Origin of the sequence: Pararhizobium mangrovi (genome assembly GCF_006516965.1) — a bacterium.
Lineage (GTDB): Bacteria > Pseudomonadota > Alphaproteobacteria > Rhizobiales > Rhizobiaceae > Pararhizobium_B > Pararhizobium_B mangrovi.
Genome location: NZ_VHLH01000020.1, coordinates 1 through 88,103 on the forward strand (window position 1 = coordinate 1; position 88,103 = coordinate 88,103).

73 protein-coding genes and 3 pseudogenes are annotated in these 88,103 nt (G+C 62.9%); 41 read left to right on the forward strand and 35 right to left on the reverse strand.

Annotation, left to right across the window (positions count from 1 at the left end; translation table 11 throughout):
* Positions 1 to 638 (forward strand): acyl-CoA dehydrogenase family protein (locus tag FJU11_RS11145; protein ID WP_268935187.1); only part of this gene is annotated, 638 nt, incomplete at its 5' end.
* Positions 635 to 1,840 (forward strand): CaiB/BaiF CoA transferase family protein, encoded by a 1,206-nt coding sequence (locus FJU11_RS11150; RefSeq protein ID WP_141167135.1) that lies wholly within the window; start codon positions 635 to 637, stop codon positions 1,838 to 1,840. The genes FJU11_RS11145 and FJU11_RS11150, both read left to right, overlap by 4 nt.
* Positions 1,841 to 1,852: 12 nt before the next feature.
* Here the strand turns inward: FJU11_RS11150 and FJU11_RS18845 are convergent.
* Together FJU11_RS18845 and FJU11_RS11160 are read right to left on the reverse strand one after the other, a co-directional pair.
* Positions 1,853 to 1,957: pseudogene (locus FJU11_RS18845) on the reverse strand (IS630 family transposase); the annotation flags it as partial.
* Between the two features lie 476 nt (positions 1,958 to 2,433).
* Positions 2,434 to 3,189 carry an IclR family transcriptional regulator gene (locus tag FJU11_RS11160; protein WP_141167137.1) on the reverse strand — a complete coding sequence of 252 codons (756 nt, stop codon included), beginning with the start codon at positions 3,187 to 3,189 and terminating at the stop codon, positions 2,434 to 2,436.
* 110 nt (positions 3,190 to 3,299) lie between these two features.
* On the opposite strand from FJU11_RS11160, the gene FJU11_RS11165 reads away from it, so the two are divergent.
* The 6 genes from FJU11_RS11165 (at position 3,300) to FJU11_RS11190 (ending at position 11,037) form a co-directional block, all read left to right on the forward strand.
* Positions 3,300 to 4,388, forward strand: a complete 1,089-nt coding sequence (locus FJU11_RS11165) for a succinylglutamate desuccinylase/aspartoacylase family protein (RefSeq protein ID WP_141167138.1) — start codon at positions 3,300 to 3,302, stop codon at positions 4,386 to 4,388.
* Between the two features lie 89 nt (positions 4,389 to 4,477).
* Positions 4,478 to 5,503, forward strand: coding sequence for a sugar ABC transporter substrate-binding protein (locus FJU11_RS11170; RefSeq protein WP_141167139.1), 1,026 nt, complete (start codon positions 4,478 to 4,480; stop codon positions 5,501 to 5,503).
* 72 nt (positions 5,504 to 5,575) lie between these two features.
* Entirely contained in the window at positions 5,576 to 8,068 is a 2,493-nt protein-coding gene (locus FJU11_RS11175) for an ATP-binding cassette domain-containing protein (RefSeq protein WP_141167140.1), read from the forward strand.
* Positions 8,065 to 9,084 carry an ABC transporter permease gene (locus FJU11_RS11180; protein WP_181408151.1) on the forward strand — a complete coding sequence of 340 codons (1,020 nt, stop codon included), beginning with the start codon at positions 8,065 to 8,067 and terminating at the stop codon, positions 9,082 to 9,084. Before FJU11_RS11175 ends, FJU11_RS11180 begins: the two co-directional genes overlap by 4 nt.
* Positions 9,081 to 9,869, forward strand: coding sequence for a creatininase family protein (locus tag FJU11_RS11185; protein WP_141167141.1), 789 nt, complete (start codon positions 9,081 to 9,083; stop codon positions 9,867 to 9,869). The genes FJU11_RS11180 and FJU11_RS11185 overlap by 4 nt, the downstream gene beginning before the upstream one ends.
* Positions 9,870 to 9,918: 49 nt before the next feature.
* A complete protein-coding gene (locus FJU11_RS11190) occupies positions 9,919 to 11,037 on the forward strand; it encodes an aminotransferase class V-fold PLP-dependent enzyme (RefSeq protein WP_141167142.1) in 1,119 nt (372 codons plus the stop codon).
* 181 nt (positions 11,038 to 11,218) lie between these two features.
* On the opposite strand, the gene FJU11_RS11195 is transcribed toward FJU11_RS11190, so the two are convergent.
* From FJU11_RS11195 to FJU11_RS11210, 4 genes are all read right to left on the reverse strand, one after another.
* On the reverse strand, positions 11,219 to 12,934 hold the full coding sequence (locus FJU11_RS11195) for a GMC family oxidoreductase (RefSeq protein ID WP_181408152.1): 1,716 nt from the start codon (positions 12,932 to 12,934) through the stop codon (positions 11,219 to 11,221).
* Complete coding sequence (locus tag FJU11_RS11200) at positions 12,931 to 13,917, reverse strand: ROK family protein (RefSeq protein WP_141167144.1); 987 nt, start codon at positions 13,915 to 13,917, stop codon at positions 12,931 to 12,933. The genes FJU11_RS11195 and FJU11_RS11200 overlap by 4 nt, the downstream gene beginning before the upstream one ends.
* Before the next feature lie 86 nt (positions 13,918 to 14,003).
* Positions 14,004 to 15,071 carry an ABC transporter ATP-binding protein gene (locus FJU11_RS11205; protein WP_141167145.1) on the reverse strand — a complete coding sequence of 356 codons (1,068 nt, stop codon included), beginning with the start codon at positions 15,069 to 15,071 and terminating at the stop codon, positions 14,004 to 14,006.
* On the reverse strand, positions 15,064 to 15,762 hold the full coding sequence (locus FJU11_RS11210; protein WP_210242881.1) for an N-acetylmannosamine-6-phosphate 2-epimerase: 699 nt from the start codon (positions 15,760 to 15,762) through the stop codon (positions 15,064 to 15,066). The genes FJU11_RS11205 and FJU11_RS11210 overlap by 8 nt, the downstream gene beginning before the upstream one ends.
* A 175-nt stretch (positions 15,763 to 15,937) precedes the next feature.
* On the opposite strand from FJU11_RS11210, the gene FJU11_RS11215 reads away from it, so the two are divergent.
* The 5 genes from FJU11_RS11215 to FJU11_RS11235 all read left to right on the forward strand — a co-directional run bounded on the left by FJU11_RS11215 (position 15,938) and on the right by FJU11_RS11235 (position 20,766).
* Entirely contained in the window at positions 15,938 to 17,281 is a 1,344-nt protein-coding gene (locus FJU11_RS11215; protein WP_141167147.1) for an ABC transporter substrate-binding protein, read from the forward strand.
* Between the two features lies 1 nt (position 17,282).
* Positions 17,283 to 18,188, forward strand: coding sequence for a carbohydrate ABC transporter permease (locus FJU11_RS11220; protein WP_181408153.1), 906 nt, complete (start codon positions 17,283 to 17,285; stop codon positions 18,186 to 18,188).
* Positions 18,185 to 19,012 carry a carbohydrate ABC transporter permease gene (locus FJU11_RS11225; protein ID WP_141167149.1) on the forward strand — a complete coding sequence of 276 codons (828 nt, stop codon included), beginning with the start codon at positions 18,185 to 18,187 and terminating at the stop codon, positions 19,010 to 19,012. Before FJU11_RS11220 ends, FJU11_RS11225 begins: the two co-directional genes overlap by 4 nt.
* Before the next feature lie 26 nt (positions 19,013 to 19,038).
* Positions 19,039 to 19,839 (forward strand): SDR family NAD(P)-dependent oxidoreductase, encoded by an 801-nt coding sequence (locus tag FJU11_RS11230; RefSeq protein WP_141167150.1) that lies wholly within the window; start codon positions 19,039 to 19,041, stop codon positions 19,837 to 19,839.
* Between the two features lie 90 nt (positions 19,840 to 19,929).
* A complete protein-coding gene (locus FJU11_RS11235) occupies positions 19,930 to 20,766 on the forward strand; it encodes a MurR/RpiR family transcriptional regulator (protein WP_141167151.1) in 837 nt (278 codons plus the stop codon).
* On the opposite strand, the pseudogene FJU11_RS11240 reads toward FJU11_RS11235, so the two are convergent.
* Positions 20,766 to 20,905: pseudogene (locus tag FJU11_RS11240) on the reverse strand (IS3 family transposase); the annotation flags it as partial. The gene FJU11_RS11235 and the pseudogene FJU11_RS11240 sit on opposite strands and share 1 nt — an antisense overlap.
* A gap of 710 nt (positions 20,906 to 21,615) precedes the next feature.
* On the opposite strand from FJU11_RS11240, the gene FJU11_RS11245 reads away from it, so the two are divergent.
* Entirely contained in the window at positions 21,616 to 21,861 is a 246-nt protein-coding gene (locus FJU11_RS11245; RefSeq protein ID WP_141167196.1) for a Flp family type IVb pilin, read from the forward strand.
* A 295-nt stretch (positions 21,862 to 22,156) separates the two neighbouring features.
* A pseudogene (locus tag FJU11_RS18615) lies at positions 22,157 to 22,321 on the forward strand (Flp family type IVb pilin); the annotation flags it as partial.
* A gap of 205 nt (positions 22,322 to 22,526) precedes the next feature.
* On the opposite strand, the gene glmS reads toward FJU11_RS18615, so the two are convergent.
* Together glmS and glmU are read right to left on the reverse strand one after the other, a co-directional pair.
* Positions 22,527 to 24,356, reverse strand: coding sequence for a glutamine--fructose-6-phosphate transaminase (isomerizing) (glmS, locus tag FJU11_RS11255; RefSeq protein ID WP_141167152.1), 1,830 nt, complete (start codon positions 24,354 to 24,356; stop codon positions 22,527 to 22,529).
* 48 nt (positions 24,357 to 24,404) lie between these two features.
* A complete protein-coding gene (gene glmU / locus FJU11_RS11260) occupies positions 24,405 to 25,772 on the reverse strand; it encodes a bifunctional UDP-N-acetylglucosamine diphosphorylase/glucosamine-1-phosphate N-acetyltransferase GlmU (protein ID WP_141167153.1) in 1,368 nt (455 codons plus the stop codon).
* A 274-nt stretch (positions 25,773 to 26,046) separates the two neighbouring features.
* On the opposite strand from glmU, the gene FJU11_RS11265 reads away from it, so the two are divergent.
* Complete coding sequence (locus FJU11_RS11265) at positions 26,047 to 26,835, forward strand: ABC transporter permease (protein ID WP_141167154.1); 789 nt, start codon at positions 26,047 to 26,049, stop codon at positions 26,833 to 26,835.
* Positions 26,814 to 27,785, forward strand: coding sequence for an ABC transporter ATP-binding protein (locus tag FJU11_RS11270; protein WP_141167155.1), 972 nt, complete (start codon positions 26,814 to 26,816; stop codon positions 27,783 to 27,785). The genes FJU11_RS11265 and FJU11_RS11270 overlap by 22 nt, the downstream gene beginning before the upstream one ends.
* A 34-nt stretch (positions 27,786 to 27,819) precedes the next feature.
* Here the strand turns inward: FJU11_RS11270 and FJU11_RS11275 are convergent, their stop codons facing one another.
* Positions 27,820 to 30,081, reverse strand: coding sequence for an alginate lyase family protein (locus FJU11_RS11275; RefSeq protein ID WP_210242882.1), 2,262 nt, complete (start codon positions 30,079 to 30,081; stop codon positions 27,820 to 27,822).
* Between the two features lie 288 nt (positions 30,082 to 30,369).
* Here FJU11_RS11275 and FJU11_RS11280 point away from each other — a divergent pair, with 288 nt between their 5' ends.
* The 4 genes from FJU11_RS11280 (at position 30,370) to FJU11_RS18325 (ending at position 37,329) form a co-directional block, all read left to right on the forward strand.
* Positions 30,370 to 31,149 (forward strand): glycosyltransferase family 2 protein, encoded by a 780-nt coding sequence (locus FJU11_RS11280; protein WP_181408154.1) that lies wholly within the window; start codon positions 30,370 to 30,372, stop codon positions 31,147 to 31,149.
* A 4-nt stretch (positions 31,150 to 31,153) separates the two neighbouring features.
* A complete protein-coding gene (locus FJU11_RS11285; RefSeq protein WP_235890995.1) occupies positions 31,154 to 32,086 on the forward strand; it encodes a glycosyltransferase family 2 protein in 933 nt (310 codons plus the stop codon).
* A 45-nt stretch (positions 32,087 to 32,131) separates the two neighbouring features.
* Complete coding sequence (locus FJU11_RS11290) at positions 32,132 to 36,145, forward strand: FkbM family methyltransferase (protein ID WP_181408155.1); 4,014 nt, start codon at positions 32,132 to 32,134, stop codon at positions 36,143 to 36,145.
* Positions 36,146 to 36,210: 65 nt separating this feature from the next.
* On the forward strand, positions 36,211 to 37,329 hold the full coding sequence (locus FJU11_RS18325) for a hypothetical protein (RefSeq protein WP_181408156.1): 1,119 nt from the start codon (positions 36,211 to 36,213) through the stop codon (positions 37,327 to 37,329).
* Positions 37,330 to 37,391: 62 nt separating this feature from the next.
* Here FJU11_RS18325 and cysN read toward each other — a convergent pair whose 3' ends face one another.
* From cysN to FJU11_RS11320, 4 genes are all read right to left on the reverse strand, one after another.
* On the reverse strand, positions 37,392 to 39,290 hold the full coding sequence (gene cysN, locus FJU11_RS11305) for a sulfate adenylyltransferase subunit CysN (RefSeq protein ID WP_141167160.1): 1,899 nt from the start codon (positions 39,288 to 39,290) through the stop codon (positions 37,392 to 37,394).
* On the reverse strand, positions 39,290 to 40,186 hold the full coding sequence (gene cysD / locus FJU11_RS11310; protein ID WP_141167161.1) for a sulfate adenylyltransferase subunit CysD: 897 nt from the start codon (positions 40,184 to 40,186) through the stop codon (positions 39,290 to 39,292). Before cysD ends, cysN begins: the two co-directional genes overlap by 1 nt.
* Before the next feature lie 602 nt (positions 40,187 to 40,788).
* Positions 40,789 to 42,150 carry a UDP-glucose dehydrogenase family protein gene (locus FJU11_RS11315; RefSeq protein ID WP_141167162.1) on the reverse strand — a complete coding sequence of 454 codons (1,362 nt, stop codon included), beginning with the start codon at positions 42,148 to 42,150 and terminating at the stop codon, positions 40,789 to 40,791.
* A gap of 136 nt (positions 42,151 to 42,286) precedes the next feature.
* Positions 42,287 to 43,255: an NAD-dependent epimerase/dehydratase family protein gene (locus FJU11_RS11320; RefSeq protein ID WP_141167163.1), complete on the reverse strand. Its 969-nt coding sequence runs from the start codon at positions 43,253 to 43,255 to the stop codon at positions 42,287 to 42,289.
* Positions 43,256 to 43,535: 280 nt separating this feature from the next.
* On the opposite strand from FJU11_RS11320, the gene FJU11_RS11325 reads away from it, so the two are divergent.
* Entirely contained in the window at positions 43,536 to 45,584 is a 2,049-nt protein-coding gene (locus FJU11_RS11325; protein WP_141167164.1) for a hypothetical protein, read from the forward strand.
* Positions 45,585 to 45,593: 9 nt separating this feature from the next.
* Here FJU11_RS11325 and FJU11_RS11330 read toward each other — a convergent pair whose 3' ends face one another.
* Positions 45,594 to 46,952, reverse strand: a complete 1,359-nt coding sequence (locus FJU11_RS11330) for a phosphohexomutase domain-containing protein (protein WP_141167165.1) — start codon at positions 46,950 to 46,952, stop codon at positions 45,594 to 45,596.
* A gap of 230 nt (positions 46,953 to 47,182) precedes the next feature.
* Between FJU11_RS11330 and galE the strand changes: the two genes are divergently transcribed.
* Positions 47,183 to 48,199 carry a UDP-glucose 4-epimerase GalE gene (gene galE / locus FJU11_RS11335; protein ID WP_141167166.1) on the forward strand — a complete coding sequence of 339 codons (1,017 nt, stop codon included), beginning with the start codon at positions 47,183 to 47,185 and terminating at the stop codon, positions 48,197 to 48,199.
* Here galE and FJU11_RS11340 read toward each other — a convergent pair.
* Complete coding sequence (locus FJU11_RS11340) at positions 48,184 to 48,921, reverse strand: phosphoadenylyl-sulfate reductase (protein WP_141167167.1); 738 nt, start codon at positions 48,919 to 48,921, stop codon at positions 48,184 to 48,186. The two genes, galE and FJU11_RS11340, sit on opposite strands and share 16 nt — an antisense overlap.
* 227 nt (positions 48,922 to 49,148) lie before the next feature.
* On the opposite strand from FJU11_RS11340, the gene FJU11_RS11345 reads away from it, so the two are divergent.
* The gene (locus tag FJU11_RS11345) at positions 49,149 to 50,924 is read left to right on the forward strand and encodes a putative bifunctional diguanylate cyclase/phosphodiesterase (protein WP_141167168.1); all 1,776 of its coding nucleotides are present in this window, start codon (positions 49,149 to 49,151) and stop codon (positions 50,922 to 50,924) included.
* Positions 50,925 to 51,003: 79 nt separating this feature from the next.
* Here the strand turns inward: FJU11_RS11345 and betA are convergent, their stop codons facing one another.
* From betA to betC, 4 genes are all read right to left on the reverse strand, one after another.
* A complete protein-coding gene (gene betA / locus FJU11_RS11350) occupies positions 51,004 to 52,653 on the reverse strand; it encodes a choline dehydrogenase (protein WP_141167169.1) in 1,650 nt (549 codons plus the stop codon).
* A 117-nt stretch (positions 52,654 to 52,770) separates the two neighbouring features.
* Complete coding sequence (betB, locus tag FJU11_RS11355; RefSeq protein WP_141167200.1) at positions 52,771 to 54,234, reverse strand: betaine-aldehyde dehydrogenase; 1,464 nt, start codon at positions 54,232 to 54,234, stop codon at positions 52,771 to 52,773.
* 5 nt (positions 54,235 to 54,239) lie between these two features.
* Positions 54,240 to 54,896, reverse strand: coding sequence for a glutathione S-transferase family protein (locus FJU11_RS11360; RefSeq protein ID WP_235890996.1), 657 nt, complete (start codon positions 54,894 to 54,896; stop codon positions 54,240 to 54,242).
* Complete coding sequence (gene betC / locus FJU11_RS11365; protein ID WP_141167170.1) at positions 54,886 to 56,418, reverse strand: choline-sulfatase; 1,533 nt, start codon at positions 56,416 to 56,418, stop codon at positions 54,886 to 54,888. The genes FJU11_RS11360 and betC overlap by 11 nt, the downstream gene beginning before the upstream one ends.
* 207 nt (positions 56,419 to 56,625) lie before the next feature.
* On the opposite strand from betC, the gene FJU11_RS11370 reads away from it, so the two are divergent.
* Positions 56,626 to 56,859, forward strand: coding sequence for a hypothetical protein (locus FJU11_RS11370; protein ID WP_235890997.1), 234 nt, complete (start codon positions 56,626 to 56,628; stop codon positions 56,857 to 56,859).
* Between the two features lie 95 nt (positions 56,860 to 56,954).
* Here the strand turns inward: FJU11_RS11370 and FJU11_RS11375 are convergent, their stop codons facing one another.
* The 5 genes from FJU11_RS11375 to FJU11_RS11395 all read right to left on the reverse strand — a co-directional run bounded on the left by FJU11_RS11375 (position 56,955) and on the right by FJU11_RS11395 (position 64,069).
* Positions 56,955 to 57,236, reverse strand: coding sequence for a YrhK family protein (locus tag FJU11_RS11375; protein ID WP_141167172.1), 282 nt, complete (start codon positions 57,234 to 57,236; stop codon positions 56,955 to 56,957).
* Positions 57,237 to 57,370: 134 nt separating this feature from the next.
* Complete coding sequence (gene scpA, locus FJU11_RS11380; RefSeq protein ID WP_141167173.1) at positions 57,371 to 59,515, reverse strand: methylmalonyl-CoA mutase; 2,145 nt, start codon at positions 59,513 to 59,515, stop codon at positions 57,371 to 57,373.
* Positions 59,512 to 60,936 carry a methylmalonyl-CoA mutase family protein gene (locus FJU11_RS11385; protein WP_141167174.1) on the reverse strand — a complete coding sequence of 475 codons (1,425 nt, stop codon included), beginning with the start codon at positions 60,934 to 60,936 and terminating at the stop codon, positions 59,512 to 59,514. Before FJU11_RS11385 ends, scpA begins: the two co-directional genes overlap by 4 nt.
* Positions 60,937 to 61,205: 269 nt before the next feature.
* On the reverse strand, positions 61,206 to 62,795 hold the full coding sequence (locus tag FJU11_RS11390) for a DHA2 family efflux MFS transporter permease subunit (protein WP_141167175.1): 1,590 nt from the start codon (positions 62,793 to 62,795) through the stop codon (positions 61,206 to 61,208).
* A 38-nt stretch (positions 62,796 to 62,833) separates the two neighbouring features.
* Positions 62,834 to 64,069 carry an HlyD family secretion protein gene (locus FJU11_RS11395; RefSeq protein ID WP_141167176.1) on the reverse strand — a complete coding sequence of 412 codons (1,236 nt, stop codon included), beginning with the start codon at positions 64,067 to 64,069 and terminating at the stop codon, positions 62,834 to 62,836.
* Between the two features lie 125 nt (positions 64,070 to 64,194).
* On the opposite strand from FJU11_RS11395, the gene FJU11_RS11400 reads away from it, so the two are divergent.
* On the forward strand, positions 64,195 to 64,887 hold the full coding sequence (locus FJU11_RS11400) for a TetR/AcrR family transcriptional regulator (protein WP_141167177.1): 693 nt from the start codon (positions 64,195 to 64,197) through the stop codon (positions 64,885 to 64,887).
* A 179-nt stretch (positions 64,888 to 65,066) separates the two neighbouring features.
* On the opposite strand, the gene FJU11_RS11405 is transcribed toward FJU11_RS11400, so the two are convergent.
* Positions 65,067 to 65,819 carry a L,D-transpeptidase gene (locus FJU11_RS11405; RefSeq protein WP_235890998.1) on the reverse strand — a complete coding sequence of 251 codons (753 nt, stop codon included), beginning with the start codon at positions 65,817 to 65,819 and terminating at the stop codon, positions 65,067 to 65,069.
* A gap of 263 nt (positions 65,820 to 66,082) precedes the next feature.
* Positions 66,083 to 66,751 carry a haloacid dehalogenase type II gene (locus FJU11_RS11410; protein ID WP_141167178.1) on the reverse strand — a complete coding sequence of 223 codons (669 nt, stop codon included), beginning with the start codon at positions 66,749 to 66,751 and terminating at the stop codon, positions 66,083 to 66,085.
* Between the two features lie 175 nt (positions 66,752 to 66,926).
* Between FJU11_RS11410 and FJU11_RS11415 the strand changes: the two genes are divergently transcribed.
* The 4 genes from FJU11_RS11415 (at position 66,927) to FJU11_RS11430 (ending at position 70,086) form a co-directional block, all read left to right on the forward strand.
* Positions 66,927 to 67,805 (forward strand): branched-chain amino acid aminotransferase, encoded by an 879-nt coding sequence (locus tag FJU11_RS11415; protein ID WP_141167179.1) that lies wholly within the window; start codon positions 66,927 to 66,929, stop codon positions 67,803 to 67,805.
* A 130-nt stretch (positions 67,806 to 67,935) separates the two neighbouring features.
* Entirely contained in the window at positions 67,936 to 68,535 is a 600-nt protein-coding gene (locus tag FJU11_RS11420) for a superoxide dismutase (protein WP_141167180.1), read from the forward strand.
* A 157-nt stretch (positions 68,536 to 68,692) separates the two neighbouring features.
* Positions 68,693 to 69,142, forward strand: a complete 450-nt coding sequence (locus FJU11_RS11425) for a c-type cytochrome (protein ID WP_141167181.1) — start codon at positions 68,693 to 68,695, stop codon at positions 69,140 to 69,142.
* A gap of 20 nt (positions 69,143 to 69,162) precedes the next feature.
* Positions 69,163 to 70,086, forward strand: coding sequence for a cytochrome c (locus FJU11_RS11430; RefSeq protein ID WP_141167203.1), 924 nt, complete (start codon positions 69,163 to 69,165; stop codon positions 70,084 to 70,086).
* Between the two features lie 95 nt (positions 70,087 to 70,181).
* Here FJU11_RS11430 and FJU11_RS11435 read toward each other — a convergent pair whose 3' ends face one another.
* Together FJU11_RS11435 and FJU11_RS11440 are read right to left on the reverse strand one after the other, a co-directional pair.
* Positions 70,182 to 70,448: an ArsR/SmtB family transcription factor gene (locus FJU11_RS11435; RefSeq protein ID WP_141167204.1), complete on the reverse strand. Its 267-nt coding sequence runs from the start codon at positions 70,446 to 70,448 to the stop codon at positions 70,182 to 70,184.
* A 79-nt stretch (positions 70,449 to 70,527) separates the two neighbouring features.
* A complete protein-coding gene (locus FJU11_RS11440) occupies positions 70,528 to 71,313 on the reverse strand; it encodes a sulfite exporter TauE/SafE family protein (RefSeq protein ID WP_141167182.1) in 786 nt (261 codons plus the stop codon).
* Positions 71,314 to 71,415: 102 nt separating this feature from the next.
* Between FJU11_RS11440 and FJU11_RS11445 the strand changes: the two genes are divergently transcribed.
* The 7 genes from FJU11_RS11445 to rpmE all read left to right on the forward strand — a co-directional run bounded on the left by FJU11_RS11445 (position 71,416) and on the right by rpmE (position 77,449).
* Positions 71,416 to 72,072 (forward strand): thiamine phosphate synthase, encoded by a 657-nt coding sequence (locus FJU11_RS11445; RefSeq protein WP_141167183.1) that lies wholly within the window; start codon positions 71,416 to 71,418, stop codon positions 72,070 to 72,072.
* A 5-nt stretch (positions 72,073 to 72,077) separates the two neighbouring features.
* Positions 72,078 to 73,178, forward strand: coding sequence for a tetratricopeptide repeat protein (locus tag FJU11_RS11450; protein WP_235890999.1), 1,101 nt, complete (start codon positions 72,078 to 72,080; stop codon positions 73,176 to 73,178).
* A gap of 176 nt (positions 73,179 to 73,354) precedes the next feature.
* A complete protein-coding gene (gene efp / locus FJU11_RS11455) occupies positions 73,355 to 73,918 on the forward strand; it encodes an elongation factor P (RefSeq protein WP_141167184.1) in 564 nt (187 codons plus the stop codon).
* Between the two features lie 57 nt (positions 73,919 to 73,975).
* Entirely contained in the window at positions 73,976 to 74,776 is an 801-nt protein-coding gene (locus tag FJU11_RS11460) for an inositol monophosphatase family protein (protein ID WP_141167185.1), read from the forward strand.
* 147 nt (positions 74,777 to 74,923) lie between these two features.
* Positions 74,924 to 75,955, forward strand: a complete 1,032-nt coding sequence (locus FJU11_RS11465) for a MotA/TolQ/ExbB proton channel family protein (RefSeq protein ID WP_141167186.1) — start codon at positions 74,924 to 74,926, stop codon at positions 75,953 to 75,955.
* Between the two features lie 4 nt (positions 75,956 to 75,959).
* On the forward strand, positions 75,960 to 76,988 hold the full coding sequence (locus FJU11_RS11470; RefSeq protein ID WP_141167187.1) for a peptidoglycan -binding protein: 1,029 nt from the start codon (positions 75,960 to 75,962) through the stop codon (positions 76,986 to 76,988).
* Positions 76,989 to 77,227: 239 nt separating this feature from the next.
* Positions 77,228 to 77,449, forward strand: coding sequence for a 50S ribosomal protein L31 (gene rpmE, locus FJU11_RS11475; RefSeq protein ID WP_141167188.1), 222 nt, complete (start codon positions 77,228 to 77,230; stop codon positions 77,447 to 77,449).
* A gap of 548 nt (positions 77,450 to 77,997) precedes the next feature.
* Here rpmE and rcdA read toward each other — a convergent pair.
* Together rcdA and FJU11_RS18850 are read right to left on the reverse strand one after the other, a co-directional pair.
* The gene (gene rcdA, locus FJU11_RS11480; RefSeq protein WP_141167189.1) at positions 77,998 to 78,519 is read right to left on the reverse strand and encodes a protease adaptor protein RcdA; all 522 of its coding nucleotides are present in this window, start codon (positions 78,517 to 78,519) and stop codon (positions 77,998 to 78,000) included.
* 299 nt (positions 78,520 to 78,818) lie between these two features.
* A complete protein-coding gene (locus FJU11_RS18850; RefSeq protein WP_141167190.1) occupies positions 78,819 to 79,031 on the reverse strand; it encodes a DUF1192 family protein in 213 nt (70 codons plus the stop codon).
* A 130-nt stretch (positions 79,032 to 79,161) separates the two neighbouring features.
* Here FJU11_RS18850 and FJU11_RS11490 point away from each other — a divergent pair, with 130 nt between their 5' ends.
* Entirely contained in the window at positions 79,162 to 80,142 is a 981-nt protein-coding gene (locus tag FJU11_RS11490; RefSeq protein WP_141167206.1) for an NAD(P)H-quinone oxidoreductase, read from the forward strand.
* A 126-nt stretch (positions 80,143 to 80,268) separates the two neighbouring features.
* Complete coding sequence (locus tag FJU11_RS18330) at positions 80,269 to 80,427, forward strand: hypothetical protein (RefSeq protein ID WP_181408157.1); 159 nt, start codon at positions 80,269 to 80,271, stop codon at positions 80,425 to 80,427.
* Between the two features lie 30 nt (positions 80,428 to 80,457).
* Here the strand turns inward: FJU11_RS18330 and FJU11_RS11495 are convergent, their stop codons facing one another.
* From FJU11_RS11495 to tkt, 4 genes are all read right to left on the reverse strand, one after another.
* Positions 80,458 to 81,483, reverse strand: a complete 1,026-nt coding sequence (locus FJU11_RS11495) for a class I fructose-bisphosphate aldolase (protein WP_141167191.1) — start codon at positions 81,481 to 81,483, stop codon at positions 80,458 to 80,460.
* Positions 81,484 to 81,623: 140 nt separating this feature from the next.
* Positions 81,624 to 82,820, reverse strand: a complete 1,197-nt coding sequence (locus tag FJU11_RS11500; RefSeq protein WP_141167192.1) for a phosphoglycerate kinase — start codon at positions 82,818 to 82,820, stop codon at positions 81,624 to 81,626.
* A 108-nt stretch (positions 82,821 to 82,928) separates the two neighbouring features.
* Positions 82,929 to 84,761 carry a potassium/proton antiporter gene (locus FJU11_RS11505; protein ID WP_141167207.1) on the reverse strand — a complete coding sequence of 611 codons (1,833 nt, stop codon included), beginning with the start codon at positions 84,759 to 84,761 and terminating at the stop codon, positions 82,929 to 82,931.
* A 208-nt stretch (positions 84,762 to 84,969) separates the two neighbouring features.
* On the reverse strand, positions 84,970 to 86,955 hold the full coding sequence (gene tkt, locus FJU11_RS11510; protein WP_141167193.1) for a transketolase: 1,986 nt from the start codon (positions 86,953 to 86,955) through the stop codon (positions 84,970 to 84,972).
* Positions 86,956 to 87,277: 322 nt separating this feature from the next.
* Here tkt and FJU11_RS11515 point away from each other — a divergent pair, with 322 nt between their 5' ends.
* Together FJU11_RS11515 and FJU11_RS11520 are read left to right on the forward strand one after the other, a co-directional pair.
* Positions 87,278 to 87,553 (forward strand): DUF4164 domain-containing protein, encoded by a 276-nt coding sequence (locus FJU11_RS11515; protein WP_141167208.1) that lies wholly within the window; start codon positions 87,278 to 87,280, stop codon positions 87,551 to 87,553.
* 67 nt (positions 87,554 to 87,620) lie between these two features.
* Positions 87,621 to 87,998, forward strand: coding sequence for a cell division protein ZapA (locus FJU11_RS11520; protein ID WP_141167194.1), 378 nt, complete (start codon positions 87,621 to 87,623; stop codon positions 87,996 to 87,998).
* The last annotated feature ends 105 nt before the right edge of the window (positions 87,999 to 88,103 follow it).

The following is an 88,103-nucleotide window of genomic DNA, read 5'->3' on the forward strand; positions in this document are numbered from 1 at the left end:
CGAAGTCGGACGCGCATGACGGCAAGATCCGCGGCTTCGTGCTCGAAAAGGGCATGAAGGGGCTTTCCGCGCCGAAGATCGAGGGCAAGCTTTCGCTGCGCGCGTCGATCACCGGCGAGATCGTCATGGACGGGGTCGAGGTCGGCGAGGAGGCGCTGCTTCCGAACGTCGAGGGCCTGCGCGGCCCCTTCGGCTGCCTCAACCGGGCGCGCTACGGCATCGCCTGGGGGACGATGGGTGCGGCGGAGTTCTGCTGGCACGCGGCGCGCAACTACGGGCTGGAGCGCAAGCAGTTCGACAAGCCGCTCGCCGGGACGCAGCTCTTCCAGAAGAAGCTCGCCGACATGCAGACGGAGATCACGCTCGGCCTGCAGGCCGTGCTTCGGGTCGGGCGGCTGATGGACGAAGGCAGGATGGCGCCGGAGATGATCTCGCTGGTCAAGCGCAACAATTGCGGCAAGGCGCTTGAGATCGCCCGCGTCGCGCGCGACATGCACGGCGGCAACGGCATCTCGGAGGAATACCAGATCATGCGCCACATGATGAACCTCGAGACCGTCAACACCTACGAAGGCACCCACGACGTCCACGCCCTCATCCTCGGGCGCGCGCAGACCGGCATCCAGGCGTTCTTTTGAGCTCGCGGCAGCAGGAAGAAAAGCCGGGAGCGCCCCTGAACGGCCTTCGCGTCGTCGAACTGGCGCGCATCCTCGCCGGACCGTGGATCGGCCAGACGCTCGCCGATCTCGGCGCCGACGTCGTCAAGGTCGAAGCGCCTGCCGGCGACGATACGCGTGGCTGGGGCCCGCCCTTCGTCGAGGGTGAAGACGGTGAAGCGCTGGACGCGGCCTATTTCCACGCCTGCAATCGCGGCAAGCGTTCGATCGTCGTCGACTTCCGCACGCCGGAGGGCCAGGAGACGGTGCGCCGGCTCGTCGAACGTAGCGACGTCCTGATCGAGAACTTCAAGCTCGGCGGGCTTGCGAAATACGGGCTCGACTACGAAAGCCTGAAGGCGGTGAACCCGAGGCTCGTCTATTGCTCGATCACCGGTTTCGGCCAGGACGGGCCCTATGCGGGACGCGCCGGGTACGATTACATCGTGCAAGGCATGGGCGGCATCATGGACCTGACCGGCGATCCGGAAGGCGAGCCGCAGAAGATCGGCGTCGCCTTCGCCGACATCTTTACGGGCCTCTACGGCACGATCGCGATCCAGGCCGCCCTTGCAGAACGCCAGCGAACGGGCGAGGGCCAGCACATCGACATGGCGCTGCTCGACTGCATGACGGGCGTGCTCGCAAACCAGGCCCTGAACTACCTCGTCACCGGCACGCCGCCGCGTCGCATGGGCAACGTCCATCCGAACATCGCCCCGTACCAGGTGTTCCCGGCGGCTGACGGGCACCTCATCATCGCGGTCGGCAATGACGGGCAGTTCCAGCGGCTCTGCTCGTCGCTTGCCATGCTGGAGACGGCGGCGGACGCGCGCTTTGCGACCAACGCGCTGAGGGTAGCGAACCGCGACGAGCTCGCGACGCTAATCACCGAGGGGACCGTCGCGATCGCGCGCGACGATCTGTTGGCGATGTTCGAGGCGGTCGGCGTTCCTGCCGGGCCGATCAATACGGTCGCCGACGTCTTCGCCGATCCACAGGTCGTCCATCGCCGAATGCGCATCGACCGACCGCATGTCGGTGCGGCTGGCGGGACGGTTCCAGGCGTGCGCACCCCGGTCCGCTTCGCCGATACCGACGCCGCCGCGGCGCGAGGCGTACCGAGACTTGGAGAGCATACCGACGAGGTCTTGCGCGAACTCGGGATCGACGGGGGCGATTAGAGCGCGTCGTGTTTAATCTGGTACATATCCGGCGGCAGCGAAATAGTTGGCGCATTCGGCTGGCGTGAATTGATTGATGAGCGATCCGGTTGCGTCCCAGAGCAGCGGCGCCGATCGCCCCCGGTTGTCCGAAGCGAGCCGAGATGAAAGACGGATTACGCCATTCGAAGCGCTAACTGAGCGAATGAAGTCAACCGGGCAGGCGACTCGCTCGCAAGCAAAGATCGCGACGGCAGTCGAGGCGGTCGGTGGAACGGTACGTGCCTCCACAATTGCAATAGCGCGTCCAGTATATCTGCAGGCGCTCTGAGAGCCTTGCCTCAAAAGTCTATGCGGCAAGGCAATACCTTGCGAAGCGCCCTGTAAGCATGTGGATGTTGCGACGAAGATTTACCGTCCTTGCCGCCTGGCGAACGGCAGTAAGCGCGGGGTCAGTGCTTATTCCCGATCGCTGACATCGCTTGCGTAGTGCGGCCTGCGCCGGGCATGCTCCCGGCGAGCGGTTTCGGTCCAAGGCATTCGTGCTGCCGTCTTGTCTGGCAACCAGACGGAATCATTACTTCCTGAACTGCTAAACCCTTTATGGGTCAGACTCAGAGGGCGGCTCCCAGTTCGCGCGAAATTGCGGCGCAGCATTCCTGCAGGGCTGCGAGCGCTTCAGCCTTCGAACTGTTCGAACGGAATCGTTCGACGAAGGCGATGACAACCGAGGCGACCGCGTTATCGGTGTCGTCGAAGATTGGACAGCAGATATCGCTGATCCCCGAGAAGTCGCGGCTGTCGTGCAGTTCGTATCCCTGTTCGCGAATTCGCTCCAATTCACGACTGAGAACGGCTTCTTCCAGTGGTTCGGTCTGCAACGCCAAGCTTTCGCGCATCATCGGCAAACGTCTTTGCTCGCTCTGAAAGGCCATAATCACCTGTCCGGATGTCGAGTCGGCCGCAATACGGCCGAAGCCGAGCTTCAGCGAGAACGACATATCCGATCCGCCCGACGAGCCCGCGATGACCGCCGTCTTTCCATGCCGCATCACGACAAGGTGGGCGGACTGCTCGATCTCCAAAGCAAGTCTGTTCAATCTCGGCAACGCGTAGTCGATCAGGGTGCGTACGTGCGGCACCCGCAACCCCAGGCGGAACAGCCGGTCAGTGATCGTGAAGGTGTCGGTTTCAGTGTCACGATGCAGGTAGCCACGTTCCTGAAGCGTAACGAGCATCCGGAACAATTCGCTTTTCGAACGTCCGAGCGCCTTGGCAATTTCTGCATGGGTCATCGGACTTTCGCGATGCGCGAGAAGTTCGATGATTTCTAGGCCTTTGACAAGGGCCGGCGCGGCGTACTTGTTCATTGCCCAACCCTCCACCGCGTCGACGCCAGGTATCCATCCGTCCGGTATTTCATATTTGATGTTGACTTTCTATATGAAGCGTTCTTGGATCGGTTTAGCAGGAGTTCATCATGCCTGATGAAACAGATATCCGATCGATCCTCGACCGGCACATAGACCGGAAGGTCCGGCGCCCGAGTGGTGATGTGCCCGTCATCGAGCCGCCGGCTTCGATTCATCTGGATGTCGATCTTGATCGTGACGGCAATCAATCGGGATCCATTCGATTTCCACATTCGCCGAACGACGACGCGTGGGGCGCCGTTCTCGTCCCGATCGTTTCAATCCGCAATGGCGGCGGACCGGTCCTCCTCGCAGAGGCGGGCAATCACGGTGACGAGTACGAAGGCGCGATTGCGCTTCTCGAACTCGCGCGTGAACTCGACTGGCACGATATCAAAGGCCAGCTAATTTTGCTTCCTGCCGTGAACGCACCGGCGGCGAGGGTGGGGCGGCGTTGTTCCCCTGTCGACGGGCTGAACTTCAATCGTTGCTTCCCCGGCGACTTCCACGGCTCGATCAGCCGGCAAATCGCGGCCTATGTCTATCATGCGCTAATGCCGCGCGCTCAGGTGTTCCTCGATCTCCATTCCGGCGGTGGCTCCCTCGAGATCATGCCGAGCAATACGGTGGAAGTGGTGGCAGATCCTCAGCAGACCGAGGCCAATCTTGCCGGTGCTCGCGCCTTTGGTGCTTCGCATGCCGTCTTCGTTAACAATCTTGGAGAACCGCGGACCGCTACAGCGGCCGCCTCAAGGCGCGGACTGGTGACGACAGGTACGGAAATGATGGGAGGTGGTTTCGTCGATCCGCAGGCGCTTCGCGTATGCAAGACCGGCATTCGCAATGTGATGCGGCAGCTCGGAATGCTGGACGAGGTGCCGGTAACGCCGACCGAGCCCGAAGTCCTCAGTGTCGCGCGAGCCGATGCCTATCACCTTTCGATGACCGAAGGCGTTTTCGAACGACGGGTCGCACTTGCCGCTCGTGTCGATAAGGGGGATCTCATCGGTCTTGTGCACGATCGCTTCTCACCCGGAACATTGCCTGCCGAGATCCGCGCTGCCTTTGCTGGCACAGTCTACGCGCTGCGTCATCCGGCGATGGTTTCACCCGGCAACTGCTGCGTCGTCCTGGCGGAGGCCGGTCGACGCGAGTGAATAGAACGGCGCGCGCACCCTGCGCTCTCGCCCAAAACCAAGAAGGCGCCAAGCGCCCGGCAAAGGAACCCGAAAACTGTGAGGATGTGATGTCATATAAGTTTCTTCCCGTGGCAGGCTTAATCGCTGCGGCGCTGGTCGGTTCGACGTTCAGTACACGCGCAGCCGACATCAAGCTCGGTCTTGCAGCCATCGATCTGCAGAACTCGTTCTTCGTGCGCATGAAGGAAGGCGGTGATGCCGCGGCAAAGGATTATGGCGTTTCGGCCAATTGGCAGTCGGCGCAGGGCAGCCTCGACAAACAGGTCGGCATTGTCGAGAACTTCATCAATCAGGGCGTGGACGGCATCCTGATCGATCCGCTCGACAAGAACGCATTGATTCCCGTCATCAAGAAGGCGACGGCCAAGAATATTCCCGTCATCACGATGGGGAACAAGGTCGAGGCTGGCAAGAACTATTCGACGCTTTATCCCGACTACGAGAATATCGGCGTGGTGGCGCATGCGCTTGGTGCCGCGATCGGCGGGGAAGGGCAGGTTGGCCTTCTCGTAGGTACGCGCGGAAACTTTGTTTCCGATACGCGGGAGAAAGGGTTCGTCGATGCGATGAAGAAGTACTGGCCTAAGGTGAAGATCATCGGCATCGAACCGACCGGCTGGGACAGCGCCAAAGCGACGAACGCAGCCCAGACCTGGCTTGCAACCTACCCGGACCTGAAGGGTATCGGATGCATTTCTGACAGCATGTGCCTGGCCGCCTCGGCAGTGACGGACGCTATGGGTGCAGACGTCAAGTTCGCCGGCTATGATGGTGACGCAGAAATGCAGCCCCTCATAGACAGCGGCAAGATGGTGATGGACGTGCTCACCGGTGCGCAGCGAGTAGGCTACTGGAACATTGCTGTGGCAGCCCGGCTCGCCAAGGGCGAGAAGATGAAGAATGATCTGTACATGCCGACCTACTTCGTCACCTCGAAGGAAACGGCGAAGATGCTCAAGGACAACGGCATCGACGTCGATACGATCACCACGCAGCAAGAGACGAAAGCTTCGAAGGACTACAGCCAACAACTCGGTCCTCAACAGCCCGTTTCAGCCATGTCGGTGAAGTGACGGTACACGTGTTATCCGGCCGTCCGGTCTCGAGGCAGGCCGTCGTTCACGGGTGATTGCGAGAACTGAAGCATGAAGCTCCGCGATCTCTTAAAACACAACGTATTCATTCTTTTCATTCTGATGGTTCTGGCGATCGGCGTCTTCGGTGCTGCCGATCCTCAGTTCCTCTCTCCCTGGAATCTCGTTTCGATTGCTCGGCAATCGGCGATCATCGCAATCGTCGCGTTCGCGATGACGGCAGTCATCATTGCGCGTGGTATCGATATTTCAGTCGGATCGCTTCTGGCGGCATCCGGCGTTGTCGCTGGACTGGCTTACGTCGCGACCCAGTCCGCTATCCTGGCTTTGGGAGCGGCGCTCCTCTCCGGCGCCGCGCTCGGGCTCGTCAACGGCGCTCTGATCGGATTAGCTGGCGTATCGCCCTTCATCGCGACGCTCGCAACCATGGCACTTGCTCGTGGTCTGGCTCTCAGCCTTTCCGGCAGTTCCTCCATTGCGATCGCGGATCCCATTCTTCTGTTCCTGGGTTCGGCGCAGATCGGTCCGGTACCGGTATCTGTGATCTTCGCGGCGCTCGCATTTATGGGTTGGCAGTTCCTATTGAACCGTACTGTCTTTGGACGCTGGATTTTCGCCGTGGGCGGCAGCGCGACGACGGCGTCCGCTACGGGCATTCCGGTCCGGCGCGTCCAAGTATTGATCTACGTTCTTTCCGGAGTCGCCGCAGCCGCAGGAACGATCGTCTCGATCGGCCGCCTCGGCTCGGCGCAACCCCTGGCCGGCAATGGTCTCGAATTCACTGCCATCACGGCTGCGATCATCGGCGGCGCCAAGCTTTCCGGTGGCAAAGGCTCTCTCTACGGAACGGCCGTAGGCGCGATCCTGCTCGGCGTTATCAATACGGGGCTTTCGTTCATGGAGGTCCCCCAGATCATCATTTATTTCGTTACGGGTGGGCTGATCCTGGTTGCCGTCTTGATCAGTCAGCCGGAGAGCCTCGCTGGACTTCTACCGCGCCGCCATGCACGCATGCCTGCAAGGTCCGCAAAGACGAACCGCCGGATGCGCGGTGATGCCGGCGCGCGCCAGATCGAGCTTCGCGGCGTCGGTAAACTCTTTCCCGGCGTCAAGGCGCTAGACGGTGTCAGTTTTTCCTTGCGCTCGAGCGAGGTGGTGGCGCTCGCCGGCGAGAATGGAGCAGGCAAGTCCACGTTGGTGAAATGCCTGTCCGGCATCTATACGCCGGACGAAGGCGAGATCCTTCTGGATGGAACACCGTTGCGCGGAGCGGCGGCGTTCGAGAAAGCGGGCATCAGCGTCATTCATCAGCATTTCAGCCTTTCGCCGGATCTCACCGTGGCGGAAAACATGTTCCTCGGCCGGGAGCCGCGTACGGTCTTCGGTACGTTGGACCGGCGACGGATGCTCGCCGAAACCCGTCGGGTCCTGGACGAACTGGACCTTGATATTGCGCCGACGTCGTTACTCGGGCTTCTTCCGGTAGGGGAACAGCAGATGGTGGAGATCGCACGGGCTGCGCTTTCCGATGCCTGGATGTTCATCATGGACGAGCCGACTTCGGCATTAAGCAACCGGGAACGGGACCGTCTTTACGAAATCATCACGATGCTCAGGAAGCGCGGGGCCGGCATTCTCTACATCTCCCACAAGATGGAGGAGATTTTCAGCCAGTGCGATCGGGTTGTGGTGCTTCGCGACGGAAGTTTCGTTGGCGAGCGTCCGGTCGAAGACACGGACGATGCTGAGATCATCGCCATGATGGTCGGCCGCGAGATCGAGGACGTATTTCTGCATCGCGACGCTCCGGTTGGCAAAGTTGCCGTCGAAGTGCGTGAATTGTCCGATGGCAAGCGACTGAAACAGGCAGAACTTACATTGCGGCAGGGCGAGATCGTTGCGCTTGCCGGATTGATGGGATCGGGACGTTCGGAAGTGCTGCGCTGCATTGCCGGCCTGTCGAAACGCAAGGGCGGATTGATCCGGATATTTGGCGAAGAGAGCGCAGGAGGCCATCGCGACGTCGTGTACGTTCCCGAAGACCGGCATCTGGAAGGGTTCGTCGGCCCCATGTCGATCCGTGACAACATCGCGCTTGCCTGGATCTCTCGCCATAGCTGGTTCGGTGTACTACGCCGGCGGGCGCTCGATGCCCTCGCTCATGATCAGATCGCGGCGTTGGGCGTGCGCCCGCCGCAACCCGAAAAGGCCGTCGGTAAGCTGTCGGGCGGCAACCAGCAGAAGGTCGTCATCGGAAAGTGGCTGGCAATGGAGCCGCGCGTCGTCCTTCTCGACGAACCGACTCGTGGTGTCGATGTCGGTGCCAAGTCGGAACTGCATCGGCTGATCGCCGACTTGAAGGAACAGGGCGTGGCGATCCTCATGGTATCATCTGAACTGCCCGAGATCATCGGCGTTGCAGACCGGATCATCGTTATGGCTGAGGGTCGGAGCGTCGGCGAACTTCCCCGGGGTGCCAGCGAACGGGACATTATGGCGCTTGCCTTCGGGCAAGATAGTCCGATGAGCGTTGCCGCCGAATGATCGTGCAGCCGAAGTCCGAAAAAGTAGCGATGACCCATAATCACGATACCGGCGGCTTTAGGCTTTTCCGCCTTTTGAAGTTCGCACCCTACCTGCTACTGGCCGCGCTCGCTCTCGTTTTCGCGGCGATCAATCCGGCCGTGCTTTCGCTGCCCAATACGCTCAACATCGTTTCGCAGGCGACGCCGATTGCTATTCTGGCGGTGGGTGCCATGGTGGTGTTGATCAGCGGCGGTATCGATCTGAGCGCGGCTTACGGCGTTGCCTTCTGCTCGACGCTTATTGCAAGCCGCATCGATGCGGGGAACGGTCTGCCGATGGCACTGCTCATTGGTCTGGTTGTTATGCTGATGATCGGTTTCGTCAACGGTGCCCTGGTGGCTTTTGCCAGGATTCCGCCTTTCGTCGCAACGCTCGCCTCGATGATTGCGTTACAGGGCGCTACGCTGGCTGTCGCTCAAAAGGGTGTCCTTATCGTGAAGGAACCGACGTTGCGTTGGATCGGAATAGCGCGCACGGACGGTATTCCAAATGCGATTTTCGTAACAGCGATTGTTATGTTTGTCGCCGGATTCATGATGAAGCGCACTCGTTTCGGCCTACGATGCTACGCGATCGGTTCTGATCAGGACGCTTCCGAACTTGCCGGCGTGCCGATCCCGCGTCAATTTCTGACGGTCTACGTCGTCTCGGCCATTTTCGTCTTCATGACGGCGGTCTTGATGATCTCACGTGTACCGGTGGTCACCCCGAACGTGGGTGGCATCAGCCTTCTACTCGATGCGATCGCGGCGGCCGTTCTCGGGGGCACGTCGGTGTTTGGCGGCCGCGGTACCGTGGGTGGCGTCATTGCCGGCGCGCTCATCGTCAGTCTGGTAACGACCGCACTGCGCGTTTTCGGAACCGATCCATCGAGCGTGGAACTTTGGAAGGGCGTCATCATCATCCTCGCGCTCTTCGGCGACACTTTGATCGCGCGTGCTCGTGAGCGATCGATCGCGCGGGCGGCGGCATGAACGGACATCGCGAAATTCGTCTCGATCGCTTGACCTCGCCGGAAATCGCAGAACTCGTACGTGATACGCATCGCAGCGGTCATCGTCCTTTGGCGGTTTTACCCGTGGGCGCCATAGAGCAGCATGGACCGCATCTGCCCACCGGAACCGATATCGCGCTGTCGAGTGCCGTCGCCGAGGCGGCCGTCTACAGCGTTCCGGACGCGGTTCTTACTGCGCCGGTTCCCTATGGCGTCTCGCCGCACCATCGCGATTTTGCTGGAACGATGAGCCTCCGCGCCCAAACCTTCGTCGCCATTCTCAACGATCTTGCAGCCGATCTTTGGGAAGACGGATTTACCCCGGTCTTCCTCAACGGTCACGGCGGCAATCGTGCGGCCTTGGGTGTTGTAGTTTCGGACCTTGGAGAAGTCGGCGTATGCACGGCGGCGATCACCTACTTCGAACATATTGCACAGGAGGCTGCGGAGATTCTGCCGGACGCTGCGGGAGGGACCGGCCATGCGGGCGCGCTGGAAACATCGCTTATGCTGCATCTTCGTCCCGAGAGCGTACGGTGTGATCGTATTCCCGCCGGTACGACCCCGCCGGCATGGCCGGATCCTCATCTCTACGCGAAGGCGGCGCCGACCGTCTGGCGCCGGTTCTCCCACATCAACCCGACAGGTGTCATCGGCACCCCTTCACAAGCAGAGGCCAATGCCGGTGCGCAGCTCTTTCATGCGGCGACGACTGCCGTGGCCGATCTTCTTTCCCGCTTCCAAGAGCACTACGGTCGAATCTGATGGTTCATGCGTTCCTGACTACTTTCGACGTGGGTCACTGAGGTACGCGATGGGGCCCCAGCTCGGCTATCCGATCCCGAAGAGCATGTTCCCCGACTTGGATCCGACGCTCGTTCATTTCGCCGGTGGTGGCCAGACGCCGGTGCCGGACGTTGTCGCCCCAACGATCGCGGCCTTTCTGACACGTAAGGCAGGTGGCCAGCCGGCCTACCGCGAGCATTGGGAACTTGTCGCCAGGGCACGTCGCCGTACCGCCGCCCTGATGCATTGCGCGATGGACGACGTCGGCTTTCTTGGCAGTGCGTCGGACGGAATAGCCCGAACTGTCAACGCGGTCGAATGGCGGGCGGGCGATAATGCTGTCATAGCGAGTGATGACTATGCGAGCGGCCGCGCGGCACTGGAAAGCCTCGGTCGCCGATCCGTAACGCTCCGTCGTGTCAATGCGCCGCATGGAGCCGGTCGCGAAGATGCATTGCTCGACGCCTGCGACGGGCGAACTCGGTTGCTCTACGTGAGCCAGGTCAATCCTTTTTCCGGTCGTCGGATGGACGTGGCAGCATTGCACCGAGTTCTAGCGCCACGTGGGACGATCGTTTTAAACGACGCGACCCACGCTGTCGGCGCGCTTCCAGTGCGCGCCGCCGAAGCCGACGTAACGGTCGCAAGCACCTATAAATTTTTATGTGCCAGCTTCATGGGCATCCTTGCCTTTGGAACGGAGCGTGCACGCGCGCTACGGCCGGCCGGTGCAGGCTGGTATTCCGAAACCGCCGATGGCGCATCCCGTTTTGAATATGGCAACGTCCCGCATCTCGACGTGGTGATCCTCGACGCCGTTCTGGAATGGCATGCCCGCGGCGACGAGGATGCACGGGCGCGTCACCTGTTGGCCGTGGCTAACGCCCTCGAGCAGGTTTTGGAGAACAGAGGCCTTGTCGCGTTTTCCCGTGACGGTGATACGGGATCCCACAATGTCTGTGTCGCAGGCAAAAATGTGAAGGAAATTGCCGACGGTCTCGAGGCGCAGGGTGTCCGGGTTTGGTACGATCACGGCCGAATGCGGCTTTCTGCACAGGTTTTCAACGCTCGCGAGGACATCGATGCGTTCGATGCGGCGCTCGGCACGGTTCTGCATTCCACCGATGGAAAAGAAAGAAGACCATAACCAGCATCAAAGACGTTCTTGATGAGCAAAAAGGCCTGGGGACGGCAACGTCCTATCGCCAAGGCTACTATAAAGCCTGCGATAAGCGTCGACAGCGACTGCCGTAACGATCGGCCGCTGATGGTTCAGCCCTCGGGCGTCTTAGGTTTCCGCTTTCGACCAATGAACGGCCGGATTGCCTTCAGCTTATTGTCTTAAGGGAATCGGCAATCTTTTCTGCGATCATGATCGTAGGAAAGTTCGTGTTCGCGCAGGGAATGGTCGGCATCAGAGACGCGTCGCAGACGTAGAGTCCCTCGGTTCCGAACACTTTTCCACTTCCATCCGTTACCGCCATCCGATCGTCCTTGCGACCCATGCGGCATGTCCCAGAAGGATGCCAAACACCACCGACCGTTCCACGGACATAGGCTTCGAGAGCGCCGCGATCGGCGGCGAGGCGGGCCGGATCATCGTAGTTCGCAAGCATATAAGGGAACGCCTTTTTCCGGTGCCCGCCGATCATGTCGATACCGGCGGCTCCGACTGCCGTAGCGATCCATGCCGTAGCCGACGGCTTCGAAAAGCGCTTGCCGATCTCCGACATGCCGCCGGCATAGACGCTTTGGACGACGTCGGCGAGGCAGGGATCGCGTGCCAGGCCAACGGCCCGTTCGAAGGCGTCGGCAAGTCGGGTGAGATCGCGTTCGTCCGAAAGCATACGAAAATCGATGCGTGGAGGCCCCGCCGGACTCATCGGATCAAGCAGCAATTGGCCGCGCGAGTAGGACTTGTTCACCCAGAAGAACAACGAACCGAGCTGGCGGCCGACCGGATGCCAGGCTGCGCGGGTGACAAAGTTCATATGCATGTCGCCAGCCGGGCACCCTTCGAGTCCGGAAGAGAAGCGGTAACCGATCGGAATATGATAGTCCGCCGTTCCCTTTTGTCGTGCGGCTTTCCGCAGAAACGGTACGAGGCCCGCGGAGGGATGCTCCATGAGATTCTGCCCGACTCCGGGCAGGTCGCGAACCGTCTCGATCCCACATTCGCCGAGATGCGTTGCCGGACCGACCCCCGACCGCATCAGGACAGCCGGCGTGGCGAGCGCTCCGCACGAAAGCACGATGTTCGCTGCGTAGAGGCTCTCCTTCTCGCCATCGCGCTCGGTCTTAACCCCAACGATCCGCCGCCCCTCGCGGACGAGTTGCGTCACGGTAGTGAACGTCCTGATCTCAAGATTCTTTCGATGACGGACCGGATCTCCAAGATAGGCCCAGGCAGTGCTCACCCGGCGCTTGCGCTCGTCCATGTTGACGACCATCTCGAATATGCCGTCTTGCCAGCTGCCGTTCTGATCGGGAAGGAAGGGAACGCCGCGAGCTGTGCAAAGATCGATCATTGCCTGCGTGAACGGCGTCCAGATCTCTTCACCACGCCGGCGTACCGGCATGGGGCCATCCTGACCATGGAACGCATCATCGATGTCGAGATCGCGCTCGAGCTTTTTGAAATAGGGTAGGCAGTTCTCCCACGACCAGCCTTCGAGCCCGAGATCGTACCACTCGTCGTAGTCGGAAGGAGCACCTCGGTTGGCGCCGATGCCATTGATCGCCGAACCGCCGCCAAGAATGCGAGCTTGTTCATACCGCGTTGCGTTGGCCTCGGGGCGATTGGAGCCCCGATATGCCAGGGATGCCTTCAGCCCCTTCCACGTATAGGTCGGATTGGAATAGGCGATGCCGGGGTAAGGGTTGGCAAGATCAGGAAAGTCTTCTGGTTTGGCTGCGTCCATCCCAGCCTCCAGCAGGAGGACGCGGATGGCTGGATCCTCGCTGAGCCTTGCGGCAAGAACGCAACCAGCAGACCCGCCGCCTACGATGATGTAGTCCGCATGATCGGAATCACGTGAGCTCATTCCGCTTCCTTCCAACACGTTGTCTCAGGTCCTCGCGACGGCCCTCGCTCCATGTCAGAGCGGGGCGTTCTCCCTTCGCCGGAGTCTCCATGGACCAACGCAAAATGCAGTGCGCCGTAGAAGGCGCTGTCGGACCCGAGTTCGGCCGATAGGATGGGGAGGCGGAAGAGTTCAGGTTCCTCGTCGAGGAACCGGGTCACCAATTCGCGATAGCCGGGTGCCAGCCCGACGCCGCCGCCAAGCACGATCGCGTCGAGGCCCAGGATCGCGTCGAGGTTGGCGAAAAGTTCGGCAACGACCGCGGCCGATGCGCAAACGATCTCGCTGGCCCATGGTTCGCCTGCCCGCATGCGCTCGAAAACGTCCCGACTGGTCAGGGTATGGTCGCCGGTACGCGCCCTGGCGATCGCGGCGATCGCGTTCCCCGACGCAGTTGCTTCGACCGTTCCCCACCGGCCCGATCCGCAGGCGGAGGTTCCATGGCGCGTCGTCGAGAACCCGACGTGTCCAGCCATGCCGTTCGCCGACCGACGTAGGAGCCCATCAAGAACGATGCCGCCGCCGATGCCGGTCGAAACTGTGACGAAGGCGATCGAGCCATATGGACGACCGGCGCCGAAATGGGCTTCGCCAAGCGCCGAGGCCGAGGCGTCATTGAGCACGATGACCCGAGCACCGAAGCGCTTGCGAGCGGCCGCGCCAAGAGGGGCGCCGTCGATGGTCGTAAGGGTATCGACATTGATAGCCGACCACATGCCGGCCGCGTCGAGGCGGCCCGTCACTGCGAGCGCGACCGGTTCGCCAGGTGTCCATCCAACCGTCGCGGCGAGATCGGCCAGTGCGTCGATCTGATGCGTAAGATCCCCGGTCCCTAGCGTCGGCGCCGTTTCACGAGCCACGATCCGGCCGGCTTCGAGACGGGCAGCAGCGATTTTGGTGCCTCCGAAATCGATTGCCGTGCCAGTTAGATGTTGCCAATCCATGAAACCACTCCACCGAAACGTATCTGGCTTATTATCGCCCTTCGACCTCTCACGGTGAAAATGAAGCCTTGCCCGCGTGCAATTTTCTACTGCGAAAGCCGCATGCCGTCCGTCTCCCGAAAGACATGCGCTCGGCTGAAATCGAATGCCAGCCCGACAGCGTCACCCGGCGCGACATCCGGCTTTCCCGTCACCAGTGCTTCAATATTCTCTTCGCCGATCGAACATTCGACGAGTGTTTCCCGGCCGGTAGGCTCGACTAGGATCACCGCTGCACCCTCGTTCCCCTCGCGCTTGACGAGCGAGATCGCGTCAGGACGAAGCCCAACCACGACCGGCTCTCCTTCGGTCACGCCCTTTGGTGCAGGAAAGGAAGTTTCCGTCAGCGTGATCCACATCGTACCGTCGCGACGAACTGCTTTGGCCCTGAGAAAGTTCATTGCGGGCGAGCCAATGAAACCCGCGACGAACCGGTTTGCGGGTCGTTCGTAAAGCTCCATGGGCGAGCCGATTTGCTCGATCCGCCCGGCCCGCATGACGACGATCCGGTCAGCCATGGTCATAGCCTCGATCTGGTCGTGGGTTACGTAGATGGACGTGGCTCCGAGGCGCTGGTGCAGCTCGCGAATTTCCTTGCGCATCTGCACGCGCAGGCCCGCGTCGAGGTTCGACAGCGGTTCGTCGAAGAGGAAAGCCTGAGGATCGCGAACGATCGCCCGGCCCATAGCAACACGCTGACGCTGCCCTCCGGAGAGCTGTTTCGGCAGGCGGTCCAGCAACGGTTCGATGCCGAGTATGCGACTCGCTTCGCTCACGCGCTCATCGATATCCACGCGGCTCATCTTTCGGATGCGCAGCGAATAGGACAGGTTCCTGCGTACGCTCATGTGGGGATAGAGCGCGTAACTTTGAAACACCATCGCGAGATCGCGCTCGGCGGGGCCAATACCATCGATCCGTTTTCCATTGATTGCGATTTCGCCGCTTGAAACCTTTTCAAGGCCGGAAACGAGACGTAGCAGCGTCGATTTTCCGCATCCCGATGGTCCGACGAGGACAACGAACTCACCCTGTTCGATATGAAGATCGATATCCTTCAACACCTCGACATCGGCGAAACGTTTCGAAACTCCGCGAAGGGTCAGCTCAGCCATGATCCGTTCCCCCCGACGGAGCGCGCATTAATTCGGAGAAACGATGTGTGGCCACTTCCAACCGGGTCAGCGCCGATCCGACGGTAACGCAGTCGGCGCCTCGCTGGAGCGCTCCTCTGCACTGTTCCGGCGATTGGTATCGTCCCTCGGCAATGAGAAAGCAGGCTTCGTCGCGCAACTCTTCGAGAAGAGTATAGTCCGGTTCGACGGGGACTGGACCCCGAATGTATCCCGACAGCGTCGAGCCAACGATGGTGGCACCCGCATCGATCGATGCCCGCCCTTCGCCGGCCGACGCGATATCGGCCATGACCATCCGGCCAGCATCGCTGACAATTCGTGCCAGATCCACAAAAGCGTGCGGACGAATGCGATCCGTCCCGTCAATCGCGACAATGTCCGCCCCGGCCTCGATGAGGTCAGCCACGTCTTCCGGCAATGGAGTAATACGCACGGGAGAGCCGGAAAGATCACGTTTGACGATGCCGATGAGTGGAACGCCAGGCAGGGCGCGACGGACAAGACCGATCCTTCGTGCGCTCTCGATGCGAAGGCCGGCAGCCCCTCCCGCGACGGCCGCGCGAGCCATAGCAACTACGATAACGTCATTGTCCATCGGCCCGTCGGAAACAGGCTGAACCGATACGATCAGTTGACCCTTCAGGCGCTGAAAGATGCCGGTTGGGTCCATCGTTTGTCCTCGACTCATATGAAATTCGATGTTCCGGCATTGTCTTGCGCCGAAAGCGATAAGTGGATCTTTAGTTTCCTATCAAACCTATAAACTTGATAATTAATTTTGACAACCATTCGTCTCCTTGATAAAAATTCGTTCTGACGGATCAGGCAATTTCGGGGAGAAGCAGATGAACGGGTTCGATTTCTCGATGAGAGCGTCGCGGACAATCGCAGCGGCTGGCGTTTTAGGCGCCGTCGCATTTTCCGTGACGCCAAGTGTAGCCGATGCGCAGACGACGGTTCGTATGGTGTTGTGGCCGGGGCCCGAAGGCGACGCAATGCAGAAGGTCGTTCGCGCATATAATAATGGGCAAGGCAAAACGGACGGAATTTCCGTCGACATGGTATTGCTCAGCCGCGACGACACTTTTGCGAAGGAAACAACCGAGATTGCGACCCGATCGTCCAATGTAGATATTTATTTTACCGCAACCTATAATATTGGATTTTTTGCTCAGGGACTCGAGCCCATCGACGATATCGGTATCGACAAGTCGAAATATTTCAGTGCGGCGATCAAGGGGCTTACGATCGACGGCAAGCTCTACGGTGTGCCGCTCGATGTCTCCAACCATTTTCTTTACTATCGCACCGACCTTGTGAATCGGCTTCTGAAGGACGAGAGTTGGAAGAAGTCTTACCGGGATATCGCTAGAAAGGTGCTTGGCGAAGCGCGCGATCCCAAGAAGCCCTCCGAATGGACAGCCGACGACTATCTCGCAACCGCGGCATTCTTCTCGCGTTCTGAGAATCCTGATTCTCCGACCCGGTACGGCACTGCGCTGCAAGCAAAAACCTCTCCTTTCAACATCACGCTCTGGGATGATCTTCTGTGGGGGCTCGGTGGAAGTTGGACGGGAAAGGACGGCAAGGCGGCTTTGACCTCCGACGCGGCGCACAAGGCCATGTCGATCTACCGGACGATCTATGAGAAGCATTATACCTCCCCCGATGCCTCTCAATGGGAATATGGCGAGACGAACGCGGCGCTGCAGTCTGGAAGTGCTGCCTTCGCCATGCAGTGGTCAGCCGCCTATGCGGATCTGACGAGCAAGGACAAGTCCCCGCAGATCTACGACAAGATCGCCGTCGCGCCGGAACCGGGCGATCCGCATCGCACGCATGTTCATACGCTTGCGATCTCGCTCAACAAGCAATCTCGGCACAAGGACGCCGCTCGAAAGTGGATGGCATATCTCGCGACGCCCAAGGCAATGACGGCCTATGCCCAGGCGGGCGGCATCCCTTCCCAGCCCGCTGTCTTGAAGGATAACGTGAAAAGCAATGCGGCCTTTGCCAAAATTGCCGAAAACGTGCGCAAATACGGATACTCGCTTCCTACGTTTACCGGCACCTTCCAGGCAATGCAGTCGATCACCGAGGATCTGAGCAGTGCGTGGGTAGGCGTTGATGCCACCGACGACGCCTTGTCGAAAGCGAACGATAAGCTTCAGTCACTGCTGGATCGTTGAAATGGGCGCGGTGTCTGCGGAAGGCTTTCCCATGCCGATGCGGCAATCGGCGACAAGCGCTCGCTGGGTACTCTCAGCACCGCTTCTTGTCTTTCTTGCGGTATTCGCTGTCTTTCCGCTGGCGCTTGGAACCTGGATCAGCCTTACCGATCGTTCGATCCTGTCGTTTTCGATTAACTTCGTCGGCCTGAAGAACTATGCCGATACGCTGCGAGATCCCGATTTCTGGCACGCGGTCTTTTTTACTCTGAAATTCACCTTGATCTCAACGTTTGCGACCCTCGTTCTCGGCTTTCTGCTGGCGTTGCTCGTCCATCGCCGCTTTCCAGGCAAGACGTTGCTCGTCACGGCGCTTATCATGCCGATCATGGTGGCTCCGGCGTTGATGGGCATCATGTTCCGGCTGGTGCTGAACGCTGAAATTGGGCTCGTTCCGGCCATACTTGACCGGTTCGGAATCGCCATTCACCTCTTCTCGCCTCATCTGGTCGTCCCACTCCTGATCCTACTCGAGATCCTGCAGTGGACGCCGTTCACTTTCCTCATTCTTTATGCTGGTCTGCAGGCTCTGCCCGACGACGTTTTCGAGGCGGCGGCACTCGATGGATCTTCTCCGCTTCGCACGACCTTCATGATCACCATTCCGCTGATGGTGCCCTCCTTCTTTGTCGCGGGGTTTCTGCGCGCAGTCGACGCTTTGCGCACATTCGACGTTATCTTCGTGCTTACCGGAGGAGGGCCTGGCTCTCTCACCAACACGTTGAGCATCTACATCTATAAGAAGGCGTTCACTGAAGGCAATTTCGGGTTGGCGACAGCCGCCGCGATGCTCGTTCTGCTTATGGTCGTGCCACTCATCCCCTTCCTGATCCGACGCGTGACGACCCGCGTGGGAGATGTGCCATGACACGCACGAAACAATGGCCAATCATGGTGACGCTAGCGGTCGCCCTCGTGGCACTGGTCGTCAACATTCCCCTGATCGGTGCGTTGTTGACGAGCTTCAAGCCAGACGGAGCCATCACCAGCCATCCGCTTTCCATACCGGTTCCTGGAACGCTCCAGCACTACGCGAACGTTCTTTATGCGGCAGGTTACGACTTTCCGCTGTTCTTCGAAAACAGCGCCATCATTGCCTTTGGAACGGTGGTGCTGACGACGCTCATTTCGGTTCCTGCCGCCTATGCGATCGTGCGTCTGAAGCTCGGTGGTCAGTGGTTGCTAAATGCGGTGGCCGCCATGCGGTTGCTGCCGGCAATGTTCTTCGTCTTGCCCTTCTTCGTCATGCTGACGAACGTGGGGCTGCTGGACACCGTTTGGGGCATGATCGTCGTCGACACCTTCCTCAACCTGCCGATCGCCATGGTCATTCTGGCGCGCGGTGTCGCGGACGTGCCGATCGAGATCGAGGAGGCGGCCCGCATGGATGGCGCGTCCTCCTACGGTATTCTCGTCACCATGATAGTGCCGTTACTCGCACCGTCTATCGCCGCAGCGGCGTTGATAACCTTCCTGTTCACATGGAACGACTACATCTTCGCCATCATCATCACCACGTCGGCAGCGCGAACCGTTACCGTTGGCGTCTCGCAGTTCGTTACGAGCTACGGCATCCTATGGGGTGACGTATCCGCGGGCGTCGTCCTTTCCGTCATCATTCCGATCGTCTTTGCCATCTTCGGCCAAAGATATCTCGTCAGCGGTCTCGCCTCAGGTTCGGTCAAGGGCTGATCGTACACGCAAACGGAGACGTCTCCATGTCGCCAGATCCCTCGAAATGCGTTCTTATCACGGGTGGCGGCACGGGAATCGGCGCAGCGATAACACGGGAGTTCGCAGCGAACGGATGGAACTGCATGATCCTCGGGCGCCGGGAGGAGCCGTTGAAAGTCTTGGCCGACGATCTTGCGAGCGGACCCGGACTGGTGAGTTGGCGCGCCACCGACATCACGGACCCGGCCGAACGCGAAGCGGCCTATGCCGCCTGCGTCGAACGGTTCGGACCGCCAAGCGCGCTCATCAACAACGCCGGTCGCAGCGCCACCGATCCACTGCTCACCTATTCGCAGGAGGACTGGCGGGCGGTCATGCACACCAACGTCGAGGCTGGTTTCTTTTTCGCGCAGCTAGCTGTTCCGGCGATGCGCGACCGTGGCCATGGAGCCATCGTCAACATCGGCTCGGTCTACGGTTCGCTCGGCATCAACAACGATTTTTATGAAGGCAAGCTCGCCTGGAACGACGCGGAGAACCGTGGCCCGGTTCGTGAATTCGCCTACGCTGCCTCGAAGGGGGCGGTCCTACAAATTACGCGGGAACTCGCGACCGCGCTCGGCAAGTGGAACATCACCGTCAATGCGGTCACGCCGGGTATGGTCAAGGTCGATGCCAATCCGCTCGGCGATGCGATCGAGCAACGTCTCGTTCGAGCGACACCGTTGCAGCGCATGGGCCGGCCGGAGGACATTGCCCCAACCGTCCATTTCTTGACCACGCCCGGGGCGGCCTTCATTACGGGCGCCGAGATCAAGGTCGATGGCGGCTGGTCCGTCTGGTGAGCGAGCGCATGCGAACGCGAATGCTGTATCGCAAGCGACGTCGTGCTCACCGGCCGGTCTTCCACGATCGAGACGAGGGGAGGTACAGTGATGGCAAACGGTTTGCAGCCCGTCCTGCCGAAGATCAAGATCAGTGTGTCGAACTTGACTCCGACCCTCCGCCGTATTGCGGCTTTTGTGACCGACGCCCCAGAAGAAACCACGCGCCTTTCCGTCGAAGAGCTTGCAGCACGAACTGGCGTTAGCGTTGCGAGCATTTATCGCTTCTGCCGCGAGATGAACTATCAGACCTTTTCTCAGTTGAAGCTGGCGATTGCCCGTGAGATCACGAGCGAGCCCTCCCGTCATGGTGGGGACGATGGACCGGAGATGCACGAACCCTTCGTTGCCGAATACGTCCGTTGCCTCGATGAGACCGGACGGTTCGTCGACGACCAGACGCTCCGTTCCGTGATCGATCTGATACTGCGTTCCACGCGCATCATGACCGTTGGTGTCGGGGCTTCGGGGATTGCAGCCAACTTTCTACACTACAAGCTTTTGCGGGCGGGAATTGCCTGTCACCGCCCGCTCGACATGCATCTTGCTACGATGCTCGTTTCGAGCTTTACGAACCGGGACCTGCTGGTGGTCTTTTCCGCCTCCGGAGCCACGCGCGACATAGTGGACCTCTGCACGCTGGCCGATAACGGAGCCGTTCCGATCGTCAGCGTGACCAGCCGTCCACGCAATCCCGTCGCCGACCGTTCAATCCACCACATGATCGCGGTCTCGTCCGATTCGCCGGTAACGAGCGGTTCCGGCGCCAGCGTCATCAGTCAGGTTGCCGTCGCGGACATTGTCTATCACGCGATGTATGAGCGCGATGATATCGTGCGACGCCGCGTTGATCAGACAACGGACTCCGTCATAGCCAAACACCTTTAAAGCCAGAGCCGCCTTCTCTTCGGTGGTTTCTTGGGAACCTTCAGCCCTCCCGTCGCCAGATGCATTCGACCCGTTTGACGTTCACCGTCCGCCCAGCTGAATGCAGCAACGCCGTGATCCGGCGGTAACCGTAGCGCCCTCGCATGCTAAGTGACGATTTCCGGCTGCTATCGATCGAGATTGTCTGATTGTTTCGGGATTGTGCTGATGTCGTGTCATGCCACCCGGTGGCTGTACACTACTCGGACATTTCGCAGCTAAGGCATGAACGATCCCGATGGGTTGAAGTGGCGCTGTTCGCAGGTACGAATCTCGGCGCGCCAGCGGGACCTCTAAGGGGTTCGATAGCTAGTTTTCCGGACGACGGGGTTATTCATCTCGATGTCGTCCGGGTAGAGATATCGTGTTCTGTCTCGCTCCAAGCCGCCTTGTTGGATCGCAATCCGGCGATATGGGCTACCGTATGTAACGATCGACGAGTAGAGCGTCGCGATCCTCGACGGGCGAGAAGCATAACGCCGGTTCAAGATGGGGTCTTGATGGACGCGCCGTTCCGTTTCCGAAGGAGGCGATGTAGGAGCGAGCCAGTGGCCGCTCGTCACCGATCAACGCCATCGTCATCCGCTCATGGAACGAAACGACGAGAGTGCTGCTGCTAAGTGCTTCGTCGCACGGTGCTTTCTGATATCGAGCGGACGTATTTCCATATTAAAGCGATCAAAAAATTTTACCGCAGTTTAACCGCGCTTATTAGGGAAGGCGAAAAACGTCTTCGGTAATGTCGTCTCACGTCGAGGCGAACACTCGGCCTGAATGCAATTTCTCTTGGACCGAAGGACTAAAGCCATGATGATCAAGATTCACCGCTTTCTCAGCGCGAAAACTTCCATCTTCAAGAAAGACGAGTCCGGCGCCACCGCAATCGAATACGGCCTGATCGCCGCTCTGATCTCGGTTGCCATCATTGCCGGCGCCAGCGCTCTCGGCGGTAAACTTAAGACCACGTTTAACGATATTGGCTCTTGCATGGGTGCGGACACCGGGACGTGTGCGAACGTTGCGGGCGAGGGGCAGAATGGGCTTAAGTCAGAGTAAGGCATTACTTGTCGGAAGCTTATGAACTCTCGTGCTTCTGCTTGCCTACAAACCGAGCGACATGCTCGCAATCTATTCAGAACGCCGAAGATCCCGTTTAGGCGGGGTCTTCTTTCGCTCGGCAATGATGTCTTTCCTAGACTTTTCCAAAATTGGAAGAATCAGCCGTATTTCCAAAAGAACTAAACAACTTTGTTTGTCGGTGCAAAATAACATAAAGCACAATAATCCAGATTGAGAGGGTAAGTCCGTGTTAGTCGCAATTGGTCGTTTTTTTAAAAATAATGTTTCATCCTTGAAGGGAGATGAATCCGGAGCCACTGCTATTGAGTACGGCCTTATCGCTGCGCTGATCTCGGTCGCTATCATCGCCGGAGCGAGTTCTATTGGCAGTAAGCTCGGCGATACCTTCTCGCATATTTCGACGTGTATGGGCAGCTCCACCGGTAATGATACTTGTACGGCTGCAAGTGGCGGCGATTCAGGCGGTGCCGATGCAAATGGCGCCAACACGGGTGCCAGCAACAACAGCGCTGTAACGGGGCGGACGGTGAGTGGGACCTTATGACCTAACGATACGATTTGAATATTTTAAATCAGGTTCTCTTACCATCAGTTTGAGAAAGGCCTCGCTCCAACGAGGCCTTTTTTATAAGTGATGAGCTTCACTCCACCGTAACCGACTTTGCCAGATTGCGCGGCTGATCGACATCCGTGCCCATGAAGACGGCCGTGTGGTAGGCCATGAGCTGCAGCGGCAGGGCGAAGATGAGCGGCGTGACGAGGGGATCCGTGTCCGGCAGGAGGATGGTTCGCATCGTTTCGAGGGTCGTGGCCGCCGCGGCACCCTGACGGTCCGTGATGAGGATGATGCGTCCACCGCGGGCCGCGACCTCCTGCATGTTGGAAATCGTCTTCGAGAAGACGTGGTCGTAGGGCGCGATGACGACGACCGGCATCGTCTCGTCGATCAGCGCGATCGGACCGTGCTTGAGTTCGCCGGCGGCATAGCCCTCGGCATGGATATACGAAATCTCCTTGAGCTTCAGCGCGCCTTCGAGCGCTAGCGGGAAGCTCGTTCCACGGCCGAGATAGAGCGCGTGCCGGTAATGCGAGATTTCCTGCGCCAGCGAACGGATGTCCGCCTCGCTCGCCGCCAGCGTATCGCGCATGAGGCGGGGAACTTCCGATAGTGTGCGGACCAGGCGTGTTTCTTCCTTGCGGGTGATCGTGCCGCGGCGCACCGCCGCCGAAAGGGCGAGCGCGGCGAGAACGGCGATCTGGCAGGTGAAGGCCTTGGTCGAGGCGACGCCGATTTCCGGGCCGGCAAGCGTCGGCAGGAAGCCGTCCGCCTCGCGCGCGATCGAGGAATCGCCGACATTGACGAGTGCTTCGCTCGCAAGCCCTTCGGACCGGCAGTAGCGCAGCGAGGCGAGGGTATCCGCCGTCTCGCCGGACTGGGAGATGAAGAGCGCGGCGCCCGCCGGCGAGAGCGGCGGCTCGCGGTAGCGGAATTCCGATGCGGTATCGACATCGACGGGCAGCCGCGCGAAACGTTCGAAGAGATATTTGCCGACGAGACCCGCGATATAGGCCGTGCCACAGGCCGAGACCGTTAGGCGCTCGATCCGATCGAAAGCGATCGTCGAGATGCCCTCGCGCGTGCAGCCGGCAGAAAAATCGACGTAGTGGCTCAGCGTATGGGCAATGACTTCCGGCTGCTCGTGGATTTCCTTTTCCATGAAGTGCCGGTGATTGCCCTTGTCGGCGACGAAGTGCGCGCCTGCGGAACGCTTGCGTTTCCGCTCCACGGGCCTGCCGTCCGCGGCATGGATCTTGGCGCCTTCGCGCGTGACGATTGTCCAGTCGCCGTCCTCGAGATAGGCGACATCGTCGGTGAAGGGGGCGAGCGCGATGGCGTCGGAACCGAGATACATTTCCTGCTTGCCATAGCCGATCGCGAGCGGCGGGCCGTTGCGCGCGCCGAAGATCGTATCGGGAAGGTCTTCGAAGACGACGGCGAGCGCATAGGCCCCTTCGAGGCGGGCGAGAACGGTGCGCATGGCGGTTTCCGGCCTGTCGCCCGCGGCAAGGCGGGCGCCGAGCAGCCTGGCGACGACTTCGGTATCCGTCTGCGTTTCGAAGACGACACCCTCGTCGACGAGTTCGGCCTTGAGCGCGGCGAAATTCTCGATGATGCCGTTATGGACGACCGCGACGCCGGCGGCGAAATGCGGATGGGCGTTGCCGACGCTGGGCACGCCATGGGTCGCCCAACGCGTATGGCCGATGCCGGTCGTACCTTCGAGCGGGTCCTGCGCGAGGCATTCCTCGAGCGCGACCAGCTTGCCCTGCGCACGGCGCCGGTCGAGCCGGCCTTCACGCAAGGTCGCGATGCCCGCGGAATCGTATCCACGGTATTCGAGCCGCTTCAGCGCGTCGACGAGCAACGGCGCGACGGACCTGCTGCCGACAATGCCTACAATTCCGCACATGATGATCCCCTTTGCCCGGCTGTCCCACGTGCCGCAAAGGCTCGCACGTCACCCGTTTCCGTTTTCTTTCGAGCGTTTCGTTGCAAGGATGCGCTCTCGAAGGTCGTGCGCGCGGCCGGGCTTGTTGACCTGACGCGCGCGGCCGAAGGCGAGCGTGCCTTCCGGTACGGCGTCGGTGACGACGCTGCCCGACGCGATGTAGCTGTCCGCGCCGATCGAAAGCGGGGCGACCAGCGACGTGTTGGAGCCGACGAAGGTATGGGCGCCGATCTCGGTGCGGTGCTTGTTCGCACCGTCGTAATTGCAGGTGATCGTTCCTGCGCCGACATTGACGCCTTCGCCGACCGTCGCGTCGCCGATGTAGCTCAGGTGATTGATCTTCGCGCCGGTGCCGATCTCGGCCTTCTTTACCTCGCAGAAATTGCCGACCTTCGCACGCTTGCCGATCTCGGCGCCGGGACGAAGCCGGGCATAGGGGCCGATTTCCGCGCCGGGCGAAACCCGGGCGCCTTCGAGATGGCTGAAGGCACGGATCGTCGCGCCTTCGCCGACGGTGACCGCCGGCCCGAAGACGACATTCGGCTCGATCGTCACGTCGCGCGCGATCTCGGTGTCCCAGGCAAGGAAGACGGTTTCCGGTGCCGTCATGGTCACGCCGGAAAGCATCAGCGCTTCGCGACGGCGGTGCTGCCATAGCGTTTCGGCCGCGGCGAGCTCGACGCGGGTGTTGACGCCCACGAGCTCGTTTTCGTCGACCTCGATCGCGACGGCGCGGGCACCGCGCGACCGTGCCAGCGCGACGATGTCGGTCAGGTAGTACTCGCCCTTGGCGTTGTCGTTGCCGATCGCCTCGATGAGCGAGAGCGCGCGCCTGCCGTCGATCGCCATCGCACCGCCGTTGCAAAAGTCGATCTTTCGCTCGGCCTCGCTCGCATCCTTCTCCTCGCGGATGGCGACGAGTGCGCCGTCCTCCTCGACGAGACGTCCGTAGCCTGTGGGCCTCGGCGTACGGAAACCAACGACGACGACCGCGGCATCCTCGGCTTCGAGCGCCGCACTCGCCCGCGCCAGCGTCTCGGCACGCACGAGCGGCGTGTCGCCGAAAAGCACCAGAACCGCTTGCGGTGTTTCTTCGAGCGCCTCGCGTGCGGCGAGCACCGCATGGGCAGTTCCGAGCCTTTCGCCCTGTTCGAAGACAGAGATCGACGGTGCGCCGGAACGGATCGATTCGGCGACCGTCTCGCTCTGTCGGCCGACGACCAGCGCCGTCCGCTCGATACCGGCTTCCGCTACGGCTTCGACGACATGGGCGAGCATTGCCCGACCGCCGACGGGATGAAGGACCTTCGGCAGGGCCGATTTCATGCGCGTGCCTTCACCCGCTGCAAGAATGATGGCGAGACTCTTACGCTCCATTTCGCTCCCCTCGCGACGGCACGGTCAGTCTGATAAAAGCAAGCGTGCCGGAACACGGTATCGTGCATTTCACACGTCGTGCAGTCCAAGACAAGCGCTCGCCGTCGGCGGGCCCCTTCTTCGGTGACGGCGATGGCGCAGCGGTTGTCGCCGCTTTCGAGACTTGCAAATGCCGCAAAGCTCGGGCACCCCACAGGGGAATGCCAGCTCGTACGGGTATGGGCAGCGAGGAGGCAGACGAGCCGGCTACGTAAAGCGGCGAAACGGAGAATGAATGGCCACCACGAGCATCACGGGCGATCTTCGCGAGTCTTTCGCTTATCGACGCTTCTGGCTGATCTTTGGCCGTGACGATGCGAGTGCGCAGTTCCAGCACACGTCGATCGGTGGACTGTTCTTTACGGTAAGTACGATGATCCGGGTAGCGATCGTCTATTTCGTTTTCGGAGCCGCGCTCGGCCATACCGGACCGAGCTATTTCGGCTATATCGCTTTTGGATTTCCGATATTCATGACGATATCAAGTTCTATTTCCAATGGATACTCCATCCTGAAGCAGAATAGATCAATAATAAACAGTATGAGAATGCCGATATTCGCTCTTGTATTGCGATTTTTGGTTTCTCAAATTATCCGACTTGGATTCTCTTTATTGGTGTTCCTCGGGTTCGTCGTTCTGAATCCCGGAATTATCAACCAAAATTGGATTTGGCTACTCCTAACGATCCCGCTTTTCGTGTGTACGATTTGCGCTATCGCGCTTTTTTGCATGATTTTAGGTGCTTTTTTCCCCAATATATTTGAATTTCTGAATTCATTGATGAGGATGATGATGTTTGCCACGCCAATTTTCTGGTACGCTGCATCTCGTCATGGTGTGCGCGGCGCAATTGCCCTGTACAATCCGTTTACGCATATCATCGCCATCGTTCGTGAGCCGGCGCTCGGCCAACCCCTTCCCTTCCTTTCCCTGGCCGTAGTCGTCGCGATCCTGGTCGTCGTCGGCGGTGCGGGATGCTACATGCTCAAGAGAAGCAGTGAATGGCTGATCTACCGCATCTAAGGAGGGAGATCTCCGGTCGTGACGGCACTTCGGGCGCGCCGTCATCCTTCGACACTCGGTCCGAAACACAGATGTCCGTGCGGGACGCAGATCCCGCGCGCAGCCAGTGCGACAAATTGAATGATGCAGAGTTCCCTATGGCTTTAACGGACGAGGCGCCGGCAAAGGAAGGGGTCGATAGTGATGTCCGACTGACTTTGCACGATGTGACGATCGAGTATCCGCTGTCAAAAACGTCATCGAGCCGATTTTCGGATTTCGCGCGAACCGTCGGCGGGCAATTCGTCTCTCATGACGATCGACGCTTCATCCGTGCTCTTGATCGCATCAGCCTCGATTTTCCAAACGGATCGCGAGTCGGCCTGCTCGGAGGTAATGGCTCCGGGAAGTCGACGCTTCTGCGCACGCTGGCAGGAATTCTGCCGCTGACGGCTGGCGAACGCATAATCAGGGGCCAAATTGCCACGCTATTTTCGGCGGGCGTCGGTATCGATCCCGAAAAAAACGGTATCGCGAACATCTACCGGATGGCGGCGCTCTACAACATACCCCGGCGGAGGGTGCCGGAGCTGATCGACGACATCGTCGAGTTCACCGAACTCGGCGAGTTCATCGAGTTACCCGTGAAAAGCTATTCTTCCGGGATGGCGTCGCGGTTGGGTTTCGGCTTCGTCACGAATATCAATGCCGATGTGATCCTCGTGGACGAGGTCATCGGTACTGGGGACAACAACTTCAAGGACAAGGCGCGCGAGCGCATGGAGCGTTTTCTCGCCGACCGAGGTATCATCGTGGTGGCGTCCCACTCGGTTGAAGTTCTCGAAACCCTTTGCCATACGGGGCTCGTGCTGGACCAGGGCTCCGTTGCCTTTTATGGCGACATCGCCGAAGCCGGCGAGTTCCACCGGGAACTCAAGAAAGACCAGAAGAAGCGCAAGGCCGACAGCTGATCGGCATTGGCGCGTCCGGCGAGCCCGTCTTGCGCTAGCGAACCTGCCAGAACGGCCGAATGCCGTCATGGGCGTCGAACAGCGGCTTGAGGCGGACAGGATCCGGATGCGCCGGGCAGTTTGCGGGATCTTGCCCGAAGCGGCGGCGGTAGCCTTCCATGATGGGAAGGAAGCGGTCCGTGTCGAAGGCGTCGATCTGCTCGTACGGCCAGTGGCCCTTCATGTGGCCGGCGAGCCATTCGACCGCGGTGGCAAGGCTTTGTCCTTCGGGTCCCTCGAACGCCCAGAGGTCCTCGCCGACCGTGGCGGCGAGTTCGCTCAGATGGATCCAGCCCTGCAGGTTGAAGGCGCAGTAGTGCGCCGTCGTCGTCCGGTTCAGCTCCTCCGGCTGTGCGCCTTCGGCCGTGAACTGCGCGCAGATGCGGCTCAGGCTGTCGCGCAGGACGGTGCGAACGCGTTGCCGGTCGCCGAGATAGAGCGCGATCGAGGCCGTCTGAAGGTCGTAATAGGTGCCGTGATTGTTCTTTGCCGAACGCTCGCCGATTGCCTGGCGCGATGAACCAAGCCAATGCAGGAAGCGTTCGAGCCACGTCTCGAACGTCGCCAGATCCGTCGCGCTCAGGACGCCCGTCGGTCCGAGAATGCGCATCGCGTCGAGAAAGAAGTAGAAGTCCTTCGTCTCGATGATGCCGCTGCTGCTTCCGCGGTTGCGGTCGTGGCCGGGGCGCACCTGCGCGTAGTCCAGATGAGGGTTCATCGCCGTTGCGGGCTCGACGAACCATCGCCGAACGAGAGTGCCGGCATGGACGGCATACCGCTCTTCGCCGGTCTCGCGGTAGGCGAGGGCCAGGACGAAGGTGTCGTCGAAGAGGCGCTGCAGCCGCGTCCGGTCGTAGCGTTCGCTGAGAGGCTCGTAGAGACGCGTTCCGGGCACGCGCTTGCCGTCGCGGTGAACGTGCGGGAAGACGCGCAGCGGATGCGGCCAATAGTAAGGCGCCGGATGCCAGTAATCCTTCGGATCGCCGCTCGGCGGAAGCGTGGTCTTGTCGACGACGGTGTGCGGTCCGCGGGTCAGCGCGGCGTCGGCCGCCTCGATCAAGCGCTCGCGCAAGGGGGCCGGCATCGGCGGCGCGGCAGCGCGTTCCGTGCGTATGAAGACGCCGCCCTCGGCGCCGCCCATGGTTCCATGGGCCGCATCGAGGCGCTCCAGCAGGCCGATAACCCCTTGCGAGCGGGCGACGCCGCGTCCGACGAGACCTTCCTGTCCCGAGCCCTGCTCGAGTTCGCCGCGTCCGGAAAAGAGCCGCGCGACCCAGCCGGACCGGGTCGTCGCCCCGGCCTCCGGCGCATAGGCCGGGGCCGGCATGTCCCAGGGTTCGATCGGCCACTGGTCCCAGGCGCCGGAAACCCCGAGGCGCCAGAAGAGTTCGACCTTCGGACGTCGCCCATAGGGGTGTTGCGTGTCGAAGCGCTCTCGCGCATCGCAGCGAAACAGGATCTGCGGCTCTTCGTCGGCGCTCGGTTCGAAATCCGGCGAAAGCAGGTCGGCATTGTCGCCGACGCGGGCCATCGGCACGACATGATAGGCAAAATGCGGGTTGGCGACGACGTCCGATCGAAGCGCCTGCCAGGCCTTTTGCGTGAAAAAGCAATTACCGTCGAACGGCAGGACCCATTTCGCCCGCGGCCTGCCGTCTTCCAGAGCGGCGTTGCGCGCGCCGTTGTTGTTCATCACCGCATTGTTCTTGAAGCGGTGCAGGCGCATGAGGACGCGTTCGCGTTCGGCCGGCTTAAGCTTTTCGAAGAAGCGCCCCGAAGGTGCGAAGCGCACCGGTACGCCGGCGATGTCCCAGCCCGCGGTTCGGTAGCGTTCGGGCTCGAAGGGAAGGTGGAGATAGGCGACGTTCCGCCTTTCCAGGAGGTCGAGGATCTCGCGCTCCATGGCTGGATCGACGATCCGGTTGACGACGAAGCGCTTCTCGCAATCCTTAAGCTCCGGTTCCTCGTCGAGAATGAAGGCGAGGTTGCGCAGCGACTGGCCCACGCTGTGGCGTGGAGGCAGGTCGTTGCCGATGATGCGGTAGAGCACGAAGCGATCCGGTGTCTTCGCGATGCTCGATTCCGCATACGCCTTCTTCAGGCTCGCCTCGTCCGGAATGGGTGGCGCGCCCCGGCTCGACGCCCGATCGATGCGTACGGCCGTCGGTGCGGCCTCGCGCATCCGCGCGCGCAGCCAGTAGGCGCCCGGAACATAGGCGGCGATGCGTTTTGCCCTGAGGAAAAGCTTCTGTTTCATGAATGTGCTTGGAGGGACACTCGACACTGCCCTGCTGGAACTCGCGATGCCTGCCGTACTCGCCGCGGGCCGCAACGGGGTAGCAGCGAGGAGGGGCCGCGGCAATGTGCATGCCCGAGACCGGCGGATGGTTTTGCAGCGAGCGAGGGCTTGTGAGGGGCCGTCTTTCAAGCGATAAGTAATCGATCCGAAAGGGGCATCCTTTCGAGAAGCGGCCATGCCGCCCGGCGTGCATGGTCGACGCCCGTTTGAACATCGAAACCGCGAATTCTGGAGTTGACCCTAGGCGTGGCGCTCGTTTCGGTCCTGACGCCGGCTGCCAATGCGGCGAGAACGATCCTCGCATGCATCGAGTCCGTCGGCTGCCAACGCGACGTCGATCTCGAGCATGTCGTCGTCGACGACGGATCGTGCGATGCGACGGCCGCGCTCGTCGAGGAGGCGTGCCGGGACGATCCGCGATTGAAGCTTGTCCGGCACGAAAGAAGCTTGGGCGCGGGGCCCGCGCGCAATCGTGCTGCCGAAGCCGCCGGCGGCCGTTTCGTCGCCTTTCTCGACGCCGACGATCGCTGGCTGCCGGACAAGCTTTCCACGCAGCTTGCATACATGCGGGGAAATGCCGTCGCCTTCAGCTACGGCGCCTACAGGGTCTATCGCGACGATGCCCCGAGCAAGGCGCGGATCTTCCGTCCGCCGGCCACGCTCTGCTATGCCGATCTGCTTGCCTCCTGCCCGATCGGCTGTTCGACGGTCATGCTGGATCGCGAACGGACCGGGCAAGTGGCGATGCCGGCGATCCGCAGCGGACAGGATTGGGCCTATTGGCTGGCGCTGACCCGCTCGGGCCTGCGTGCGCACGCCTTTCCCGGTGTCCATACCGCTTACACCGTGCGGCGCGGTTCGCTCTCGGCGAACAAGCTCAGGAAACTCAGGGACGTCTTTGCGATCTACCGCGACCAGGAACGGCTTTCGCCGTTGGCGAGTTGCCGTTTTCTCGCCGCGCACGCGCAGTACGTGGTGTCGGGCAAACGGCGGTTTCTCGCTGCGGAGCGCGACGGGGAGCTTTGACGACGTGAGGGCGACGGGACCGGAAAACCTGAAGGCGGTAGAGGGAAGCAACGTCGCGACCCTCGCCGACCCACAAACGCCGATGCTTTCGGTGGTCGTTCCGATCTACCGGCAGTGGGAAAGCGTGCCTGCGCTCGTCACGGCGCTTGCGGACCAGACGCTTTCCGACGCCGCGTTCGAGATCGTGCTGGTCGACAACGAGCCGGACGGGCGCCATACGATTCCATCCTGCATCCAGCGGGAAAACATCGTCGTTTGCCCGTGCGAAGCACCGGGGTCGTATGCTGCGCGCAATGCCGGCGTGCGGGTTGCGCAAGGGGCGTGGCTCGTCTTCACGGACGCCGATTGCCTTCCCGCACCCGGGTGGCTCGAAGCGATGCTCGCCGCGTTCGAAGGTGGCGAGCGTCTCGTCGCGGGTCCGATCGTCGTCAGGGCGTCCGACAGTTCCCCGACCCCGAGCGAGATTTTCGACACCGTGCGCGGTATTCCGCAGGAACGCTACGTTCGCCGCGGTTATGCGGCGACGGCGAACCTCGGTGTCTCTCGCGCGGCGTTCGATGCCGTCGGCGGGTTCGATGCCGCGCGGTTTTCCGGAGGCGACGCGGAATTCTGCCGGCGGTTACGAGGGGAGGGCATCGTTCCGGCCTACGCGCCGGCGGCGCAGGTGGAGCATCCCGCGCGGCGCAGCTGGGCTCAACTGGTCCTTAAGACCCGGCGTGTTAGGGGAGGGCAGCTCGCGCCGGGAACGCCATGGCGGTATCGCTCCTCCATGCGCGTTTTCGCGGGGCTGCCAATCAACGCGTGGCGCCTGGCGCGCGCAAACGGACATAGCGCACGCTATAGATTGATTGCGATCGGCATGCTGTGCGCGTTATGGCCGATCGAACTTGCCGAGGCCTGGCGCCTGCGCCGTGGAGGTGCGGCGGAGCGGCGATGAAGAGGGCCGGAATTGTTACATTCGATGCAGGGATCAGCGACGCTCATGGATGATTTCTTCAAGGACATGCGGCCGTTCTTCCATCGACGCGCGCTGATCTACGTCGATGTCGGCGCACATCATGGCATGGCCTACCAGAGCCTGGCAGAAGCCGGGTTCGATATCCTCGAAGCGCATCTGATCGAGCCGGACCCGCAGAACTTCGAGGCGCTGACCGTGCTTCAGGGTGGCGAAGGGTCCCGCGTCGTCCTGCACAATTTCGCTTCGGGGCGTGGGCCGGGCAGCGCACGCCTTCGTTCGGCCGGCGCGCTCTCGCGGATCGTTACGGCCGACGAGGACGGCAATTGCGATCCCTTGCTCGTCGAGGTCGACGTCGTATCGCTCGACACGCTGTCGCAGAGCTTTGCCTCCAAGCATATCTCCATCCTGAAGATCGACGTCGAGACCTACGATGAAGAGGTGCTCGCCGGAGCGCATGAACTGCTTTCGCAAGGCCGTGTCGATGTCGTTTACGTCGAGGCGGGGATCGATCAGGCGTCCGCGCAGAACAGCTATTACCGCCGGATCGAAGACCTTCTGAACGGCTACGATTACGGCCTCTTCCGCATCTACGAGCAGCACGGCGAATGGATCGAGGACGATCCGCTGATGCGTCGTTTGAACCTCGCCTTCATGAGTCGAAGCTTCGCGGAAAAGAACCCGTATCGGCTCGTGAACGAGCTCTACGCCGCAAGAAACCAAGTGGAAGATATCAGCGAGCGGATGCACTCCGCCGACGCCGCACGCGAGGATGCGCTTGCGAGCATCCGTGTGCTCGAGGAACAGGTAAAGCATTACAACGAAGCGGACTGGGAGCGCAAATTCGTAAAGGCCGACGCAGAGCGCATCACGCTGAGAGCGAAGCTCGAGGAAACGCAGCAGCGCGAACGCACGCTTCTTGAGCAGACATCGGAACTGAAGAGTGCCACGGAGCAGGTTTCGAACCTCGAGAAAAGTCTGAAAAAAAGTTTTGACAAGTTTGAGGAAGAGCGCACCGGGTTCGTCGCGGAGCTGACCCGCCGAAAGGAGAAGGTGCAGTCGCTCGAAAGCCAACTTGCCGAACTTAATGAAGCGCACGAAAAGCTTTCGAACGAGGTTGAAGCGAGCAGAAATGCCGCTACCAAAAGCGAAGCAAAGCGCGAACGGCTAGAGGCGGAACTTGCAGACGAGCGTAATTCGCTCATGACGCGTGAAAAAGAAGCGGAAGCGAACGCCCGGACTGCGTTTTCGGAAGAGCACGAACGGAAGAAGCTCGAACGCCAGCTCGCGCAGGAGCGTGAACAATACGCCGACAAGCTCGCCGAATACGAGAAAGCCTATCAGAAGCTGAAGACGAGCGTGACCTCACCGCTCCTGCGAGAACGCGATTCCTTCGTCAGTTACGCGGACCAGTTAGAGCGACAGTATCTTGCCGTCTTGCACAGCAGGAGCTGGCGTCTGATGCGCCCGGTGCGTGTCGTGCTTCGTAAGGGGCGTGGGTGGTTCGGCAAGCCAAACCACCCCAACCGACTGCCGAAGCGGCCGGGGGCGACGCCGTCCAAACAATTCGCTTCCCTCTTCGAAGGCGAACAGCTCGCTGCCGGATCGGCAGCCCGCAAAGCGAATGGTAGATCGAGTGGTTCGGCCAACGGCGTCGAGCGGCCACAGCCGACAAACATCGCCAAGTCGAAGAATGACTCGCCACCCCGCGTTGCTTCGAACCCTCTGCCTTCCAGCAAACCAGCCGGTGAAGATGTCGATCCGTTGATCTCCCTGCGCACATACGTGCCAGCGAACGAAGACGCGTTGAAGAAGGAATACGCGAGGAAGGGGCTCGACCGGGAGGACGATACGTTCGTCCTTTACCGTATCATCGGCAACGACCTCGTTCCGCGTCACCGCAAAGGTCAGTCGCGCGACAATGTCCGTTTTATCCTCGAGAACGAACCTGAACTGGAGAACTGCGAGAAACGGTGGATCGTCAATCGGATCTTCGATGCGGAAGAAGAGCGACACATCGTTGAACTGCTGGACCGCCATCATCAGGACTATACGGTCATCCCCTTCGATTATCAGGTCTACAAGCACATCGAATGGGACGAAAGCACGCTACCTTCCGAAGGGTTCCTGAACTCAAAAGAATTTTCTAAAATGCAGGGCGAAGAGCAGCGTATGCGGGCGCGCACGGCGACGTACCGGCTGAAGAACATCTACGTCATGAACAATAACGGTGCTCGGAATACCGCGTTGGAAGGCGGTAAGCGTCGTGCAAAGTGGGTTCTTCCCTGGGACGGAAACTGTTTTCTGACGAAGCAGGCATGGAGCGAGATACGCGAGGCGGTCGGGGCCCGTCCTCATCTGAAGTATTTTGCCGTTCCGATGGACCGCGCGGCTTCGAACGATGTTCTGAAGAACGATGGATACGTGCCGAATGCGGTGGAGGAGCCGCAGATCATTTTCCGGCGCGACACGACGGAACGGTTCAACGAGGCGTTCCCCTACGGTCGTCGGCCTAAGGTGGAGATGTTCTGGCGTCTCGGCATGCCGGGGAAATGGGACCGGTATCGCTACGATCCCTGGGACGTGCACGGAAGAGAACCTTCGGAGGACGCCGGTGCCTTCGGGATGGCAGGCTGGGTTGCGCGGCTCTTCTCGGGAATGGCCGATCTCGAACAGACGAGCATGAAAAGCTTCAAGGCACGCGGCATCGTGCGCCAGGAAGCCATCATGGAAACCATCGACCTTGTCGACCGGTTGACGGGGCGGCGGGCCATCCTGCCCGCCCTTCAGATCTATTCGATCGGATTTCTAAACCGGTTGCGCGCAAGTTTGCGTGATGGCGCGGATGATGGCCTCGAAAGGTATGCGCGCGCGATCGTTACGGCGGCAGAAGATGCGATAGGGCGTGGGCCGTTCTCTGTCGTAGACAAGACGAGCCTGCCGCCGAGCGGCGACATTCATGATTACTGGCATCCCGCTCCCTACTGGCATCCGAACCCGAATACAGCGAACCAGTTGCCGTATGTACGCAAGGATGGCGTGCGCGTGGAAGGTACGCAACTTTACGAGGAATCGAGTGATCAATACGACCGTACACGGGTGCAACGGCTTTTCGACGATACGACGACCCTTGTATTCGCTCATCATCTGACCGGCGAACGGCGCTATGCGCAGAGGGCGGCGGAGAATGTTCGTCGATGGTTCGCCGATCCCGAAACGCGTATGTCGCCGCACCTGACGTATTCGCAGGTACGCAGAGGCCACAACAAGGATCTCGGCCAAGCCCGCGGTATCATTGAACTCAAGGACCTCTACTATTTTCTCGATGCTGTGCGGCTGGTCATCCATACCGGTGAACTCGCCATCGAGGATGAACGCGCCTTTCGCGATTGGCTGAAAGAATATGCGGATTGGTTGGAATCGAGCCCACAGGGAGAGAAGGAGCGGGACGGGAATAACAATCACGGGACTTATTTCGACGTCCAGATCGCTTCGATCTACGCTTATCTCGGGAACCGCGACAAGCTGCGTGAGACACTGACGCGATCGCTCGCGCGCCTGCCGGTGCAGATCGACGAAGAGGGTGTTCAGGAAGAAGAGCTGAACCGGCCGACGAGCGCACACTATTGCTGCTTCAATCTTCAGGGCTGGGTTACGCTTCTGAATATCTATCGAGCCTACGGCATGGATGTCGGAAGTTTTGGGCAGCGGCCTCTCAGCCTGTTGCAGGCAGCAATCCAATGGCTGCTAGAAAAGGATCTTGCGAACTGGCCCTATCAGCAGATCGATGCATTCGATAACGAGCGTGGAGCACCGATCGCCCATTTCGCAAAGGCACTTGGCATCGACGTTCCCGCCGCTTATCAGAACGTGGACACGCTCGATTACAAGATGCTGTACGACCCGCATGACGGTATCGCGCCTTACTGGCAGACGGCAGGAGTGAGATGTGAACTCGACGCCAAGACGGTGGATCTGGACATGGCACGGCGCGAACTTCATAAGAATGCAAGGGCAAACGCGCCGTCGACGACACATTGAAGCGTTAAGTCCGAGATCGTTTTTGTCGGTCGTCCAAACGGCCGACCATATATGTTCGAAAGCATTTGATGAAAGAAAGTTCTGCGCAAACGCAGGAAATCTCGACGAAGAAACCGCTGCTTTACATGCATGTCGGTACGCATAAGACCGGCACCACCGCAATTCAGTCGATCTGCCGCCAGAATCGCCGTCGGCTCCTTGAAAAAGGTATTCTCTATCCAGATTTGGCACCGGCTCTCGATGCCGATCCAGCGAGCCATTTGCGGTTTGCTCACGGCATCGCCGGTATAGACCGCGACTTCGGCGACGACGATATCGAAGGTATCGCCAGAAAGTGGCTGGCGGATGCCAAACAGCTTCGCGCCCGGGTCCTCGTCAGCGCGGAAGCGGCCTATCGGCATCTTTATGGTCACGAAGACCTGTCGTGGCTTGCCAGGCGATATCGCTATACCGAGCGCCTGCGTCGCTTCCTCGAAGGCTTCCACGTTCGCGGTCTGTTGATCTTCCGACGTCCCGACAACTTTGCGAGGGCCCTTTATCAGGAACGCGCGATGAACGCCTTCGCCGAGCCGGTGCCCCCATTCGCCCGGTATCGGCGTAGTAACTGGCAGACGTTTCTACGCTATTCCGATCAGGCGGTGATGTACAAGACGATCTTCGACGACTTGAAGATCGCGAAGTATGAAGAGATTGTTGAAAACGGTTCGTTGATCTCCGGTTTCATGGCCCTTCTCGATCTCGACGCTTCGGATTTCGAAGGCAATCAGCACGTCCGGCCTGGAATGAGCGCGATCCAGGTCGAAGTGAAGAAGTACGCAGCGAAGAAGCTGAAGACAAAGGAACACAATGCCGACTTCCTCGCATGGTTGCGCGAAGGGGAAGTCACGGCCGAAATCGAGGGCTACTTCGAACGCGGCGACTACGGCTTCTGGGAAAGCGGAGCGGCTTGGCACGAGTTCTGTTCGGCGGCCATGCTTGAACTCCAGCGCCTTCGCGAAACCGGACTGACGGATAACGAACCTCTGTACGTCTTTCCGAATGCCACCAACGAGATTCCGCCACCCGTGCCTAAACTTCCCGGTGCACTCAAGCGAATGGTGGACGATGCCATCGTGAAATGCGCAGAGCGAAAGCGTACGAGCGAGGACGATCCTTCGTGGGGTTCAGGCGACGAGGAAGCCTAAGGACACGGTTATCGTTCGGACCTGAGCGCTTTTACACTCTGGCTTTATCGGACGGGCCACGCTCACATAAAGCGATTGTCGCGAAGCCATTGTATCAGGAACTCTACGCTTGCTTCCGGCGACGTCCCTTTTGTCTGCAAATGAATTTCCGCGTTCTCGGGCGCTTCGTAGGGTGAATCGATGCCCGTGAAGTTGGCGATTTCGCCGCGTTGGGCGCGGGCGTAGAGGCCTTTCGGGTCGCGGCGCACGCATTCTTCGATCGGGGCGTCGACGAACACCTCGACGAAGTCTCCCGCCGGCAACCGCTCGCGTGCCATTCGGCGTTCTGCCTCGAAGGGGGAGATGAAGGAGACGATCACCAGAAGGCCCGCATCGGCCATCAGCGCTGCCACTTCGGCGACGCGGCGGATATTTTCGACACGGTCGGCCTCGGTGAAGCCGAGGTCACGGTTGAGTCCGTGACGGACATTGTCACCGTCGAGGACATAGGTGTGGTGACCCTGCGCGTAGAGTTGCTTGTCGAGCAGATTAGCGATCGTCGACTTGCCGGAGCCGGAAAGGCCCGTCAGCCAGATCACGCCGGGCTTCTGGTGCTTGATCTCCGCGCGCGCCGCGCGGTCCATCTCGAGCGCCTGCCAGCGCACGTTCGCCGAACGGCGCAGCGGGTAGCGGAAGAGCCCGGCGCCGGCCGTCGCGTTGGTCATCCGGTCGATGAGGACGAAGCTGCCCGTTGAACGGTTGAAACCGTAGGAATCGAAGGCAATCTCGGTCTGCGTGGACAGCGTGCAGGTGCCGATCTCGTTGATCTCCAAAGCCTTGGCGGCCTCGTGAGCCATGGTGTCGACGTTGGTCTTGAACTTCAGGTCCGTGACCGTCGCGTTCACCTGCTGCGTTTCCGTCCGCAGGATGTAGGAACGGCCGGGTAGGAGATGATGGTCGTCGAACCAGATCATTTCGGCTGCGAACTGGTCGGCGACATGGGGGCGCGTCTGCGGCGCGACGAGCATGCTGCCGCGCGAGACGTCGATCTCGTCCTCGAGCTGAAGCGTCACGGCCTCGCCGGCTTCGGCTTCCGTCGCTTCCCCCTGCGGCGTGAAGATCGCCTTCACCCGGGAAGTCTTTCCAGAAAGCGCGACCGCGACCGTGTCGCCCGTCTTGACCGTTCCTGCCGCCACGGCACCGGCGAAACCGCGGAAGTCGAGGTTCGGCCGGTTGACGTACTGCACGGGCAGGCGGAACGGCGCGGCGGCGAGATCCTCCTCGACATCGATCCGTTCGAGATGCTCGAGCAGGGTCGGCCCGTCGTACCATGGCATATGCGTGGAGCGGGCGGTGACATTGTCGCCGTGGCGCGCCGACATGGGGATCGGGACGACGGATTCGAAGCGCATTTCAGCGCCGATCGCGTTGAAATCTTCGACGATCTCGTCGAAACGCGATCGGCTATAGTCCATCAGGTCGATCTTGTTGATCGCAAGCACGACGTGGCGAATGCCGAGCAGCGAAGCGATGAAGCTGTGCCGGCGCGTTTGCGTCAGCACGCCCTTGCGCGCATCGACGAGGAGAACGGCGACGTCGGCCGTCGAGGCGCCGGTCGCCATGTTGCGCGTATACTGCTCGTGACCGGGCGTGTCGGCGACGATGAACTTGCGTGCCGCCGTCGCGAAGTAGCGATAGGCGACGTCGATGGTGATGCCCTGTTCGCGTTCGGCCTCAAGACCGTCGATAAGGAGGGCGAAGTCGATGTCGTCGCCCGTCGTGCCGTAGCGATGCGAGTCGCGTTCCAGGGCTGCAAGCTGATCCTCGAAGATCAGCTTCGTGTCGTAGAGCAAGCGGCCGATCAGCGTCGACTTGCCGTCGTCGACGGAACCGCAGGTGAGAAAGCGCAGGAGCGACTTGTTTGGCTGCCGGCCGAGCTCGGTGCGCAGGCTTGCTTCGTCGGCGGAAGGTTCGGCCGGCATCAAAAATACCCCTCGCGCTTCTTCTTTTCCATCGATCCTGCCTCGTCGCGGTCGATAAGGCGGCCCTGACGCTCCGAAGTGCGCGCCGTCAGCATCTCGCCGACGATCGCCTCCACCGTGTCGGCGGGGGAGTCGATCGCGCCGGTAAGGGGATAGCAGCCGAGCGTACGGAAGCGCACCATCCGCTCCTGGATCGTCTCGCCGGGGTGAAGCTTCATCCGGTCGTCGTCGACCATGATCAGCATGCCGTCGCGCTCGACGATCGGGCGGCGAGCGGCGAAATAGAGCGGGACGACGGGAATGTCTTCCTGCAGGATGTACTGCCAGATGTCGATCTCGGTCCAGTTCGACAGAGGAAAGACGCGGATCGATTCACCCTTGCCGATGCGCGTGTTGAAGATCTTCCACATTTCCGGACGCTGGTTCTTCGGGTCCCAGGCGTGGCCGGAATTGCGGAAGGAGAACACCCGCTCCTTGGCGCGCGACTTTTCCTCGTCGCGGCGCGCACCGCCGAAGGCAGCGTCGAAGCCGTGCGTGTCGAGTGCCTGGCGCAACGCCTCCGTCTTCATGACGTGCGTGTGGAGGTTCGAACCGCTGTCGAAGGGATTGATGTTCCGACGAACGCCATCCTCGTTGATGTGGACGATCAGGTCGATCCCGAGGCGCTTTGCCGTCTCGTCGCGGAAGCGGATCATCTCCTTGAACTTCCACGTCGTGTCGACATGCAGCAGCGGGAACGGCGGCTTCGCGGGATAGAACGCCTTCATGGCAAGATGCAGCATGACCGCCGAATCCTTGCCGATGGAATAGAGCATCACCGGTTTGGCGAAGGTCGCGGCGACTTCCCGGAGAATATGGATCGACTCGGCTTCGAGACGCTGGAGATGGGTTTGCATTCGGCTCTCATACGTCGAGCGGGGAAAGATGCACGGTCTTCGACCGGAGACATGAAGGACGGTATGGACAGCATGTCTAACGGCTCGATCGGGCCCGGACAAGTCTGGTACCAACGGCCTCTGTCCGTGACCCCGTAAGGATTTTCATAGGATAACTGAACTGATCCACTGCCGTCGGATCACGGGAGGTTCCGATGGCGGTAGAAATTACCCGAACGTGCTATCCGCCTGCGGTTCTTTGCGAAGCGGTGGTGCAAAGTTCGGATGCGAAGGCGGCGCGGCGCATGCTTGCGATCGCGCTCGTTCTGGAAGGCGTGGATCGTCGCTTGTCCGCACCCTGACTGCCTCGCAATCAGCGTCTTCGACTGCTACGAGACATCGTTCAATGCTGCTGCGACGCCTGGACTTCTTCGCAGACGATCCAGAACGCATTCAAACAATCGCCGACCGGCAATACGCCAGAACGGTCGATGGTTAGGGCCTTTGGTATGAGACACACGTCGTGCCGGTCCCGCTCCGGGCTGTCGACGTCGCGGGACTTGCGGAGACGACCAAGGTCACCGGGTTTCAGGCCGGCCGCGAAGACGACCGGGCAACCAATCTCAGCTGCCGATCGACTCGCGTACCGCGCGACTGGCGCTGTCGCGTCCCACGCCGAAGAGGTTCAAGCCGTAGCGTGCGGCGACGGCCGGGTCGTAGATGTTGCGCCCGTCGAAGATTACGGGATGGGTGAGCGTCGCCTTGATGTGCTTGAAGTCGGGAACACGGAAGTTCTTCCACTCCGTGGCGAGGATCAGCGCGTCGGCGCCGGTTAGAACGTCGTCGCGCTGCTCGCACAGGACGAGGTCGTCCCGCTCGCCGTAGATTCGGCGGCATTCCTCCATTGCTTCCGGATCGTGCGCGCGCACCTTCGCTCCCGCTTCCCAGAGCAGCTCCATCAAAACGCGGGCAGGGGATTCGCGCATGTCGTCGGTGTTCGGCTTGAAGGCGAGACCCCACAGGCCGAAGGTGCGCCCGGCGAGTTCGCCGTCGAAATAGCGCGTGATCTTGTCGAAGAGCATGCGCTTCTGCTTGGCATTGCGATCTTCCACCGAACGCAGGACCTCGGCGTCGAAGCCGACGCTTTCGGCGGTATGGATCATCGCCTTGACGTCCTTCGGGAAGCAGGATCCGCCATAGCCGATGCCGGGATAGATGAACTGATAGCCGATGCGCGGATCCGAGCCGATGCCGAGACGCACCTTCTCGATGTCGGCGCCGAGGATGTCGGCGAGGCTCGCCATCTCGTTCATGAAGCTGATCTTGGTGGCGAGAATGCAGTTGGCCGCGTACTTCGTCATTTCCGCACTGTAGACATCCATCAGGATGATCTTGTCGTGGTTGCGGTTGAACGGGGCGTAGAGCTCGCGCAGGCGCTGGCCGCTATCGGCGCGGTCGACGCCGATGATGATGCGGTCGGGCTTCGTGCAGTCGGCGACGGCCGAACCCTCCTTGAGGAATTCGGGGTTCGAGGCGACGTCGTAGTCCAGATCTTCGCGGCCGCGCGCCTTGAGCACGCGTGCGATCTCGGCGCGCACCTTGGCCGAGGTGCCGACGGGAACCGTCGACTTGGTCACGACGATGCGTGGCTCCTCCATATGCTCGGCGATCGTCGCGGCGACGGCGAGCACGTATTGCAGATCCGCGGATCCATCCTCGTCGGACGGCGTGCCGACGGCGATGAAGATGACCTCTCCCGCGCGGATCGCGGCGGGGGCGTCCGTAGTGAAGGTCAGTCGCTCCGCTTCGGCATTGTCCTTGAGAAGCGTGCCGAGGCCGGGCTCGAAGATCGGCACTTCTCCGGCCTTCAACCGAGCGACGCGCGCCTCGTCGATGTCCACGCATATGACCTCGTAGCCCGCATCCGCGAACACTGCTGCCTGGACGAGCCCGACGTAACCGGTGCCGAAAATGGTGATCTTCACGGTATGGATCCTTTAGAAGCTGTGCATCCTGGTGGAGGGACGTCCGAAAGCCCCCGGCCTCTTCGCCTCGAACAAGTCGAGCATCGACCGCGACGCTCTAATGGAGTGTCCGGCGCATGTCGATGGATCGCGGCGATCAACCGCAGAAATCCCGGTACCACGATACGAACGCCTCGAGACCGGTCTCGAGCGGCGTGTCGGGCGAAAAGGAGAAATCGCGTTGAATCGCGTCGATATCGGCAGCGGTATACGCCATGTCGCCCGGCTGGGCCGGCAGTTCCTCGATCTTCGCCTTGACGCCGAGCAGCGATTCCAGCGTCGAGACCATCTTGCCGACGGGCTCGGGCCGGTTGTTGCCGATGTTGTAGATGGCGTGCGCCGGCCGCGAGGCATCGCGGGGACTGTCGTGAATGGACAGCACGCCCTTCACGGCATCGTCGATATAGGTGAAGTCGCGCTTGCCCCGCCCGGCATCGAAAAGGCGGATGGGCGCACCCCGGCGCATGGCTTCCGTAAAGAGCCAGTAGGCCATGTCGGGCCGGCCCAGGGGACCGTAGACCGTGAAGAAGCGGATGCCCGTCTGGCGAAAGCCGTAGAGATGGGCGTAGCTCGCGCTCATCAGTTCGTCGGCGCGCTTCGTGGCGGCGTAGAGCGAGACCGGCGTATCGACGCGGTCGTCCTCGGAGAAGGGGACCTTGGTATTGCCGCCGTAGACGGAACTCGACGAGGCGTAGACAAGGTGTTGGAGGCTTGCGTTGTGGCGGCAATATTCGAGCACCTGAAGGTGCCCGACGACGTTGGAGCGCGCGTAGACGTGCGGGTTGTCGATCGAATGGCGTACGCCCGCTTGTGCTGCGAGATGGACGACATGCGTGATGTGCTCGTCGCGCGTGGCATCGCGAAGAACGCCCTCTTCGGCGATGTCGCCGCGATTGAAGGCGAAGGTATCGTATCGACGCAGGCCTTCGAGCCGGGCCGTCTTGAGCCCAACATCGTAATAGGGATTCAGATCGTCGATACCAACGACGCGGTCACCGCGCTCGAGCAGGTGACGGGAGACGTGATATCCGATGAAGCCGGCGGCGCCGGTAACCAGTGTCGTCAATAGTGATCTCGATCTGAAACGGCGAAGACTGGACGTGCGCTACGTCGTGCCGGAAAAAGGTTGCGGGTCCTTTTAGGCTAGGCGATGGCAATTAACACTGCCTTATTGCCAATCTGCGATGAACGGACGCGCGAGGCGTGAAGCGAACCGGCTTCTACGAACCGTTTCGCGATGCGGCGGCGAGCTCAAATCGGAGACGTCGCCGCCTTGCGATCTTACGTCTTTTCGCCATGCTTCGCGTGTGGTGTCCGGTTCGATGCTTGCAGAGAGGCTTTTTGGAATGGATGATGTCGCCCGCGCAATCGCTCCCTATTTCTGCCGTACGCGGGTCGTGTGCATCGAGGTCGGCGACGGCGCAACGCGTCTTGCCCGGGCCTTGGAGAGCCAGTCCATCGAGCTGCGCGAGAGCCGTTCGTTCCATATTGGCAAAGATGAGGAGGGGCGTGAGGGGACCGTCACGCTCGATGCCTGCCTGGACGAAATCCGCGATCTGATCGCCGTCACCTTCGACGACGTCGTGCTTGCGGTTTACGACGAACGCTTGGTGCAGCCGGTGATGAACGCGCTGGAACCGGAACTTTCGGTCGGACCGATCGGTATCGTCGTGGCGAACGTCCCCTGGACACGCGCAGATGACGGAGCCGGGGAGGCTGGCTGGAGCATACGCGAGGTCGACGATTTCCTCGGTGGGGCGGGATACGGCAGTTTCGGATTCTACGAGCAGCGCGAGGCGCTGCCGGCACCGGATGCCGGGCAGGAGGCCGCGACGCTGCTGCGCGGTGTGAGCGCGGTATTCATCGATCGCGAGTTCAACGGCCGCAGGCCCTATGCGCTGATGTGTGAACTCTTCGACGCCCGTCGCGAGACCCGCTCGCGCGCGGCGCAAACCCGAATGGTAGCCGTGTTACCGGAGCGGCTGATCCTCGTCGAAAATTCGACCGTCAAGAAGAGGAACACGGTGCGTACGCGCACCGTCCGCTCCGACGTTGCGGGATCGCAGGACGAGAACGAAGTTCCCGAGACGCTGATCGTCATGCTCGTCCACGATGTCACCGTGGCGATCGAGACCGCTGCAATGCTTCTCGAACGGGCGGGCAGGCCGAGCCGGGTCGTGCTGCTCGAACTGGAAAAGATCGCCTCGCTACGGAGTGCTGTCGAGGCCGTCGTTGTCCGTTTCAGCCCCGAATTCTTCGTCGTCGTTTCGGATACGGTGGTCCCAAGCCGGGACTGGCTCGAACAGGCACATGCTACCCTGAACGAAAGCGGTGGCGACGTATGTCGCTTCGGCGGATCCGATGGATCGGTGGATGCCGCGACGGAAGTTCTACTGATCCGGAACGCCTTTTGCGCCGGGCTTTACGGGGAAGCCAGGTTTTTCAATTCATACCGCTCGCTTGCCGTCGCCCTGTCGGAAATCGCCGAACGCGCCCGGCGCGCGGGAACGCTTGTCCGCTCGCCGGAAGGCGTGCTCGTCGAGCCCGACATGCACGGCATCGAGACCCCGTCGGCAGATGCCGCGCGCGCTGCTGCAGAGGACGACGACCTCTATAAGCGCAGACAAATGGAGGATTTCGACGTTCCCGCCAGCCCGTCCGCATCCATGCGGCCACGAACATATGTTCCCGGTAAAGCGGTATCCGTCGGTACCGTCGAGACCGGAATCCGGATCGAAAACGCGGCAGCACCCACGTTCGGGCCGGAGTCGGCAAACGACGAGGTCGTGGTGTTGATGCCGGCGATCAATCTGGACAAGGCGCTCGTCACCGCGCGCCGGCTCGTTGCGCGCGCGGGCGTGAAGACGACGGTCCTCATTCTCCACGATGCCGACCGCGACGGCTTCATCCCGGTCGTCAATCGCGCGTTCGCGGCGACGCAGGCACCCTTCGTGGTCTATCTCGCCGAGGACGCGGTTCCGGGCTATGATTGGCTCAAGCAGGGACTGAACCGGCTGAAGGAAACCGGCAAAGGCCTGCTCGCCTTCAACTGCGGCAAATGGCACGGCCGGCTTGCCTCCTTCGGGCTGGTGCGGCGCGCATGGGTGCGCACCGTCTACGACGATGCGCTTCTGTACCCGGGCTACCGGGCGCACAAGGCCGACAACGAGATATCGGTGATCGCGCGCGTCGAGGATGCCTATGTCTACTGCCGCGAATGCGTGCTGATGGAAAACGACCCGCAGAAGAACTTTCGGGAAAACGTGCCTCAGGATCGCGATCTCTTCCAGGACCGCTTTCGTTCGGGCTTCGAGGGCCGCGTGGATTTCGAAAAGCTTCGCCCGCTTGCCGAGGAATACTTCGTCCCGCTCGAAGAGCCGGCGCAGGCCGGTTGAGCCGGCTGCCTACTTCGCCCTTATGAGGGCGGAGAGCTCGCCCAGCCGTCTTTCGAGCAATCCCCCGTCGGCGCGGGTTTCCACGTTGAGACGCAAGAGCGGTTCGGTGTTGGAACTGCGAAGGTTGAAGCGCCAGTCGTCGAAGGCCATCGAAAGACCGTCGATCTCTTCGATCTCGGGATCGGCGGCGAGGTAGTGCTCGGCAATTCGCCACCGTGTCGTTTCCGGATCGTCGACGGTGAAATTGACTTCGCCCGAGCAGGGAAACGCTTCGATGCGCTCCTGCACGAGGTCGTAAAGCCTCGTTCCCGTCGCCGAGATTTCCGCCGCAATGGCGAGCCACGGCAGCATGCCGGTGTCGCAATAGGCGAATTCGCGGAAATAGTGATGGGCGCTCATCTCACCGCCATAGGCGGCGTCTTCGTCGCGCATCATGGCACGGAAGAAGGCGTGGCCGACGGGGCACGGCTTGGCCGTGCCGCCGGCTTTCGCGACGATGTCCTCAGTGTTCCATACGAGACGGGGATCGTGAAGAATGGTGGCGCCCGGTTCGCCGGCGAGCACCATGCGCGCGATCAGGCCGACGAGGTAATAGCCCTCGATGAAGCGGCCCGTGTGGTCGTAGAAGAAGCAGCGGTCGAAGTCGCCGTCCCAGGCAATGCCGAGGTCGGCGCCGGTTTCGATCACGGCACGGCTCGCCCGGTCGCGTTTGTCCGGCAGGAGCGGGTTCGGCACGCCGTTCGGCAGGCGCGCGTCGGGCTCGTGGTCGACCTTCACGAAGGTGAAAGGCAGATACGGCTCCAGCGCGTCGATAACCGGCCCGGCACATCCGTTTCCCGCATGGCAGACGATGGTCAGCGGCACGAGATCGCGATCGGCGACCCTTTCGAGCAGGCGTTCGATGTAGGGCGTACGGTCGAGCACGGGATGAAGTCCGCCACGGGCGGAAAAGACAGGGACACGAGCGAGGTCGCCGAACTGGCGAACCCGTTCCTCGATGCCATCGAAGGCATTGTCGCGGGTGGCGGCGGTGGCACCCTTCAACACCATCTTGATGCCGTTGTCGCTTGCCGGGTTGTGGCTGGCCGTCACCATCAGGCCGGCATCGGCATCCGTGCGCGCGGTATGGAAATAGACTTCTTCCGTACCGCACTGTCCGAGCGGCAGGACGTCGACGCCGCAGTCCAGGAACCCTTGAGCAAGGGAAGACGCAAGTGCGGGGCTGTCGGCGCGCATGTCGTGGCCGAGCACGACCGCCGAAGGCTGCAAGCGCATGCTTGCCGCCTGTGCAAAGCGATAGGCGAAGGCGGCGTTGATCTCGCCCGGGATCGAGCCGCGCACGTCGTAGGCCTTGAAGGGGGCAGCCATCGTTTCCTTCCTCCGCTTGCCTGTCCGCTGATCGTATGTCCACTGATCGTATGTCCTCAGATCGCCGTAGGCCCTCCAGTCGGCCGTTGCAACGGCTCAAAGGGTCGTGCGAAACAAGCGTTTCGCGCGAACGGGCGAACTGTGCGAAGGCAGTGGACCCGTCCGCCTCTTTGCGGCAGTGTCGCGGCGAAAGCCGGACACGGCATGCCATGCGAAGAAGGCCGACGACGATGACGATCCTGGTGACCGGCGGGGCGGGCTATATCGGCTCGCATACGGTGCTGGCGCTGCTCGAAGCGGGAAACGAGGTGGTCGTCGTCGACAGCCTCGTCAACGCGAACGCCGAATCGCTGCGGCGGGTTTGCGCACTCGCCGGCAGGCACGTTCCGCTCGAACGTGGCGACGTGCGCGACCGGGCCTTCATGGAAACCGTGCTCAGGCGTTACGGCTGCACGGCCGTCGTGCATTTCGCCGGTCTCAAGGCGGTCGGCCAGTCCGTCGCGGAACCGCTCGACTATTACGAGGTGAACGTCGCCGGCACCGTGTCGCTGCTTCAGGCGATGCGCGCGAGCGGCGTGCGGTCCTTCGTCTTTTCCTCTTCGGCGACGGTCTATGGCGAGCCGCAGGTGCTGCCGATCCCGGAAAACCATCCCTTCGCGCCGGCGAGCCCCTACGGGCGCAGCAAGGCGATGGTGGAAGAAATTCTCGCCGATCTCGCCGGAAGCGAGGCCGGTTGGCACATCGCCACGCTTCGCTACTTCAATCCGGTCGGCGCGCACGAAAGCGGTGCGATCGGCGAGGCGCCCTCCGGCATACCCGACAATCTCATGCCCTATGTCGCGAAGGTCGCCGGCGGCAAGCTTTCGCATCTGCGCGTCTTCGGCAACGACTACCCGACCCCCGACGGCACCGGGGTGCGCGACTATATCCACGTCGTCGATCTGGCAGAAGGGCACGTGCGCGCGCTCGACCATCTGGCCGCCGGTCCCGGCCATTTCTCCGTCAATCTCGGCACCGGCAGGGGGACGAGCGTTCTCGAACTGGTCGCAGCCTTCCGCCACGCGTCGAACCGGGAGATTCCCTGCGAGATCGTCGAGCGGCGGCCGGGCGACATCGCCGAATACTATGCCGATCCAGCGCTCGCCGGATCGCTGTTCGGCTGGCAGGCGAAACGTTCGGTACGGGAGATGTGCGCGGACACCTGGAACTGGCAGTCGAAGAACCCGAACGGCTACGACGAGGCGTAAGCAGGCACCTTCGCTGCGACGTGCAGGCCGCATTCGCGCGTGTCGTCGCGCTCCCACCACCAGCGTCCGGCCCGCTCGCTTTCGCCCGGCTTGACGGCGCGCGTGCACGGTTCGCAGCCGATCGAGGGATATCCCCGCGCATGCAGCGGATTGACCGGCACGTCGTGCGCCGCGACATAGGCACGTACGTCCTCGCCCGACCAGTCCGCGAGCGGGTTGACCTTGAGAAGGCCCCGTTCGCCGTCCCATTCGGCAAACGGCGTCGAAGCGCGCGCGCCCGACTGGTCGCGTCGTAGCCCGGTAACCCAGACGTCGGCACCCTTGAGGGCGCGGGCAAGGGGCACGAGCTTGCGCGCGTGGCAGCAGGCATGGCGCGCCTCGCGGCTTCCATAGAAGCCATCGACGCCGTAGCGGGCGGTGAAGTCTTCGACATCTTCCGCACGCGGGCGATAGGCGACAATGTCGAGCCCGTAGCGTACCCGCGTCTCGGCAAGCAGCGCCTCGGTCTCGGGGAACAACCTTCCCGTGTCGAGCGTCGCGAGATGGATCCCGCGAGCCGCACCGGCGATGGCGGCGGTCAGCACCTGGTCCTCGACGCCGAGGCTCGTCGTCATGACAGCGCGGTGCGCGATCGCCGCGATCCGCACGAGCCGCGCGTCGAGGGTAAGGGCAGGTAGCGTACGGCCGAGTTCGAATGCTGTGTCTGCGTTCACGGGGGTCATCGCAAAATCACCAAGGGGATCGATATGCGCGATACGGTGACAGCAGATCGTGCGACGGCCAAGAAACGGACCTGCATGGAACACGGGCCCGTTAGAGCAGTTTTTCAAATTATCGTGACGACGCGAAACGTCCGGTTCGGCGCGAAAATCAGAAAGGGTTAACCCACGCGGATTAGTTGTTGGGCCAACCCAACGATCCGCTCCGAACGTCAGCCGTATCTCCGATCATGGCCCTCACAACCGACTGCGAAACCATTCGCCAGGAAGTCCTTGCCGCCTACCGCGCCGCGGGGGCGACGGGCGAGGACGATTTCCTCCAGATCACCGAGCTTGCCGCGCGCATCTTCGACATGCCGAATGTGTGCGTCTCCTTCGTCGACGAGACGTGGCACGCAGTATCGCGTGTCGGCGACTTCGTCTCGCGCAACCGGCGCGAGGACGTGATGTGCACGGTGACGATCGAGAGCGACGAAGTCTTCGTCGTGCCCGATGCAGGCATCGATCCGCGCTTTCGCAACAGCCCGCTGGTCAAGGGCGCGAACGGGGTGCGTTTTTATGCCGGTGCGCCGCTCATAACGCCCGAGGGTACGCGGGTCGGCACACTGTGCATCTTCGACAGCAGGCTGCGGACCTTTTCGCGCGAGCAGACGAGCATGCTCGGCACGCTCGCCGGTTTCGTCGTTGAGCGCATGGAGCTTCGCCGTCACCTGCACGACGCCAATCTGGATGCGCTTACCGGCCTCCTGAACCGCCAGACACTGCAGCGTGCGATGGAGCATGCGGGTGACGAAGCGACATTGCTCCTCGTCGACCTCGACGGTTTCAAGGAGGTCAACGACACGCTCGGCCACGCAGTGGGCGACCGCGTGTTGCAGGCCGTGGGCACGAGGCTCGCGACCGTCGCCGAAGGCAACGGCCTCGCCGCGCGTCTGGGCGGCGACGAATTCGTCGTCTTCGTCGATGGCAGCGCCGATCCGCTCGCCGGCCGCGGGCTTGCCGAGAGGATCATCGAGCACATTTGCGAGCCGATCGCGATCGACGGCGAGGAATTGCGTCTCGGTTCGAGTATCGGCATGGCGCTCCGCTCGGAAGGGAGGATCTCGCCCGTCCAACTTCTCGGAAACGCAGATCTCGCGCTCTACAGCGCCAAGGCCGATGGGCGCGGGCGCGTTCACCTTTTCAACCAGTCGATGCGCAGCCGTGCGATCGATCGCGGCAACGTGGCACTGGAACTGGAGGATGCGTGGGAATCGAACGAGTTCGTCATGCACTACCAGCCGCAGGTCAACCTCGCCGACGGCAGCCTCCTCGGAGCGGAAGCGCTTCTGCGCTGGAAGTACCCCTATCAGGGTTTCATCGCTCCCGCGGCTTTCATCGGGGTCCTCGAGAAGAGCGCGCTCGCCGAGCGCATGGGCGAATGGATCCTGCGCGACGGGTGCCGTCAGGCCAAGCGCATGCGCACGCTCGGCGCATCGGATTTCCGCATGGCGGTGAACCTCTTCGGCATCCAGTTCCGCGCGCGTACGCTGCCCGATCAGGTCGAGAGGCTTCTCGGTGAATTCGACCTCCCGCCGGATGCACTGGAACTGGAGGTGACGGAGACGATCGCGCTCGATCGCCAGACGCATATCAAGCAGCAGCTCGAAACGCTCAAGGAGATGGGCGTCGGCATCGCACTCGACGATTTCGGAACCGGCTTCGCATCGCTTTCCGCTTTGAGAACCTGTCCGTTGACGCGGCTCAAGGTCGATCGCAGCTTCGTGCGCGGCATCGAGACGAGCGAAGCGGATCGGGCGATCATCGATTCGGTGATCCGGCTCACCAAAGGCTTCGATCTGGACCTTACGGTGGAAGGCGTCGAGACAGAAGCGCAGGCAGCGTTCCTGCGTGAACGCGGATGCCGTGAGGCGCAGGGCTTCCTTTACGCCAAGGCGCTGCCGGTCGCCGATCTCGAACGCGACTGGATCGCCGGCGGAGAACGGCCGCACGAACTGGCCGGCTGACCGACCGGCTCGGGGCCGGCACGGTCTCGGACCGCCGCATGGCGAACGCCGCGAACGGCGAAGATCGTCCCGCTATCGACTACCGGTCGGACGTCTCCCAGCGCGGATTGATCCACGGTTCCTGGTTCGAAGGCGCCAGCGGCTGGCGGCCGAGGATGTGATCGGCGGCCTTTTCGCCGGTCATGATCGACGGGCCGTTCAGATTGCCGTTGGTGATGCGCGGGAAGATCGAGGAATCGGCGACGCGCAGGTTTTCGACGCCGATGACCCGGCATTCGGGATCGACCACGGATCGCGGATCGTCGGCGCGGCCCATGCGGCAGGTGCCGCAGGGGTGGTAGGCGCTTTCCACCTCGTCGCGGATGAAGGCGTTCAGCGCTTCGTCGCTGGTCGCGTCCTCGCCCGGCATGATCTCTGGGCCGCGATAGGGATCGAAGGCCTTCTGCGAGAAGATCTCGCGCGTCAGTCGAATGCAGTGGCGAAAATCAGCCCAGTCCTCTTCCGTGCTCATGTAGTTGAAGCGGATGACCGGGGCTTCCTTCGCGTTTGCCGAGCGCAGGCGCACCGTGCCGCGCGAGTTCGAGCGCATCGGCCCGACATGGGCCTGGAAGCCGTGCGCCTTCGCCGCCGCCTTGCCGTCGTAGCGAATGGCGACGGGCAGGAAATGGTACTGGATGTCCGGATACTTCACGCCGGCCTTGGAGCGCAGGAAGGCCGCGGCCTCGAACTGGTTGCTCGCACCGAGGCCGGAACGGAAGAAGAGCCACTGCGCGCCGATCAAGGCCTTCGAGAAGAGGTTCAGCTTGGAATAGAGCGTGATGGGCTGCGTGCATTCCTGCTGGATATAGGCCTCGAGATGGTCCTGCAGGTTGGCGCCGACGCCAGGACGATCGGCGACGATTTCGATGCCATGTTCGCTCAGATGCTCGGCCGGGCCGATGCCGGAGAGCATGAGAAGCTTCGGCGAATTGAAGGCCGAGGCGGCGATGACCACCTCCCGGCGCGCCGAGACGATTTCCTTGCGCCCTCGGCGCTCGACCTCGACGCCCGTGGCGCGCTTGTCCTCGATGACGATGCGTCGAGCAAGGCCGCGAACGAGCTTGACGTTGTCGCGTTTGCGGGCTGGTTTGAGATAGGCTTCGGCGGCCGACCAGCGGCGGCCTTGATGGATCGTCTGCTCCATCGGGCCGAAGCCTTCCTGTTTGGAGCCGTTATAGTCGTCCGTCAGCTCGAAACCGGCCTGGCCGCCGGCATCGATGAAGGCCTGGAAGAGGGTGTTTTCCAACCGGCCGCGCTGGATGTGGAGGGGACCGTCCGTGCCGCGCCAGCCTTCTTCACCGCCATGCGAAGTCTCCTGACGCTTGAAGTAGGGAAGCACGTCGGCGAACGACCAGCCGGTCGCACCGCTTTCCGCCCAATGGTTGAAGTCTTCCGCGTGGCCGTGGACGTAGACCATGCCGTTGATCGAGGAGGAGCCGCCGATCACCTTGCCGCGCGGGGCGGCCATGCGGCGGTTGCCGAGATGCGGCTCCGGCTCGGATTTGTAGCCCCAGTCGTAGCGGGCCATGTTCATCGGGTAGGAAAGCGCGGCCGGCATCTTGATGAAGGGGCCGAAATCCGTGCCGCCATGCTCCAGCACGATGACCGAATGCTTGCCGTCTTCGGAAAGGCGCGCGGCGAGGGCCGACCCGGCTGACCCGGCGCCGACGATGACGAAATCCGCTTCCATGAGATGAATCCTGCTGAGAGCGCTTTGCGACCGGATCGAACCAGGTCGCGCGCTCCGTCTCCTTGTTTGCGCATCGTTCGCGACGCCCGACTGGATCAGTCCGGCTTTAGAAATGCTCTAGTACGGGCTGTCGACCGGGCCGCTCGCGACGTAGACGGACTTGATGCGGCTGTAGTGCTCGAGCGCGGCGCGCGAGTTCTCGCGGCCGATGCCGGACTGCTTGACGCCGCCGAATGGCATCTCGATCGGCGTGAGATTGTAGGTGTTGATCCAGCACGTACCGGCATCGAGCCTGGCGATGACGCGGTGGGCGCGCGTGATGTCCTTGGTGAAGAGGCCGGCCGCGAGCCCGAACTGCGTATCGTTGGCGCGGGCGACCACCTCGTCCTCGTCGTCGAAATCCAGCACGGACATGACGGGGCCGAAGATTTCCTCGCGCGCGATCGTCATGCCGTCGGTGACGTCGGCGAAGATGGTCGGCTCGATCCAGAAGCCGTCGTCGAGCCCTTGCATCTTCGGGATGCCGCCGCCGGTCAGAAGCTGGGCGCCGTCGGCCTTGCCGCTCTCGATGTAGTCCACGACCTTCTGGCGCTGCGCGGCGCTGACGATGGGGCCGAGATGGGTCTCCTCGTTCATCGGGTCGCCGAGCCGGATCTTGACCGTGCGCTCGACGAGGCGGTCGAGGAACCTGTCCTTCACGTTCCGCTGGACGAAGACGCGCGTGCCGTTCGTGCAGATCTGGCCGGTGGAATAGAAATTGCCGAGCATGGCGCCACCGATAGCGTCCTCGATGTCGGCGTCTTCGAAGACGATGAGCGGCGACTTGCCGCCGAGTTCGAGCGTCACCTGCGCCAGATGCGAGGACGCGCCCTCCATGATCTTCCGGCCGGTCGGGACCGAGCCCGTCAGCGAGACCTTGGCGATCGCTTCGTGGCGCGTGAGTGCGGCGCCGACGTCACCATATCCCTGGACGACCTGAAAGACGCCCGCCGGCACACCGGCCTCGATGAAGATCTCGGCGAGCTTGAGCGCGGAGAGGGGTGTCAGTTCCGACGGCTTGAAGATCAGCGCGTTGCCGCAGGCGAGCGCCGGGGCGGCCTTCCAGCAGGCAATCTGGATCGGATAGTTCCAGGCGCCGATGCCGGCGCAGATGCCGAGCGGCTCGCGGCGGGTATAGGCGAAGTCGCCGCCGAGATCGATCGCCTCGCCATTGTGTGCGGCGATGACGCTGCCGAAGTATTCGAGCGCCTGCGCGCCCGATTCCGGATCGGCGACGAGGGTCTCCTGCAGCGCCTTGCCGGTGTCGAGCGTTTCGAGTTCGGAGAGTTCGCGGTTGCGGCTGCGGACGATATCTGCGGCCTTGCGTAGGCAGCGTCCGCGCTCGACGGCCGGCATCGCTGCCCATTTGGCCTGGCCCTTCCGCGCGGCGGCGACGGCCTTCTCGATGATCTCGGGCGTGGCGGAATGCACGCGCGCGATCGTTTCGCCGGTGGCGGGATAGATATCCTCGATCACGGCGCCGGCGGTGTCTTCCTCGTAGCCGGCGGCGATGAAGTGGGAGGCTTGCGGTTGTGCGCGCATTGCGGTCATGCCTTCAGTTCGTCGTAGGAAACCATCACGTGATCGCGATAGGCCGGGCGCTCGGTCAGGCGTTCGTAATAGGCCTCGAGCGCCGGTCGCGATGGGCGCGTGATGTCGATGTCGAAATAGCGGTAGAGGATGTGGCCGAACTGGATGTCGGCCATCGTGAAGTCGTCGCCGGCGAGATAGCGGTTCTTCGACAGGCGGTCCTCGGCGATGGCGAGAACGCGGTCGAAGCGCTCGACCGCTCGCGCGATCGCGCCCGGATCCTGTTTTTCCTTCGGCGTGCGCACGACCGCCCAGAAGATCGGTCCGGTGAAGGCGGCGCACGCGGTGGTCTTCGCCCATTCCGCCCACATGTCCACCGGTGCGCGCTCGTACGGCTCGGCAGGCCAGAAGGGGGCTGAGCCGTAGGCCGTGGCGAGCGTGCGCATGATGGCACCGGCCTCGAACATCGGCACGTGATCGCCGTCGCGCACGACCGGCACGAGACCGTTCGGGTTCATCGCCAAGAATTCCGGCGTGTCGGTTCCGCCGTGCCGCCCGCCATAGTCCAGCCGCTCGTGGTCGAGGCCGAGCTCGGCGATCGCCCACATCACGGCCTGCACGTTGGAGGACGTCGCGCGTCCGTAGACGGTGATCATGGCATCCTTACTCGCCACGCGGGAAGCGCTGGCGTTCCTCGAGTACGTTGAGATCCATGTGGTTGCGCATGTAGCGCTCGGAGGCCTTCTGGAGCGGCTGGAAGTCCCACGGATAGTAGGAGCCGTTGCGAAGCGCGTCGTAGACGATCCAGCGCCGGGCCTGGCTCTCGCGCACCTCTGCGTCGAACTTTTCCATGTCCCAGCGCGCACGCACCTTCTGCATGAATTCCGAGACGAGCGTCGCGTTCGCCTCGTCGCTGGCAAGGTTGTTCACCTCGTTCGGATCGGCCTTAAGGTCGAAGAGCTGCGGCGGGTCGAGCTCGCAATGGATGAACTTGTATCTGCCCTCGCGGATCGCGACGAGCGGGGCGTAGGAGGCTTCCGCCGCGTATTCGATCTCGACGCGGCTTTCGCGCTTCGCCTCACCGCGCATGACGGGACCAAGGCTCTCTCCGTCCGTCCACGGCATGATGCTTTCCATGGAGATGCCGGCGAGGTCCGTCATCGTCGGCAGGATGTCGAGGTTCGAGACCGGTTCGTCGACGCGCTTGGGCTCGTTGCCGGGAGCGGCGATCATCAGAGGCACGCGGGACGAGCCCTCGTAGAAGCTCATCTTGAACCACAGGCCGTGCTCGCCGAGCATGTCGCCATGGTCGGCGCAGAAGACGATGACCGTATCGTCCGCCATGCGGGTGCGTTCGAGCACGTCGAGGATCTCGCCGACCTTGTCGTCCAGATAGGAGACATTGGCGAAATAGGCCCGGCGCGAGCGGCGGACGTTCTCCGGCTGGATGTCGAACTTTTCGTAGTCGTTGGCGAGGAAGATGCGCTTGGAGTGCGCGTCCTGCTCCTCGAACGGGATCTCGCCGACTTCCGGGTCGAGATGCTCGCAATCCTCGTAGAGGTCCCAGTACTTCCTGCGCGCGACGTAGGGGTCGTGCGGATGCGTGAACGAGATCGTCAGGCTCCACGGCTTGCGGTTCTCGTCCTCGGATTCGCGCGAGAGCTGGTAGAGCTTCTGAACGCCCTGGAAACAGACCTCGTCGTCGTACTCCATCTGGTTGGAGATCTCGGCAACGCCCGCACCCGTGACCGAGCCGAGATTGTGGTACCACCAGTCGATGCGCTCGCCCGGCTTGCGGTAGTCCGGCGTCCAGCCGAAATCGGCCGGGTAGATGTCCGTCGTCAGCCGGTCCTCGAAGCCATGGAGCTGGTCGGGGCCGACGAAGTGCATCTTGCCAGAAAGGCAGGTCGAGTAGCCGGCGAGCCGCAGATGGTGGGCATAGGTCGGGATGCTGGAAGCGTATTCGGCGGCGTTGTCGTAGACCTTGGTGCGGCTCGGGAGCTGGCCGGCCATGAACGAGGCGCGGCCCGGCGCACACAATGGCGACGACGTGTAGTTGTTGGCGAAGCGCGTCGAGCGGGCAGCGAGCTTCTTCAGGTTCGGCGTGTGAAGCCAGTCGGCCGGGCCGTCGGGAAAGAAGGTTCCGTTCAGCTGGTCGACCATGATGACGAGGATGTTGGGGCGAGTGGTCGGCATCGTCGGGCGTCCCTCCTTCGCACTGTCGGGGTGGTCTTTCCTTCCCTGTCTATTTTTTATTGATCGCGCGTTCAATCAAAAATCGGGGGGATGGATCGTCCGCGTGCTTGGATCTCAACCGTTGGCGTGATGACACAGGCGTTCGCATGAACGATGATCATGGCGCTTTGCTTGAAGAGACATCGCCGAACGAGGATGCAACGGAACATGGTTGTCGATATCGCCAACGAGCGTACGAGGATGATCGCAAATGCGCTCGATCGATTGTCGACGGCCTTTTTGACGGTCGGTGTCCTCGCTCCGGCCGCGAGCGAGATCTACGGCAATGTTCGCGTCGCAGAGAGCCTGGGCGTCTGGACGCCGTTCATCGTCGTCGCTTGGTTTTTGAGTGCGATCGCCTTACATTTGACGGCACATTTGGTCCTTGGAGATCTCAAATGAGCCTCGGTCTTTTCTATACCGTGCTGCCGCTCGCGATCGTTGCTGTGATCTTCGTGGCATTGAAGGCAGCTCGCTACATCTGACGGCCCGCCCATTCACCCTTTGTCGCGCTGGGCCAGGAACGAGTAGTCGCCGAGCGCCATGTAGTGCAGTTCGCGCGCGAGCCGGATTGTCGGCTTGAGGGCGAAGAAGAACGAGCCCACCACGAACATCCAGATGGCGATGGTCTCCGTGCTCTTCCAGAAGAAGAGAACGCTGCCGACGAGGAAGAGGAAGGCGGCGAGGAAATCGACCACCGTGTACCAGACCTCGTAGATCGCGAAGAGGCGCTTGTGCTCGCCGGATTGCTCGCTATTGGCGGGATCGAAGAGTCGCATGGCATCTCCTGCAGGCTCGGTTGGATGGGAACGAGCCTGGTGCAGGCGTCGATGGCGTGTCGCGAGAGCGAAAGCGATGGATGGGTGCGAGGTTCCATCGGCGGGCGAAAGCGTCCGCCCGTAAGACTGCGGGTTCAGGTCGCCGGAACGGGCGTCAGCCGGTCGAGGAGGTCCGCCGCAGCCGTCGCGATGACGGTGCCGGGCGGGAAGATGGCGTCCGCGCCTGCCGTCCGCAGCGCCGCGAAGTCGGCTGGCGGAATGACGCCGCCGACGGCGACGAGGATGCCGCCGCCACCTTCCTGACGCAGCGCGTCGCGCAGTTCGGGGACGAGCGTCAGGTGGCCGGCGGCGAGCGAAGAGACGCCGACGATGTCGACGCCTTCCGTGACGGCGCGCGCGGCGACCTCTCCAGGCGTCTGGAACATCGAACCGACGAGCACGTCGAAGCCGAGGTCGGCGAAGGCGGTGGCGACGACCTTCTGGCCGCGGTCGTGGCCGTCCTGGCCCACTTTCGCGATCAGAATGCGCGGCTTGGCACCGGTGCGCCCGGCGTATTCATGCGCCTTCTCGGCCGCGCGGGCGAAGGCTGGATCGCTCTCGCCGACTTCCGTGCGGTAGACGCCGGAGATGGTTTGCACCTCGGCAACGTGGCGGCCGAAGGCCTTTTCGAGCGCCAGCGAGATCTCGCCGACGGTGGCCCTGGCTCGCGCGGCGTCGACGGCAAAGGCGAGGAGGTTGCCTTCGCCGGTCTCGGCCGCACGCGCGAGAGCTTCGAGTGACGCTTCGAGAGGCGCGACGTCGCGCGTGCCCTTCAGTTCCTGCAGCTTTGCGAGCTGGCGTGCGCGGACCTCGGCATTGTCGATACGGCGGACGTCGACGGTCTCTTCCTCTTCCGGTCTGGCGAAATTGACGCCGACGACGGCCTGCCGGCCACTGTCGATGCGGGCCTGCGTCCGGGCCGCCGCTTCCTCGATGCGCCGCTTCGGCACGCCGGCCTCGATGGCCTTCGCCATGCCGCCGAGATCCTCGACCTCCTCGATGTGGGAAAGAGCACGAGCGGCGAGATCGTGGGTCAGGCGCTCGACGTAATAGGAGCCACCCCACGGGTCGACGATGCGCGTGGTCCCGGATTCTTGCGCCAGAACGTGCTGCGTGTTGCGAGCGATGCGGGCGGAATGGTCGCTCGGCAGCGCCAGCGCCTCGTCGAAGGCGTTGGTGTGGAGCGACTGGGTGTGCCCCTGCGTCGCCGCCATCGCCTCGACCATCGTTCGCATGACGTTTGTCGTCGGGTCCTGTGCGGTGAGCGACCAGCCGGAGGTCTGGCAATGGGTGCGGAGCGCCAGCGACTTCGGGTTTTCCGGCGCGAAGTTGCGCTGCATGAGGCAGGCCCAGAGGAGGCGTGCGGCGCGCAGCTTGGCAACCTCCATGAAGAAGTTCATGCCGATGCCGAAGAAGAATGAAAGGCGCGGCGCGAAGGCGTCGATCGGCTGTCCGGCGGCGATGCCTGCTCGGGCGTACTCGATGCCGTCGGCGAGCGTATAGGCGAGTTCGAGGTCGGCCGAGGCACCGGCTTCCTGCATGTGGTAGCCGGAGATCGAGATCGCGTTGAAGCGTGGCATGTGTCTGGCCGTATAGGCGAAGATGTCGGCGACGATGCGCATCGAGGGCTGCGGCGGATAGATATAGGTGTTGCGGACCATGAACTCCTTGAGAATGTCGTTCTGGATGGTCCCGGACAGCTTTTCCGGTGGAACGCCCTGTTCCTCGGCTGCGACGATGTAGAGCGCCATGATCGGCAGCACGGCGCCGTTCATGGTCATCGACACGCTCATCTTGTCGAGCGGGATACCCTCGAAGAGCTGGCGCATGTCGAGGATGGAATCGATTGCCACACCTGCCATCCCGACGTCGCCGGCGGCGCGCTCGTGGTCGCTGTCGTAGCCGCGATGGGTGGCGAGGTCGAAGGCGACTGAGAGGCCCTTCTGTCCGGCGGCGAGGTTGGCGCGGTAGAAGGCGTTCGACTCTTCGGCCGTGGAGTAGCCCGCATATTGGCGGATCGTCCACGGCTGCTGCAGGTACATCGTGGGGTAAGGGCCGCGCAGGAAAGGTGCGGAACCCGGAAAGGTGTCGAGGAAGGGCAGGCCATCGAGGTCGACGGCTTCATAGGCGGTCTTCACGTCGATGCCTTCGGGGGTCGCATGAACCGTGGGGCTCGAAGTTTCGCCGAATATCGACTGCCGGTGCCATTCGAGGCTAGAAAAGTTGGGAACGCGGCTCATGGATGCGTCTCCTCGATCCCGGCATGGAGCGGTGCGAGCGTCAGCGCTCGGCGCGAACCGCGTGGTATCGATGGCTCGGGTTCGCGTTCGGCGAGCACGGCGACCGGGCGAGGGGCATCCGGTCGATAGTGCGTCGTGCCGATGATCGGCCGCTTTCCCTCGCGGATTGCCTGCGTGCGGGCCGCACGGCCTTGCCGGATGCGCTCCTGCACGTGGCCACCGGCGAGGCTCGCCATGATGCCGCCTTCGCGCTCGATCGTCTGGAACTCGGCCCAGGCAGCGTTTGCGAGCGCATCGGTCAGCATTTCGATGCCACCGGCACCGGCAGCCGGATCGGCGACGCGCGCGAGGTGGCTTTCGCGCAGGAGCACGAGTTGCGTGTTGCGGGCGATGCGCCGCGCCGCGCCGTCGGGCAGGCCGAGCGCGATCGTATGCGGCAGGACGGCGATGCTGTCGGCGCCGCCGATGCCGGCCGCGAAGGCGGCGAGCGTGTTGCGCAGGATATTCGTTTCCGGGTCCTCTCGCGTCGCCATGCGCAGGGACGTTTCGGCGTGGACGAAAACTGGGGCAGCCTCGCCGACGCCGCAGGCGGATGCGATGCGCGCGTGCAGCAGGCGCAGGGCGCGGATCTTGGCGATGCCGAGCATCTGCTGCTGATCGACCGAGACGGCGAGCCCGGTCATGGCGAGCAGCGTCTCCGGCGCCATGCCACCGTCTTCCGCCGCGCGCAGCATGGCGACGAGCGCGGCGGCGACGAAGCCGAGTTCCTGCGCTTCGCTCGCGCCGGCATTGTGGGCGATGCGGCCGTCGGCGGTGAGCACCGTTCCGCCGAATCCCGGGTCGGCGAGATCCTCCGCAAAGCGGGCAAGTTCGCCGGTCAGGGAGAAGTCGCGTGCCGTCGATGCTGCGGCCGAAACCGGGTCGAGGCCGAAATGCACTTCGATTTCGCCCGGACTGTGGGCGGTCCGCGCCAGAAGGTCGGCGAGCGCCCGGCCAGCCATGGCGCTACCTTCCAGGCGAAGGGCGAGCGTCCCGGGATCGACTTCTTCGAGAATGCGGGCAAGTGCCGGGCGCACCGGCTGCGCGAGCCCGAAGCCATAGGCTGTGGGCGCACCGCCGACGGCGAGAACGAGCGTTTGCGCACCGTTCGCCGTGTCTTCCTTCGCCTGCGCGGCGGCGCGCACGGTCTCGGGATCGTCGATACGCTGGGCGAGGTGCCAGGGGCGACCGGCGTTCCGGCGAGGAAGCGGTCGCGTGTCGCCGCGTCGCGTATGGATCGGTCCGTATGAGATTCCGTCGTCGGTTCGCGTGGTCAGCGCCTCGTCGAAATCCGCACCCTTCAGGGCGCGTTCGGCGAGCGCGCGCCACCCGGCTTCGTCGATCGGCTCGAAGCGGGCATTGTCGATGACGCTTGAATCCATGCGGCCTCCCGATCGCGACTGCTTGCGCGGTCGCCTGCTCCGCGCTTGCCGGCGGGGCTGCGAACGCGTTCCGCCCAGACTGGATCAGACCGACTTCGCCGACAATGTGCAAACGGCAAGAAAGGTTCGCGGCAGATGGGTTCGCGATGGATGGAGGGCAGGGCGAGGGGAAATGCCGCCCGGCGACCGATGACTGGAGGTACTTTCATTCGGTCGCCGGGCGTTCGATACGTGCACGCTCGAAAGGCGTACGCATCGAAAGGGTATGGTCAGTGCCCTCCGCCGCCGCCGGCGCTGGCAGGCGGCTTGCGCATGAGGACGGCACAGACGGCAAGCAGCGCGAAAAGCAGCGTCAATAGGTAGAAGATGTCCATGAAGGACATGACCTGCGCCTGCATGCGGACACGGCCGACCATCTGCGCCAGCGCGCCTTCCTGTGCCTGCATGCCGTGCGCCGCCAGATTGTGCGCCATCATCGAAAGCTGGCGCATGGCTTCCGGGTTCGACCAGTTGACGTGTTCGCTCAGGCGTTCGTAATGCATGTCGGCGCGGTGGATGAGGATCGTGTTGATGAGTGCGAGGCCTACCGCACCGCCGAGGTTACGGGTCAGGTTGAACAGGCCGGAGGCATTTTTGAGGCGTTCGGGCGGAAGCGTGCCCAATGCCAGATTGTTGATCGTCACCATGCACAGCATCAGCGAGACGCCGCGGAAAACCTGCGGCACGAAGATCTCCCAGTAGTCCCATTCCGGCGTGATGCCGGTCATCATCCAGGTGCCGGTCGCAAAGCCGATGAAGCCGATCAGCAGCATGACACGCGGATCGAGCTTGTTGGAAAGCGCGCCGGCGACCGGGGCGGTCATGAACATCGCCGCGCCGGAGACGAAGACGGCCTCGCCGATCATCAGCGAATCGTAGCCGCGCACCCGGCCGAGATAGAGGGGGAAGAGGTAGGTGAGTCCGTAGAGGCCGATGCCCATGACGAAGGAAAAGAGCGATCCGAACGAGAAGTTGACGTCCTTGAAGGCCGAAAGGTCGACGATCGGCTGTTCGGCGTTGAAGGCCCGTTGGAAGAAGACCAGCCCGCCGATCACCATGGTGATGGCGAAGACGAAGACGGCCCTGTCCTGCAGCCAGTCGTTCTGCGGGCCTTCCTCGAGCACGTATTCCATCGAGCCGAGGAAGATCGCCATTGCCGCAAGGCCGGTCCAGTCGAACTTCTTCAGGAGCGAACGATCGCCCTCGTCGAAATCGATCAGCGTCCAGGCCGCGATCGCGACGCCGATACCGGGGATCACGTTGATCAGGAAAAGCCAGTGCCAGGAAAAGGCGTGGCTCAGATAGCCGCCGATCGTCGGGCCGATCGTCGGTGCGAGCGTCGCGACGAGGCCGATCATCGGCGAGACGATGGCGCGCTTGGACGGCGGGAAGATCGTGAACGCGGCCGCGAAGACGGAAGGGATCATGCCGCCGCCGATGAAGCCCTGCAGCGCGCGGTAGACCATCATCTCGTCCATGTTGGTCGCCGTGGCACAGAGCAGGCTCGCCAGCGTGAAGCCGGCGGCGGAGACGGTGAAGAGCACGCGCGTGGAGAGCAGCCGGCCGAGGAAGCCGGAAAGCGGGATCATCACCACCTCGGCGATGAGATAGGCCGTCTGCACCCAGGCGATCTCGTCCGGGCTGGCGGACAGGCCGGCCTGGATCTCCGCGAGCGAGGCCGACACCACCTGGATGTCGAGGATCGCCATGAACATGCCGAAGACCATGGCAAGGAACGCGAAGAGCTTGCGCGTATCCATGCTGTCGGCGGGTGCCGGTGCCGGCGGGGCACCGGCCGTGATGGTGGACGAAGTGGCCATGGCTCGATGTCTTCGAAGAACGATGCGGGTTCGTTGCGTTACTTCGCCGGATTGCCGGCGTCGGGCGCGGTGCGCGTGTCGATGTCGGCGACGACGCTCAGGCCCGCGCGCAGCCTGCCGCTGTCGAGCGCGTCCTTCGGCAGTTCGATGCGAACGGGCACGCGCTGGACGACCTTGGTGAAGTTGCCGGTGGCGTTGTCGGAGGGCAGCAGCGAGAAGACCGAGCCGGAAGCCGGCGCGATCGAGGCGACCGTGCCTTCGATCGTGTGGCCGTCGAGCGCGTCGACGCTGATCGTCGCCTTTTCGCCCGGCACCACGCCGGCAAGCTGCGTCTCCTTCAGGTTGGCGCGGATGTAGAGCTTCTTCATCGGCACGAGCGCGGCGAGCTTCTGGCCGGCGGACACGAAATCCCCGGTCTCGACCGCGCGATTGCCGACCACGCCGTCATAGGGCGCGCGCAGGACGGTCTGGTTCAGATTGCGCTCTGCCTGATCGATGGCGAGCTTGAGGCTCGGGATCTGGCTTTCGGCTTCGGCGTACTGCGCCTTGAGAACGCCGACATTGGCCTTCGCGGCGGCGATCTGCGCATCCGCACCGGTCAGTTTCGCGCTTGCCGAAGCAAGGGCTGCATCGGCGTTGTCGACTTCCGACTGCGAGGCGACGCGCGTCTTCAAGAGGCTGCGCGCGCGATCGGCGGTCGACTTGGCGTTGTCGGCCGTCGCCTGCGACGCCTGTTTCTCGGCCTGCGCCTGCGCGACGGAAGCCTCGGCGGCCTTTTCCTGAGCCTGGATGCGGTTCAGCGTCTGCTGCTGGCTCTTGACGGCGGCCTTCGCCTGTTCGAGCGCGATGCGGTAGTCGCCGTCCTCCAGGCGCACGAGCACGTCGCCGGCCTTCACCTGCTGGTTTTCCGTGAAGTTCACAGACGCGACGTAGCCCTGGATCTTCGGGGCGAGCGCGGCGATATCGGCCTGGACATAGGCGTCGTCGGTGGAAACGATAAAGCGACCGACCGTCCAGTAGTGGTAGCCGTAATAGGCGCCGCCGGCGAGAAGCGCCAGGCCGATGATCGGCAGGAGCATCTTGCGCAGGCCGCGCTTCTTCTTCTTCGGAGCATCGGCGGAGGCGCCGGCGGAATGCGCCGGCTCGACGTCGGGACCCGGCACCTCCTGCGGTGCGGTCCGCTCGCGCGATTCCGGACGTGCCGGGAAGGGACGTACCGTATCCTCGCCCTCGGCCTTTTCGCGCAGGGCGCTGTCCTGATCGTGATTGCTCATCGTATGACCTCGTGGATATACCGAACCGTTCGGTTCGAACTTGACATAGCCAAAGACACACGACATATCAAGAGGAAATCGAACCGCACGGTTCGAATAATTCTGCCGGGAGGTCAGGCTGGGCGATGGCGAACGTTTCGGACGATACGATGCAGGGCAAGGGCTGCGGCCAGCGCGGACGTGCGGGCCGGCATGCGGCGGGCTGCGACCCGGTCAAGCGCGACCAGATCCTGAACGGCGCCTACGCGGTCTTCAGCCGGATGGGCTTCGATGCCGCGAGCATGAACGACATCACCCGCGAGGCGAACGTCTCGAAGGGCACGATCTACGTCTATTTCGAGAGCAAGGAAGACCTTTTCGAGGCCCTCGTCGACCGCGAGCGCGATCTTCTGTTCAGGGACATGCACACTGCGCTGGAGGGTGACGATTCGGTTCCGGCAAAGCTCCGCCGCTTCGGCAAGATCCTGACCCGGCTGATCACCTCGGACAAGGTCATTCAGGCGCAGCGCATCGTCATCGGCGTCAGCGAGCGCATGCCGGCGCTCGGCGCGAGCTTCTACAAGAAGGGTCCGCGGCAGGGCAAACAGCTCCTCACCGATTTTCTGGAGCAGCAGGTTTCGGCCGGCTTGCTGGCGATCGACGATATCGATCTCGCTTCCTACCAGTTCGCCGAACTGTGCCTTGCCGGTCTATTCCGCCGCCGCATCTTCGCCGAAATGCCGAAGCCGCCGTCTCATGCGGAAATCGAGCGCAATGTCGACGGCGCGCTGCGTGTCTTTCTCGCCGCCTACGCGACGAGTGCGTGTCCCAACGCCTGATCCGAAACGTCTGGTCCGAAACTTTCGATCGTGAACGTCCGGCCCCGAACGGGCCGGTGTCGGATACGGTACGAATGCATGAGGCGCCGGACCCGATCCGATCGGGTCCGGCGCCTCGTTGCTTTGTTTTACCGTATCGTTCGCGACGCCGGACTGGATCGGTCCGGCCGGAAAATGCGCTAGACGACGAGGATCGGCGAGTGCACCTGGACGTGGCTGTAGAGGTGGATCACGTCCTGGTTCATCATGCGAATGCAGCCCGACGAGACGGCCTTGCCGATGGAATTCCACTCCGGCGAGCCGTGGACGCGGTAGAGCGTGTCGTGGCCGTCCTGGAAGATGTACATGGCGCGCGCGCCGAGCGGGTTCATCAGGCCCGGATCCATGCCGCCGTTCTTGGCCGAATACTTCGCGAGTTCGGGCTGGCGGTCGATCATCTCGGAAGGCGGCGTCCAGGTCGGCCAATGCTTCTTCGCCTGGATCTGGCCGCGGCCCGACCAGCCGAAGCCGGCCCGCCCGACACCCACGCCGTAACGCGTCGCCGTACCGTCGCCATGGACGTGGTAGAGGAGCTTCTCGTTGGGGTCGACGACGATCGTTCCCGGATCCTCGCCCGTCGGATCCTCGACGATCTGGCGCCAGAATTGCGGGTCGATCTGGTGATAGGGAACGGCCGGGATGACGTAGCCGTCGTCCGTCATGCTGCCGTAGACTTCGGCATAGGACGTGTCGCCGGGCGGCAAATCCGGCCCCGGATCGTCGTAAAACGCCGTCGGTGCGGTTTCCGCGGTAAAACGCTGGGTAGTAGAGGAGGCGCAGCCCGCAAGGCCGGCGGCAGCCGCCGCACCGCCTGCTGCTAGGAAGCCGCGGCGCGTCAACGCCATTCTGCCCGAACGGTCCGAAACCGAAATCATCTTCTTCATGTTACGCATACCTGTCTCGTCGCGCCTCGCACATGGACGCATCCTGATAGAACCGATGGCGGCTAGAATAGGCCTTCCGCGTGCGCGAAACTGTCTCCGCAGTGCCACACACGGCCGTTTCGTGCGGCCGTGCCGAAACATGTGACGATGCGTGTGCGATCGCATTGCCCCCAGATCGTCTCGCCGCCGGGCGAATTTTGCCTAGCGACATGCGATGCAACGCGGTTTCGCCGGACGCGTTCCCGACGCGACCTTCCGTCGCGGAAAGAGGGTTAACATCCCGCGGCGAGGCCGGACAGGGAGGCAAGAACCCGCTCCGGCGGCAGGTCGGTGTATTCGTCGGGTTTCGCGTTACGGTTGATCCAGACGGGGCGGAAGCCGAAGGCGCGGGCGCCGGCGATGTCCCACCGGTTCGACGAATGGAAGGAGACGGCGCCCGGTGCGATGTCGTAGGCGTCGGTGACGAGGCGGTAGGTCGGCGAGGCCGTCTTGTAGCGCGCGATCGGGTGGACCGAGAAGACGTCGTCGAGCAGCGTGTCGATACCGGCGTTCTTCGTTGCCGAACGCAGCATGTCGGGCGAGCCGTTGGAAAGGATCGCGACCCGCGCACCGCTTTCCTTCAGCCGCGAAAGCACCTCGGGCACTTCCTCGTAGCAGTCGAGCTCCCAATAGGCCTCGAGAAGGCGCGCGCGCAGGCTCGTCTCGATCTCCGGAACGCTCGCCATGGCGTAGTCGAGCGCCTGTTCGGTCAGCGTGCGGAAGTCGAGATAGGCTCCGGTCAGCTCCCGCACCCAGGAATATTCGAGCTGCTTTGCGCGCCAGATTTCCGAGAGCGTCTCGCCCAGGTCGCCGGCATGGCGGCGTACGGCGCTGTGCACGTCGAAGAGGGTGCCGTAGGCGTCGAACACATAGGCGGCGGGGGTGGCGTCCTGGTCTGGCATGGCGAACATTCCTGTTACGTGACGGTTACGATGTGTCGTGGCAAACGGCCGCGTCAAGCGCACGCGTGCCGCCGCGCCGGTGACCTTGACGCGAGTGGACGGAAGCGATTTTGATCCGGGGCGACGGTGCGCGGGTCTCGCGCATCGCTCTTTCGGCAAACGGGAACGATGCACGATGGCGGTGGATACGAACGCTCAGACCCCGACCTGGACCTATCTCGACGGCGCGTGGGTCGAAGGCAATCCGGCGATCGCCGGTCCGCGCTCCCACGTCATGTGGCTCGGCTCCAGCGTCTTCGACGGGGCGCGCTGGTTCGACGGCATGGCGCCGGACCTCGATCTGCATTGCCAGCGGGTCAACCGGTCGGCAAGCGCGCTCGGCCTCGAGCCGACCATGCGTGCCGAGGAGATCGAGACGCTGACGTGGGAGGGCGTGAAGCGGTTCGACGGCAAGACGGCGATCTACGTGCGGCCGATGTACTGGGCCGAGCATGGCGGCTTCATGGGCGTGCCGGCCGACCCGGCTTCCACGCGCTTCTGCCTTTGCCTCTACGAGGCTGCGATGCTGCCGCCCAAGGGCTTCACGCTGACGCTTTCGCCGTTCCGCCGGCCGACCATCGAGACGATGCCGACGAACGCGAAATCGGGATGCCTCTACCCCAACAACGGCCGGGCGATCATGGAGGCGCGCTCGCGCGGGTTCGACAACGCGCTGCTTCGCGACATGCTCGGGAACGTGGCGGAGACGGGGACCTCGAACGTCTTCATCGCCAAGGACGGCGTGGTGATGACGCCGATCGCCAACGGCACCTTCCTTTCCGGCATCACGCGGGCACGCACGATCGCCCTCCTGCGCGCCGACGGTGTCGACGTGCGCGAAATGGCGCTGACGGTCGCCGATTTCGCCGAGGCCGACGAGATCTTTTCGACGGGCAACCACTCCAAGGTGGTGCCGATCACCCGTTTCGAGCAGCGTGAATTCGCCCCCGGTCCGATGATGGAGCGGGCGAGGACCCTTTATCTGGACTGGGCTTCCTCGCTTCCGCGGGGGTGACGAAGCGCCTCCTCGCATGGTTGCGGCCGGTGGAACATTCGGCCGGCTGACCGGTTTCCTGCACGGACGCCGCGGACAGCCCGGCACGCAATAATCACCGAAGCATACGAACGCGAGAAGGAGACGCGCAATGGCTTTCGAACTCCCCGATCTTCCCTATGATTACGATGCGCTTTCCCCCTACATGTCGCGGGAAACGCTCGAATATCACCACGACAAGCACCACAATGCCTATGTGACGAAGGGCAACGATCTCGCCAAGGAAGCCGGCATGGACGGCGAGCCGCTCGAAGAGATCGTCAAGAAGTCCTACGGGTCGAACCAGGGCCTCTTCAACAACGCCGCGCAGCACTACAACCATCTGCACTTCTGGAACTGGATGAAGAAGGGCGGCGGCGGCAAGAGCCTGCCCGGCAAGCTCGAAAGCGCCTTCCAGAGCGATCTCGGCGGCTACGACAAGTTCCGCGAGGATTTCCTCGCCGCGGGCGCCGGCCAGTTCGGCTCCGGCTGGGCGTGGGTCGCGGTCAAGGACGGCAAGCTCGAGATCATGAAGACGCCGAACGGCGAGAACCCGCTCGTCCACGGCGGCACGCCGATCCTCGGCGTCGACGTGTGGGAGCACTCCTACTACATCGACTATCGTAACGCCCGGCCGAAATATCTCGAGGCCTTCGTCGACAGCCTCGTCAACTGGGACTACGTCCTGGAACTCTACGAAAAGGCCGCCTGAACGGCTTGAAGAAGGGGCCTGGCAAACCATGCCGGGCCCCTTCTTCTTAGGTCGCTGTCCGCTCACGCAAGCGTGAGCGGGTGCGAGAGCGTTAAAGGGTGGCGGCGTGCGACACTTCGTCTACCCTTCGATCCATGCAGATGGAGGGAGACGAGCCATGAAGAAGACTGCAATCCTTCTCGCCGGCCTTGCCTTGACGACCGGACTGGCCGTCGCCGCCGACAATCCGGTCGAGACGCGGCAGGCGATCATGGATTCCAACGGCGCGGCAGCCGGGCTTTCCGGCGCCATGATGAAGGGCGACGTCGACTATTCGCCGGCAGCCGGCAAGTCGGCAATCGAAAGCTTCCATGCCTCGGCGATGGCTTTCGGCGCGTTCTTCCCCGAAGATTCAAAGGATGCCGACGGCACGAAGGCATCGCCGAAGATCTGGAGCGATCCGCAGGCGTTCCAAAAGGCGCTCGACGACTGGAAGCAGGATACGCAGGCCGCGCTGAAGATTTCCGGCAAGGACGGTCCGCAGGATCTGCAGGCCTTCCAGAAGGCGGTGCAGCCGATCCTTCAGAACTGCAAGAGCTGCCATCAGGACTTCAGGCTGAGTAACTAGCGCGTTTTCGCCGGTCCGTGATGCGCAAGGTCCTGCTTGCCGTTCTCGTCGTCATCGTCGTGGTGGCGGTCTCCGGCTGGGTCGCGTCCGGTCCGCGCCCGCTCGACGCGTCGCTCGTTGCCAGTGCCGGCAAGGGCGACGCGAAGGCTGGAGAGACGATGTTCTGGGCCGGCGGATGCGCCGGCTGTCACGCAGGGAAGAACGCCAAGGGCGACGACCTTCTCAAGCTCGGCGGCGGGCAGAAGCTCGACACCGCATTCGGCCTCTTCGTTACCCCGAACATTTCGCCCGATCCGGAGCACGGCATTGGCAAATGGTCCTTCGCACAGTTCGCCAACGCGGTGAAGCGCGGCATCGGCCCGGACGGAAAACATCTCTATCCGGCCTTTCCCTATCCCGACTATGAGCGCATGCGCGTGAAGGATGTCGCCGACCTCTGGGCCTACATGAAGACTCTGCCGAAGGTCCAAACCGATCCGCCGGGCAACTCCGTTCCGTTTCCCTTCAACATTCGTCGCGGTATCGGCCTGTGGAAACGGGCCTTCCTGCATCCGAAGCCGGTCGTCGCACTCGCCACCGACGCGGATGCCGAACTGAAGCGCGGGCGCTATCTCGTCGAGGGGCCGGGCCATTGCGGTGCGTGCCACACGCCGCGCGACAGCGCCGGCGGCTCGGACTACGACCAATGGCTTGCCGGTGGCCCCAATCCGGACGGCAAGGGAAAGATCCCCAACATCACGCCGAGCAAGGCGGGCATCGGAAGCTGGTCGAAGAGCGATATCGTCTATTTTCTCGAAAGCGGCTTCACGCCGAGCTACGATACCGTCGGCGGGTCCATGGTGGCGGTCCAGAACGACATCGCGCATCTGCCGAAGAGCGACCGTGAGGCGATCGCCGCCTATCTGAAGGCCGTTCCTGCCCTACCGCCGAAGAGCGACGATTGAGTTCGCCGCGGCGATCGTTCTCGATTCGGGCCATGCGCGTATGCGGATGGAACTCAAATCGAGAAAGTTTGCCTAACGTTCGAGGACGCGGCGGTTCAGCCCGCCGACCAGAACTGGTCGAGCCACAGGTTGAGGCGGTCGAACCCGCGCGCCTCGATGCTGTAGACGCGGCGCGTGCCGCGCGAGGCGACGCTGACGAGCCCGCTTTCGAGAAGGGCGCGCAGGTGCTGGGAAACGGCCGGCCGGCTGATCGGCAACTGCGCGGCCAGTTCGTTGACCGTGCGCGGCCCTCGCCGCAACTCTTCGAGAAGGAAACGGCGGTGACGGTCTGCGATTGCGGCGAACGGATCGACCTGGCTCATGTGAAGAGAAATAAGCAACTGCTCATGGATAGACAAGGCGGGTAACGCAAAAGAAATGTAGGCCGCGGCGATCGCTCGGCTACGCCCATGCGACGATCAGGTGCCTGATGCCGTCCGACACGAGCTTGAGCGAGGCGACGAAGACCATCGCGTACATCAGCGGGTAGAAGAGGCTCGGTCGCATGCGCTTGACGAGCCATGCGCCGGCGATGGTTGCGAGGATCGCGACCGGTATGAGTGCAATGGAGATTTCGAGGTTGGACGTGTCGAACTGGCCGAGCATGAAGTACGGGATAAGCTTCAGCGCGTTGACGATGGCGAAGAAGCGTACGCTGCTGCCCGTATAGGTCTTCGGATCGTGATCGAGCGGCAGCGCGTAGAACTGGTAGGGCGGACCGCCGGCATGGGCGACGAAGCTCGTGAAGCCGGCCACCGTACCCCATGAAGCCCCGAGGAGCGGGCGGTGCCCGTGCGGCACCGTTTCGAGGCCCGACCGGCGAACGTGCAGGCGCTGCCACGCGTAGCGCAACGTGAAGGCGAGCGCGATCGTGCCGACGATCAGCCGGATCTCGTTCTCCGTGACCACCGCCGCCGTCAGCCATCCGATACCGACGCCGAGAACACCTCCGGGCAGCATGATGGCGAGCGTCCTTGCATCGCGATGGTTCCACCAGGTGTAAAGACTGATCCAGTCCATGACGATGAGGATCGGCAACAGGATCGCCGCGGCCTGCACCGGTGAGGTGACGAGCGACATCAGCGGCACGCCGAGCACCGCCATGGCGCCGCCGAGGCCGCCCTTGGACAGGCCGATCAGAATGACGGCGACGATCGTCGCGAGATAGAAGAGTGGATCGGCGGGCATGGGATCGGCGGTTGAACGGCGGGCGCCACCGGTCTATCGAAATCGCACGTTGATTGCGAGCCGTCCTGCGGGCTCGCCCGGACGATCGTGGAAAGGTCCTTCATGACGGATGTGAACGAGCGTTGCCGTCTCGTGCTGATCGCGCCGGCGATCGAGGAGCCGGAGGAGCTTGCGCGCGTGGTCGCCGATGCGCTGCGCGGTGGCGACGTCGCCTCGGTCATCCTGCCGGCCTACGCGCTCGGGCCGCGGGCCTTTCAGGATGCGATGGCGGTGGTCGTTCCGCTCGTGCAGAAGGCGGGCGCTGCGGCGATCGTCGTCGACGACAGCCGCACGGCCGGCCGCGTCGGCGCCGACGGCATTCACCTGACCGGCGATGCGGCCTCGCTCGCCGAAGCGGTAGAGCGCTTCCAGCCGAGCTGGATCGTCGGCGGCGGCAACGCGAAGACCCGCCACGGCGCGCTCGATCTCGGCGAGGCGCGGCCGGACTACGTCTTTTTCGGCACGCTCGAAGGCGACATCAAGCCGCCGGCGCATCCGCGCAACCTCGATCTCGCCGAGTGGTGGGCGGCGATGGTGGAAATTCCGTGCATCGTCATGGGCGGGCAGGATCCCGCGTCGGCCCTCGAGGTTGCGCAGGCGGGCGCGGACTTCGTCGCGTTGCGGCTCGCCGTCTTCTCCGAGCCGGAATCGGCAGCGCGCATCGTTGCGGAGATCAACGCGATGCTCGACAGTGAGGCCCCGCGGTTATCGAAGGGTTGAGGCTCGTGCCAGGCTGTGTTTTCGCCCGCTCGTTTTCGCGGTTCGCCGTAGCCGCGCTCGTCTTCGGCCTGTCGGGCGTTCCGGCGATCGCCCAGCAGAGCGGCGCGAATACCGGCGGCGCGACCGTGCCCACGCCTTCGACACGCCCGACCGAAGCCTCCCCGTCGTTGCCGACGGCTCCCTCCTCGTCGGCCGATGCGAATGCGGCCGGGACCATGCTGAGCGGGCCCGGAGCGAACCGGCCGGGAACGAAAAAGCCGGCCAGGCCCGTTTCGGACGCGGCGAAGGCCTACGGTGCATTCCAGCGCGGCTACTATCTGACGGCCATGCAATACGCGCTCGGTCCTGCGCAGAAGGGCAAGGCCGCCTCGCAGACCCTGCTTGCGGAGATCTTCGCGCGTGGGCTCGGCGTGCCGCAAAACCTCGACGACGCCGCGTTCTGGTACGGCCAGGCGGCGGGCAACGGCGATCCGGCGGCGGAATTCCGCTACGCGCTTTTCCTGATGGCCGGCAAACAGGTGAAGAAGGACGTCGCGCGCGCACAGAAGTTGATGAAGGCGGCCGCCGATGCCGGCGTGCCGGCCGCCGCGTTCAACCACGCGCAATGGCTCGTTTCGCAGACGCCGGGCGACACGGGCATGAAGGAGGCGCTGCCCTATTACGAAAAGGCGGCGACGGCCGGCATTCCCGATGCCCAGTACGCGCTTTCGCAGATCTATCGCAACGTCGACGGCCTTCCCGACGCCAAGCGCGCGCAGGCCCGCACCTGGCTGCAACGTGCGGCGGAAGCCGGATACGACACGGCCGAACTCGATCTCGCCATCTGGCTCGTCGACGGCATCGAGGGCCCGAAGGACTACGAGAAGGGCTTCGCCTGGATGAAACGGGCCGCCGTCGACGGCAACGTGATGGCGCAGAACCGGCTCGCCCATCTCTATCGGAAGGGCATCGGTACGCGACAGGACCGCCTCGCCGCGGCGACGTGGTACGTGATCGCCCGGCGTGCCGGCCTGCAGGACGACGATCTTCAGGACTTCTTCAACGGCCTTGCCGACGCGGCGAAGAAGAAGGCGCTCGAAAAGGCGAACGCAATGCAGGGCCAGTAGGTCTTCGCTTCACGCCCGGGACGCACGCGCAGGTCTGCCCGATGCGTGTGTGGCGGGCGCGAATGGCGGTCGGTCCCGGTGCGGCGCTTGCAAGCCGGCGGCATTTGTGGTGTTGAGGCGCTCGATGGTTTCCCGCGCGAAAGCATTCGCGCCACACGATTACGGTTCGACGCTCCATGAAGATCAACGGCAACGAGATCAAGCCCGGCAACGTTCTGGAACACAATTCCAGCCTCTGGGTCGCGGTCAAGACCAATCACGTCAAGCCCGGCAAGGGCGGCGCCTTCGCGCAGGTCGAGATGAAGAACCTTCTCGACGGATCCAAGCTCAACGAACGTTTCCGCGCCAGCGAGACGGTCGAGCGGGTGCGTCTGGAACAGAAGGATTTCCAGTATCTCTACGAAGAAGGCGAGATGCTGGTGTTCATGGACACTGACACCTTCGAGCAGCTCGAGCTGCAGAAAGAGTTCGTCGGCGAACGTTCCGCCTTCCTGCAGGAAGGCATGGGCGTGACGGTCGAACTCTACGAGGAAAAGCCGATCGGCGTGACCCTGCCGAACCAGGTCAGGCTCAAGATCCAGGAGGCCGACCCGGTCGTGAAGGGCCAGACGGCCGCTTCGTCCTACAAGCCGGCCGTCATGGAAAACGGCGTTCGGGTCATGGTGCCGCCCTTCATCGAGAGCGGCGAGACGATCATCGTCGATACCAACGACATCACCTATATCGGCCGCGCCGACTAACGGCACGCGCTTCCGCCGGCCGCGTCCGCGGCCGGGCACACGACGTCAGGACAAACGATGGCCCGATCCGCGCTCGTCAACGTGATGGTACAGGCGGCCTTCAAGGCCGGCCGGTCGCTGTCGCGCGACTTCGGCGAGGTGCAGAACCTTCAGGTTTCCATGAAGGGGCCGGGCGATTTCGTCACCCAGGCCGACCGCAAGGCCGAGCAGGTGGTGCGCCAGGAACTGCTGCGCGCCCGGCCGACCTACGGCTTCCTCGGCGAGGAAAGCGAAGAGATCGTCGGCACGGACGGCCAGCACCGCTGGATCGTCGATCCGCTCGACGGGACGACGAACTTTCTCCACGGCATACCGGCCTTCGCCGTGTCGATCGCGCTCGAACGCAACGGCACCATCGTCGCCGGCGTGGTGCTGAACCCGGCGACGGACGAACTCTTCGTCGCCGAACGCGGCAACGGTGCGTTCCTGAACGACCGACGGCTGCGCGTGGCGGGCCGCCGCGCGCTTTCCGACGCGGTCGTCGGCTGCGGCGTGCCGCATCTCGGACGCGGACATCACGGCAAGTTCCTGGTCGAGCTTCGCGACGTCATGAACGAGGTGGCCGGCGTGCGGCGTCTCGGTTCGGCCGCGCTCGATCTCGCCTATGTCGCCGCCGGCCGGTTCGACGGCTTCTGGGAGAAGCCGCTTTCCGCCTGGGACATGGCGGCGGGCCTCGTTCTCGTGCGCGAGGCGGGCGGTTTCGCGACCGACATCGAGGGCGGCAACCGGATTTTCGAGACCGGCAGCGTGGTCGCGGGCAACGAGCATATTCACCGGGCGCTTCTGGCCACCGTCAACCGCCCGGTGCCCGCGCGCTGACTGCGCCCGTGTGGCGTGTCCTGCCGAACGGCGAAGGTGGGTTGCCCTCGTCGGCTAAAGTCTTTTATTTCCGTCACATTGTCGGCTAAGCTCGCGCGAGCGTCGACCTTGTCGGGCGGGAGCGCGCTTTAAGAAGCCGGGGTTATGATGGCGAGACTCAACGTATCGGGCTTTGGTGCGCGCGAAGACGCGAACGCGCATGATCCGCACAAGCTTTCGAGCCCGATGGTGTTCTTCTGGACGATGGTGGTCTTCCTCATCATCGTCGGCTTCATCGCAGCCATCCTCTACCGGCAGATCCATACCGCGTTCGTTTCCAATCCGGGGCTGAACGGGTTGATCGTCGGCGTGCTCTTCATCGGCATCCTGCTTGCCTTCAACCAGGTGCTGCGGCTTCGGCCCGAGGTTCGCTGGGTCAATTCCTTTCGCGTCGTCGGAAGCGCGGACAAGGTCGGCGGCGAGCCGCGCCTGCTGGCTCCGATGCGTGCGCTCATCGGCCAGCAGCGCTCCATGGCGCTTTCGACGTCCTCGCTGCGTTCGATCCTCGATTCCATCGCGACCCGGCTCGACGAGGCGCGCGACACCTCGCGCTACCTGATCGGGCTCCTCGTCTTCCTCGGGCTCCTCGGCACGTTCTGGGGCCTTTTGAACACGATCGGCTCGATCACCAATGTCATCCAGGCACTCGATCCGGGCACGGGCGACACGAACAGCATTCTCGACGCCCTGAAGAACGGCCTGAGCGCGCCGTTGTCCGGCATGAGTACGGCCTTTTCCTCCTCGCTCTTCGGCCTTTCGAGTTCGCTCGTCCTCGGCTTTCTCGATCTTCAGGCCGGCCGCGCACAGAACCGCTTCTACACCGAGCTCGAGAACTGGCTTTCGACGGTGACCAATCTCGGTGGCGACGCGCCGCTTTCCGAAAGCCCCTTCAGTGGCGGCAGCGATCACATGCGCCAGCTCGACGAGAAGATTCAGGCGCTTTCCCAGGACGGCACGATGAACCACCGCACGACGACGGCGATGGCCAATCTCGCGGAAGGGATCCAGGGTCTCGTAAAGAACATGCGAAGCGAGCAGCAGATGCTGCGCGATTGGATCGAGGCCCAGCAGGAAGAATCGAAAGCCTTGCGTTCGACCGTGGAACGGCTCGCCAGCCAGCGCGAGCGGGAAGAGGACTAGGGTCATGGCCCTTTCGCGCAGCCGACGCCACCGCAGCATGGATTTCTGGCCGGGGTTCGTCGATGCGTTGTCGACGCTTCTCCTGACCATCATGTTCCTGCTGACGGTCTTCGTCCTCGGCCAGTTCCTGCTCAGCCGCGAGATTTCCGGCAAGGACGTGGTGCTGAACCAGCTCCATAGCCAGATCAACGAGCTGACCCGGCTTTTGGCGCTCGAACGCTCCAACGACCAGGATACGGAAGACCAGATCAACGATCTTCGCGCCTCCCTCGAACAGGCCCAGCAGGACAAGTCCCGCCTGCGCCAGCTCCTCGACCAGGGTAGCGGTGCTTCGGCTTCGGCGAAGGCGCGTATCACCGATCTGAAGGGGTCGCTTTCCGATCAGCAGCAGGTCAGCCAGCGCGCGCTGAGCCAGGTCGATCTCCTGAACCAGCAGATCAGCGCGCTGCGCAGCCAGATCAGCGCGCTCGAGGATGCGCTCGACGTTTCGGAGAAGAAACAGGACGCTTCGAAGGCGAAGATCGCCGATCTCGGCAAGCGGCTGAACGTCGCGCTCGCCCGCCGCGTGCAGGAACTCAACCGTTACCGTTCGGACTTCTTCGGCCGGCTTCGCGAGATCCTCGCCGACCGCCAGAACATCCGCGTGGTCGGAGACCGCTTCGTCTTCCAGTCCGAGGTGCTCTTCGGCTCGGGTGCCTCCGACATCAGCGATCGCGGCAAGACGGAACTCGCGAAGCTCGCCGACGTGCTGAAGAAGATCACCGGCGAGATTCCGAGCGACATCAACTGGATCCTCGAAGTCGACGGCTTCACCGACGACGTGCCCGTTTCCGCCTCGAGCCAGTACGCCAACAACTGGGAACTTTCGACCGCCCGCGCGACGGCCGTCGTCGAATACCTGATCTCGCAAGGCGTGCAGCCGAACCGGCTGGCCGCCGCCGGCTTCGGCGAATACCAGCCGATCGCCGAGGGCGACACGAAGGAGGCGCGCGCGCAGAACCGGCGCATCGAGATCAAGCTGACCGATCGCTAGGTGCCGGGAAGGGCCGGGCAGCGCCTAGCCTGCACGTTCTGCCGCGGCTGCGAGAGGTTGTTCGCGATCCTCTGTTCGCAATGACCGAGACGCCCTTGTTCGCTCGGCGAATGTCCTGTATAGGCCGCCCATCGAATTGAGCACGGGCGATGCGACGGTCTTCCGGCCGTTTCCGCTCGCGCTGCCAATGACAGCGTGTCCGTGGCGAAGACGGGACACAATCGGCAGGATCAAAGACCATGAAGAACGATATCCATCCCGACTATCATACGATCAAGATCGTCATGACCGACGGAACCGAATACACGACCCGTTCGACCTGGGGTTCCGAGGGCGACACGATGCATCTCGAGATCGATCCCAATTCGCATCCGGCATGGACGGGCGGCAACCAGCAGCTCATGGACCGCGGCGGCCGCCTGTCGAAGTTCAAGAAGCGCTTCGAAGGCCTCGGTTTCTAGCGCCCGCTTCCGTTTCACGGGCGCAGCGCCGCGCGCGTCGACCGTACCCGATGGTAAAAGACAAGGCCCGCGATCCGGCGATCGCGGGCCTTGTTTCGTGATCTCGGCTCGATGTTTCCCCGCACGTCTGGGCGGTACCATTCTTGGAACTGCGATGTCGCTCGCGCGGTCAAAAAGGGCGAAGTCCGTCGAAAGGATGCTCCGCCCTTTCCCTGCGTCATCCTGCGGCTCGACCCGTGGATCTAACCCCGCGCTTACGACGAGCGATGCACCGGATCGAGCGTGGACGAATCCGTGCTCCGGACGCCCGGCGCACTGACGGCGTTTCGAAGTCGCTGGATCTCGAGCCCAGCCCACCGACGACGTCGGCGGGGAAGACGTGTCGTGTCAGGATGGTGCCGCGAAGAAGGGGAGCGCAGAGGCTTCGCCGCTTTGAACCGGCGTGCGTCTGCCACCAAGATTAAGGGGTGTTCGGCGCAACGACGACGCAAACGGCCGATCGTGCCAAATCGCTTGCGATCAGGACCATGCGCGCCAGACGCCGGCCGTTAGCGCGCGGAAAAGGCGGTCTGGAGCAGGGACTGCTGGGCGTGGACGCTGCAGGTTCCGTCGGGTTCGGGGAGCCTGGTCTCGGTTTCGCCGCGATAGATCTCGCGGTCGAGCATCGCGACACGGTTCTGCAGGCGGAAGGAACGTTCGACGAGATCCTTGAAGACCGCCGGAAGATCGTCCCAGCCGGCTGCGGACCTGTCGACGCTGAAGCTGTCGAGGCGGACCTTCTTCTTCTCGTCGAGCACCTGCTCGCGCGTCATCTCGCCGTTGTTGACGGCGCGCTGGAGAAGAAGCCACGAGGCGAGCTGCATCAGACGGGTCGTCAGGCGCATGGATTCGGCCGAATAGAGCACCGAAGCGATGCGGGGCAGGGACTTCGATTCGTCCCGGCCCTCGCCGTCGAGATAGGTGGCGGTTTCCTCGACGAGGCTCATGCCTTCCGAATACAGCGCCTTGAACGGCGCGGCGACCGCGACGTGATCGGCGAAGCGAACCGTGTTCGACGATGCTTCCGGCATGGTGCAGGTGTCCTCGAATCCCCGTTGTCGTGTATTGCAGACAAATGTCCACGCGGCGACGAATGTTCCGCATGCGCTGCGGTTTGAAACATACTGCAGGTTGCCGCCGATTGCAGCAAGGACAGGCTTAACAGACGGTTAATTTCAACAGGCGTTACCGGCGGGCAAAAAAAAGAGCCGCATGGCGGCTCTCGAGAGTTTAACAGGGAGGCGTCGGACGGAGTGGCCGATCGGCCGTTCCGTCAAATCCGGCGAACACCGGATATGTGCATTAAAGACCGATAAAGCTTAACGAGACGTTAAGACCGGTGCCGGAATGTACGATTTCCGTCCATGCATGCCCCGAAACGGGACGTTCGCTGTCGCGTTCGGGGACGACGGTGCCCGGGAAAGAGTTTCTCTGCCGCGCCGCGGCTCGAAGAACGGGCTTCGATTTCGTTTTCGAGACGCACGATCTCTTGTCTCGAACGTGCGATGCGCTTCGAGTTCGTGCCTGGAATGCGGCGATACATCCTCGGTCTCGGGCACCGGATGTGGCTGCGGTCGATCCGCGAAATCGTCCACGGTTCTTTTCTCCGGCCTTTCGGCGCATATCTGTGACGAAGACCGAGGATACAGGATATAGCCGTGACCAGACAGACGATGCGTGCCGTTTCGATCAGAGAGCCGGGCGGGCCGGAGGTGCTTCGGCTCGGCGAGCGGGAGCGTCCCGAGCCGGGCGAGGGCGAACTGCTGGTGCGCGTGCGCGCGGCCGGCGTCAATCGCCCGGACGTCTTCCAGCGCCAGGGCCGCTACGATCCGCCCGAGGGCGCGAGCGACGTTCCGGGACTCGAGATCGCCGGCGAGGTTGCGGCGATCGGCCCGGGGGCGAGCGAATTCCGCGAGGGGGATGCCGTCTGCGCGCTGCTGCCGGGCGGCGGATACGCCGAATACTGCGTCGTTCATGCGAGCAACGCGCTTCCCGTTCCCGAAGGCTTTTCCTTCATCCACGCCGCCGCTTTGCCGGAAACGTTCTTCACTGTCTGGCATAACGTTTTCCAGCGCGGTGGACTGAAACGCGGCGAGACGTTCCTCGTCCATGGCGGCTCTTCGGGCATCGGTACGACCGCGATCCAGCTCGCCTCGGCGTTCGGGGCGAGCGTCTTCGCGACCGCCGGGACGAAGGCGAAGTGCGATGCCTGTCGGGAACTCGGCGCCTTCCGTGCCATCGACTACCGAGAGGAGGATTTCGTGGAGATCGTCAGGCAGGCGACCGACGGTGCGGGCGTCGACGTCATCCTCGATATGGTCGGCGGGGACTACATCGCGCGCAACTACGAGGCCGCGGCCTTCGACGGGCGGATCGTGCAGATCGCCTTTCTGAAAGGCGCCAAGCCGGAAGTGAACTTCGCGCCGCTGATGGCGAAGCGGCTTACCCATACGGGCTCGACGCTGCGTGCGCGTTCGGTCGAGTTCAAGGCGGGCATCGCCGCCGAACTGCGCCGGCAAGTCTGGCCGCTTCTTGAGGCCGGTCGCGTCAAACCGATCATGGACACGGTCTATCCGCTCGCCAGGGTCGAAGACGCTCATCGACGCATCGACGAAGGCGAGCACATCGGCAAGATCGTGCTCGAGATCGATTAGAGCTTTATGCCGATCCTTCGTTCGCGCGTTCGTGGACGACGGACGGTCTGTGTTGACGCGAAGCTTCGCGCCGATTGACGTCGAGGCTTGCGCTGGTATGGCTGGTCCCTCTCGGGGGACCTTCTCATGGCACGCGCGATTTCGTACCTGCTCATCCTGGCGATGATCGTCCAGATCATTCGACCGCTCGGCATACCGGGGCTGAGGAAGCGGGGGGATTTCTGGAAGATCGCTCTTTTCGCGCTCGTCCTCGTCAGCCTGATCGTGCTCGTGCGGCCCGAATAGGCGTTATCGCGACCGACCGAACGCCGCGGTTCAGGCGGCGTCCTCCAGTTCACGATTCCATTCGCCGCGTTCGGCGAGGCTGTTCATCCTGGAGCGGTGGACGAAGGCCCGCTGGCCGGCGGCGACGTTGTCGCTCTTGCCGGCCCAGGCCTTGAGCGCATCCTCCTGCAGGGCGCGGCTGTAGGAGAACGTCAGCGGCCAGGGCAGGTCGAAGCCGGACTTCATGGCATTAAGGTGCGCCGTCGCTTCCTCGCTCGACTGGCCCCCGGACAGGAAGGCGATGCCGGCGATCGCCGTCGGCACGGTCCGTCGGAAGGTGCGCACGGTCATCTCCGCGACCTCTTCGACCGAGGCACGGCGTGCCTTGGCGCCGTCGATCACCATGTTCGGCTTGAGAATCGTCTGTTCGAGCGTGACGCCGGCTTCGACGAGGGCCTCGAAAAGATCGCGCTGGACCGCTTCGCTGACCTCCGCACAACGCTCGATCGAATGCGTGCCCGGATCGCCGTCCATCAGCACCTCGGGCTCGACGATCGGCACGAGGCCGGCTTCCTGACAAAGCGCAGCATAGCGGGCAAGCGCCCGATTGTTCGCGCGTACGCATGCCCGCGACGGCAGAACGTCGGAGATCGATATGGCCGCACGCCATTTCGCGAAGCGCGCGCCGAGGCCGTGATATTCGGCCAGCCGCTCGCGCAGGCCGTCCAGCCCCTCCGTCACCGTTTCACCCGGATGAAGCGCCAGCGGCACCGCACCCTCGTCGACCTTGATGCCGGCAAGTGCGCCGGCGCGGGTGATCAGCTCGACCAGGGGCGTGCCGTCGGCGGCTTTTTGACGGATCGTCTCGTCGTAGAGGATGACGCCGGAGATATAGTCAGTCATCGCCTCTTCGGCGCGAAAGAGCATTTCGCGGGAATCCCGGCGCGTCTCTTCCGTCGAGGTCACACCCGCCGCAGCGAGGCGCTTCTTCGCCGTGCCGGTGGATTCGTCGGCGGCGAGCAGACCCTTTCGCTGCGTCATGAGACGCGCGGCAATTTCCTCGAGACGTTCGGCCATATAAGCCCTCCTGGATGAAACCCGGGAGGGCACATAGCAGAAGTTGCAGCCATAGCAAACGCCGTCGGGCGAACCTGAACCGATTGAAAATAATTCAATCGGTTCAAGTGTTTCGCGTCATCCATGCAAAGGGCGTGATTCTACTTCGAAAGGACCTGGACGCCCGGCAACGGCTTGCCTTCCAGCCATTCCAGAAAGGCGCCGCCGGCGGTCGACACGTAGGTGAAGTCGTCCGTCACGCCGGCCTTGTTCAAGGCGGCGACCGTATCGCCGCCGCCCGCGACCGAGACGAGCTCGCCCGCCTTCGTGCGGTCGGCCGCATTGCGCGCGGCGGTGATCGTCGCGCGATCGAACGGCTCCATCTCGAAGGCGCCGAGTGGGCCGTTCCACATCAGCGTTTCGGCGCGCGAGATCCAGGCCGAAACCGCTTCGAGCGACTTGTCGCCGATGTCGAGGATCATCGCGTCGGCCGGCACCGCGTAGACGGAGACGACCTCGTTTGCCGCATTCGCCGCGAACTCGCGGGCAACGACGGCGTCGCTCGGCAGGACGATCGCGCAATTGCCGGCATTGGCCTTTTCCATGATGCTGCGCGCGGTGTCGGCAAGGTCGTGTTCGCACAGCGACTTGCCGACATCGACACCGCGTGCGGCAAGGAACGTGTTCGCCATGCCGCCGCCGATGACGAGCGCGTCGACCTTCGTCACCAGATTGGCGAGCAGGTCGATCTTGGTCGAGACCTTGGCCCCGCCGACGATCGCGAGAACGGGCCGGGAGGGATTTTCGAGCCCCTTTTCGAGGGCTTCGAGTTCGGCCTGCATGGTGCGTCCGGCGTAGGCGGGGAGATGATGGGCGACACCTTCGGTCGAACCGTGAGCACGGTGCGCCGCGGAAAATGCGTCGTCGACGTAGAGATCGCCGTTTTCGGCCAGCGCTTTCGCGAAATCGGCGTCGTTCTTTTCCTCCCCCTCGTGGAAGCGGGTGTTTTCGAGGAGCAGGATGTCGCCGTCGACCATGGAGTCGACCGCGCTCTTCGCCGTTTCGCCGATGCAGTCGTCGGCAAAATGGACGCGATGGTCGAGCACCTCCTCGACGGTGCCGGCGATCGGCTGCAGCGACATCTCCGGCACGCGCTTGCCCTTCGGCCGGCCGAAATGGGCGAGCAGGACGACCTTCGCGCCCTTGCCGGAAAGCTCAAGGATGGTCGGCGCGACGCGCTCGATGCGCGTGCGGTCGGTCACCTTGCCGTCGCTCACCGGGACATTGAGATCCACGCGTACGAGAACGCGTTTGCCGGCGAGGTCGTCGATGTCGTCGAGGGTCTTGAAAGAGGCCATCCGGTCCTGCTCGTTGGCTGAAGATGAGGTGGTTCGACGGGCAGCATAACGCGCGTCCGAAGCCTTACAAGGGCAAGGCGGACAACCGCGCCGCTTTGCCGCCCGTGCCTATTCGGCCGCCTGCCGGTCCTCCGCCTTTCGTCGGTTCCTGCGCCGTCTGGCAAGCCGGTCGAGCGCGGATCGCGCGGTCTTCCGGTTGATGAAGTCGGGCAGGGGCCGTGCCAGGGGTTCGGGTTCGAGGGAGACGCCGAGCGAGGTGATCTCGCCTCGGTCGTCGACGTCGCGCACGATGATTTCCAGTGGGCCGAGGCGCAGCCGGTCGGCATATTCCGCCCGGCCGCCGAAACGGCGTTCCAGATATTCCGCAAGCGTCGTCTCGCGGCTGTTTGCCGGCACGATGCCGGGGCCGTAGGCCTCGTCGAGTTCGCCGAGCGTGCGCTTCGGGTCGACGGTGAAGGCGCCGAAGAACTCGGTGTCGTCCTTTTCCACCGGCGCCGGGCTTGCGAAGAGGCGGTCGAGCAGGCGCGGAAAGTTCGGCGAGATGAAGAGGTAGACGTGGTCGTTTTCCTGCAGGCGCCCGGCGTACTGGTAGCGCATCGAACGGCCGTTGCGCACGACGAGCGAAGGCCGCGCCCAGCGCGGAATGCGTTCGCCGGTCAGCACGGGACTGTCCTTGACGACGCGATAGGCGACGAGTTCGTGGTTGGCGGAGCCCGGAAGCTCGACCTCGACGCGCTGCACCGGACCGATGCGCGGCGGCACGACGAGGCTGAGGCGCTTGGCCATGGGGCTGATCGTCCAGCCCTGCAGGAGAAGGGAAACGAGGACGATGATGAAGGCAGTGTTGAAGAAGAGCATGCCCCCCTCGACGCCGCCGATCACCGGCAGGATGGCAAGCAGGATGGAAACGGCGCCGCGCAAGCCGACCCAGGAGATGAACAGCCGCTCGCGCTTGGTGTAGCGAAACGGCGAGAGGCACAGCCACACGGCGACGGGCCGCGCAACCAGCACGAGGAACAGCGCGAGCGCGATGGCCGGCAACGCGATCGCCGGGAACTGGGACGGGGTGGCGAGCAGGCCGAGAACGAGGAACATGACGATCTGGGCGAGCCACGTCATGCCCTCCTGGAAGCGGCGGATCGCCGTCTTCGCGCGGATGCTGCGATTGCCGGCGTAGAGGCCGGCGATATAGACGGCGAGGAAGCCGGAACCGCCGAGCGCGCCGGTCGCCGAAAAGACGAGCAGGGCAAGCGTGACGACGAAGATTGGCGTCAGCCCGCGTTCCATGTCGAGCTTGTTGACCAGCCACACGATCAGCATGCCGCCCGGCAGGCCGATCGCCACGCCGAGCCCCATCTGCATGCCGAAGAGGCGCAGGATGTCGATGCCGGGCAGCGACGAGCCGTCCGTGCCGGTGGCGATCTGCACGAGGGCGATCGTCAGGAAGATCGCCATCGGGTCGTTCGATCCGGACTCGACCTCGAGGGTGGACCGTACGCGATCGCGAACGGCGATGCCACCGATGCGAAGCAGGAAGAAGACGGCCGCGGCATCCGTGGAGGCGACGATCGACCCGAGAAGAAGCCCCTGGATGAGTTGCAGGTCGAAGACGACGCAGGCCATGAGGCCGAAGATGCCGGCGGTGAGCAGGACGCCCAGCGTCGCCATGGTGATCGCCGGTGCGGCCGCCTGCCGGAAGGCATGGAGCGACGTGCCGAAGCCGGAATCGAACAGGATGACGGCGAGCGCCAGCGAGCCGACGAAATAGGCGAGCTGGCCGTTGTCGAACTGCACGCCGAAGCCGTCCGTGCCGGCGACGAGCCCGATGCACAGGAAGAGCAGCAGCAGCGGCGTGCCGAAGCGGAAGGCGAGCAGGCTTGAAAACGCGGCCATCAGGACGAGAAGCGTGCCGACCAGAATGGCGAGATAGAGCGTTTCCAAAGGCACTGGCCCCGCGCTGGAGAAAAACGAGCCCGGCCGATGCCCCGCATGCTTTCGCCAGCTTTGAAAGGCCGCTTCGTGCGCCTAGTCGGCAAAGCGGGCGGGACGAAGGCGCATGCGAAAAAGGGGCACCCGAAGGCACCCCTTGATTAGCATGAAACGCACGATGCGCGCCAGCGACGCGCGGTCCGCGTCGAAAGACGGTCGATCAGCCGTTCAGACGGGCCCGCACGGCTTCGACGGCGGCCGATGCCGTGATGTCGAAATGCCGGTAGAGGTCCTCGTAGGCGCCGGAAGCACCGAAACCGTGCATGCCGACGAAGATGCCGTCATGGCCGATGAATGCATCCCAACCCTGGCGCACGCCGGCCTCGATCGCGACCTTGACCGGCGAATTGCCGATGATCGCCGCCTTGTACTGGTCCGTCTGCTCATGGAAGAGTTCCATCGACGGGACGGAGACGACGCGGGTGGCGCGGCCTTCCTTTTCCAGCATCTCCTTGGCGTCGAGCGCGATCTCGACCTCGGAGCCGGACGCGAAGATCGTCACCTCGGCGTTGCTCGAAGGCGAAAGGTCGTAGGCGCCGTAGGCGGAGAGGTTCTCCTCGCTGTAGTCGGTACGCGCGGCCCTGAGCTTCTGGCGCGAAAGAACCATGCCCGACGGGCGGTGGTTCGACTCCAGCGCGAGCTGCCAGCACTCCAGCGTTTCTGTCGCGTCGGCCGGACGGAAGGTCAGGAGGTTCGGGATCACCCGCAATGCGGCCAGATGCTCGACCGGCTGGTGCGTGGGGCCGTCTTCGCCGAGACCGATCGAATCGTGGGTGAGCACGTAGATCGCGCGTACGCCCATCATCGAAGCGAGCCGGATCGCCGGGCGGCAATAGTCCGTGAAGCACATGAACGTGCCGCCGTAGGGGATCAGCCCCTCGTGAAGCGCGATGCCGCTCATCGCCGCCACCATGGCGTGCTCGCGGATGCCGTAATGGACGTAGCGACCGGAAAAGTCGTCCGCCGTCAGGTCTTTCATCTGGCTCGTCTGCGTGTTGTTCGAAGGCGTCAGGTCGGCCGAGCCGCCGAGCATTTCGGGCAACACGCCGTTGACCACTTCGAGTACTGCCTCGGAATGCTTGCGGGTCGCGTCCTTCGGCTTCTCGTCGGCGAACTTGCGCTTGAGTTCCTCGAGCTTGCCGTCGAAGCCGCCGACGAGTTCGCCCTTGGCGCGGCGTTCGAAATCGGCGCGCTTGTTCGAGTCGGCATCCTTGAGGCGCTGCTCCCACTCCTTGCGCTCGGAGGTCGAGCGAAGGCCGGCGAGCCGCCATGCGTCGAGAATATCGGAGGGAATCTCGAAGGGCGGCGAATCCCAGCCGAGGTTCTTGCGCGTCTCGGCGATCTCTTCCTCGCCGAGCGCGGAGCCGTGCGCCTTCTGCGTGCCGGCCTTGGTCGGTGCGCCGAAGCCAATCGTCGTCTTGCAGGCGATCATCGTCGGGCGGTCGGAAGTGTGCGCCTCCTCGATGGCGCCGGCGATGGCTTCCGGATCGTGGCCGTCGATCTCGATCGTGTGCCAGTGGACCGCCTTGAAGCGCTCGATCTGGTCCGTCGAATCCGACAGATGGACGTCGCCATCGATGGAGATGCCGTTATTGTCCCAGAAGAGGACGAGCTTGTTCAGCTTCAGGTGGCCGGCGAGCGCGATCGCCTCCTGGCTGATGCCCTCCATGAGGCAGCCGTCGCCGGCGAGCACGTAGGTATGGTGGTCGACGAGATCCTCGCCGAACTCGGCCCTCAGCTTGCGCTCGGCGAGCGCCATGCCGACCGAGTTGCCGATGCCCTGGCCGAGGGGGCCGGTGGTCGTCTCGATACCGGCGGCATGGCCGTATTCCGGATGGCCGGCGGTTTTGGAATCGACCTGACGGAAATGCTTGATCTCGTCGATCGTGATGTCCTCGTAGCCCGTCAGGTAGAGCAGCGAATAGAGGAGCATCGAACCGTGGCCCGCCGACAGCACGAAGCGGTCGCGGTCCGGCCAGTGCGGGTTCTTGGGATCGAAGTTGAGATACTTGGTGAAGAGCACCGTGGCGATGTCGGCGCAGCCCATCGGCAGGCCCGGGTGACCCGACTGGGCCTTTTCCACGGCGTCCATGGACAGGAAGCGGATCGCGTTCGCCATCCGGTCGTGTTTTTCGCGTGATGTCATGGCTTTTCGACAGGTCCGAATTGAAGGGAACGATCCTTCCGCCGGATCGAGTAGGCGGCGTGTATCGCCCTCGTGGCGACACCCGCCAAGGGCACAGCGAGACATAGCAGTCTGCTTAATCCTGTCAATAAATCGGTTCGCGCCGGGGCTCGTGCGCCGGGCGCGACGAATTCACAGAAAGCAGCGGGTTCCGGCGGCGAATTTGTTGACGCGAACTTGCCGCGATGGATAATCGAAGACGTCCTAAATGCCCGTGGCGCCATCGATTCGGCGCACATTGGCGCGTTGGACGTGGACGCGCATGGGCGCACGGAGCGTGGAAATGGCGGGTGAGACGACGGTCAAGGCGTCGCTGGAACGGCTGCAGCGGGCACTGAGCGGCCTCGAGACGGCCGTGGACGCGCGGCTCGAGCACGAGAGCGAAACGACGCGGGCTTCCGACGAGGTCCGTCGGTTGAATACCGATCGCTCGAAGCTTGCCGAGGAACTCGACCGCAGCCAGTACCGCGCCGACACGCTGGAAGAGACCAACCGGGAAGTCTCGCGCCGGCTCGTCAGCGCGATGGAGACGATCCGCGCGGTGCTCGACCGTTCATGACGGGAACTCGGCCGTTCATGACGGGAGCGGGCCTGCTGCGCGCCGCAAACGCCTCGAAGGTGGTGACATGGCACAGGTGACGGTGACGATCGACGACAAGGCCTATCGCATGGCGTGCGAGGAGGGCCAGCAGGACCACCTTGCCTATCTCGCCGGCGAGCTCGATCGCTACGTGCGCTACCTGAAGGGCGAATTCGGCGAGATCGGCGACCTTCGCCTGACCGTCATGGCGGGTATTACCGTCATCGACGAAATGACCGAGATCAAGCGACGCATGGCGAGCCTCGAAAGCGAGCTCGAAACGCTGCGCGGAAGAGGCGATACGCCGCATGACGGCGCCGGTCGCGCGGATCCCCAGCTCGTCGAGGCACTGAGCGAGCTGAGCGGCCAGATCGAAGGCATTACCTCGAAGCTGACCGGCGTTCCCGCGCAAACGCAGCCCTGACCGGCCGCGTTCGGGCTCTAGGTGTGAGCTTTCATTAGGTTGTCCATCCGGTCCGGACCGGGGATGCTGAGGTTGTGAGACTTCAGAGTCCAGGGAGGGACCGGA

What these genes read in the sequence shown, in the direction of transcription:
- FJU11_RS11160 (WP_141167137.1), bottom strand. Translation starts at nt 3,189, where the DNA reads ATGAACAAGTACGCCGCGCCGGCCCTTGTCAAAGGCCTAGAAATCATC.
- FJU11_RS11165 (WP_141167138.1), top strand. Translation starts at nt 3,300, where the DNA reads ATGCCTGATGAAACAGATATCCGATCGATCCTCGACCGGCACATAGAC.
- FJU11_RS11170 (WP_141167139.1), top strand. Translation starts at nt 4,478, where the DNA reads ATGTCATATAAGTTTCTTCCCGTGGCAGGCTTAATCGCTGCGGCGCTG.
- FJU11_RS11175 (WP_141167140.1), top strand. Translation starts at nt 5,576, where the DNA reads ATGAAGCTCCGCGATCTCTTAAAACACAACGTATTCATTCTTTTCATT.
- FJU11_RS11180 (WP_181408151.1), top strand. Translation starts at nt 8,065, where the DNA reads ATGATCGTGCAGCCGAAGTCCGAAAAAGTAGCGATGACCCATAATCAC.
- FJU11_RS11185 (WP_141167141.1), top strand. Translation starts at nt 9,081, where the DNA reads ATGAACGGACATCGCGAAATTCGTCTCGATCGCTTGACCTCGCCGGAA.
- FJU11_RS11190 (WP_141167142.1), top strand. Translation starts at nt 9,919, where the DNA reads ATGGGGCCCCAGCTCGGCTATCCGATCCCGAAGAGCATGTTCCCCGAC.
- FJU11_RS11195 (WP_181408152.1), bottom strand. Translation starts at nt 12,934, where the DNA reads ATGAGCTCACGTGATTCCGATCATGCGGACTACATCATCGTAGGCGGC.
- FJU11_RS11200 (WP_141167144.1), bottom strand. Translation starts at nt 13,917, where the DNA reads ATGGATTGGCAACATCTAACTGGCACGGCAATCGATTTCGGAGGCACC.
- FJU11_RS11205 (WP_141167145.1), bottom strand. Translation starts at nt 15,071, where the DNA reads ATGGCTGAGCTGACCCTTCGCGGAGTTTCGAAACGTTTCGCCGATGTC.
- FJU11_RS11210 (WP_210242881.1), bottom strand. Translation starts at nt 15,762, where the DNA reads ATGGACCCAACCGGCATCTTTCAGCGCCTGAAGGGTCAACTGATCGTA.
- FJU11_RS11215 (WP_141167147.1), top strand. Translation starts at nt 15,938, where the DNA reads ATGAACGGGTTCGATTTCTCGATGAGAGCGTCGCGGACAATCGCAGCG.
- FJU11_RS11220 (WP_181408153.1), top strand. Translation starts at nt 17,283, where the DNA reads ATGGGCGCGGTGTCTGCGGAAGGCTTTCCCATGCCGATGCGGCAATCG.
- FJU11_RS11225 (WP_141167149.1), top strand. Translation starts at nt 18,185, where the DNA reads ATGACACGCACGAAACAATGGCCAATCATGGTGACGCTAGCGGTCGCC.
- FJU11_RS11230 (WP_141167150.1), top strand. Translation starts at nt 19,039, where the DNA reads ATGTCGCCAGATCCCTCGAAATGCGTTCTTATCACGGGTGGCGGCACG.
- FJU11_RS11235 (WP_141167151.1), top strand. Translation starts at nt 19,930, where the DNA reads ATGGCAAACGGTTTGCAGCCCGTCCTGCCGAAGATCAAGATCAGTGTG.
- FJU11_RS11245 (WP_141167196.1), top strand. Translation starts at nt 21,616, where the DNA reads ATGATCAAGATTCACCGCTTTCTCAGCGCGAAAACTTCCATCTTCAAG.
- glmS (WP_141167152.1), bottom strand. Translation starts at nt 24,356, where the DNA reads ATGTGCGGAATTGTAGGCATTGTCGGCAGCAGGTCCGTCGCGCCGTTG.
- glmU (WP_141167153.1), bottom strand. Translation starts at nt 25,772, where the DNA reads ATGGAGCGTAAGAGTCTCGCCATCATTCTTGCAGCGGGTGAAGGCACG.
- FJU11_RS11265 (WP_141167154.1), top strand. Translation starts at nt 26,047, where the DNA reads ATGGCCACCACGAGCATCACGGGCGATCTTCGCGAGTCTTTCGCTTAT.
- FJU11_RS11270 (WP_141167155.1), top strand. Translation starts at nt 26,814, where the DNA reads ATGGCTGATCTACCGCATCTAAGGAGGGAGATCTCCGGTCGTGACGGC.
- FJU11_RS11275 (WP_210242882.1), bottom strand. Translation starts at nt 30,081, where the DNA reads ATGAAACAGAAGCTTTTCCTCAGGGCAAAACGCATCGCCGCCTATGTT.
- FJU11_RS11290 (WP_181408155.1), top strand. Translation starts at nt 32,132, where the DNA reads ATGGATGATTTCTTCAAGGACATGCGGCCGTTCTTCCATCGACGCGCG.
- cysN (WP_141167160.1), bottom strand. Translation starts at nt 39,290, where the DNA reads ATGCCGGCCGAACCTTCCGCCGACGAAGCAAGCCTGCGCACCGAGCTC.
- cysD (WP_141167161.1), bottom strand. Translation starts at nt 40,186, where the DNA reads ATGCAAACCCATCTCCAGCGTCTCGAAGCCGAGTCGATCCATATTCTC.
- FJU11_RS11325 (WP_141167164.1), top strand. Translation starts at nt 43,536, where the DNA reads ATGGATGATGTCGCCCGCGCAATCGCTCCCTATTTCTGCCGTACGCGG.
- FJU11_RS11330 (WP_141167165.1), bottom strand. Translation starts at nt 46,952, where the DNA reads ATGGCTGCCCCCTTCAAGGCCTACGACGTGCGCGGCTCGATCCCGGGC.
- galE (WP_141167166.1), top strand. Translation starts at nt 47,183, where the DNA reads ATGACGATCCTGGTGACCGGCGGGGCGGGCTATATCGGCTCGCATACG.
- FJU11_RS11340 (WP_141167167.1), bottom strand. Translation starts at nt 48,921, where the DNA reads ATGACCCCCGTGAACGCAGACACAGCATTCGAACTCGGCCGTACGCTA.
- FJU11_RS11345 (WP_141167168.1), top strand. Translation starts at nt 49,149, where the DNA reads ATGGCCCTCACAACCGACTGCGAAACCATTCGCCAGGAAGTCCTTGCC.
- betA (WP_141167169.1), bottom strand. Translation starts at nt 52,653, where the DNA reads ATGGAAGCGGATTTCGTCATCGTCGGCGCCGGGTCAGCCGGGTCGGCC.
- betB (WP_141167200.1), bottom strand. Translation starts at nt 54,234, where the DNA reads ATGCGCGCACAACCGCAAGCCTCCCACTTCATCGCCGCCGGCTACGAG.
- betC (WP_141167170.1), bottom strand. Translation starts at nt 56,418, where the DNA reads ATGCCGACCACTCGCCCCAACATCCTCGTCATCATGGTCGACCAGCTG.
- FJU11_RS11370 (WP_235890997.1), top strand. Translation starts at nt 56,626, where the DNA reads ATGGTTGTCGATATCGCCAACGAGCGTACGAGGATGATCGCAAATGCG.
- FJU11_RS11375 (WP_141167172.1), bottom strand. Translation starts at nt 57,236, where the DNA reads ATGCGACTCTTCGATCCCGCCAATAGCGAGCAATCCGGCGAGCACAAG.
- scpA (WP_141167173.1), bottom strand. Translation starts at nt 59,515, where the DNA reads ATGAGCCGCGTTCCCAACTTTTCTAGCCTCGAATGGCACCGGCAGTCG.
- FJU11_RS11385 (WP_141167174.1), bottom strand. Translation starts at nt 60,936, where the DNA reads ATGGATTCAAGCGTCATCGACAATGCCCGCTTCGAGCCGATCGACGAA.
- FJU11_RS11390 (WP_141167175.1), bottom strand. Translation starts at nt 62,795, where the DNA reads ATGGCCACTTCGTCCACCATCACGGCCGGTGCCCCGCCGGCACCGGCA.
- FJU11_RS11395 (WP_141167176.1), bottom strand. Translation starts at nt 64,069, where the DNA reads ATGAGCAATCACGATCAGGACAGCGCCCTGCGCGAAAAGGCCGAGGGC.
- FJU11_RS11400 (WP_141167177.1), top strand. Translation starts at nt 64,195, where the DNA reads ATGGCGAACGTTTCGGACGATACGATGCAGGGCAAGGGCTGCGGCCAG.
- FJU11_RS11405 (WP_235890998.1), bottom strand. Translation starts at nt 65,819, where the DNA reads ATGCGTAACATGAAGAAGATGATTTCGGTTTCGGACCGTTCGGGCAGA.
- FJU11_RS11410 (WP_141167178.1), bottom strand. Translation starts at nt 66,751, where the DNA reads ATGCCAGACCAGGACGCCACCCCCGCCGCCTATGTGTTCGACGCCTAC.
- FJU11_RS11415 (WP_141167179.1), top strand. Translation starts at nt 66,927, where the DNA reads ATGGCGGTGGATACGAACGCTCAGACCCCGACCTGGACCTATCTCGAC.
- FJU11_RS11420 (WP_141167180.1), top strand. Translation starts at nt 67,936, where the DNA reads ATGGCTTTCGAACTCCCCGATCTTCCCTATGATTACGATGCGCTTTCC.
- FJU11_RS11425 (WP_141167181.1), top strand. Translation starts at nt 68,693, where the DNA reads ATGAAGAAGACTGCAATCCTTCTCGCCGGCCTTGCCTTGACGACCGGA.
- FJU11_RS11430 (WP_141167203.1), top strand. Translation starts at nt 69,163, where the DNA reads ATGCGCAAGGTCCTGCTTGCCGTTCTCGTCGTCATCGTCGTGGTGGCG.
- FJU11_RS11435 (WP_141167204.1), bottom strand. Translation starts at nt 70,448, where the DNA reads ATGAGCCAGGTCGATCCGTTCGCCGCAATCGCAGACCGTCACCGCCGT.
- FJU11_RS11440 (WP_141167182.1), bottom strand. Translation starts at nt 71,313, where the DNA reads ATGCCCGCCGATCCACTCTTCTATCTCGCGACGATCGTCGCCGTCATT.
- FJU11_RS11445 (WP_141167183.1), top strand. Translation starts at nt 71,416, where the DNA reads ATGACGGATGTGAACGAGCGTTGCCGTCTCGTGCTGATCGCGCCGGCG.
- efp (WP_141167184.1), top strand. Translation starts at nt 73,355, where the DNA reads ATGAAGATCAACGGCAACGAGATCAAGCCCGGCAACGTTCTGGAACAC.
- FJU11_RS11460 (WP_141167185.1), top strand. Translation starts at nt 73,976, where the DNA reads ATGGCCCGATCCGCGCTCGTCAACGTGATGGTACAGGCGGCCTTCAAG.
- FJU11_RS11465 (WP_141167186.1), top strand. Translation starts at nt 74,924, where the DNA reads ATGGCGAGACTCAACGTATCGGGCTTTGGTGCGCGCGAAGACGCGAAC.
- FJU11_RS11470 (WP_141167187.1), top strand. Translation starts at nt 75,960, where the DNA reads ATGGCCCTTTCGCGCAGCCGACGCCACCGCAGCATGGATTTCTGGCCG.
- rpmE (WP_141167188.1), top strand. Translation starts at nt 77,228, where the DNA reads ATGAAGAACGATATCCATCCCGACTATCATACGATCAAGATCGTCATG.
- rcdA (WP_141167189.1), bottom strand. Translation starts at nt 78,519, where the DNA reads ATGCCGGAAGCATCGTCGAACACGGTTCGCTTCGCCGATCACGTCGCG.
- FJU11_RS18850 (WP_141167190.1), bottom strand. Translation starts at nt 79,031, where the DNA reads ATGTATCGCCGCATTCCAGGCACGAACTCGAAGCGCATCGCACGTTCG.
- FJU11_RS11490 (WP_141167206.1), top strand. Translation starts at nt 79,162, where the DNA reads ATGCGTGCCGTTTCGATCAGAGAGCCGGGCGGGCCGGAGGTGCTTCGG.
- FJU11_RS18330 (WP_181408157.1), top strand. Translation starts at nt 80,269, where the DNA reads ATGGCACGCGCGATTTCGTACCTGCTCATCCTGGCGATGATCGTCCAG.
- FJU11_RS11495 (WP_141167191.1), bottom strand. Translation starts at nt 81,483, where the DNA reads ATGGCCGAACGTCTCGAGGAAATTGCCGCGCGTCTCATGACGCAGCGA.
- FJU11_RS11500 (WP_141167192.1), bottom strand. Translation starts at nt 82,820, where the DNA reads ATGGCCTCTTTCAAGACCCTCGACGACATCGACGACCTCGCCGGCAAA.
- tkt (WP_141167193.1), bottom strand. Translation starts at nt 86,955, where the DNA reads ATGACATCACGCGAAAAACACGACCGGATGGCGAACGCGATCCGCTTC.
- FJU11_RS11515 (WP_141167208.1), top strand. Translation starts at nt 87,278, where the DNA reads ATGGCGGGTGAGACGACGGTCAAGGCGTCGCTGGAACGGCTGCAGCGG.
- FJU11_RS11520 (WP_141167194.1), top strand. Translation starts at nt 87,621, where the DNA reads ATGGCACAGGTGACGGTGACGATCGACGACAAGGCCTATCGCATGGCG.